The following is a 113103-nucleotide window of genomic DNA, read 5'->3' on the forward strand; positions in this document are numbered from 1 at the left end:
CCGCCCGAGCTGGCCTATCTCGTGATCGCCGCCGAGATCCTGGCCGGCATTGCCCTGATCCTCGGCATCGCCACCCGCTGGGTCGCGCTCGCCGCCGTGCCGATCCTGCTCGGCGCCATCTTCACCGTGCATGGCTCCGCCGGGTTCTTCTTCAACAATCCGAAGGGCGGCTGGGAGTATCCGGCGTTCTGGGCGGTGACCCTGGTGATCCAGGCCCTCCTCGGCGACGGCGCCTATGCGCTGGGGGGCCTGCGCAGCGGCCTTGCCGGCGGTCAGCTCCGCAGCGCACACTGATCGTCATGGTTGGTTGACTGCCGCGACAATCTCAGTGTCGTCCCCGCGAACGCGGGGACCCATAACCACAAGCGGACTTGGGTCGAGCACGCTGGTCGACGCGCAGCCTGCCTCAAACGTCGATCCCGCGGTATGGGTCCCTGCTTTCGCAGGGACGACGGCTGTGGGTTGGGTTGACAGGTGGACATCCCTATATCGCCCGAGGAGCCATGACATGACCCTGCCCAGCATCTTCCTGTCGCACGGCTCGCCGATGCTGCCGCTCACGGATTCGGCCGCCCGTGACTTCCTCGTCGGCCTCGGCGGCAGCCTGCCGCGGCCGAAGGCGATCCTGGTGATCTCGGCGCATTGGGAGACCGACATCCCCGCCGTCAATGCGGTGGCCACCAACGAGACCATCTACGACTTCTACGGCTTTCCCCGTGAGCTCTATCAGTTGCGCTATCCCGCGCCGGGGGCGCCCGATCTCGCGCAGGCCGTCGCGGCGCGGTTGCAGGCGGCCGGCCTGCCGGTCGGCATCGACCGCGAGCGCGGCCTCGATCACGGCGCCTGGGTGCCGCTGCTCCTGATGTACCCGCAGGCCGACATTCCGGTGCTGCAGCTCTCGATCCAGACCGAGCAGGGCCCTGCGCATCATCTCGCGCTCGGCCGTGCGCTGGCGCCGCTGCGCGAGGAGGGCGTGCTGATCATCGGCAGCGGCAGCTTCACCCACAATCTCGGCGAGTTCCGCAAGCGCCGGCTCGACATCGACGATCCCGCGCCGTCCTGGGTGGTCGACTTCGCCGACTGGGTGCACCAGGCCGCGATCGAGGGTCGCGTCGACGATCTCGTCGACTACCGCCGTCTCGCCCCGCACGCGCGCGACAACCATCCGACCGAAGAGCACTTCCTGCCGCTGTTCGCCGCGCTCGGCGCCGCTGGCGAGGGCGCCCGCGTGGAGCGCCTGCACAACAGCGCCAATTACGGCGTGCTGCGCATGGACGTGTATGCGTTCCACGGCGCAGACGAGGCGAAGGCTGCGGCGTGAGCCGCTGACTTGTTAGTTCGATCTGCATCTGCCCGTCGGGCCCATTTTGCCCGACGGGTTACTTTGTCGCAGTCATTTCGCTTGCGTCGTCGGGCAAATCACCGCGATCCTCTCGCGCATCCCGCCTCACTTGCGCAGGGGCGTTGCGCGCGATCGTCACGACACGCGAGGCGGGGAGCGGTGGCCGCGAGAACTCGCAGCATGTCCTTTCGATGTGCGGACGAACGAAGCTCTTGCGGACGTGAAGTTGCAGGGTTCTGATACCTCGACGCTGGTATCACCGCGCAACGCGTGAAACGCGTTGTCGCGCATGGCGGCCAACAAGCCGAGCGCCAGGAAGCCTGCATATAAGCGTGAAGCCCATCGCGCAGGGAGGGCCGGGCGATCTCGGCTGAACCTGTGGTACCTGCCGCCTGCATTTTTTTGAGCAGGCGGGCCACGGGCGCGGCCAGCGCCCGGCCTTCCCTGCGCCCTCCTGTTCGATGAGGGTGAACGGACGTTGCACAGCCCGGGCATGTCATGCCGCGGAATTGCAGACGCGCGTCGGTCTGTTCGATGAGCGCGAGATATCTCAGCGTCGTCATTGCGAGCACAGCGAAGCAATCGAGAGTCCCGTCCACAGCCCTGGATTGCTTCGCTGCGCTCGCCATGACGGAGGAGAGGCCAGTGTTCCCAAAGGTGCGCCGCACACATGACCTCGGAGGTAACTGACACGGGATGGCGCGGCGTAGAAAATCCTTGACCCCTCCGCATGCAGATGATGCGAAGGATGCACCAGGGAGTGAAACAACCATGCGCCTGCCGTTCTTTTATGGGTGGGTCATCGTCGCCGTGACCTTCGTGACGATGGCCGTCGGCGTCAATGCACGCACGGCGTTCTCGCTGTTCTATCCGCCTGTTCTCGCCGAATTCGGCTGGGACCGCGGCGTCACCGCCGGCGCGTTCTCGTTCGGCTTCGTCGCCTCCGGAATCGTCAGTCCGCTGATCGGACGGCTGATGGATCGCACCGGCCCGCGGGCCGTAATGGAGCTCGGCGTCGTGCTGATGGCCGGCGGTCTCCTGCTCGCGCCGCTGACCACGCAGCCCTGGCATCTGTACCTCACCATCGGCGTGATGGTCGGCGCCGGCAGCGTCTGCCTTGGCTATTCCGGCCAGTCCTTGTTCCTGCCGAACTGGTTCATTCGCCGCCGCGGGCTGGCGATCGGCATCGCCTTCGCCGGCGTCGGCGTCGGCTCGATGACGCTGTTGCCGTGGGTGCAGCACATGATCGCGCAGACCAACTGGCGCACGGCCTGCACCGCGATGGGCATCGTCGTGCTGGTCGTGCTGGCGCCGATCAATCTCTTGCTGCGCAAGAAGCCGGAGGAGATCGGCCTGCGCCCCGACGGCGACGCCGCGCCGCTCGCCCACGCGGCCAAGCCGGTCTCCAACGTCGTCGACGCCGCCTGGGCCGGCACCGACTGGACGTTGTCGCGCGCGCTGCGCACGGGCCGGTTCTGGTGGCTCGCGCTGGGCTATTTCTTCGGGCTCTATGTCTGGTACGCGGTGCAGGTGCACCAGACGAAATACCTGCTCGAGATCGGCTTCAGCTCGAGCGTCGCGGTGTGGGCGCTCGGGGCCGTCAGCCTGCTCGGGATACCCGGCCAGATCGCACTCGGCCATTTGTCGGATCGCCTGGGGCGCGAGGCGGTGTGGGGATTAGGCTGTCTCGGCTTCGCGATCTGCTTCGCCGCGCTGATCGCGCTCAAGGCCGCGCCGTCGCTGGTGCTGATCTACGTCATGGTGGCGACGCAGGGCGCGCTGGGCTACGGCCTGACCTCGGTGATGGGCGCGGTCGCGCTGGAAATATTCCAGGGGGCGCATTTCGGCAGCATCTTCGGAACGCTGATGTTGATCGGGCTGTGCGGCGGCGCAGCGGGGCCGTGGGTGACCGGCGTGCTGTATGACTACACCCTGAGCTACACGCCGGGCTTCGTGATCGCCTTCCTCGGCGCCTTCGTCTCGGCGGCGGCGATCTGGATCGCGGCCCCCCGCCGGGTCCGCCTCGTCGCCGGCCAGTTGCACAGGTTAAAGACGGCGGGGGCGGCGGCATGATGTGTGATCGGGGCCGACTTGCCATCGCGCCGCGGCCGTGAGCTAATCGGCCAATCCAGGGAGAGGAACCCCATGAACGAGCATGTCCAGGCCGCCAAGGCCGCGCCGCTGTTCAATCCGCTGTCGCCGGAGTTCATCCGCGATCCCTATCCCTTCTATGCGCAACTGCGCGACAACGATCCGATGCATGTGACGCCGTTCGGCGCGTTCCTCGCCAGCCGGCACGCGGAATCGAGCCTAGTGCTGCGCGATAAGCGCTTCGGCAAGGACTTCGTCGCGCGTTCGATTCGGCGCTACGGCCCCGACATCATGCAGGAGCCGGTGTTCCAAAGCATGCGGCATTGGATGCTGCAGCAGGACCCGCCGGACCACACCCGGCTGCGCGGCCTCGTCGTGAAGGCGTTCACGGCGCGGCGGGTCGAGGACATGCGGCCGCGCATCCAGGAGATCGTCGACCGCACGCTCGACGCGGTGATTCCGCAGGGCCGGATGGATCTGATCGAGGACTTCGCGTTCAAGCTGCCGGTCACCGTCATCTGCGACATGCTTGGGATTCCCGAGGAGCATCGCGAGGCGTTCTACAAGAGCTCGCGCGAGGGCGGCCGCCTGCTCGAGCCGGTGCCGCTGTCCAAGGCCGAGATTGCCGAGGGCAATGCCGGCAATGCCGTGTCCAAGGCGTATTTCCAGCACCTGTTCGAGCTGCGCCGGAAACATCCGGGCGACGACCTGACGACGCAGCTGCTGCAGGCCGAGGAGGACGGTGCCAAGCTCAGCCATGAGGAACTGACCGCCAACATCATCCTGCTGTTCGGCGCGGGACACGAGACCACGGTCAACCTGATCGGCAACGGCCTGCTGGCGCTGCACCGCAACCCGGAGCAGCTGGCGCTCTTGAAGGCGCGGCCGGAGCTGATCACGAACGCGATCGAGGAATTCCTGCGCTACGATTCCTCGGTGCAGCTCACCGGGCGGGTCGCGCTCGAGGATATCGAGGATCTCGGCGGCCGGCGGATTCCTGCGGGCGAGAGCGTGCTGTGTCTGCTCGGCTCGGCCAACCGCGATCCCGCGGTGTATCCGGACAATCCGGAGCAGCTCGATATCACCAGGCCAAACGTGAAGCCGCTGTCGTTCGGCGGCGGCATCCATCATTGCCTGGGCGCGCAGCTTGCCCGGATCGAGGCCGAGATCGCCATCGGAACCCTGCTGCGGCGGCTGCCGGAGCTGAAGCTGGACGATCCGGACAACCCGGACTGGCGGCCGACCTTCGTGCTGCGCGGCCTCAAACGGCTGCCGGCCCACTGGTAACCATCTTCGTCAACGGAGTTGTCCAACGCCCCGGAAAGACCGACAGCGCTGTGACTTCGCCATACTTAATCCTATATGATGCAGCGCTCCGGTATCGATGCCAGTGGGCCGCGGCCGCATTGGTTTTAAGGTTGGGACGCCGGAGCGTTGTCCTTTGAGGGAGACCCCGTGCAGACGACCCTGCTCGGCTTGGCGATTGCCTTCATCCTTGCGCTCCTTGCTGCGCTGATCGGCCCGTACTTCGTCGACTGGAACCAGTTCCGGCCGCAGTTCGAGGCCGAGGCGGGCAAGATCATTGGCGTGCCCGTGCGGGTCGCCGGTGCGCTGGACGCACGGCTTTTGCCGACGCCGACGCTGCGGCTGCGCCAGGTCACCTTCGGCGGCGCCAACCACCTCGGCAAGCTGCGCGCCGACAAGCTCGACGTCGAATTCAGCCTCGGCGACCTCATGCGGGGGCAGTGGCGGGCGAACGAGCTTACCATCGGCGGCATGGCGGCCGATCTCGGCATCGATGCCAAGGGTCAGGTCGACCTGCCGGCAGCCTCCGGCCGCTTCGATCTGGCCGCGCTCGCCATCGACCGGCTCAACCTCACCGGCCGTGTCGCGCTGCACGACGCGGCCAGCCGCTCGACGCTGGAACTGACCGACATCGTCTTCTCCGGCGACGTGCGTTCGCTGGCCGGTTCGCTGCGCGGCGATGGCGCGGTGTCGATCCGCGGCGGCCGCTACCCGTTCCGGGTGTCGTCGAGCCAGGACAAGGACTCCAACGGCCTGCGCGTCCACCTCAACATCGACCCGGGCGAGCGTCCCGTGATGGCCGACATCGAAGGCCTCATCAGCTTCCCCAACCGCTCGCCGAAGTTCGAGGGCGCGCTGACGCTGTCGTCGCCCCCGAAGGAGCAGGGCGCCGACAACGACAAGCCCGCCCAGCCTGTGAAGGAGCCATCCGCAAAGCAGGCTCAACAGGCCAAGGCGGGTCCGCTGAACCAGGCCGGCGCGACGCCTTGGCGCATCGCCACCAAGATCGTCGGCGACCAGGCGTCGGCCAAGCTCGACCAGATCGAGGTCAGCTTCGGCCAGGAGGATCGCTCGCTCAAATTCGCGGGCAGCGGCGACGTCCGTTTCGGCGCCGCCCCCGTGCTGAAAGCCTCACTGTCCGCACGCCAGCTCGATGCCGACAAGCTCCTGGCCGGCGGTGACGACATCAAGGATCGGCGGGCGATCGCGCCCGCGCTGGTGCTGCCGGCGCTGCGCAATTGGATCGCACAACTGCCGACCCTGCCGATGCCGGCCAACGTGCAGTTCGCGACCGAGCAGATCATGCTTTCCGGCCGCCCGGTGCAGAACTTTACTGCCGACCTCCACAACGAGCCTTCGGCATGGAGCCTCGAAAAGGTCGATCTGCGCGCGCCCGGCTCGACACGGCTGACCTTCCGGACCATCGGCATCTCGACCTCGGTCACATCGGGCTTCACCGGCGCGCTTGATCTCGAATCGTCGGAGCCCGACACGCTGGTGGCCTGGCTGCAGGGCCGCAGCGACAGCAGCTATCGCACGCAGCGTCCGCTGCGGCTGCGTGGCGACCTCAACGTGGCGCCGGAGCGGGTCGCGATCGACAGCCTCAAGGCCGACATCGACGGCGGCTCCGTTGATGGACGCGTCGCCCTCGTCAACCGGCCAGCGGGGCCGGGCTCGCGTTTCGAGGCGGTGCTGAAGGGCGATCGGCTCGATCTCGACGCGGCGATGGCCGTGACCCGTTCGCTGGTCGGCGTTACCGGCGAGTGGCCGGCGGAGGCCAGCGTGGCGCTGGACGTCGGCCGCGCCAAGCTCAGCGGCCAGGAGCTGCGTCCGCTCACCGCGCGCTTTTCCTACGATCCCAAGACCATCGCCATCGACCAGATCAAGTTCGGCCAAAGCAGCGGCGTGACGAGCGAGGGCTCCGGCCGGTTCGATCGCGCCGATGCAACCGGGCGGCTGGTGGTGACCTCGATGGCCGGCTCGCTCAAGGAGATCACTGCGCTGGTGCAGCCGCTCGCGCCGCAGATCGCCGCCCGCTTCGATGCGCTCGGCACGCCTGCCGGTGCCGCCCGGCTGAAGCTCACGCTCGATCTCGCCAAGGATCCGGCCAATGCCGATCGCAGCCAGGCCAAGGCGGTGCTCGATCTCGACGCGCCGCAACTCAAGGGCTCGGCGACGCTGACGGCAAAACCGTCGGCGGCGGCGCTGCGCAGCTTCGAGCTCGATGCGATCGATCGAACCGAGCTCGGAATCGAGAGCCGGGTGTCGTCGGAGCAGGGCAGTGCCGTGCTGGCGCTGCTCGGACTCGATCGCGTCGCGGCGGCGGGCAACGGTCCGGCCCAGTTCGACGCCAGCGTGACCGGCAGCTGGCGGACGCCGCTGCGGGTGAATGCGAAGCTGTCCGGCGCCGGTCTCGATGGCGATGCGCAAGGCTCCGTCGATCCCTGGGGCGACACCGCCAAGGCCAACGTCAATCTGCGCCTGCGCAGCGCCAACCTGTCGCCGTTGTTCGGATTGAAGCCGCAGGATCCGGCGGCGCAGAACATCCGGCTGTTCGGCCGTCTTGGTCTTTCCAACAATCGCGTGACGCTCGACGACATCGACAGCACGGTCGGCGGATCGCGGCTGCGTGGCCGGCTCGCGCTGGTGCTCGACGACGACAAGCAGATCGACGGCGAACTCGGGCTGGACGCGCTCGACGTGCCGCAAGTGTTCTCGGTGCTGATCGGCGGGGCCGGGCGTGAGTCGGCCGAGCCTTTGGGCGCCGGTCTCTTGAAGGGATGGCGCGGACGCGTCTCGTTTCAGGCCCTCAGCGGCGCCATTCTGAACGGCACGGATCTGCGTCCGCTGGGCGGCGCCATCAAGAGCGACGGCCAGTCGCTGACCATCGAGAATCTCAAGGGCAAGCTCGGCGGCGGCGACGTCAACGCGACCGTGGATGCGCGCTCCAACGCGAATGGTCTCGTCCTGAACGGCCGCGTCGAGCTGGCCGGTATTGACGGCAACGCGCTACGCTATCACAGCCTGAAGATGCCGGCCGGCAAGGTTTCGGCGCAGATGACGCTCGCCGCCGAAGGACGCAGCGTGCAGGCAATGATCAATGCGCTCTCGGGCAATGGCACGGTGACGCTTGACAATGCGGCGCTCCCCAATCTCGACCCGCGGGCGTTCGATGCGGCGTTGCGCGCGGCCGACGCAGGCCAGGTGAGCGACGACGGCAAGTTGCGGCAGGTGATCGAGCCGGTGCTGGCATCGGGGACGTTGCCGGTCACGGCTGCGCAGATCCCCTTCATCATCCGCGATGGCCGGCTGCGTGTCGGCGCCACCACGCTCGAAGCGCAGGGCGCCCGTGCCATCGTCTCCGGTGGCTTCGACATTCCGGCCGATCAGGCCGACATTCGCGTCAGCCTGAGCACGAGCACGGTCGGCAATGCCAATAGCCGTCCCGAGATCCAGCTGTTCGTGGTCGGGACGTCCGAGGCGCTGACGCGCGCGGTCGACGTCACCTCGCTGTCGTCGTGGCTGGCGGTGCGTGCCATCGATCGCGAGACGCGGCGGCTGGATGCGATCGCGCGCGGCGAGGTGCCGCCGGCCTATCCGTCGTCGACGGCGTCGCTGCCCGGTGCACCCGAGGCTGGCCCGGCGGCACCGAGCGCGGCCGACGTGCCGCTGCCCGGTCGTGATCCGCGGCGCGAGCCGCGCACCAAGCTCGGTGGTCCGCGCGCCGTCGTGCCGCCGCTGACCCCGCCGCTCTCGGCTCCCGCCCCTGCGCCTCAGCCGGCGGCACCGATGGCATCGAGCCAGCCGCAGGTCGCGCCCTTGCCGCCGCCGGTCGAGATCAAGCCCGCGCCGGGTGCGCTGCCGCCGCGCCCACGGCCGGTGCCGCGTCCGCCGGTCGTGCTGACGCCGCCGGGCAGTCCATGATGCCGGCTGACGGCGTGCGGAGACCGCGCCGATGATGACCTTGCGACAGGTCGAGGTCATTCGCGCGGTCATGGTGACGGGCACCATCAACGGCGCCGCGCGCCTGCTGAAGGTGTCGGCACCGGGCGTCAGCCGTCTGGTGAAATACACCGAGCGCTCGCTCGGCATCCGCTTTTTCCAGCGCCAGAACGGCCGCTACTTCCCGACGCCCGAGGCGCAGAACATCTTCGAGCAGATCAACAGCGTCTACGAGAAGGTCGACGATCTCAGCTACATCATCTCCAACATCGGCCGTGGCGCGCTGTCGGAACTGCGCGTCGGCTCGGTGCCCAGCATCTCCCAGGTGATGGTGCCGCGCGCGATCGAGCGCGTCCGCCGCCGCTATCCTGATTTGGGCATCGACATCAACATCCTCAAGATCGAGGAGGCGATCGACTATCTGATGCTGGGAAAGGGCGAGTGCGTGGCGATGAGCTACCGGCTCGATCATTCCGGGCTCGAATTCCTGCCGCTGGCCTCAGGCGAATTGTTCTGCATCGTGCCGCCGGGACACGAGCTCGCCGGCCGCAAACAGGTCTCGGCTGCCGAGATGACGCGCTATCCGCTGATCGGCATCGATCCCAACGACCCCTACGGCCGGATCATGGCCGAGATCTTCGCGCGCAACAAACTCAGCTACAATATCTCGATCAAGGCGCGCTTTGGCACCACAGTCTGCGCGCTGGTGAAGGCCGGGCTCGGCATCGCTGTGATCGACCAGTTCACGGTCGCGCATGGCGGCTATCCCGGCATTGAGTTGATCAAGATCGCCGAGCCGACGCGGTTCGACACCTACATCGCGGTCAAGCGCGGTACGCCGCTGTCGCTCTATGCCGAACACTTCATCGACTGCTTGCGCGCGGAGATGCGCGCGCTGGAGCCCGGCCGACGTCAGGTGGCCAAACCGGCGAAATCCGGTGGCGGCAAAAAATAACATGATGTTAGGTTCAGCCGATATTTGAGTAATTGTGTTAGCGAGCGGACGCGCTATCGTCTGCAACGAAATCCGCGCGTGCGGCGCTCGCACGTCACAGCAGCAAGAGACAAAGGCGAACGTGCCTGATCTTCCCGCGCTCAAAGCCCGAAAATTCCTGACCGGCTTGATCGGTGCCCCGATCGCGCATTCGGCCTCTCCCGCCATGCACGAGCACGCCGCGGCGGCGCTCGGCGTGCGCTGCCATTATCAGCTGATCGAGGTCGCCGGCGCGGATCGTGCCGGACTGGCGATGCTGCTGGAGGGCGTGCGCCGGCTCGGCTTTGCCGGCGTCAACGTGACCTATCCCTACAAGGAAGCCGTGGTCGAGCTGCTCGACGAACTCGCGCCGAAGGCGGCGGCGATGGGCGCCGTCAATACCGTCGTCGTGCGCGATGGCCGGCTGATCGGCCACAATACCGATACCACCGGCTTCGAGCGGGCGGTGGCGCCGCTGGTCAGCCAGAGCCATCGCGGCGTCGTGGCGCTGATCGGGGCCGGCGGAGTCGGCAAGGCGATTGCCTTCGCACTTGCGAACCTCAAAGTCGCTGGGCTGCGGATCTATGACACCGAGCGGGCGCGCGCCGCGAAGCTCGCGAGCCTGCTGCCTGCCGGCACCACGGTGACTGTCGTCGACAGCGTCGAAGACGCGCTTCAGGGAGCGGTGGCTGTCGTCAACGGTACGCCGATCGGCATGCTGCCGAACCGCGGCACACCGGTTCCGGATCATCTGCTGCGCGCCGATCTCTGGGTCGCGGATGCCGTCTACTCGCCGCTTTGGACGCCGCTGCTGAAGGCGGCGAAGGCCAAAGGCGCGCAGGTCCTGCTCGGGCGCGAGCTCGCGATCTACCAGGCGGCCGACGCGTTCGAGCTGTTCACGGGCCTCGCGCCGTCGACCGAGGCGATGGGGGCGGCCTTCGACAATCACATGGCGGAGAGATATCCGGCGGTTGACGCCGCCTGAGCCGACCGCCAATACGCGGCGGAACAAGTCGTTCAAGCAAGAAACGCAAACAAGCGTTTAGAGCAGAGGAGGAAACAACGTGAGATCGATCATCCTGGCCGGACTGTGCTCGGCCGTGCTGCTGTCCGGAGCCGCCTACGCGCAGTCCGGTGCCCCCATCAAGATCGCCAACGTCGCCGAGCTGTCCGGCGGTGGCGCGACCGTCGGCACCAACTGGAAGAACGGCATCGACCTCGCGGTCGAGGAGATCAACGCCAAGGGCGGCATTCTCGGCCGCAAGATCGAGGTGAGCCACGCCGACTCGCAGTCGAACCCCGGCGTCGCCCGTGCCCAGGTGCAGAAGGCGCTCGACGCCGAGCCCTATGTGCTGCTCGGGCCCGGCTATTCCGGATCGGTGAAGGTGACGGCGCCGCTGGCGGCCGAAGCCGGCATCACGCAGATCATGGGCGGCGAGGCGGCCGAGCTGACGCAGGCCGGCAACAAGTTCCTGTTCCGCACCTCGTTCGGCCAGCAATCGTCGATGCCGAAGGTCGCCAAGTACATCAACGACGAGATCAAGGCGAAGTCGGTGGCGGTGGTCTGGGTCAACAACGACTTCGGCCGCGGCGGACGCGACGTCATCACCAAGGAGTTCAACCGCCTTGGCATCAAGGTCGCGGCCGACCTGTCGACCGAAGCCGGCCAGGCCGACTTCGCCGCCGACGTCAGCAAGATCAAGGCGGCCGCGCCGGATGCCGTCTTCATCTATGTCAACGAGGAAGAGAGCGCGCGCATCCTCAAGGAGATCAAGCGCCAGGGCGTGACGGCGCCGCTGATCGGCGAGACCACGCTGGTCGGCCAGAAGGTCATCGAGCTCGCCGGTGATGCGGCCAACGGGGCTCGCGGCCATGTCGGCCTCACCACCGATGCGCCGGTCGAGGCCATCAAGGCGTTCCGCGACCGCTTCGTGAAGAAGTACAACTACGTGCCCGACCATAACGGCCTGAAGGGCTATCTCGCCATCTACATGGTCAAGGCCACGACCGAGAAGATGGGCAAGGTCGACTCCAAGGCGTTTGCCGATACGCTGCACGGCCTGACCATCAAGACATCGGCCGAGCCGAACATCCTGATGGACGTCACCTTCGACCAGAATGGCGACATCGATCGCCAGGGCTTCCTGGTCGAGGTGGTCGAAGGCAAGCAGGTCGTCAAGCAGGTGCTGCCGAAGCTCAACTGAGAACAACGGTCGACCGGCGGCGCCGGAGGGGATGCCAGTGCCGCCGTCACCCAAAGGCTTAGGGGGAAACGATGTCCAATCTGCTCGATCTGATCGTGGCGGGTCTCGCCACCGGCGCCATCTACGCGCTCGTTGCCGTCGGCTTCACCTTGCTGTGGCAGACCTCGCAGACCATCAACTTCGCCCAGGGCGAGTTCGTGATGCTGCCGGCCTTCCTGATGCTCGCGGTGATGCATCTCGGCGCGCCGTTCTGGCTCGCGGTTCTCGTCGGCATCCTGTTGTCGGCACTTCTGCTCGGTCTCGCCTTCAAGATGCTGCTGGTCGATCCGATGCTGCGGCATGGCGTGCTGCCGCTGGCGATCGCCACCATGGCGCTGGCGGTCGGGATCAAGGAGGCGGTGAAGCAGTTCTTCAGCGCCGAGGCCTCGCCTTTCCCTTCGATCGTGCCGGTAGGTGACGTCACCGTCCTGGGCCGGGCGATTTCGCTGCAGAGCCTCGGCGTGCTCGCCGTCGCGATCCTCGCGGTCGTCGGATTGACCACGCTGTTGAACCGCACCTCGCTCGGCCATCAGATGCAGGCGGCCGCGCAGAATCCCACGGTGGCGCGCATCATCGGCGTGCCCGTCGAGCGTATGATCCTCCTGACCTTCCTGATCAATGCCGTGCTGGTCGCGCTGGCCTCGCTGCTGATCACGCCGATCTATCTGGCGAAGTTTTCCAGCGGTGAGGTGCTCGGGCAGGCGGCGTTCATCGCCGCGATCGTTGGCGGCTTCAACCAGGTGCGCGGCGCCATTGCCGGCGGTCTCCTGATCGGCGTCGTCGACAACCTAGCTGCCGCCTACGTCTCCACTCAGTATCGCGCCGCCGTTCCGATGGTGCTGCTGATCCTTGTCATCCTGTTCCGGCCGCAGGGCCTGCTCGGACGCGCCGAGGAGCGTACGGTATGAGCAAGCACAGCAGACTGCTTCTCGTCGCGCTGGCCGTCGTGGTCATTGCGGGTCTGATCATCATCCCGATGAACTTCAACCGCTACGGCCTGTACATCCTGAGCCAGTGGGCCGTGATGACCATCGCCGCGATGGGATTGAACCTTACGCTTGGCTACGCCGGGCAGGTGTCGCTGGCGCAGGGCGCCTTCGTCGGCATTGGCGCCTATGGGGCGGCGATCCTGACCACGCATGGCTGGCCGCTGATTGCCGCGCTCGGCCTCGTCATCGTGATCTGCTTCATCGTCGGCTGGCTCCTCGGCTATCCGGCGCTGCGCGTTCAGCATCACTATCTCGCCTTCGTCACGCTCGCGTTTTCGACGCTGGCGTTCCTGGTGTTCCGCAACGAGAGCTGGCTCACCAACGGCATCTACGGCATCAGCAACATTCCACGTCCCGACATCTTCGGCTTCCCGACCCGCAAGCCGCTGCCGTTCTACTATCTCTGTCTCGGCTCCCTCGGCCTCGTGACGCTCGCGATGTGGTGGCTGATCCGCTCGCCCTGGGGCCGCGCCTTCATGGCGCTGCGCGAAAATCCGATCCGGGCGCAATCGCTCGGCATCGACACGCGCCGCTATACGCTGATGGCGTTCGCGATCGGCTCGGTGCTCGGCGGCATCTCCGGCGTGCTCTATGCGCCGCTGACGCAATATGTCGATCCCGTACCGTTTAACCTGCAGCTCTCGCTCGACCTCCTGATGATGGTCATCGTCGGCGGGGCCGGCTTCATGCTGGGACCGTTCCTCGGCGCCATGATCGCGGTGCTGCTGCCGGAGTGGCTGCGCTTCGCGGAAGGCTATTATCTGATGCTCTATGCGGCCGCCGTGATCGTGCTGCTGATCTATTCGCCGAGCGGCATTCTCGGCATCCTCGACCGCTATCTCAGCTCACGGCGAACCCAGGCGGCGTCCGCGTTGCGGGCCGCGGCTCAGTCCAAGCTGGAGGCCGTGCGATGACCGCAGTTCTCGACGTACGCGACGTCAAGAAGAGCTTCGGCGGAATCACCGCCGTCAACGGCGTCAGCTTCGACGTGCACGAGGGCGAAATCCTCGGTCTCATCGGCCCCAACGGCTGCGGCAAGTCGACCTTGTTCAACTGCATCCTCGGCCAGCTGGTGCCGAGCGCGGGCGAGGTCAGGGTCGACGGCAAGCTCGTCACCGGCCAGCGCCCGTCCGAGCTGAACCGCCTCGGCGTCAGCCGCACATTTCAGCTGCTGCAGGTGTTCCCGAAACTGTCGGTGCGCGACAATCTGATCCTCGCGGGCCAGGAGCATCGCGGCGGCATGCTGTCGCGCCTGTTCGGCCCGTCGGATGCGGGGCTCACGGAGGCGGCCGATCAGATGATCGGCTTCTTCAAGCTTGAGCATCTCGCCAACGAGCCGGCCGGTGGCTTGTCCTATGGTCAGCAGAAGCTGCTCGATGCCGCCATGGCCTTCATGGGCGGCCCGCGGCTGGTGCTGCTCGACGAGCCTGCAGGCGGCGTCAACCCGACCATGCTGGGCGACCTCAAGGAGCGGCTGATCGCGATCAACCGCGAACGCCGCGCCACCTTCGTGGTGATCGAGCACAACATGGAGTTCGTGATGTCGCTGTGCTCGCGCGTCATGGTGATGGCGGAGGGCAAGGTGCTGGCGATCGGCAAGCCCGACGAGATCAGGGCCAACCCGGCCGTGATCGAAGCCTATCTCGGACATTGAGGAGACGGCGATGAGCGATCCCATTCTCGACGTCCAGAACCTCGTCGGCGGCTACGGCAAGATGACGATCCTCAACGGCACGACCTTCTCGGTGCCGGCGGGCTCGATCACCACCGTCATCGGTCCGAACGGCGCCGGCAAGTCGACCGTGTTCAAGGCGATCTTCGGCCTGCTCAAGCTGCGCGAAGGCAAGGTGGTCTTCAAGGGCCGCGACGTCACCGGCTTGAGCCAGCGCGCGCTGCTCGGCGCCGGCATCTGCTACATCCCGCAGGGCCGCAACATTTTCGGCGAGCTGTCGGTCCGTCACAATATCGAGCTCGGCGGCGTGGCCGCACCGCGCGAGTTCGATCTGGCCGCCCGTGTCGAGGCGGCGCTCGACGTCTTTCCCGTGCTGCGCAGGAAGGCGGACCGGCAGGCCTCGACCCTGTCAGGCGGCGAGCAGAAGCAGCTCGAAATCGCGCGCGGGCTTCTGCTCGAGCCGCAGCTCGTGCTGATCGACGAGCCCTCCATCGGCCTGTCGCCCTTGATGGTGCAGCAGACCTTCGACATGCTAAAACAATTGCGCGACCGCGGCGTCTCGGTGCTCCTGATCGAGCAGAATGCGCGCTCGGCGCTGGAGATCTCCGACTACGGCATCGTGCTCGAGCTCGGCCGCACCCGCATCATCGACAAGGCCGACCGCGTGCTGGCCGATCCGCGCATCGGCCAGCTGTTCCTGGGCGGCGCGATGGAGGAGACGGCGGCATGAACCAGCGCTCGATCGCAACGGTCTCCATCTCAGGCGCGCTCGACGAGAAGCTCAAGGCGATCGCCGCCGCCGGCTTCGATACGGTCGAGATCTTCGAGAACGATCTCGTCGCGTTCGGGATGCGGCCGCGCGAGATCGGGCAGATGTGCCGCGACCTCGGACTTGCGATCTGCGCCTATCAGCCGTTCCGCGATTTCGAGGGCATGCCGGAGCCGCAGCGCGCGCGCAACTTCATCCGCGCCGAGCGCAAGTTCGACCTGATGCAGGAACTCGGCACCGATCTGCTACTGATCTGCAGCAGCGTGTCGCCGGCCTCGCTCGGCGGCATCGACCGGGCCGCCGCCGATTTCCACGAGCTCGGCGAGCGCGCCGCGAAGCGCGGCTTGCGCGTCGGCTACGAGGCGCTGGCCTGGGGCCGCCACGTCCATGACTATCGCGATGCCTGGGAAATCGTCCGCCGCGCCGATCACAAGGCGATCGGCGTCATCCTCGACAGCTTTCATGCGCTGGCGCCGGCGCTGCCGACCAACGCGATCCGCGCGATTCCGGCCGACAAGATTTTCCTGGTGCAGCTTGCCGATGCGCCGAAGCTCGAACTGGATGTGCTGTCCTGGAGCCGGCATTTTCGCAGTTTTCCGGGGCAGGGCGATCTGCCGGTAGGCGCGTTCATGGAGGCGGTCGCCGCGACCGGCTATTTCGGGCCGCTGTCGCTGGAGATCTTCAACGATCAGTTCCGCGCCGGCTCGGCGCCGCGCACCGCGCTCGATGGCATGCGCTCGCTGCTGCTGTTGCAGGACGACCTCGCTGGAAAGACGCCGGCGTCATCGGCCGCGCGCTTCGAGCCTCGGGTCAAGAGCCACGGCATCGGCTTCGTCGAATTCGCGGTCAGCGAGGACAAAGCGGAGTCTCTGGCGAGACTGTTCGGACAGCTTGGCTTCCGCAAGACGGGGCGTCATCGCAGCAAGGCGGTGCAGCGCTGGTCCCAGGGCGCAATCGAGTTGGTGATCAACTGCGAGCCGGCCAGTTTTGCGCATTCACACTACGTCACGCATGGGGCTGGTGTCTGCGCGTTGGCGCTGGACGTCGACAGTGCCGCTCGTGCCATGGCGCGGGCGCAGTCCTTGAAGACGCGCACCTTCACCCAGCCGGTCGGGCCGGGCGAGCTGGAGATCCCGGCGATCCATGGTGTCGGCGGCAGCCTGCTGTACTTCCTGGATACCCACGGGCGGCACTGGGACGTCGATTTCGAAGCCGTCGCCAGCGACAAGAGCACCGACCGTCTCGTCGCGGTCGATCACATCGCCCAGTCGATGCCGCATGAGGAGATGCTGTCCTGGCTGCTGTTCTATGCCGGGCTGATCGACTTCTCCCGCCTGCCGCAGATGGAGATCGCCGATCCCAGAGGCCTCGTGCAGAGCCAGGCGATCGTCAACGGCGATCGCAGCCTGCGCTTCATCCTCAACGGCTCCACGGCGACGCGCACCTTGTCGTCGCGCTTCATCTCCGAGTTCTTCGGCTCCGGCGTCCAGCACATCGCGTTCTCCTGCGACGACATCTTCGCGGCCGTGGCCGAGATGCGCGCCCGTGGTGCCGGCTTCCTCGACATTCCCGACAACTATTACGACGATCTCGAAGCCAAGTATGATCTTGCGCCCGAGACGATCGCAGCGCTCCGTGCCAACGAGATCCTGTACGACCGCGACGGCGACGCCGAGTTCTTCCAAGTCTACACCCATATCTTCGAGGAGCGCTTCTTCTTCGAGATCGTGCAGCGGCGCAACTATCAGGGCTTCGGTGCGGCCAATGCCGCGATCCGGCTGGCCGCGCAGGCCCGCGAGGTACGGCCGGACGCGATGCCGCGGCTTTAGCTCAGGGCTCGGGCCGGATGCCGGGCAGGCCGACGATCTCCTCGGCGAGATAGTCGATCAGCAGCCGCACGCGCGCGATGCCGGCGCGCTCCGGGACGATCAGCATGTTGAGGGGAGTCGATGGCAGACGGTGGTCGGGCAGGATGACCGTCAGCCTGCCAGCCGCGATGAGGTCGTCGACCAGCCACGCATGGCTCCCGCCGATTCCGCGCCCGGACAGCACGGCCTCTCGAACCGCGAGTCCGTGATTGGTGCGGAAGCAGCCTCTGAACGGCACCTCATGGCGTTCTCCGTCGGGTCCCATGACGACGAGCGACTCGCTGCCCGCGACGTTGGTCATGCGGATGCCGTCATGCCCGATCAGCTCCTGCGGCGTGCGCGGCGTGCCGCGTTTCGCCAGATAGTCCGGCGAGGCGACAAGAAGCCGGTGCGAGTAGCCGAGCGACCGCAGCTTCAGAGAACTGTCGGTGAGCGGAGCGAGACGCAGTGCGATGTCGACACCCTCCCGCACGAGGTCGATGCGCTCGTCGGTCAAATTGAGATCGATCGCGATGTCCGGGTAGCGATCCTGGAACGCGAAGACGAGCCGCGTGATGTGCAGGATCCCGAAGGCCGCCGTACAGGAGATCCGGATCGTGCCGGCGGCGGCGCCACGCGCACCGCGTGCCTCGTCGCCGGCCTGGTCGATCAGGCGGAGGATCTGGACGCAGTTCGCGTAATAGCGGCTGCCTTCGTCGGTCAAGGTGACGCGCCGGGTGGTGCGGCTGAGCAGCGGCACGCCGATCGCATCCTCCAATTCCTGAAGGTGACGCGAGATGGTGGATTGGCCCAGCCCGAGCTCGCGCGCCACGGCCGACAGGCTGCCGCGCTCGGCAACCCGGACGAAGCTGCGCATGTTGATGAGGCTGATGCCTGACTTATCCATAAATCAGCATAATGTTATCGATATATGCCATATAGTGGATAGGTGGGCGCGCGTCTATGTTCCGGCTGTTCCAGCAAAGGGATCAAGGCCATGAATGTGCTGCTCGTCTCCGCCCACCCCGAACCCCGCTCGCTCAACGGCGCCCTACGCGACGTCGCGGTCGCCGAGCTCGAATCTCAAGGCCATCAGGTCAGGGTCTCGGATCTCTATGCGATCGGCTGGAAGGCGGCTGCGGATCGCGCCGACTTTCCGCAACTGCCGCCGGATGCGCGCCTCAACGTTGCCACCGCGTCGGGCGAGGCCTTCAAGACGCACACGCTCACTGACGACGTCAGGGCCGAGCAAGAGAAGCTCTTGTGGGCCGACGCGGTCATCCTGCAGTTCCCGCTGTGGTGGTTCACGATGCCCGCGATTCTCAAGGGCTGGGTCGACCGGGTGTATTCCTACGGCTTCACCTATGGCGTCGGCGAGCACAGCGACAAGCGCTGGGGCAACCGCTACGGCGAGGGTGTGTTTGCCGGCAAGCGCGCGATGCTGGTCGTGACCACCGGCGGCTGGGAGGAGCACTATTCGGCGCGCGGCATCAACGGGCCGATCGACGATCTGCTGTTTCCGATCAACCATGGCATCCTGTTCTATCCCGGCTTCGACGTGCTGCCGGCCTTCGTGGCGCACAAGGCAAGCCGGATCGACGAGGCCGGATTTGTTGAGATCGCTGACCGACTGCGCGCGCGGATGCGGACGCTGTTCACGGATCAGCCGATTCCGTACCGGCGGCAGAACCACGGCGACTATCTGATCCCGTCGATGCAGCTTCGTCCTGAGCTCGGCGCGCCGGACGCGCGCGGCTTCGCGCTGCATGTCGACGCCGCGCGCTGACGCGAAGGGCGCGGGCTCAGCCCGCGCCCATCGCGACCGCGATGTGGTAGGTCGCGAACGCCGCCGCATAGGCCAGCGCGAACATGTAGAAGAAGGTGACAGCCATCCAGCGCCAGCTGCCGGTTTCTCGGCGGATGACGGCGAGCGTCGAGGCGCATTGCGGGGCGAAAATGTACCAGGCGAGCAGCGCCAGCGCCGTGGCGAGGCTCCATTTGCTGGCCAGCACCTGTCCGATCTGCTCGGCGGCCTCCTTGCCGCCTTCGATCGCATAGACGGTGCCGAGCGCGGCGACTGCGACTTCGCGGGCGGCCATGCCGGGCACCAGCGCCACCGCGATCTGCCAGTTGAAGCCGACCGGCGAGAGCAGGGGGGCGATCGCCTGGCCGATCATCGCCGCGAGGCTGTAATTGATCGCGGGCTCGGTCGCGCCCTCCGGCGGCTGCGGGAACGACGCCAGGAACCAGATCAGCACCATCATCGCGAAGATCGTGGTGCCGGCGCGCTGCAAGAACATCTTGGCGCGGGTGTAGACGCCGATCGCAATGCTGCGCAACCGCGGCATCTTGTAGTCCGGCAGCTCCAGCATGAACGGCGCCGGCTGGTAGTCGCGCATCAGGAAGAACTTCACCAAGAACGACACCAGCAGCGCGCTGATGATCCCGGCGGCGTAGAGCCCGAACATCACCAGGCCCTGCAGGTTGACCAGGCCCCAGATCTTGGTCGGCGGGATGAAGGCCGAAATGATCAGCGTATAGACCGGGATCCGCGCCGAGCAGGTCATCAGCGGCGCGATCAGGATCGTGGTGAGCCGGTCGCGCCGGTTGTCGATCACGCGCGTCGCCATGATGCCGGGAATGGCGCAGGCAAAGCTCGAGAGCAGCGGGATGAAGGCGCGGCCGTGCAGCCCGGCGCCGCCCATGATGCGGTCCATCAGGAACGCCGCGCGCGCCATATAGCCGAAATCTTCCAGGAGCAGGATGAACAGGAAGATGATGATGATCTGCGGCAGGAAGACGATGACGCTGCCGACGCCGGAGATCACCCCGTTCTGCAGGAAGCTCTGCAGCAGGCCTTCGGGAAGCTCGTCGTGAACGAGCTGGCCAAGCGCATCAAAAGCCGCCGATAGCACCTGCATCAGTGGCTGGGCCCAGGCGAACACCCCCTGAAACATCACGAACAGGATCGCCAGCAGGATCAGCAGGCCGCCGACCGGATGCAGCGCGATGGCATCGATCCGGGCGGTCCAGGTATCGGGCCGCTCGGGCAGGCTGACCGTCTCCGCGATGATACGGTCGGCCTCGCGCTGGGTGGCGCGCAGCTCCGGGACCGTGAGGGGACGCCAGGTGTTGGCGCGCTCTCCGGTGGCCGCGGCCGCCTGGGCCAGGAGCTCGTCGGTCAGCCGCAGCAGGTCGTCGGTGCCGCCCTTGCGCACGGCGATCGACGTCACGACCGGCACGCCCAGCGCCTGCGACAGCGCGGAGACGTCGACCGTTACGCCGCGCCGCTTGGCGATGTCGAACATGTTGAGCACGAGCGCCAGCGGCCGGCCGGTGCTCTTGAGCTCGAGCAGCAGCCGGATCGTCAACCTGAGGTTGGTGGAGTCGGCAACGCACAACACCAGGTCGGGCAGGACCTCGCCGGTGGCACGTCCCAGCACGAAATCCCTGGTGATTTCCTCGTCAGGGCTGCGACCGCGCAAGGAATAGGTGCCGGGCAGGTCGACCAGCGAGACCTGGCGGCCCTGCGGGGTGACGAAGGCGCCCTCTTTGCGCTCGACCGTGACCCCGGGATAGTTCGCGACCTTCTGGCGGCTTCCCGTCAGCGCGTTGAACAGCGAGGTCTTGCCGCTGTTGGGCGTACCCACCAGGGCCAGATGCAGCAGAGGGCTTTCCATGACGACGCTTTCCGCGCGGCCTATGCCACGATGACGGCCATGGCCTCGCGCCGGCGGACCGCGACGGTGATGTTGTCGACACGCACGGCGATCGGATCGCGCCCGACGATCCCCTCATGCAGGATTTCGACCCGGGCGCCCTCGACGAAGCCCAGTTCGATCAGCCGGCTCTCCAATTCGACGTCCGGCAGGGACGAGCTCGCGCCGCCCGCAGCCAGATGCTGGATTGTTCCGGTATAGCCTCGCCGGGCGAGACCGAGCGGCTGAGGCGGCCTTGTATCGCAAATTTCGCTCATAGCCTGTATTTTCAATCGCGTGCCAAGAGGTCAAGCGCGGCATGTTAAATGCCGCGGCATCTTAGAGCGATTTTAAACAGGCCGGGCGGATCGCCGTCTGATCTGCCTCAAGGAGCCGCGGCGGCTGCCGTGTGCCGGGTGTCCACCGCCGCCTTCGGCTCGAGGCCTGAAGACGCTGCGGCGCGGCTCTTGAAGTGGTCGAGCACGAACAGCCGGATCGCCGAGGACAGGTTGCCCTGCTGGCGATTGTTGTCGATCTCTCCGACCAGCTCGGACAGGGTCATGTTACGGAGACCCGAAATCTCCTTCATGCCGTTCCAGAAGGCCTCTTCGAGGCTGACGCTGGTCTTGTGGCCTGCGACCACGATTGAACGTTTTACGACGGGCGACTTCATCACGCGTCCTCGCCATTGATACGATGTTGATCGAGTAATTCGTTCGCGCGCTTGTCGCGTTGGGCGTCAGTTGCGCGTTCGGACTTCGTCCTGCCGAAGCGAGCGCGGTTGCTTTCGGCGACCTTCGCTTCCTGATCGCGCTCCACGCGCTTTCTGAAACGCTTCAAGTTGATGACATCACCCATGCTTGCTCCAATCATCTAAGCCATCGAACGTCGCGACGAGAGCATGCGCATTGCGCGGATGAGCCCAGGCGTTCTCCAGACAATCATGTCATCGCTCCCTGATAGTTCGATGGCCATTCGCGTCGTTGCGAGCGGGATTTGTTTACTCAACAAACGCAGCAGAACTTGTAGTCGAGAGTATCCTTTAGGGGTTAACAGCGAGAATTGCATCACCCCCCGTAGTACTACGGGGCTACCGCTACGCTCGCCCCGGCCTTGTCATCCTCTCGGGTTGAACGAGGCGGTCGAATTCGTCCTCGGAGACGAGACCGAGCCGCAAGGCCTCTTGTTTCAGCGTGGTGCCGCGCTGATGCGCTGATTTCGCGACCTTGGCAGCGTTGTCGTAGCCGATCTTCGGCGCAAGCGCTGTCACCAGCATCAGCGAGCGCTCCATCAGCTCGCGAATGCGAGCAGCGTCGGCCTGAATACCGGTTACGCAATGTTCGCTGAATGAACGTGCTGAATCACCTAGTAATTGTATGGACTGCATCATGCAATGTGAAAGCAATGGTTTGTAGACGTTCAGTTCGAAATGACCCTGACTGCCGCCCATGGTGATCGCCGTGTGATTGCCGAACACCTGGCAACACACCATCGTGAGCGCTTCGCACTGCGTCGGGTTCACCTTGCCCGGCATGATCGAGGAGCCCGGCTCGTTCTCCGGCAGGATCAATTCTCCCAATCCGGAGCGCGGGCCTGAGCCGAGGAAGCGGATGTCGTTAGCGATCTTGAACAGGCCGGCGGCCGCCGCATTCAGCGCACCATGGGTGTACACATAGGCGTCGTTGGACGCGAGCGCCTCGAATTTGTTGGCCGCGCTGGTGAAGGGCAGGCCGGTGATGTCGGCAACATGCTTGGCGAACAGCTTTGCGAACTTCGGATCCGCGTTCAGGCCGGTGCCCACGGCGGTGCCGCCCTGCGCCAGCGGCAGGAGATCCCGCGCCGCAATCTCGATTCTTGCGATCGCGCTCTCGACCTGCGCGGCGTAGCCGGAGAACTCCTGCCCCAGCGTGAGCGGCGTGGCGTCCTGGGTGTGGGTGCGGCCGATCTTGACGATGTCCGCGAACGCCTCCTGCTTGGCGCGCAATGCCGCCAGCAGCTCCGACAGCGCCGGCACCAGATGGCCCGAGATCGCGCGCGCTGCGGCGATGTGCATCGCGGTCGGGAACGAGTCGTTGGACGACTGGCTCATGTTGACGTGGTCGTTCGGATGAACGGGCTTCTTGGTGCCGCGCTCGCCCCCCAGCAGCTCGCTGGCGCGATTGGCGATCACCTCGTTGAGGTTCATGTTGCTCTGGGTGCCCGAGCCGGTCTGCCAGACGACCAGCGGAAAGTGGTCGTCGAGCTTGCCGTCGATGACCTCCTGCGCCGCTTGGACGATGGCGTCCGCCATGCGCGGCTCGAGCAGGCCGAGCTCGCGGTTGGTCTGGGCCGCGGCCATCTTCACCAGCGCAAGCGCGTGCACGATGCCGATCGGCATGCGGTCGTGGCCGATGCGGAAATTCTGACGGCTGCGCTCGGTCTGCGCGCCCCAATAGCGATCGGCGGCGACCTCGATCGGGCCGAAGCTGTCGGTCTCCGTGCGCGTCGCTCCGTGCGATGATGGATTTGCTGAATGTGCCATGAAGCATGCCCATGATTGGTGGTGAACCGGCGTCGACCGGTTCAAGCATGCTTCAATCTAGTGGTCCAACCGGCGTTCCGCGCGCGGCGAATGCGCCTACTTCTTGCGGAAACGGTCCAGGCGCACGACCTCGGCGCCTTCTCCCGGCGAGGCCGGCGGGAGCGGCTTGTCGTCGCTGGTCTCGGCCGGTGTCGCAGGCAGCGGACCGGCGATGGCCGATGGCGCCGGTGCGGCCGGCAGCTTCGGAGCTGGCGGCGTCTCGGCAATCGCCTCCGACGGCTCGAACTGCAGTCCGAATTGCACGGACGGATCGAAGAAGCTCTTGATCGCGTGGAACGGCACCACGAGGCGCTCAGGGATGCCGCCGAACGACAGGCCGACCTCGAACCGATCCTCCGAAACCACCAGATCCCAGAACTGGTGTTGCAGGATGATCGTCATCTCCTCCGGATATTGCGCGAGCAGCCGCGGCGACAGCTTCACGCCCTCGGCCTTGGACACGAAGGTGATGAAGAAATGATGCTCGCCCGGGAGACCATGGGCAGCAGCGTCGGTCAGCACCCGGCGCAGCACCCCGCGCAACGCGTCGCGCGCCAGCACATCGTATCGAATATGATCCGTCGCCATGATCGGTCCTGTATCGTGAGGGCTGCGCCCGACGTGTCGAGCGGCCGCGCCCGGCAGGCAGCAGCATTCCCGACTCGCGTCAGTCACATCGTACCCGGCATCGGTGCCGAGGTCAGCAGCCATGCCGGTCGATCGCCAGATATGGGAACGGGTAGAAGCTGGCGGAAGTCCGGTCAACGGAGGAATGAACGGATGACGCGCCAAAAAAACTGGGGACAGCACGGCCCGCGACGGGGAGACCGGCCAAAGCGGGGCAAGTGAAAGTGGAGGCTTCTGTTGCCAGGTGCCTCCGAACCCCGCCTAACGGAGCTTAACCCGTTAGGACTTTAAGGTGGTCTTTCAAACTGCGTTACGCAGCCTGAGCAACCGGAGCAAAGTTGTCGTTGGCAACTATTGCAGTAGCCCGATAACGGCGGAACAATACCGGGAAAAAGCTCGCCCTTTACGCCCTCGTCGATCCTATTTCGCCCCCGCCAAAACCCATCTGTCGGTGGGCTTTGGTGGAGGCGCCGGGTACCGCCCCCGGGTCCGAATGGTTTATTTCGACGGCGATTTATTTCCATAGCCGGCAAGCCGGCACCCCCTATATAGGCCGCCGGCCGGCGGATGCACAGGGCCGAAACGCCGCGGCGCGCGACAAAAATGTGGGCGGCTGCTGGGAACCTCTGGTTCGACCTTGGCAGCCTGGTTTTCGTCCTCCTACAGTGCGGCATGCCTCCCGAAGCTGCGCAGGTTGCCTCTCCCGCTGCCGACATCGCCAGACACCCGCCCAGCCTCCGCACGCTCTTCTTCGCATTCGCGAAAATGTCGCTGTCGGGCTTCGGCGGCGTGCTGGTGTTCGCGCGGCGTGCGATCGTCGATGAGCATCACTGGATGACGGCGGAGGAGTTCAACGCGACCTTCGCGCTCTGTCATTTCCTGCCCGGACCGAACATCGTGAATTTCTCCGTGGTGTTCGGCGCGCGATTGCGCGGTGTCGCGGGTGGAATCGCTGCCTTTGCAGGCCTGCTCGGACCACCGATGCTGCTGATCACCTCTCTCGGTGCCATCTACGGTCATTTTGGACAAGCCGACACGTGGCGACGGGCGCTTGCAGGCGTGTCCTGCGTGGCCGTGGGTCTGCTGGCGTCGGTGGTGTTTCGCATGATCTCGCCGCTCCTGAAGAAGAGCGACGTGGCGGGCGTTGCCGTCGTGGCTGGCGTGTTCGTGGCGATCGGGCTGGCGCGCCTGCCGCTTCAGGAGGTTCTGCTGGTGGCCGTGCCGCTCAGCCTAGCCGTCACCTATGCCAAGACGCGGTCGGCACGATGAGCGGGGACGACAATCCGTTGTTCCAGCTGTTCTGGACCTTTGCGTTGATCTCGCTGTTTGCGGTTGGCGGCGCAGTGGCGGCGATTCCCGAACTGCAACGTGTTGCAGTCGAGGCCCGGCACTGGATGACGGACAAACAGTTCGCCGATCTGTTCGCACTCTCGCAATTGTCGCCCGGGCCCAACGTTCTGATCGTCACCCTGATCGGCTATTCGGTCGCAGGCGTGGCAGGTGCGGCGGTCGCGACGATCGCGATGTGCGGTCCCACCGCCGTGCTCTCCTATTTTGTCAGCCGCTGGCTCTCGAATGCGCGGGATGCGCGCTGGCCCGCCATGCTGCAGGCGACGCTGGTGCCGTTGTCGATCGGCTTGATGGCGGCGAGCGCATGGATTCTCGGTCAGGCTTCCGACCAGACGTGGCGGGCGTTCGCGCTGACGGTCCTTGCCGCAGTCGTTGCATCTATGACGCGACTCAATCCGCTCTGGCTGCTCGCCGCGGGCGGCTGTCTTGGTTTTGCTGGCCTTCTCTAGGGAAAGTCGCTAGGCAAAATAGAAGCGCGACCGGTTTGCTCCGGGCCGCCGAACGAAAACAGTGCCGGCCATCAAGGCCGATCGGGGAGGGCGAGGCATGGCCGAGACCACGGGCCAATTGTCGGGCGAAACGGCGGGCATGTCGGCCGCCCGCAGCGTGACCGGCGCATCGATCATTCTGGTCCTTGCCTTCGCGCCACAGATCATCGAACTGCTGATCGCCTTGGCCGGTCTTGTAGGTCCACTCTCCGGACGCGGTCCGCTGCAGGTCATTGGAGCCCATGCGTCGGCCTTGTCAATGGCGATCCCGAGCCTGGCGCAGCAATATGCCGCAAGCGGCAAGACCTCGCTGTCTTCCGATGTTCTGCTGGCGCTCATCTACACCTATCCGCTGATCGCGGTCGCGGTGTTCACATTCATGGTACGTCCACGCGCGCCGCAGGACTATTTCGGCGGCGTCGTGCTGATGGCGATCGCGCTGTTCGCGTTGTGGGCCTCCAGCGACCTGCAGGGCATGCGCGGCTTCTCGTTCGGTGCCGGAACTGCGCCGCGGATGTTCGGTCTGCTGCTGCTAGGGCTCGGAGCTGCCGTGGCCGTGATCGGCGTCGTGAGTGAAGGCGCGCAGCTTGCGACCTATCACTGGCGCGGACCGCTGTTCGTCTCGCTCGCGATCCTGACCTTCGCCGTCTCCATTCGCCCGCTCGGACTATTGGTCACGGGGCTTGCAAGCTTCCTGATCGCGGCGATCGGCAGCCCCGAGACGCGCTGGCGCGAGGCCCTGATCGTCGGCATCTGCCTGACCGGCGGCTGCGCGCTGCTGTTCCCCTACGTGCTGGGGTTGCCGATGCCGCTGTTGCCGCGTTTCCTTTTGCAGTGAGGGCGTGATGGATCTGTTTGCAAATCTCGCCCACGGTTTCGCCGTCGCGTTGTCGCCAATCAATCTGCTGATGTGCCTGATCGGCGCGCTGGTCGGCACGCTGGTCGGCGTTCTCCCGGGCATCGGGACCATCGCCACCGTCGCGATGTTGCTGCCGATCACCTTCGGCCTGCCGCCGGTCGGCGCGCTGATCATGCTGGCCGGCATCTACTACGGCGCCCAGTATGGCGGCTCGACGACGTCCATCCTGGTCAACATTCCCGGCGAGGCGACGTCGGTGGTGACCGCGCTCGACGGCTTCCAGATGGCGAAGCAGGGCCGTGCCGGTCCGGCGCTGGCGATTGCCGCGATCGGCTCATTCTTCGCCGGCTGCGTTGCCACCGTGCTGATTGCGATCCTCGGCGCGCCGTTGACCAAGCTCGCGCTGGCGTTCGGCCCGGCCGAGTATTTCTCGCTGATGGTGCTGGGCCTGATCTTCGCAGTCGTGCTGGCGAAGGGCTCGGTGCTGAAGGCGATCGCAATGATCGTGCTCGGCCTGCTGCTGTCGATGGTCGGCTCGGACATCGAGACCGGCGTCTCGCGCATGGCCTTCAATATTCCCGAGCTCGCCGACGGCCTGGGCTTTGCCACCGTCGCGATGGGCGTGTTCGGCTTTGCCGAGATCATTCGCAATCTCGATGCCGGCGCGGAGATGGACCGCGACCTCGTGCAGAAGAAGATCACCGGCCTGATGCCAACCAGGAAGGATCTGAAGGACTCCGCGCCGGCGATCCTGCGCGGCACGGTGCTCGGTTCGATCCTGGGCATCCTGCCGGGCGGAGGTGCGGTGATCGCCTCGTTCGCGGCCTATACGCTGGAGAAGAAGATCGCGCGAGATCCGTCGCGGTTCGGTCGCGGTGCGATCGAGGGCGTCGCGGCGCCGGAGAGCGCCAATAATGCGGCGGCGCAGACCTCCTTCATTCCGCTGCTGACGCTCGGCATTCCGCCGAATGCGGTCATGGCGCTGATGGTCGGCGCGATGACCATCCACGGCATCGTGCCGGGCCCGCAGGTGATGCAGAAGCAGCCCGATCTGGTCTGGGGCATGATCGCCTCGATGTGGATCGGTAATCTCATGCTGATCATCATCAACCTGCCGCTGGTCGGCATCTGGGTGCGGCTCTTGCGCGTGCCATACCGGCTGATGTTCCCGTCGATCGTGATCTTCTGCGCGATCGGCATCTATTCGGTCAACAACGCGCCGGTCGACGTCGTCCTGGCGGGCGCGTTCGGCCTCGTCGGCTACTGGCTGATCAAGCATGATTTCGAGCCGGCGCCGCTGTTGCTCGGCATGGTGCTGGGCCCGTTGATGGAGGAGAACCTGCGCCGGGCGCTGCTGATCTCGCGCGGCGACTGGTCGGTGTTCCTGACGCGGCCGCTGTCGGCCGTGCTGCTCGCGATCGCGGCGGGGCTGTTGGTGCTGGCGGTGCTGCCGACGTTGCGCCGCAAGCGCGACGAGGTCTTCGTGGAGAGCGAAGGCTGACCCGCGTCGGCAGACCGGACGCCGGAGGCGCTCGGGACGCTGGTGAAGGGCGAGATCGTCAAATGGTCCGCGGTCCTCAAGCCGGCGAGCAGGGTACGGAACGGCCATGGATCGGGAGGGGGGCGGAACGTGCGGTTCCGCCCTTGTCGTTTGCAGCGGTGGCCGACATTTTTCGGGGTATAATTGGCGTCCGGGCCGAGTCGAGGCTAGGGCCGGGCGATCCCTGTCGTTAAATTCGCCGCCTTCTGCGAAAGGCCGCCAGCGCGCACCATGCACCAGTATCACGACCTGCTCGAACGCATCCTGTCCGACGGCGCCGAGAAGCACGACCGCACCGGCACCGGCACGCTGTCGGTGTTCGGCCACCAGATGCGCTTCAACCTTGCGGCCGGCTTTCCGCTGGTGACCACCAAGCGGCTGCCGCTCAAGGCGATCGTGCACGAGCTGCTGTGGTTCCTGAAGGGCGACACCAACATCAAATATCTGCACGACAACGGCGTCACCATCTGGGACGAGTGGGCCGACGCCAATGGCGATCTCGGCCCCGTCTACGGCTATCAGTGGCGCTCGTGGCCGACGCCGGACGGCGGTCATATCGACCAGATCACGAACGTGATCGACATGATCAGGCGCAATCCGGATTCGCGCCGGCTGATCGTGACAGCCTGGAACCCGGCCGACGTCGAGAAGATGGCGCTGCCGCCGTGCCACTGCCTGTTCCAGTTTTATGTCGTGAACGGCAGATTGTCGTGCCAGCTCTACCAGCGCTCGGCCGACGTCTTCCTCGGCGTGCCCTTCAACATCGCATCCTATGCGCTGCTGACGATGATGGCGGCGCAGGTGACGGGATTGAAGCCCGGCGAATTCGTGCACTCCTTCGGCGACGTGCATCTCTATTCCAACCATATCGAGCAGGCGCGGCTGCAGCTCACGCGCGCTCCCCGTCCGCTGCCGACCATGACGCTCAATCCGGACGTCAAGGACATCTTCGGCTTCCGCTACGAGGACTTCGCGCTCGCCGGCTACGATCCGCATCCGCATATCAAGGCCGAGGTCGCGGTCTGACGCATGCCGGTTTCGATCCGTAGCGCCCGGCCTGACGACATCGGAAGCGTATTCGCGCTGATCCGGGACCTCGCCGACTACGAGAAGCTATCGCACGAGGTCGACGCGAGCGAGGCCGACATCGCCGGCGCGCTGTTCTGTGAGCACCCGACGCTGTTCTGCGATCTCGCCGAATGGAACGGCGCGGTGGCGGGCTTCGCGGTCTGGTTCGTCAACTTCTCCACGTTTGCCGGCAAGCCAGGGATCTATATCGAAGACCTGTTCGTGCGGCCGGCGTTTCGCCGCAATGGCATCGGCCAGGCCTTGCTCGGTCACCTCGCGCGGACCTGCGTCGAAAAGGGCTGGGCGCGGCTGCAATGGTCGGTGCTCGACTGGAATGCTCCTTCCATCACTTTCTACAAATCGCTCGGCGCCGAGCTCATGGACGAGTGGACGCTATGCAAGGTGACCGGCGAAGCTCTGGCTCAACTGGCGGAGAGGGCGCCGTGATCGAGATCGTGCTGATCGTCGCGGTCGCCGACAACGGCATCATCGGCGCCGCCGGTGCGATCCCGTGGCGGCAGAAGAGCGACATGCAGCGCTTCAAGGCGATGACCATGGGCCGCCCGATCGTGATGGGCCGCAAGACCTTCGTCTCGTTTCCGCGCCGGCCGCTGCCGGGCCGCACCAACATCGTCGTCACCCGCGATGCCGAGTTTCGCGCGCCGGGCGCGATCGTGACCCATACCGTCGATGAAGCGCTCGGCATCGCGCGTGGTGATGCGCTGCGGCGTTCAGCCGCGGAGATCGCGGTCATCGGAGGCACAGAGCTCTTTGCTGCGACGATGCCGGTCGCCGACCGGCTGGAGATCACCGAGGTGCATGCGAGCCCGCCTGGCGATACCGTGTTTCCGGCGATCGACCCGGCCCAATGGGAAGAGGTGGCGCGGGAGCGCCATGCCTCGGGGCCCGACGATCAGGCCGAATTCTCCTACGTCACCTATCGCCGGCGGCGGTGAGCGTTTCGCCGGTCGGATCGACGCGACGGCCCCCTCAAGACCATCCGTTAATGATGAAGTCGCGCAGTTTGGCCGCGTGGCGGAGCTGAGGCCGCGGCAAACCGGCGCTTCCAGCCCTGTTTACATTGACAAAACCCGGTTCGGGCTTAGCTGGAGCGCTACGTTGTAAGGGGCGGGGCCGTCCCTTATAACCCGGCGACCGTCGGGGCCGGCGTTGGTGTACACTCAGCCTCTCGGAGGAGATCGATCGATGGCGTGGAAGAATCAGGGCGGAGGCCCGTGGGGTCAGGGTCCGAAGGGGCCCTGGGGCTCGGGACCGCAACCGGTCGGTCCAAGGCCGCCCGACCTGGAAGATCTTCTGCGGCGCGGCCAGGACCGGCTGCAGCAGTTCGTGCCGGGCGGCGGTTTCGGCACCGCGGGCGTGCTCCTGATCGTGCTCGGCGCCATCATCATCTGGCTCGCCTCCGGCATCTACCGCGTGCAGTCCGAGGAGCTCGGCGTCGTGCTGCGCTTCGGCAAATATGTCCGTGATGAGCAGCCGGGCCTGCGCTATCACCTGCCTTACCCGATCGAGACCGTGCTGCTGCCCAAGGCGCTGCGCGTCAACTCGATCTCGATCGGCATCACCGCCAATGACGATCCCGGCCGGCGCGGCCGCGGCGGTCGCGATGTCCCCGAGGAAAGCCTGATGCTGACCGGCGACGAGAACATCGTCGACGTCGACGTCACCGTGCTCTGGCGCATCAAGCCGAAGGGCGCGGCCGACTTCCTGTTCAACATCCAGAACCCCGAGGGCACCGTGAAGGCGGTGGCCGAGAGCGCGATGCGCGAGGTGATCGGCCGCTCCAACATCCAGCCGATCCTCACCGGTGCCCGCACCGTGATCGAGCAGAACGTGCAGGAACTGATGCAGAAGACGCTCGACAATTACGGCTCCGGAATCCAGATCACCCAGGTGCAGATGCAGAAGGTCGATCCGCCGGCCCAGGTGATCGAGGCATTCCGCGACGTCCAGGCGGCGCGTGCCGACCTCGAGCGTCTCCAGAACGAAGCCCAGACCTACGCCAACAAGGTGGTGCCGGATGCGCGCGGTCGTGCCGCGCAGATCCTGCAGGTCGCCGAGGGCTACAAGGAGCAGGCGATCGCCGAGGCCAAGGGCCAGAGCGCGCGCTTCCTCAAGGTCTATGACGAGTACAAGAAGGCGCCCGACGTGACCCGCGAACGGATCTATCTCGAGACCATGGAGCGCGTGCTCGGTGGCTCGGAGAAGCTCGTGCTCGACAGCGGCGCCACCGGCGGACCCGTGCCGCTGCTGCCGCTCGGCGATCTCTTGCCGCGCCGTCCGGCGCCGGCCGCTCAGCAGGGAGGCGTCCGATGAGGTCCCCCGTTGCAGGCATCGTCGCGCTCGTCGCCGTGCTCGTGCTCGTCGTCATCGGCTACAGCTCGCTGTTCACCGTGAACCAGACCGAGCAGGCGCTGGTGGTGCGGTTCGGCAAGCCGGTCGACGTCGTCACGGAGCCCGGTCTGAACTTCAAGGCACCGTTCATCGACAACGTGATCTCGATCGACAAGCGCATCCTCGACCTCGAGAACCCCTCGCAGGAGGTGATCGCGTTCGACCAGAAGCGACTCGTGGTCGACGCCTTCGCGCGCTACAAGATCAAGAACGCGCTGCAGTTCTACCAGAGCGTCGGTTCGATCCAGACCGCCAACGTCCAGCTCGGCACGCTGCTGAACGCCGCGCTGCGCCGCGTGCTCGGCGAGGTCACCTTCACGCAAGTCGTGCGCGACGAGCGCGAGGCGCTGATGCGCAAGATCCGCGATCAGCTCGACAAGGAGGCCGACGCCTATGGCATCCAGGTGGTGGACGTCCGAATCCGTCGCGCCGACCTGCCGGAGGCCAACAGCCAGGCGGTTTACAACCGGATGAAGACCGAGCGGCAGCGCGAGGCCGAGGAGTTCCGGGCGCTCGGCGGCCAGAAGGCCCAGGAGATCAGGTCCAAGGCCGATCGCGAGGCCACCGTGATCGTCGCCGAGGCCAACTCGCAGGCGGAGCAGACCCGCGGCGCCGGCGATGCCGAACGCAACCGGCTGTTCGCCGAGGCCTACAGCAAGGACCGCGACTTCTTCGCCTTCTACCGCTCGATGGCGGCGTATGAGAACGGCCTGAAATCCGGCGACACTCGCTTCCTGCTGCGGCCCGATTCGGAGTTCTTCCGCTACTTCGCCAACCCCTCGGGGAAGCCGGCGGGGGAGACGCCTTCCACCGCCAACTCGACGGCGGCCGTCGCGGTGCCGGCGCCCAAGCCCTGATGGCGCCTGCCTCGATGCCGGAGCCGTTGATCGGGGCGAATAAGAGTTGACATGGAGGGGGCGAAGCCGTTGCTTCGCCCCGTTACATATCAAGAAGATCGAACGGGAGGTCCGGGTCCGATGAGGTCCATTGCGTTTTCCGATTTCCTCATCGGATTAGGTATCCTGTTCGTGCTCGAAGGCCTGTTGTTCGCGGCCAGTCCGGAGTGGATGCGGCGGGCCATGAAGACCGCGATGACCACGCCCGACAACGTGCTGCGCGCAGTCGGCATCGGCTCGGCGGTGGCCGGCCTGGTCCTGATCTGGGTGATCCGGCGGCCGATCTGAGCGGTGGATTGTCGTGCGTTTGCGTGCCCCGTCGCACAGGAACGAGGCGCGACCGCTGCAATGACGGTCTGCTGCCCGGCCAACGCCATTGTGAGGCGATGGCTGCGCCATTTTGCCGTATTAGGTCGCCCTCAATGATGAATCTGCGGTCCGATCCGGCGTGCTTGCGTCCCCCGCCGGTTCCGGCGCACTGTAACAGTTGAATTTGCCGACTTTTCTGGAGATCCGCCCGATGACCGCAACCCTTGCTTTCAGCCGTCGACTGCGCCCGATCCTGACCGCGGCGGTCCTTGCCGCGGGCTGGGCGCTCGCGCCGGCCCCGGCCTCGGCGCGGGGGCCGGAGGGGATCGCCGATGTCGCCGAAAAGGTGATCGACGCCGTCGTCAACATCTCGACCTCGCAAACTGTCGAGCCCAAGGGCGGCTCGTCCGAGGGGCGGAACGCCAATCCGCAGGTGCCGCCCGGCTCGCCGTTCGAGGAGTTCTTCGACGATTTCTTCAAGAACCGCCGCGGCGGTCCGGGCGGCCGGGGCGGTGCCGACAACTCGCCGCGCCGCACCAACTCGCTGGGCTCGGGCTTCATCGTCGACGACTCGGGCGTTGTCGTCACCAACAACCACGTCATTGCCGATGCCGATGAGATCAACGTGATCCTCAACGACGGCACCAAGATCAAGGCCGAGCTGGTCGGCGTCGACAAGAAGACCGACCTTGCGGTGCTCAAGTTCAAGCCGCCGCGGCCGCTGACGGTGGTCAAGTTCGGCGACTCCGACAAGCTGCGGCTGGGCGACTGGGTGGTCGCGATCGGCAACCCGTTCAGTCTCGGCGGCACCGTCACCGCCGGCATCGTCTCGGCCAAGAACCGCGACATCTCGTCGGGGCCCTATGACAGCTACATCCAGACCGACGCCGCCATCAACCGCGGTAATTCCGGCGGCCCGCTGTTCAACCTCGAGGGCGAGGTCATCGGCGTCAACACGCTGATCATCTCGCCGTCGGGCGGCTCGATCGGCATCGGCTTCGCGGTGCCCTCGAAGACCGTGGCCGGCGTCGTCGACCAGTTGCGCCAGTTCGGCGAGCTGCGCCGCGGCTGGCTCGGCGTGCGCATCCAGGGCGTCACCGACGAGATCGCGGAGAGCCTCAACATCAAGCCGGCGCGCGGCGCGCTGGTCGCCGGCGTCGACGACAAGGGACCGGCCAAGCCGGCCGGCATCGAGCCGGGCGACGTCGTCGTCAAGTTCGACGGCCATGACATCAAGGAGCCGAAGGACCTGTCGCGCATCGTCGCCGACACCGCTGTCGGCAAGGAGGTCGACGTCATCGTCATCCGCAAGGGCCAGGAGCAGACGCTCAAGGTCAAGCTCGGCCGGCTCGAGGACACCGAGAAGGTGCAGCAGGCGGCGATCAAGAAGGACGAGCCGGCCGAGAAGCCGGTGACCCAGAAGGCGCTCGGGCTCGATCTCGCCGCGTTGTCGAAGGACCTGCGCGCCCGCTACAAGATCAAGGACAGCGTCAAGGGCGTCGTCGTCACCGGTGTTGACCAGGCCTCCGACGCCGCCGAGAAGCGGCTGTCGGCCGGCGACGTCATCGTCGAGGTCGCCCAGGAGGCGGTGACCTCGGGCGCCGATATCAAGAAGCGCGTCGACCAGCTCAAGAAGGACGGCAAGAAGTCGGTGCTGCTGCTCGTCTCCAACGCCGACGGCGAGCTGCGCTTCGTGGCGTTGAGCCTGCAGTAGGGCACGATGCAGTAGGGTGGGCAAAGGCGCGCCGCGATGTGCGCCTGCTAAGGCGCTCTGTCCCGCGCCGTGCCCACCATCCGGCTCCGAGCTCGCGGCACGGCGGTGGGCACGCTGCGCCTGCGGGCGCTGCTTTGCCCACCCTGCGGCAGCTCCACACTCCGCTGTCGTCCCGGCCTCGAGCCGGGACCATAGCCCCCAGGAAGCAGTTTGGGGCGGGCTAATCATTGGCTGTTTGCTCATCACGACGGCCGCGGCGTACGGATCCCGGATCGGCGCCCCGACGCGCTGGCGCGCGCCGTGGCTTGTCCGGGACGACGACGGTTCGCAAGGCGAATTCACGGCTCAAACAGCGATCGACAGAGCTTTGCAGTCTCGCGGCGCATCGCGCCCGAGGCCTGCGATCAGTTCGTCCCTCTCGAAATGCAGAGGGCGCAGGGAATGCCGGGTGAAGGCCCCACCCATGGCCCGCCTGCGAAAAAAATGCAGGCGGCAGGTACCACAGGCAAAGCCGATTCAACCGGCGGATTCAATTGGTCGTCGCAACACTCGATGAGGAGGTTGCGATGGGCATTCGAAAGAAACGGTCAACGCGGAGCAAGCTGGGATCATTGGGGCGCCCACCAGTTGCGGGGCGTGCGGAACAGCAGAAATTTTGGCGTGGGATTGCCGCTGGGTTGAACAGCGAGAATGCTGCGCTGGCTGCTGGATTATCGGATGCTGTCGGCCCCCGATTATTTCGAAAAGCGGGCGGCGTGGCACCGGCAATGTTCCGACCTTCAGCGAAGCCGCTCTCCGGACGGCACCTCTCTTTTTCTGAGCGCGAAGAGATTGCGCTGCTGAATGCGCAGCGCCATTCTGTACGAGAGATAGCGCGGCGTCTCAATCGATCTCCCTCGACCATCTCCCGTGAACTCGATCGCAATGCGGCCACGCACGGCGGCAAGATGGCCTATCGGGCGACGGCCGCCCAGTGGCATGCAGATCGATCGGCCCGGCGTCCTAAGCCGAGCAAGCTTGCAAGCAACGCCGCCTTGCGCGCTTATGTTGAAGAGCGGCTTGCAGGGTTTGTCGCACCTCCAGGCGGCGTTCGGCGGAAGGCCGGTCGTGCGGGCTCTAGCCAGAATCAGGGGTGGACGAAAGCGTGGAGTCCCGAGCAGATTGCCCGGCGCTTACCGATCGACTTCCCGGATGACGAGGCGATGCGCATCAGCCACGAAGCCATTTACCAGGCGCTTTTTGTTCAGGGCCGAGGAGCGCTGAAACGCGAGTTGTCGTCCTGTTTGCGAACGGGACGTGCGCTGCGCGTGCCCCGAGCGCGTACGCGGAAGCGCAGCAAAGGCTTCATATCGCCAGAGATCATGATCAGTGAGCGTCCGGCCGAAGTCGCGGATCGAGCTGTGCCGGGACATTGGGAAGGAGATCTGATCGTCGGCTCCGCCAGCTCGGCAATCGGCACGCTGGTCGAACGCAGCACGCGGTTTACAATGCTCCTGCACCTTCCACGGCTGCCGGGGTTTGACGATGGCCCACGTACGAAGGATGGGCCTGCGCTCTCCGGACACGGAGCTGAAGCGGTACGCGATGCGATCACGCGCACCATCGTCACCTTGCCCAAAGAACTCCGCCGCTCGCTAACCTGGGATCAGGGGACCGAAATGGCTCAACACAGTGACCTCAAGATCGATACAGACCTTCAGATCTACTTCTGCGATCCAAGAAGCCCCTGGCAACGTGGCACGAACGAGAACACGAATGGCCTGCTGCGGCAGTACTTCCCGAAAGGTACCGATCTGAGCGTCTACGATGCTGACGAGATCGCCGCCGTGGCCGCAGCGCTCAATTCCCGACCGAGAAAGACGCTAGGATGGAAAACTCCAGCAGAAGCGCTTGACGAGCTGCTGTCACGAATGAAAACACTTGGTGTTGCGACCACCGCTTGAGCCCGCCACCGGCATTCCCTGCGCGACGGTCTTCACGCTTATACGCAGTCTCCCTGGTGCGCCGGGCTTGTTGGCCACCATTGTCCGCGCGGCGCTTCAGCGCCGTCGCGAACGTGACACCAGCATCGGGGTGTCAGGACGCTGCGACTTCACGTCCGCAAGCGATCGTTCGTCCGCGCCCTCGTGAGAAGACGCTGCGATCTCTCGCGGCCATCGCTCCCCGCCTCGCGTGTCGTGACGATCGCGCGCAACGCCCCTCCGCAGTGAGGCGGGATGCGCGGATACAATCATGAATTCCGGAAATACGCAAGGTAATTATTTTTATCAGAAGTTAGTGGCCCATCCCGAACTCCCGGGAGCGCCGGCTCAGAGCGACCGCTGATTGACCCGCTGCGACAGCGCCTCGGCGCTTTCCTTGCGCTCGGAGTAGCGGTCGACCAGATAGTCGGCGCGGTCGCGCGTCAGCAGTGTGAACTTGACCAGCTCTTCCATCACGTCGACGAGGCGATCGTAATAGGGGGACGGCTTCATGCGGTCCGCGTCGTCGAACTCCGCGAAGGCCTTGGGCACCGAGGACTGGTTCGGAATGGTGATCAGGCGCATCCAGCGGCCGAGCACCCGAAGCTGATTGACCGCGTTGAACGACTGCGAGCCGCCAGAAACCTGCATCACCGCCAGCGTCTTGCCCTGCGTCGGCCGGACGGCGCCGAGCGACAGCGGGATCCAGTCGATCTGGGTCTTCATCACACCGGTCATCGCGCCGTGCCGCTCCGGCGAGCACCACACCATGCCTTCGCACCATGTCACGAGATCGCGCAGCTCGCGGACCTTCGGATGGTCCGGCTCGGCGTCGTCGACCAGCGGCAAGCCGCGCGGATCGAAAGTCCGTGTCTCCGCGCCGAAGCGCACGAGAATGCGCGCCGCTTCCTCGGTCAGCAGCCGGCTGAACGAGCGTTGCCGGAGCGATCCGTAGAGCAGCAGGATTCGCGGAGGGTGGGAGGAGAGCGCAGGCTCCAGCAGCTTCGCGCGGTCGATGGCACGGAATGAGGTTTCGTCCAATTGAGGCATCGTGTCAGACAACGCGGTATCCTCCGGCAAAATGATCGGCGTTGGCCGTCCTCGTTCGCGATACGCCGGTACAAGCGCTCAGAACGCGATGTCCGCAGCGACGGCTTCGATGCCGGCCTTCGCGCAGATGTCGTCGTTGTCGCCTCCGGGCGCGCCGGATACGCCGATCGCTCCGACCTGCTGGCCAGCGGCCTCTATTGGCATGCCGCCGCCGACCATGACAACGCCGGGAACGTTGACGATGGCCCGCTCCGCGGCGTCCGGTCGTGCCAGCCGGGCTGCGAGCGTGCTCGTCGCCTCGCGCCAGCTCGCGGCCGTCCTCGCCTTGCCCGTCGCGGCCTCAAGGGTATGCCAGCCGGCGAAACGGTCGCGCAGGGTGACCAGCGCGAGCCCCGACGGATCGCTCACGGTCACGGCAGCCTGCCAGCCGCGTTTGCGGCACTCCGCGAGCGCCGCCTGTGCCGCTTTGAGCGCCGTGTCCGGCGCGATGATGCGCCGCGTCCACGTCGGTTCGTCGGCGCGCGCAACGACAGCCGGGCCGAGCAGGAGGACCGCTGCGAGCAGCGGACGCAACGCCATCACGCCGACAGCCATTTCGCCATGTCCTCGGCCTTCGGCAGCCCGCCCGCATGGACGACCTTGCCGTCGATCACCACGCCCGGCGTCGAGGCGACGCCGAACCGGGCGATGTCGGCGAAGTCCGTGATCTTTTCCAGCTCGATCTCGATGCCGAGCTTGCTTGCCTCAGAGGAGGCCATTGCTGCGGTCTGAACACAGCGCTTGCAGCCGGAGCCGAGAATCTTGACGTTCTTCATGGGGCTTGTCCTTTCATCAGAACAGGGCGTTGAAGAGATAGCCGACGGCGACGATGCCGGCGGCGACGACGCCCGCGAAGACAGCGATCAGCCGGAGCGTCAGCACCTTGCGCAGAATGAGCATCTCGGGAAACGAAAGCGCGATGACGCTCATCATGAAGGCGAGCACCGTTCCCAGCGCCGCACCCTTGCCGAGCAGCGCCTCGACGACCGGAATGATGCCCGCAGCGTTGGCGTACATCGGCACGCCGATCAGCACCACGGCCGGCACGGACCACCATTGGTCCTTGCCCATGATCGAGGCGAGCAGGTCGTTCGGGACATAGCCGTGAATGAATGCGCCCGCCGCGATGCCAATGATGATCCATGCCCAGACGCGGCCGACGATGTCGCGTACCGCGTCGATCCCGGCCCGGATCCGATCGGCGACGGTCTGTGAATTGGGCTGCAACTCCGCCTGTCCTGCGCGCACGTTGCGAACCCATGCCTCGAGCCAGCCTTCGAGATGCAGGCGTCCGATGATCCATCCCGCCACGATCGCGACCGCCAGGCCGAAGGCCAGATAGATTGCGGCGATCCTCCAGCCGACCAGCGCGAACAGCAGGCCGAGCGCGACCTCGTTCACCATTGGCGCCGCGATCAGGAACGAGAAGGTCACGCCGAGTGGGACGCCAGCCGAGACGAAGCCGACGAAGAGCGGCACTGCCGAGCACGAGCAGAAGGGAGTGAATACGCCGAGGATCGCAGCCGCGACATTGCCGAGGCCCTCGCGCTTGCCGGCGAGCAATGCGCGAGTTCGCTCGGCTGAAAAAAAGCTGCGCACGACGCCCATGCCGAACACGACCAGCGTCATCAGCATCAGGACCTTGGGCGCGTCGAACACGAAGAACCGCGCGGCTTCTTCCAGATGGCTGTCGCGGGACACCGGCAGCGACGATACCAGCCATGCCGAGAACGCTTCCAGCTGCCAGTAGACCGCGAACCACAATGCGATCGCAGCTGCCGTCGCGATGATCCAGATCACAGCCGATGCCGACCCGTCAGGATAGGTCGAAGCTTCGGTTTTCATGCTGCACTCCTGTTCGGCTCAGGCATGGCCGCCATGACGGCGTCGAGGATGGCGCGGCGATCGGGCGTCAGGTCAGGGCTCAGCCGATACCGGACCCACTGGGCGTCACGCCGGTCGATGACGAGACCGGCGGCCTTGAGGGCGGACATGTGCCGGCTCATGCGCGATGCGCTGGCTCGGAGCTGCCGCATGAGCTCGCAGACGCAGTGCTCGCCGCCGTCCCAAAGGATGCGCAGGGCGGCGAGACGAGTCGGCTCGGCCAGAGCGGCGAGCAGCGGGACGGGATCGGACATGGCGGCAACATATTCGTATTTTCGTATTTGCGCAATAGCGCATATAATGATTGCGGATGTGCGATTTGACCGGCAATCGGCGCGGCGCGTGGCGTCAGGCTGATAATGGCTGGTGATGCGTGGCCCGCGCGGCGACGCCCTGCGAGATCCCGGTTGGGAAATCGGGCGAGCCGGCTGGCGTCGGGTCAATTCACGCGCGGATGGTCTTGCCGCCGGCGGCCGGAATGTGACTGTGCGGCTGGTCCCGACGACGCGGCTGCCGCGCCGGGTACGGAGGCGGAGAGCGTTGGCGTCGAAGACCCAATAGGTGCAGCGGGCCGGGCGTCTGGGCTGCCCGGCGTGGATGTCCGGGATCTTTACCACGCGCGACGCCACGCGTTATCTCGAACAGGGAGCACGGCCTCGCTCGGCGAGACGCGCGCTACCTATCCGACGATGGGTTGCCCGCGTTGCCTAGTTGCGGACGCTGCCCACGGTGATCGGAGCGACGAGCGCAGCGCTGCGGTGGTGCTGGGTGAGCACGGCGAGCTGGTGCGGCGAGGCGGCGCTGTCGGCATTCACCGCAATGGTCTGCTGCGCGGCGGATGCACCGACGACGGAGAGCTGGTGCGGGGTGGCCGGCAGCGCACCGACTTCGTAGCTCGGCAGCTCGCCGGCAACGGCGGCGCCGCTCAGCAGCGCGAGGGCAAGAAGAGAGCCGGGAATGATGTGCTTGATGGTCATCGGGAGGTCCTTCTGTGACGATGATCGATTGCATCACCTGCAATCGCTTTCGCTTCCTTGGACACTCCCTAGCGTTGTCAGCTTTATATGCGCTGCAGCATGATTTGACAATTCATGGATTGGTGATGCGGTTAAAATGGCAGTTCGCGTCCCGCCTTGATACGTAAGGCGAATGATCTGATTTGCGATCTGAAATGAGATTGGAATGGAGTTGCGTGCGAGAGCGCTGGATTGAAACAAAATCCTGATGATGCGCCGATCGAGAGCCGATGAAGGCAGGGATTTGGTAACGGCTTTGCTTGCGGCGGCGATTCGCACACGGCAATGCGATTGCGATCGTCGAGCGTTCGCAAAACCGCTGCCCTCGCAATGACGGCATGGCGGCTGCCCATCAACGCGTCCTCTCTCACAGCCAGGAGAGGGCGCTGTATTGCGCAAAGGCTCGCGCGGCTACTTGGCCTGCCGCGCGGCCGCAGTCTCGTCAGTCGACGAACTGATCGCGCGTGTAGCCCTGGGCATAGAGCAGGGCGGTGAGGTCGCCGTGGTCGATGCGGGCCGAGGCTGCGGCCGAGACCGCAGGCTTGGCGTGATAGGCGACGCCGAGACCGGCCGCCTCGATCATGCCGAGGTCGTTGGCGCCGTCGCCGACCGCCAGGGTGTCGATCTCGTCGAGATCGAACGCCTCGCGCAGCTCGATCAGGGTAGCGAGCTTGGCGTCGCGGCCGATGATCGGCTCGCGCACCTCGCCCGTGAGCTTGCCGCCATCGATGATGAGCTCGTTGGCGCGGTTCTCCTGGAAGCCGATCTTGGCCGCGATGGCGCTGGTGAACAGCGTGAAGCCGCCGGAGATCAGGCAGGTATAGGCGCCGTTGGCGCGCATGGTCATCACCAGATGACGGCCGCCCGGCGTCAGCTTGATGCGCTTGGTCAGGACTTCGTCGACGACGCTCACCGGCAGGTCCTTCAGCAATGCGACGCGTTCACGCAACGCCGGCTCGAACGCGATCTCGCCGCGCATGGCGCGCTCGGTGATGGCGGCGACGCGCGGCTTCAGCCCGGCGAAATCGGCGAGTTCGTCGATGCATTCCTGCCCGATCATGGTGCTGTCCATGTCGGCGAGGAAAAGCTTCTTGCGCCTGACGGCTTCCGCCTGCACGACGATGTCGATCGGCATGTCGCCGCGCAGGTCGCGCAGGCGCGCCTCGAGCTTGTGGACCTCGCCGTCGTGGGCGAAGGGGATGTCGATCGCGACCTCGTCGAACAGCCAGCGCGGCGTGCCCGGCGAGGGCAGAACGGCCAGGAAGGCCTCCACGATCGTGGTATCAAGCGCGGGATCGGCGGGATTGCAGATGAAGGTGGCGACGAGAGACATCAGGTGACTTTGCCAGGGATCAACAAAGCGCTGCTTATCGCAGGGCCGACCGCCAGCGGCAAGTCGGCGCTGGCGATGGAACTTGCGCAAAAAGCGGGCGGGGTCGTCATCAACACCGATTCCATGCAGGTCTACCGCGATCTGAGGGTGCTGACGGCAAGGCCGACCTGCGACGAAGAGGCCACCGTGCCGCACCGGCTCTACGGCCATGTCGATGCCAGCGTGAACTACTCGGCCGGCCATTATGTCCGGGATGCCGCGGAGATCCTGGGCGAGGTGCAACGGGCCGGGCGGCTGCCGATCTTCATCGGCGGCACTGGCCTGTATTTCAAGGCGCTGACATCAGGGCTGTCCGCGGTGCCGCCCGTGCCGGATGAGGTGCGCGACGCGGTGCGTCTCAGGCTCGATCGCGACGGCGTCGAGGCCTTGCATGCCGAGCTGGCGCGACGCGATCCGGCGGCGGCCGCGCGGCTGAACGTCCGCGACCGCGCCCGCGTGGCCCGCGCGCTGGAGGTGATCGAGGCCACCGGTCGGCCATTGGCCGACTGGCATGCCGAGGCCACTCCGCCGCTGCTGCCGGAGGGCAGCTATCGGGCGCTGTTCATCGCTCCGGAGCGCGAGGCGCTGTATGCGCGGATCGATGCACGGTTCGATCTGATGCTGGAGCGCGGCGCGGTGCAGGAGGTCGAGCGGCTGGCCGCGCGCGGCCTCGATCCGCTGCTGCCGGCGATGAAGGCCCACGGCGTGCCGGCGCTGATCCGCTATATCAGAGGGGAGATCACGCGGGAGGAGGCGGCCGCCATCGGCAAGGCCGACACCCGCCATTATGCCAAGCGGCAGTTCACCTGGTTTCGGCACCAACTGCCGGAGTTCGAGTGGATGAGCCCGGAGGCGGCGCGGGAGGGGATGGCAGCATTGAAAGATTTTTGATATCGTGATATCAATTAGATGGAGGCTCTTCTGATGGCTGACATCCTGATCCGCAAAGTGGACGACGCGACCAAGGAGCTGTTGCGACTTCGCGCCGAACGCCGTGGCAAGAGCTTGGAGGCTGACCTGAGGGAGACGTTGGAAAAGCTTGCTCGTGAGGAAGCGGAGTCGCCCGACGATATAGCGCCGTTTGGCAGCTGGCTCTTTGCCATCACGAGGCCGGGCGTCGACCTTGATGAGGAGCTCAAACTGCTCCGCGCCGCTCCGATCCGGTCGGTCGATTTCGAATGATCCTGCTCGATACCAACGTCATCTCAGAGGTGTTGAAGCTGGCGCCAGCGATGCAAGTGATCCGCTGGCTCGACGTCAACTTTGCGAATGCCGCGATATCGAGCATCACCATTCTCGAACTCGGCGCGGGTGTTGCGATGCTCGACGACGGACGGCGGAAAGACAGCCTCCAGAACGCGATCAGCCGGACGATCCGTCGCTTCGGAAGCCGGGTTTATGCATTCGACGCTGCCGCCGCCCAGGCCGCTGTTCAGCTGGTTGCAATAGCGCGAGCGCGCGGGTTGCCGCTGCAACAGATCCCGACGAAGCTCGCTGATCTGCAGATCGCCGGTATCGCGTCCGCCTATGGTCTTGACCTCGCAACGCGAAATGCTGGCGATTTCGCTGGGCTCGGGCTCTCGCTGATCAACCCTTGGAACCCCTAAGTCCGCGCGAGCGGTAGGCCCTTTGCGGCAGCGCTGGCCAAATTACCGCTCGCCGAACGGAAAATTCCGCGTTAACATCGCAAAATCGCGCTGACGAGCCGGCTTTGCCTTGACATTGGGGCATCGCCGGCTATGTTTCGCGCAACCTTTGGGAAGCTCGCTCGGCATCATGCGCAACTTTATTTCCATCCTCCTTATCGCCGTCGTACCCAGGCGCACCGCCGGGGATGGCTAGCGGCCATCCAAATTCCGAGCGGTGCGCAGGGCCTTCCAGGGCCCTTTTTTATTGCCTGGAAGCCAGCGATCCGACCGAAACGACCCTGACCCAAGTGACCAAAACCGACTGACCAAGACCGACTGACCAAGACCGACCAGCCGCTGACAGAAGCGATCCGGAGCCCACCATGACCGACAAGAGCCACGATCCGAACCAGATGACCGGCGCCGCGATGATCGTGCGCGCGCTCATCGACCACGGCGTGCAGCACCTCTTCGGCTATCCTGGCGGCGCGGTGCTTCCGATCTATGACGAGATCTTCCAGCAGAGCGAGGTCGAGCACATCCTGGTCCGCCACGAGCAGGGCGCTGGCCACGCCGCCGAAGGCTATGCGCGCTCGACCGGCAGGCCGGGCGTCGTGCTGGTGACCTCGGGCCCCGGCGCCACCAACATGGTGACGCCGCTGGCGGACGCGCTGATGGATTCGATCCCGCTGGTCTGCATCACCGGCCAGGTGCCGACGCATCTGATCGGCAACGACGCGTTCCAGGAATGCGACACGGTCGGCATCACCCGGCCCTGCACCAAGCACAACTGGCTGGTCCGCAACGTCAACGATCTCGCCAAGGTGCTGCACGAGGCGTTCTATGTCGCGACCACGGGCCGTCCGGGGCCGGTCGTCGTCGACGTGCCGAAGGACGTGCAGTTCGCGACCGGCACCTATCATCCGCCACGCAAGTCCGACGTCCACATCTCCTATTCGCCGCGCGTGAAGGGCGACGCGATGCAGATCCGCAAAGCCGTGGCGCTGCTGGCGGGCGCCAAGCGGCCGGTGATCTATTCCGGCGGCGGCGTCATCAATTCGGGGCCGGAGGCCTCGCGGCTGCTGCGCGAGCTGGTCGAGGTCACGGGCTTCCCGATCACCTCGACGCTGATGGGATTGGGCGCCTATCCGGCGTCGGGCACCAATTGGCTCGGCATGCTCGGCATGCACGGCACCTACGAGGCCAACATGGCGATGCATGATTGCGACGTCATGCTGTGCGTCGGCGCGCGCTTCGACGACCGCATCACCGGGCGCACCGATGCGTTCTCGCCCGGCTCGAAGAAGATCCACATCGACATCGATCCGTCCTCGATCAACAAGAACATCCGCGTCGACGTGCCGATCATCGGCGATTGCGGCGACGTGCTCGCCGACATCCTGCAGGTGTTCAGGGCCGAGGCGAAGAAGCCCGACATCAAGTCGTGGTGGCAGGAGATCGCCGTCTGGCGCGCGCGCAACTCGCTGGCCTACCGGCCGAACCGCGACGTCATCATGCCGCAATATGCGATCCAGCGGCTGTTCGAGCTGACGCGCGGCCGCGACACCTACATCACGACCGAGGTCGGCCAGCACCAGATGTGGGCGGCGCAGTTCTACGGCTTCGAGGAACCGCACCGCTGGATGACCTCGGGCGGTCTCGGCACCATGGGCTACGGCCTGCCGGCCGCGATCGGCGTCCAGGTCGCCCATCCCGACAGCCTCGTCATCGACATCGGCGGCGACGCCTCGGTGCAGATGACGATGCAGGAGATGTCGACGGCCGTGCAGTACGAGCTGCCGGTCAAGATCTTCATCCTCAACAACCAGTACATGGGCATGGTGCGGCAGTGGCAGCAGCTGCTGCACGGCAACCGCCTGTCGCACTCCTACTCGGAGGCGCTGCCGGACTTCGTCAAACTGGCCGAGGCCTATGGCGGCGTCGGATTGCAGGTGAGCAAGCCCGGCGACCTCGACGGCGCGATCAAGGAGATGATCTCGGTCAAGAAGCCGGTGCTGTTCGACTGCCGCGTCGCGGCGCTCGAAAACTGCTTCCCGATGATCCCGTCGGGCAAGGCGCATAACGAGATGATCCTGCCGGCGGAAGCGAGCGATCCGGCCGCGGCGTTCGCGGGCGGCAAGGCGCTGGTGTGAGTCTGATAGGTTTGATGGTGCGGTGATGGCACGCGCGTCCGGCAGTCTCTCTCTTAACCTCTCCCCGCTTGCGGGGAGAGGTCGACGCGCAGCGTCGGGTGAGGGGGACTCCCCACGCAGTCGGACTCGCGGAGAATCCCCCTCTCCCCGCAAGCGGGGCGAGGGAGCTCATCTGCTTGCGCGGCCGCATTGTGCCCATGCGTCAGGGAGTTCTCATGTTCACCCTCGCTGAGCTCGAAGCCGCCCACGCCATCGTCGGCGCCGCGGTGCCGGCGACGCCGGCGCATGCGTGGCCGTTGCTGGCGCAGCGGCTGGGGACCGGGGTCGTCGTGAAGCACGAGAACCACACGCCGGCCGGCGCCTTCAAGGTGCGCGGCGGGCTGGTCTATGTCGACAACCTCAAGCGTACGCGGCCGGACGTCCGCGGCCTGATCACCGCGACGCGCGGCAATCATGGCCAGAGCGTCGCGTTTGCCGGCCGTCGCAACGGCCTGCCGGTGACGATCTACGTGCCGCGTGGCAACTCGGTCGAGAAGAACCGCGCGATGGCGGCGTTCGGCGCCGAGCTGATCGAGCACGGCAGCGACTTCCAGGAGGCGCGCGAGGAGGCCGGCCGCCATGCGGCGCGCGACGGCCTGCACATGGTGCCGTCGTTCCATCGCGATCTCGTGCGCGGCGTCGCGACCTACGCGCTGGAGCTGTTCCGCACGGCGCCCGACCTCGATGTGCTCTACGTCTCGATCGGGCAGGGCTCCGGCATCTGCGGCTGCATCCTGGCGCGCGATCTCTTGGGCTTGAAGACCGAGATCGTCGGCGTGCAGTCGACCGAGGCGCCGTCCTACGCGCTGTCGTTCGCTGCGCGGACGGTGGTGACGACCAACAGCGCCGACACCCACGCCGATGGTCTCGCGACGCGCAGCCCGGATGCGGATGCGCTCGCCATCATCCTGAAAGGCGCCTCGCGCATCGTGCAGGTCGGCGACGCCGAGATCGCCGAGGCCGTGCGCATTCTCTGGACCGACACCCACAATCTCGCCGAAGGTGCCGGCGCGGCACCGCTTGCGGCGGCCTTGCAGGAAAAGGGCAGGCTCGCCGGCAAGCGCGTCGGCCTAGTGTTGACCGGCGGCAACATCGATCTCGACCTGTTCAGGCGCTGGGTGCTGCCGGCGGCCACGCATGCCGAAGCGGGGGCCGCATGAGGAGCTCGCAACTCGCCACAAACACCGCTGTCATGCCCGGGCTTGACCCGCCTGCGCGGCCGAAGCCGCTTCGGCGCGGCGAAGGCCCAGGCATCCACGAACCGCGCGCTCGACGCTCGACGTGGAGGGCCGGGAGCGCAGACAAGTTTACGCAGTCTGCGCAAGGCAGACTGCTATGCCCGGCCATGACGGTTGAACTATCACGGGGACACCAATGAACCAGCCAGCGTCAGCCTATTTCCTCGAAGACCGTCACGATCCGAACGAGACGCACACGCTGGCGGTGCTGGTGCAGAACGAGCCGGGCGTGCTCGCGCGCGTCATCGGCCTGTTCTCGGGCCGCGGCTACAACATCGAGAGCCTCACCGTCTCCGAGACCGAGAGCCAGAAGCACCTCTCGCGCATCACCATCGTCACCACCGGCACGCCGATGGTGATCCAGCAGATCAAGCACCAGCTCGACCGCATGATCCCGGTCTACCGCGTCGTCGACATGACGCTGACCAAGCGCGCGATCGAGCGCGAACTCGCGATGGTCAAGGTGCGCGGCACCGGCGAGCCGCGGGTCGAGGCGCTGCGGCTGGCGGATGCGTTCCGCGCCCGGGTGATCGACGCCACGACGGAAAGCTTCGTGTTCGAGATCACAGGCAATACCGACAAGATCACGCAATTCATCGATCTGATGCGTCCGCTCGGCCTGGTGGAAGTCGCCAGGACCGGCATTGCGGCGATCGGGCGGGGATCGGAAGGGATGTGAGCCATGCTGGCGCGCGACTGGTACTACAACGAACGCAACCGGATCGGGCTCGATCATGCCGTCGCCTCGATCTACGGCTCGGGCGATGATGCCGACGAGCGCGCGCGCGCTGCTCTGAAGATGCTCGGCGTCAAGCCGGGCTGGCGGGTGGCGGACATCGGCTGCGGCAACGGCGTGCTGGCGACCGAGGCGGCGCTGATGGGCGCCGTCGTCGACGCCATCGACATCTCGCCGGCGATGCTGGCGCTGACCCGGATCTACACCCGCGACCGCCGTACCGCGGTGCGGATGCATTCGGCGGGGCTGCTGTCGTTCGCCTATGAGCCGAACTCGTATGACCTGATCGCCAGCGAGTTCACGCTGCATCATCTGCCGGACTTCTGGAAGGCGGTGGCGCTGGCGCGCATCTTCGCGGCGCTGAAGCCGGGCGCGCAGTTCTTCCTGCGCGACATCGTCTATGTCAGCATGCCCGACGGTGTCGAGCGCTCGGTCGAGCAGTGGGCGGATTTCAACATCAAGAACCACGACCTCGCCCGCGACAGCGTCATCACCCACATGCGCGACGAGAACTCGACCTTCGCCTGGGTGATGGAGCGCATGCTGGCCGAGGTTGGCTTCGTCACGGTCTCCGCCGACTACCATGCGCCGATGCACGCGACGTATGTGCTGCAGAAGCCGGCGGGGCAGGGCTAGGCGCTGATGTTCTTGTACGACGGTGAGGTGGCCACGCTGCCACCCTCCCCTGGAGGGGGAGGGTCGATCGCGCATGCAATGCGCGATCGGGGTGGGGTGGGCCGCCGCAAAAGCTCGCGCGTGGAGAGATCACCCCACCCCGCCTCACATCGTTGCTTCGCACGATGTGGGGCGACCCTCCCCCTCCAGGGGAGGTTGAAAAGTCGTCGTGTGGCAGGAGCTCATTAGATGTCCCAGCAGCTCCTCATCGCCTTTGTCACCTTCGCCTTCGTGATGGCGTTCACGCCCGGGCCGAACAACATCATGCTGCTGTCGTCGGGCGTGACCCATGGCTTCCGCCGCACGGTGCCGCACATGATGGGCGTCAGCTTCGGCTTCGCCTTCATGGTCGGCGCGGTCGGCTTCGGCCTCGCGACGGTGTTCATCCGCTATCCCCTGCTGCAGGACGTGCTGAAATACCTCGGCGCGGCCTATCTGATCTACCTCGCGGTCGCCATCGCCTTGTCAGGATCGGCCGAGCCTGACGACGCCAAGCCGCGCGGCCCGATGTCGTTCTGGGGCGCGGCGCTGTTCCAATGGGTCAACGCCAAGGGCTGGGTGATGGTGATCAGCACCATCACCGCCTATGCCGCGATCGCCAGCTTTCCGGCCAACGTGGCGCTGCAGGTCGCGATCAGCTTCGTGATGGCGGTCGCCTCGACCATCACCTGGACGCTGTTCGGCACGGCCTTGCGGCCGCTGCTCAGCTCCGAGCGTGCGGTCCGCGCCTTCAACATCCTGATGGCGATGCTGCTCCTGGCCTCGCTCTATCCCGTGTTCATGGACGCATGAGGGAGACTGCCGCCATGCGAGATCGGGGTTTCCAAGCAGGGCCAAAATGCTCTAGACACGGGCCGGATTTCGTCCGGGCGCAGCCGCCCGTGCCTCACCCAAGCGTCTGACTTTCCAGCCAATTCCGGCCATCTCAAAGAGGAAACGACAATGCGTGTCTACTACGATCGCGACGCCGATCTGAACCTGATCAAGGGCAAGAAGGTCGTCATCGTCGGCTATGGCAGCCAGGGCCACGCCCACGCGCTCAACCTGAAGGATTCCGGCGTCAAGGACGTCGCGATCGCGCTGCGCAAGGGCTCGGCCTCCGCCAAGAAGGCCGAAGGCGCCGGCTTCAAGGTGATGGAAGTCGCCGAGGCCGCCAAGTGGGCCGACCTCGTGATGATGCTGACCCCGGACGAGCTGCAGGGCGACATCTACCGCGAGCACCTGCACGACAACATGAAGCAGGGCGCCGCGCTGGTGTTCGCGCACGGCCTCAACGTCCACTTCAACCTGCTCGATCCGCGCGCCGATCTCGACGTGCTGATGATCGCGCCGAAGGGCCCCGGCCACACCGTCCGCTCGGAGTACCAGCGCGGCGGCGGCGTGCCCTGCCTGATCGCGATCGCCAAGGATTCCTCGGGCAATGCCCATGACCTCGGCCTGTCCTACGCCTCGGCGATCGGCGGCGGCCGCGCCGGCATCATCGAGACCACGTTCAAGGAAGAGTGCGAGACCGACCTGTTCGGCGAACAGGCGGTGCTGTGCGGCGGCCTGGTCGAGCTGATCAAGGCCGGCTACGAGACGCTGACCGAGGCCGGCTACGCGCCGGAGATGGCCTATTTCGAGTGCCTCCACGAGGTGAAGCTGATCGTCGACCTGATCTATGAAGGCGGCATCGCCAACATGAACTACTCGATCTCCAACACCGCCGAATACGGCGAGTACGTCACCGGCCCGCGCATCATCGCGCCGGAAACCAAGGCCGAGATGAAGCGCGTGCTCGACGACATCCAGTCAGGCCGCTTCGCGCGCGACTGGATGCTGGAGAACAAGGTCAACCAGACCTCGTTCAAGGCGACCCGCGCCAAGCTTGCCCAGCACCCGATCGAGGAAGTCGGCGCCCGCCTGCGCGACATGATGCCCTGGATCAAGAAGGGCGCGCTGGTCGACAAGAGCAAGAACTGAGGTCTTGCGGCGAAACCGAGAAATGAAAACGGCGGGCAGAGGCCCGCCGTTTCTGTTTGGGGTCGTTGAAGGCCCGCCGGCGCGTTCAGGACGCCGCGCGGCGCGACGCCACCGGCGTCAGTAGGCGGACGATCTCGCTGACGGCGACGAGGCCGACGAGCCAGGCGGCGCTGGTCAGGCCGAGGCGGGCGACGATCGGGAGCGCGAAGCTCGCGGCGCCGCCGAGTGCCGGCGTGGCGGCCAGCAGCACCAGCTCATAGGCGGCGTAGGCACTGAGGAGCGCGACGGCAAGCGCAACCGTCGCTGGTGCTGTGCGCAAGGTCGCCAGGGCCATGCGGGCCACAACGGTGGCACTGAGCGCCGCGACGCCGATCATGGCGCCCCAGGCCAGGGTGTTGGCATCGACCGGATAGTGCAGGGCGCCGAAGCCGATGCCCTGGTTGACCAGCCAGGCGCCGAGCATCACCGGCAGCGCCGCGCGCAGCGGCAGCATGGCGGCGGCGATCACGGCGAAGGCCGCAAACGGCGTCGCGCAGGCGAACACGAAGCTCGCCAGCGCGCAGGCCCCTGTCAGCAGCGCGAAGCAGAACGCAGCGGCATGCCGTTGCGGAACGGGCGCGAGGCGAGCCTCGGTACCAGACCGGGCGAGGACGTCGAGAGTCATGGAACATCTCCTTCTGTTGCGATTGTAGTCCATTTCGGCAGCTTCTGTCAGCCGCCGGGAGGTTGGTCGGCGGCGTCACTGCACGCCGAAGCTCGCCACCCGGATGCCGCCGAACACGCCGAAGCCCGGCGCGAGGAATCCGGTCGGGTTCTGGTAGTGATGGTTGAAGAGGTTGTCGATCCGGCCGAACAGCTTGACCTGATCGGACAGCGCGTAGTCGCTGCGCAGGTTGACGACCGTATAGCCGGGCGCGACGAGGCCGGTGGTCATGCCGTCGCGGCTGACGTCGAGCCAGTCGCCGATGTGCAGCAGCGTCGCTGACAGCGTCAGCGCATCGATCGGCCCCCATGTCGCGGTTGCGCTCCATTTCTCCTTCGGCCGCCGCAACAGCTGCAGGCCGGTGGCCGCATCGACCGCGCGGGTGAACGTGTAGTCCGCACGCAGCGAGATCCGGTCGGTGAGATCAGCGGTCACGAAGCTCTCGGTGCCTTCGGTGGTCGCGAGGCCGACATTGGCGTAGGAGGTGAAGGTCGCGTTGAAATTGATCAAGTCGGTGATGCTGTTGTGGAAGTAGGTCGCGCCGAAGCGGAGACGATCGTCGAACAGCGGCTGCTCGAAGCCGGCGTCGTAGCCGGTGCTCTGCTCCGGCCGGAGGTTGGGATTGGCGAAGAAGTTGAACGCCGGAAAATCCTGGTGCAACTGGCTCAGGGTCGGTGCCTTGAAGCCGGTGCCGTAGCTCGCCTTCAGCTTGGTCTCGGTCACCGGCAGGATCACCGCCGGCGCGATCCGGTAGGTGCCATGGCCGCCGAACTGGTCGTTGACGTCGTTGCGCAGGCTCGCCACCACGAACCAGCGCTTCACGAACTCGGTCTGCAGCTCGACGAAGCCGGCCTTGTTGCCATTCTCGGCCGAGAGGTCGGCGGTCTTCAGCCGCTCGGTCTGCTGCTCCAGGCCGACGACGAGATTGTTATGCGGCGCCAGCTCGGTCACCGCGTGCCAGTCATACTTGATGCGCTCGCCGGTCGCGACCGCCGCCACCGGATTGCCAGCCGTCAGGTCGGACGACCGGTCGTTCACATAGTTGACGCCGAAGTAGTTCCGGATGCGGCCGCCGAGCAGCGACCACACGGCTTCCTGGCGTGTTGCAAGCTGGTGGACGGTGTGGTTGCTCTGGGCCGCGTCGGGAAAGCTCGGAAAGCCGCTGTCGCCGGTGAACAGCAGCGTCGCGTCGGTGTATCGAATCACCGAGTTCAGCGTCCAGGCCTCGTTGAGGTCGACGCCCAGCTTGGCCGAGGCGGTGACGTTGTCGTAGGCATTGCCGATGGCCTTCTGCCCCGCAGGCAGCAGCTGCCACGGGGTCACCGGAACGTCGCCGGCGTGCAGATGCGCGACATTGATCGCGTAGTTGATATTGTTTTGTGAGCCGCTGACGCCGGCTGACTGGTTGAAGGTCTTGAACGAGCCGCTCTCGACCGAGGCGGTCGCGCGCGCCGGGCCCTCGCCCTTGCGCGTGATCACCGAGATCACCCCGCCGATCGCATCCGAGCCGTAGAGCCCGCTCTGCGGCCCGCGCAGCACCTCGAACTGCTGGATGTCGGCGGCGAGCAGATGCGCGAAATCGAACGCGCCATTGCCGTTGGTGACATCGCCGACGTCGATGCCGTCGATGAAGAGCTTGGTGTGATTGGCGTTGGTGCCGCGCATGAAGACGTTGGTCTGGCCGCCCGGGCCGCCGGCCTGCACCACGTTCAATCCGGGGATCGTGCTCAGGATGTCCGGCACCGTGCGGGCCTGCTGCCCGGCGATGTCCTTGTCGGTCATCACGGTGATCGCATTCGCGACGTGGGCCACTGGCGTGACGACGCCGGTCGGGCTGACGGCGACAGGGGTTCCGGCTGGCGCGGCCGGCTTTGCCGCCGGCACCTGCTGATGCGCGGCGTCGCCGGTTCTGCGGGGGATGGCTGGTTTCTGAGCGATCGGCTCGCGCGGCGGGTCGACCTCAACCGGGGGCAGAAGGTCGGGGGAGGCGGATTGCTGCGCTGCTGTGGGCGAGGGGCCGAGCAGGGCGAATGACGAGAGGACGCAGAACGACGACAGAAGGGCGCGACTGCGCCTGGCATGGGGAACGGGAGACACGAGGGACCTCGGCATGACGTCAGTGGCACGTCACCGCGAACGAGGTCTCATGCAGCCCTTTGCAGGCCTGCCTGAAAACGATGCCAATAACGCCCCGACCGGCATCCTCGCGTGTGACCACGGCTGACGGCAGGTCTCCTGGCTCGCGGGTCGTCACCTCCACGTCGCCTTCCCGGGACCGAGATTTCCCAGTGGCCTTTGACGTGAGATTCGCCGCTTACAGTTGCGGGGGCAGCTGCGGCCTTCGGTCACGTCCCTTGCGAGACGCATCCGGCACCGCATTCCCTTTTGAGCCCCGGTCGAGGGGCACCGTCGCGATCACCGTAGGAGTGCGGGCGCACCAAAGTCAATCCGGCGCCCGGCGATCTCCTGGCGATAACGCTGGCCGGTCGGCTTGGTGATGCCCGGCCGCCTGCGACAGCCATAGCCGTCGTCCCTGCGTTCGCAGTGACCCATAGCCACCGGCGGTCGTGTGGCGAAGGACGACGATCAAGACATTTTCCGCCAATTCACATCACGCGGTATGGGTCCCTGCGTTCGCAGGGACGACAGCGGAGTGCGAGTCGTTGCTGATGAGGATTGCGCCTTGTGAGCACCCGCTCACTTCTCGACCTTGTTGTGCACCATCCAGAATCGCAGCGTGCGCTGGGCGGTGTCGAGCGACAGGCGGCCGTAGTCGCGTTCCGCGAGCTTGAGCGTGTCGCTGTCGATGGCGTGCTTGATCGGCCGGTGGGTCAGGATTTTCGCCACCACCGACCAGGCCAGCCCGGCGGCACGGCAAGGGATCAGCACGATATCGGTGCGCGGGCCTTCGAGCACCTTGGCCATCATCTCGGTCGGGACGTTGTTGAGCAGGCCGAGTGCGGCGGAAACCTCGCCGAAGCGGCGGGTTTCGGCGAAGAAGGCGATGGCGGCATCGTTGAGCTCGTTCAGCCCCTTCATGCGCTTGACGGCCTCTTCGGCCAGCGTGAAGTCGCGCCCGACCAGGCCGCCGTCGCTGCGCGCAACGTCGGCGATCGCCTTGAGGATCTTCTTGATCTCCTGTTGCAACGCCGGCGGCGCCGAGGCCATCAGCCTGGCGCGCACGGCTTCGGTCGCGCGGCGCAGGAGGTCGCGCAGGTGCTTGGTGGGCAGGTCGACGCGCAGCCCGATGATCTCGGACAATTCGTCGTCGTCCTCGGCATGCGCCATCATCCCGGAATAGCCGGACTCGGAGAAGCGCGCGGTCTGGTTGTTGGCGAGCTTGCGGATCACCCGGCGCTCGCCGCGGTCGACGATGATGTCGGTCACCGCCTCGGTCAGATGCGGACGGCTGGAGATCGCCATCAGGTGATCCTGGCCCTTGGTCGCCGCGACCTCCACCAGCGTATGCTCGGTGAGCCGGCTCGAGTGCATCAGCACGTTCTCGGCCACCGAGATCTCGTCGTCGCGGGCGAGCTGCTGGATCAATTCGACGGGCGCGTAGTCGACCGGCGCGAGATGCTTGCTGAGCTCGGCTCGCGCGCGGGTCTCGACCCGCGAGACCAGCATGCACAGCACGTTGTCGAATACCTTGATCTGGTCCTCGCTGAGGCGTTCGCCGTCATGCAGGAACAGGTTGGTGACCTGGCGCAGCGTGTTGACGCGCTTCGCCGAGGTGCCGCTGCGGACGGCCTCTTCGAGTTCGGTGATGATGGAGTCTTCTGAAGGCGGAAGCTGTTCTGGCTGTGACACGATCGCGCTCGTTTGTCCGGATTGCCGGAGCGACAGCAACGCGATTGTGATCCGCTGCAAGGCTTTCGGCCGGAGCAGTTTTCGGCACGGGCGATAACAATGCGTTAGGGGCCGAAGGCGTAGTACTCCGGAGAAACACGGATACGGAAAATTAAGACGATACATATAGGGGGGATGACGGGCTGGAGCCCGGTCTTCCGGAGATTCGCCGGACAGGCGATGGAATGAGGTGCGAACACCTCCCCGCAGACGCGGCGACGACAGGCCAGCGAAGCGGAAAGGTTAATGATCTCATAAGGTCACAAACCTTCCTTCATCCAACTTGCTCGCTGCCCTCGATCTCACGTCAGCTGTCATCCTCCCAAGCCTTGAAACTTAAATCCCATTCTTGCCGCGGCCATTTTGCCGACGCGCCGTGCGATGCGTGGCGTCACCCGATGTTCCGGGGCAGGCTCGGCGGGCGATGACCTCGCGCGAAAAATCAGCGCCAGCATCCTGCCGCATCTCGTGCGATAATCGCCGCGCAAATCGTTGAGGTCACCATGAAATCCGTCGTCGTCACCGGCGCATCCACCGGCATCGGGTTCGCCTGTTCGAAGCTCCTGCTCGCGCGCGGCTTTCGCGTGTTCGGCAGCGTTCGCAAGCAGGCCGACGCAGACCGTCTGCGCGGCGAGCTCGGCGCCAACTTCATGCCGCTGCTGTTCGACGTGACCGACGAGGCGGCGGTGAAGGCTGCCGCCGGCGAGGTGCGAGCGGCGCTCAAGGGCGAGACGCTCGCCGGTCTCGTCAACAATGCCGGCATCGCCGTCGCCGGTCCCGTGACGGAGCTGCCGATCGCGCAGTTCCGCCATCAGATGGAGGTCAACGTCATCGGCCCGGTCATCGCGACCCAGGCGTTCGCGCCGCTGCTCGGGGCCGATCCAGCCATGACGGGAGAGCGCGGCCGGATCGTGATGATCAGCTCAGTCGCGGGCCGCAACGGCAACCCGCTGATGGCGCCCTATTCGACCTCCAAGCATGCGGTCGAAGGGCTGTCCGAGAGCCTGCGCCGTGAGCTGATGCTGTTCGGGATCGACGTCATCGTCATCGCGCCGGGCGCGGTGAAGACGCCGATCTGGGCCAAGGCCGACGAAGTCGACCTGTCGCCGTATCAGGCCTCGCCGTTCTTCCCGGCGCTGCAGAAGATCCGCGCCTTCATGCTGCATCTCGGCCAGTCCGGGCTGCCGGCCGAGACCATCGCCGCGCGGGTGGCCGACGCCTTGACCTTGCCGGCGCCCAAGGTGCGCTACGAGATCGCGCCCGATGCCATGAGGCAATGGATCGTGCGGGTGCTTCCGAAACGGACCGTCGATCGCATCATCGCCAAGCGGCTCGGCCTGATGCCCGCGATCAGGCCCTGATGCCGGCGATGACGACCATCGGCAAGACCCAGGCGGAGCTGACCCGCCTGGTCGAGGAGGAACTTCGCGCGCAGCCGGGCTGCGAGACGGCACGTGTGCCGGCCGTTCATGCGCTCGACGTGCGCAGCGGCCGCAACTGGGAGATCCCGCACGTCGTTCTCGGCGACAGCCTGATCAGCGACGTCGACCGCGCCGTGATGAGCGTGCAGCGCCGGCTTGGGCGTGCATTTCACCTGATCGACGATCCGGTCACGGCGCCGGAAGCGGCAGCGACGCCGCAGGGCGACCCTGAAAATCCTTGCTGAGATGTGAGCCTGCGGGCTCAGGTCAGCAGGCCCTGCCGCAGCGCCAGCCGCACCAGCTCGATGTCGCTGGCCACGCCGAGCTTGTCCTTGATCAGCGAGTGCAGGTTGGCAACCGTCTTCGGGCTGAGATGCAACGCTGACGCGATCTCGTCGGTGGTGCGTTCGGCGAGCAGCATCTGCATCACCTCGAACTCGCGCGCGGACAGGACGTCGGCGGCCGCGCGCTCGCCGGCGAGGCGGCTGAGCGCGAGCTCGTGATCGATGTCGGGGCTGATCGCGATGCGGCCTGCGAGCACGTCCATGACGGCGCGCACGAGCGTCTCCGGCGGGCTGCTCTTGGTGGCATAGCCGCGGGCGCCGGCGCGGATCGCCTGCACCGCGAAGCCGGCATTCTCATGCATCGTGAAGACGAGGATGCGCGCGCCGCGATCCCATTGCCGGATGCGGCGGATGCCCTCGATGCCGCCGACGCCCGGCATGGTCAGGTCCATGATGACGAGATCGGGCCTGACCTCCTTGAACAGCCGGTAGGCTTCGGCGCCATCGGCGGCTTCGGCGACCACGCGCAGCCCCGGCTGCTTCTGCAGCATCGACCTGTAGCCCTCGCGGACCACGGCATGGTCGTCGACCAGCAGGATGGTGCCGGCGGGGGTCGTCATGCCGCACATGCCGTTTCCGGCTGGGTCGGCGCAGGCGAGAGGGCCGGGACCGGAATCTCGGCGTGGAGGCGCGCGCCGCCGGAGGTGGCGGCGAAGCTCATCTGGCCTCCCATGGAGGCGACGCGCTCGCCCATGCCGAGCAGGCCCATGCCCGGCTTGTCGGGAGCTTCGCCGAGAAGACCGTCGTCTTCGACGGTGAGCAGGGTCGCGCTGACCGGCCCCTCCTGAAGCGTCAACTGCAACCGCACCCGCGTCGCGTCGGCGTGTTTGACGGCATTGGTGAGCGCCTCCTGCGCGATGCGGTAGATATTGGTGGCGATGATGCCCGGCAGTCGGTCGACGTCGCCCGACAGGCTGATCTCGAAAACGGTGCGGCCGTGCTGGCGCCTGTTCCAGCCGGCGACGAGGCCCTCCAGGCTGCCGGCGAGGCCGAGCTCGTCGACATCAGGCGGGCGCAGCCGCATCAGCGCGCCGCGCAATTGCTCCATCATGTCGCTCGCGGTGCGCGCGATGCCGTCGCATTCGCCGACCAGAGCGGGGCAATCCTGCGCCGCGCTGTGACGGATCGATGCCGCGAGCGCCCGGATCGCCGCCAGCGACTGGCCGAATTCGTCATGCAGCTCGCGCGCCAGGTGGCGGCGCTCGTCGTCCTCCAAGGCGATCAGGCGCCGGGTCAATTCGCCGCGCTGGGCCAGCGCCGTCTCCAGCCCCTCGGCGAGCTGGTTGAAGGCAGCGCGGATCGCCGAGAGCTCGGCGAGGTCGAACGGCGGCAGCCGCGCCGACAGATCGTTGGCGGCGATCCGCTCCAGCCCGGCGCGGATCAGCCGGGTGGGGCGCAGCGCGCGGGCCAGCGCGGCGTAGGCCAGCGCGCACAGCAGCACCAGCGCCGTCCCGAGCACCGGCAGCAGCCGGCTGAGCTCGCGCCAGGCGTCCGCGGTCATGACGCCGGCGTCGATCCAGACGACGGCATCGCCCGTCGTTTCGTCGCGAAACCTGACCGGCCGTGCCGCTTCGCGGCCCGGATCGAACAGCCGCCGATACAGCATCGCGAAGGCGCGGGGCGGATCGTCCGTCTGCGCCTCGGCGCCGCCGCAGATGCGCTGCACGATCACGCCGTCGACGCCGCGATAGGCGATGCACAGGCCCGGTCGCATCGCCGCCGCCGCGACCGCATCGAGGTCGGGAAAGCCGGCCGGCGGACTGGCGACCCAATGCATCTTGCTTTGCTGCAATTGCAGCGTCCGGGCCGTGATCTCGGCGATCCGCTCATTGCGTACATGCACCGAGCGGTCGATGTCGAACAGCACATAGGCGCAGATCGCCGCGAAGCACAGCGCCGAGACCACCGAGATGCGCAGGGTCAGGCGGTATTTGAGGTCGTAGCGGGTCCACATCTTCGGTGTGTCCATGACAGCCCAGCCGGCCGGCATTTAACGGCAGAACCGTCCGGGCCAAAAGCGCCGCGGCCCGGTGGACGGTGCGGTCGTGAATTTTTCCCGTGCCTCGCCGGGACCGTGGCCGCTGCGGCGATGGCACGGCGGCGTCTAGCTTCCGACCGCCAGACATCGTTGCAGGGGGATCCCATGTCGAACCGTCGCGTCGTCCGTTGTCTCGTTCTCGCGCTTGCCTTCGCGGCCGGCCCGGTCCGCGCCGCCTCCGCCGATGTCCCGGCCGTGCTGGTCGACGATTTCAGCTATCTCGACACGTCTGGCGAGCCGGTCGATCAGACCGCAGCGCATCAGCGGCGGCTGGATGCGTTCATCGCCGCGCTCCGCCGCGACGTCGCCGCCGACGCGCGGCTGCGGCCGGTCAGCCCGTCCTGCGCACCGTCCTGTCCGACCGATGCGTCCCCGGAGGCCCGGCTGCAGATGGCGGCCGCGGCCGGCGCCACCGTCGTGATCACCGGTGGAGTCCAGAAGCTCTCCACCCTGGTGCAGTGGGCGCGCGCATCGGCCATCGACGTCGCCTCCCATCGGGTCCTGTTCGACAAGATCTTCACCTTCCGCGGCGACAGTGACGAGGCTTGGCAGCGCGCCGAGATGTTCGTCTCGCGCCAGGTCCGTGACGCACTGGCGCCGCCGGAGCCGATCCGGCTGGCGCTGCTGCCGTTCGAGCTCGACGACACCAGCGCGGGCGCCGCGCTCGGCGAGACCGAATCCGACCAGAAGGGGCTGCGGGAGGCGACCGACGCGGTGCGGCAGTTGCTGGCGCAGTCCGGGCGCTATCGCCTGGTGGACGCGGCCGGCGAGATCAAGCTGGGGCAGCCGGTGCGTGAGTGCGACGATTGCGAAGCGAGGGCGGCCCGCGCCGTCGGCGCCCAGCAATCGCTGCTCGGCATCGTCCGGCGGATCGGCCGCACCGAATACATCATCGGCTTTCGTGTCCGCCAGGCCGACAGTGGCGCGCTCGTCGCCGCCGGTGACAGCGGATTGCGCCTCGGCGCCAATTATTCCTGGAGCCGCGGCGCGGTGCGTCTGGTGCGCGAGCGGCTGCTCGAGACCGTTACCCAGAATTGAAAAAGGGCGAGGATCGGTACGCGAGGACGGCAGTGATGCCACCTCTCGTCGCGGCGCGAGACGACACGTCGCCCTCCGTGCAAATCCGGGCTGTTGTGATTTGTGACGATTTCATTACGGTCGGATGACAGGATAGCCTTCCTTGATCTGTCGGCATGCGCCGACGAAGGGCGCCTGCTTTCGATCGCCTGATGTCACTGACCCCGAACGACCAACCGATCACCACGCTCGCCGCGGCGAGCGCAACGCGCTCCGCGGCGGTCCGGCTGTCCGCCGTCGCCGCGCCGCATGTCGCGGCGCTGGCCCTGATGCTGCACACCGAGACCGATTTCGGCTCGCGGCTCGGCTTCGTGCTGGCCTGGGGCATCCTGAACTGCTTCTGGCTGGTGCTGCTGCGGCGGCCCGCGGTGTCCGGCGCGTTGGCGCTGACCATGGTCGTGGTGCTGGTGCTGCTGTCGCAGCTCAAGCACGCCGTGGTCCAGATGACGGCGAACTTCGTCGACGTGATGCTGATCGACCACGACAGCGCGGCGTTCCTGTTCACGATCTTCCCGAACCTGAAGCTGTCGGTGCTGGTGGCGGCCGCCGTCGTGCTGCCGCTGATGGGGCTGCTGTGGTGGGCGGATCCGTTCCGGATCGCGCGGCTGCCGGCGCTCGCCGGCAAGCTCGCCTGCCTCGCGGCGCTCACGCTGTATTCGCTCAACTGGCGCGACGAGGCCTGGCGCGGCTATTATGACGACGGCTATCTGTCGAAATTCGCCCGCTCCGGCGTCACGGCGGTGTCGGACTTCCTCGCCAACGGCTTCATGGAATCCGACGGCACGGCTGATCGAAGTCTGGCTGCCTTCGTCCCGGATTCCTGTCATCCGGCCGCGCGCCGGCCGAACATCGTGCTGATCCACGACGAATCCAGCTTCGACATCCGCTCGGCGCCAGGCATCAAGGTACCAGCGGGCTATGGCAGCCATTTCAAGTCGTTCGACGGCAAGGCGCGGCAGTTCATGGCCGAGAGCAATGGCGGACCGAGCTGGTTCACCGAGTACAACGTGCTCGCCGGCCTGTCGTCGCGCTCGTTCGGCCGCTTCGCCTATTTCGTGACCCGGATCGCGTCCGGCCGGGTCGAGCGCGGCCTGCCGCTGGCGCTGCGCAATTGCGGCTACGACACGGTGTCGCTCTATCCCGCGCAGGGCGCCTTCATGAGCGCGCGCAGCTTCCAGACCACGGTCGGCGTCGACCGCTTCCTCGACGCGCGCGATCTCGGCGCCAAGGGCGTCGAGCCCGACGGCTTCTTCTACGATGCCGCGCTCGATCTGATGCAGCACCGGCCGCGCGGAAAGCCGCTGTTCATGTTCGTCTATCTCGCCGCCAACCATTTCCCGTGGGAGACGACGTTCCGGCCCGACCTGACGCCGTCCTGGCGAGCGCCGGGCAATCTGCCTTCGATCGATGAGTATCTGCGGCGGCAGGCGATGAGCGCGACGGACTATCAGCGTTTCCTCGCCAGCCTGAAGAAGCGCTTCGGCGACCAGCCGTTCCTGATCGTGCGCTACGGCGATCACCAGCCGGAGTTCTCGCCGCACATTCTCGATCCCAAGCTCGACGAGGCCGGCATCGGCGAGAAGCTCGAAAGCTACGATCCACGCTATTATCAGACCTATTACGCCGTCGATGCCGTCAATTTCGAGCCGCGCCAGAGCGCGGTCGTGATGGACCGGATCGACGCCGCCTATCTGCCGCTGGTCACCTTGGAGGCGGCCGGCATTCCGCTCGATCCGTCCTTCGCCGAGCAGAAGGACATCATGCTCCGCTGCAAGGGCGTGTTCTACGCCTGCGGCGACGGCGCCGAGGCGCGCCGGTTCAACCGCATGCTGATCGACGCCGAGCTGATCCGGGGGCTCTAGACTCTCACCGCCCGCGACGGGTCGGTGGCTTCACGGGATTGCGATCGATCCGTCATTCCATGGGAGGATTGTCGGGACGGCCGCGTTGGGCTACCCCGTGCTATCCGTGTAAGCGAGAGGTTCGACATGTCCACATCCGTCAAGGAACTGATGGCCGCCGCCAACGCGGTGGTCCCCAAGATCGCGCCGGCTGAGGCGCAGGCGATGATCGCCAAGGGCAACACGCTCGTCCTCGACGTGCGCGATGCGCCGGAGATCGAGAAGAGCGGCAAGATCGAAGGCGCCCACCACGTCTCGCGCGGCATGCTCGAATTCCGCGCTGATCCGGACTCGCCCTATCACGACAAGATTTTCAGCAAGGACAAGACCGTGATCCTGTATTGCGCCTCCGGCGGCCGTGCCGCGCTGGCGGGCAAGGCGCTGAAAGACCTCGGCTACGACAAGGTGTTCAACGTGGGCGGCTTCAAGGACTGGGCCGACAATGGCGGCGCGGTGGAGAAGCCGATCGAGCCGGGGATGTAAGCGTGCCCAGCTGATTGGTGCGGCGGTCGTTGCGCCAACCACCGCCGCCATTGCGAGCGAAGCGAAGCAATCCGAGGCTCCGCAGGGACTCTGGATTGCTTCGGCGCTACGCGCCTCGCAATGACGTACCGCAAAGGCAGGGCTTACTTCGACGTCTTGCTCCACAGCCAGCGCGCCACCGCCTGCGGCGAGGACTCCGCGTCACTGCCGGAGGCGCGCAGATTGGCCTGCTGCATGGTCGCGATGTCGATGCGGCCGAGCAGCGGTCGTAACGCATCCTGCAACGCGTTGTCCTCGGCACGCTTCGGCGACAGCAGCAGGATTGCGTCGTAAGGCGGGATCGCCTGCTTGGGATCGTCGAGCACGACGAGATCATATTTCGCGATCAGGCCGTCGCTGGTGTAGCCGGCGATGACGTCGACCTCGCCGGAGGCGGCCGCGGCATACATGAAGTCGGGCTGCATCTGGCGCTGGGCGCGGAAGGCGAGGCCATAGGCGTCGCGCAAGGCCGCCCATTCCGGGCGCGAGAAGAACTCGTAGTCGCCGGCGATCGACATGTCGCTGGCGTGGCGTGCGAGGTCGGCGATCGAGCGGATGCCGAGCGCCTCGGCCGTCTTGCGCGGCATCACCAGCGCGTAGGCATTCTCGAAGCCGAGCTCGCCGAGCAGGGTGACCTTGTCCTTGGCGAGATCCTGCTTCAGTGCATCGAGCAGCGCGGCGCGCGGCAACTGCTCCTTGTGGTGGAACTGGTTGGTCCACAGCGTGCCGGAGTAATCGACATAGGCGTCGATGTCGCCGTTCTTCAGTGCCTCATAGATCACGCTGGAGCCAAGCCCGGCACGTGTCGTCGCCGAGAGACCGGCTGCCTGCAGCCGCTCGCTGATCAAGGCCGACAGCACATATTGCTCGGTAAAGGTCTTGGCGCCGATCACGTAGCGTGCCGAGCCGCCGGCCAGCGAGGGCAGGAGACTCGCGCCGACCATGAGCGCGATGGTTGCGGTGCCAAGCCCGACACGGGCACGGCTGCGCCTGCGCAGGCCATCCTCGATCAGCGCCAGCAACTGATCGATGGCAAGCGCCAGCACGGCGGCGGCAATGCAGCCGAACACGACCAGCACCCAGTTCTGGGTCTGCAAACCTGCAAAGATGTAGTTGCCGAGCGAGGTCTGGCCGATCGGCGTCGACAAGGTCGCGGTGCCGATCACCCACACCGCAGCGGTGCGGATGCCGGCCATGATCACCGGCAGCGCCAGCGGCAGCTCCACCATCGTCAGCGCCTGGCGCTCGGTCATCCCGACGCCTTTGGCGGCCTCGATCAGGCTTGCGTCGACGCCGTTCAGCCCGGTGATGGTGTTGCGCAGCACCGGCAGCATCGAATACAGCGCCAGCGCCAGCATGGCCGGCAGGAAGCCGAAGGCCGAGAACGAGAGCCCGAACCAGCGCAAGGTGAGTGCCGTCAGCGCCAGGAGCAGCGGATAGAACAGCGCCAGCAGCGCCAGTCCCGGCACCGTCTGCACCACGCTGGCGACGCCGAGCAGCAGATTGCGCAGGGCAGGGCGATTGCGTGCGAGCAGCGCCAGCGGAAAGCTCACGGCAAGGCCGAGCGCCAGCGCGGCGAGGCTCACGCGCAGATGGCTGCCGAGATAATCCGTGAGATGCGACAGCGCCTCGGTGAAGCGTGGATCGGACAGTGCGCTCATGCTGTGCCGCTTTCGGGCAGCAGCGCGGCCAGCCGCGCCGCCTGCCGGCGCGGCGTCGTCATCAGCTCCGTCACGTAGGGTTCACGGCTGGCCGCGAGCTCGGCCGGCGTGCCGATCTCGATCAGGCGTCCGCCGCGCATCACCGCGATGCGGTCGGCGAGCAGCAGCGCCTCGGTGATGTCGTGCGTGATCATGATCGTGGTCAGCGCGAACTGCTCATGCAGGGCGCGGTAGTCGCTGCCGAGCGCATCACGCGTCAGCGGATCGAGCGCGCCGAACGGCTCGTCCATCAGCACGATCTTCGGCCGCGCCGCGAGCGCGCGGGCGACGCCGACGCGCTGGCGCTGGCCGCCCGAGAGCTCGTGCGGCAGCCGGTCGCGATGCGCCCTGCGGTCGAGCCGCACGAGGTCGAGCAGCTCGTCGACACGGGCGGCGATCTCGTTCGCGGGCGTACCCAGCAGCCTGGGGGTGATGCCGATATTGGCGGCAACCGTCATGTGCGGAAACAGCGCCCCGTTCTGGAACACGGTGCCAACCCGGCGACGCAGGCTGACAGGATCGAGGCCGGCGATATCGTCGCCAGCAATCCGGATCGCGCCGCCGTCCAGCTCGATCAGGCGGTTGGTGAGCCGCAGCAATGTGGTCTTGCCCGAGCCGGAGCCGCCCACGATCGCCAGGAACTCACCCTCGGCGATCTCCAGCGAGACGCCGTCGACCGCGGTCACGGCGCCTGCCGGGCCGGGGAAACTCTTGCGGACGTTGGTGTAGACGATGAACGGCGTGCGCGGCATGCGGCCTTGCGGAATGTTGGCCTTAAGGTTGGCCTTAAGGTTGGCCTTGGGCTCAGTCAGACGACCTAGCACGTCCGGCCGCCGCGTTGAACTTCGCCGCGCAAGCGGCTAAGCCGTCCCGGCCATTCTCGGGGGAGGAACTTGGACGTGACGATGCCCACCGCCGCCGCGGTCGCGCTGGAGCGAACGACGGTGGCATTCCGTCTCGCCGGCGGACGCACCTACACCGCCGTCGAGACGGCGGATCTCAGCGTCGCCGATGGCGAGTTCGTCGCCATCGTCGGGCCGACCGGCTGCGGCAAATCCACCCTTCTCAACGTGGCGGCTGGGCTGCTGAAGCCGGCCGCCGGCCATGTGCGCATCTTCGGCCAGCCTCTGGCCGGCCTCAATCGCGACGCCGGCTACCTGTTTCAGGCCGACGCGCTGTTCCCATGGAAGACCGCGCTGGAGAACGTCGCGATCGGGCTCGAGGTCGCGGGCACGCCGTCGAAGGACGCGGCCGCCAAGGCGCAGCAATGGCTGACCTCGGTCGGCCTCGGCGCATTCGGCAACCGCTATCCGCACATGCTGTCGGGCGGCCAGCGCAAGCGCGTGGGGCTTGCCCAGGTGCTGATCCGCAATCCGCGCATCATCCTGATGGACGAGCCGTTCGGGCCACTGGACGCGCAGACGCGGCAGATCATGGGCAATCTGCTGCTCGATCTCTGGAATGCCGACCGCAAGGCGGTGCTGTTCGTGACCCACGATCTCGAGGAGGCGATCGCGCTCGCCGACCGCGTCGTCATCATGTCGGCCGGCCCGGCCTCGCGCATCATCGGCGACTGGCGCGTGACCCTGCCGCGTCCGCGCGACATCTTCGAGGTGCGCATGAAGCACGAGTTCCACGAGCTGCATCGCGAGATCTGGCAGACGCTGAAGGCGGAGGTCGAGAAGACCTACAAGCAGGCGGAGGCGGTGTGATGGGAGCAGTGACTCGTTCGATCATGAAAGCCTCGCTGTTTCCACTTGGACAGTGCACTCCCTTCCCCCTTGTGGGTCGGGGAGGGGGGTACCCCGGAAAGACTGTTGGTTGGAGTACCCCCTTCCCCAGCCCTCCCCTACAAGGGGAGAGGGAGCGGAGCGGCGTGCGCGGCTCGCGCTTTGTCTCTGTCACCACGGGCGCGGAGTAGCGTAATGTCGCGTCTCGGTCTGCTCGCGCTGCAATTGCTGGTCGCGGTCGTCGCGATTGCGCTGTGGCAACTGCTCGCCAGCGTGCCCGTGTTCGGGCGCATCTGGCTTCCGCCGTTCTTCTTCTCCAATCCGGTCGACGTGTTCGCGCAGGTGATCAAATGGTTCGCCACCGGGGCCATCTGGAAGCACCTCGCGATCACCTTGTGGGAGTCGATCCTGGCGTTCGCGATCGGCTCGCTCGGCGGCGTGCTGGTCGGCTTCTGGTTCGCGCGCAAGCCGCTGGTTGCCGCCGTGTTCGATCCCTACGTCAAGATGGCCAATGCGCTGCCGCGCGTGGTGCTTGCGCCGATCTTCACGCTGTGGCTGGGGCTCGGCATCTGGTCCAAGGTCGCGCTTGGCGTGACCTTGGTGTTCTTCATCGTGTTCTTCAACGTCTATCAGGGCGTGAAGGAGGTCTCGACCGTGGTGCGCGACAACGCCCGCATGCTCGGCATGAGCGAGCGGCAACTGATGCGCCACGTCTATTGGCCGTCGGCGCTGTCGTGGATGTTCTCGTCGCTGCACACGTCGGTCGGCTTCGCCGTCGTCGGCGCTGTCGTCGGCGAATATCTCGGCTCCGCGGCCGGCCTTGGCTATCTGATCCAGCAGGCCGAAGGCATCTTCGACGTCGCCGGCGTCTTCGCCGGCATGTTCGTGCTGTCGGCATTCGTCATCCTGATCGACATCTGCGTCACGCTTGTGGAGCGGCGGCTGCTGGTGTGGCGCCCGGATGCGGCGGATGGACGGTGAGTGCCGCGGTGCTTCCACGCCCACCGCTGTCGTCCCCGCGAATGCGGGGACCCATAACCACAGGACGTCGTTTGTGGCACGCGGGACGACCGGTCTTTCTTGACCGAGACATCACGCTTGACCGAGACATCACTCGGTATGGGTTCCTGCGCCGCGTGCGCAATTGCGCACGAGGCAGGAACGACAGCGAGGGCGTGGCGGCCTTTCTCTTCGCACCGCGCCGTCCTAATCTGATCGACAACATGAACGGAGGAAACACATGAACAAGATCATCGGCCGGGTCACCGGCGCGCTGCTGGCGCTGACGTTGAGCACTGGTCTCGCCAGCGCGGCCACCAAGGTCACGATCGCAATCGGGGGCGGCGCCTGCCTGTGCTATCTGCCGACCGTGCTGGCCAAGCAGCTCGGCGAATACGAGAAGGCCGGGCTCGAGGTCGAGCTGGTCGACCTCAAGGGCGGCTCGGATGCGCTGAAGGCCGTGCTGGGCGGCAGCGCCGACGTCGTCTCCGGCTATTTCGATCACTGCGTCAATCTCGCGGCCAAGAAGCAGGAGATGCAGTCCTTCGTCGTCTACGACCGCTATCCCGGTCTCGTGCTGGTGGTGGCGCCGTCGCACAACAAGGAGATCAGCTCGGTCAAGGATCTCGCCGGCAAGAAGGTCGGCGTCAGCGCGCCGGGCTCCTCGACCGACTTCTTCCTGAAGTACATGCTGAAGAAGAACGGTCTCGATCCGTCGGGCACCGCGGTGATCGGCGTCGGTCTCGGCGCCACCGCGGTGGCCGCGATGGAGCAGGGCCAGATCGATGCGGCCGTCATGCTCGATCCCTCGGTCACCGTGCTGCAGGGCAAGCATCCGGACCTCAAGATCCTCAGCGATACCCGCACCCAGCACGACACGCTGGAGGTGTTCGGCGGCGAGTATCCCGGCGGCGCGCTGTATTCGACCGCGGCCTGGATCGCCGGCCATGACAAGGAGACGCAGGCGCTGACCAACGCCATCGTGGCGACGCTGGGCTGGATCCATTCGCACACTCCGGAGGAAATCATGGCGAAGATGCCGGAGGAACTCGTCGGCAAGGACAAGGCGCTGTATCTCGCGGCGCTCAAGAACACCATCCCGATGTACTCGCAGACCGGCAAGATGGATCCGAAGGGCGCCGACGCCGTGCTCGCCGTGTTCAGCACCGGCTCGCCCGATGTCGCCAAGGCCAATGTCGACGTCAGCAAGACCTTCACCAACAAGTTCGTTGAGCAGGCGAAGGGGGCGAAATAGCGGATGACGGACGTCGTCATCCACCGCGTCACCACGCTCGACCTCAAGGTCGAGCCGTGGGACTGGCCGTTCGCGAAACAGCGCCGCGACGACATCGCGGCGCATTTCGCCGAATGCCAGCGCGCCAGGCCGGGGCTGTGGAACGGCCGCGTGCTGCTCGGGCGCAACCCGCGCTTCGCGGATAGCCGGTTCACCGCGAGCTATTTCGAGACCGATTTCGCCAGCCTGCTGGCGTGGCGCGACTGGGGCTTTCCGGATCGCACCGCCTTCAACGGCTTCGGCATGGGCGCGCTGCGTGCCGCCGACGGCGCCTTCGTGCTCGGCGAGATGGGCGCGCATACCGCCAATGCCGGCCGGCTGTATTTTCCCGCCGGCACGCCGGATCTCGCCGACGTCAGCGACGGCGTGCTCGATCTCGCCGCCAACGTCGCGCGCGAGGTCGAGGAGGAGACGGGACTCGCGCCATCGGACTATCAGGCCGCGGCGCATTGGGACTGTGTCGTGACCGGCGCGTCGATCGCGCTGATGCGCGTGCTCGACGCCTCTGACATGGGCGAGGCTCTGCAGCGCCGCATCGAGGCCAATCTCGCGGCTCAGGACGAGCCGGAACTCTGCTCGATACGGCTGGTTCGAAGCCGGAATGATCTGACTGCGGCGATGCCGCGCTTCGTGACCGCCTTCCTCGAAACGCAATTCAGCCCCGGAGAGCCGTCCTCATGAGCAGGAAACCGCGCACGCTGGCCGATGAGCTCGATGGTTTCATCTCGCCGTTCCGGATCGATGGCGGGCACAAGTTTCATCTCAAATCGCACAAGACCAAGGTCAAGGGCGGCCTCGCCAAGGAGGAGGGCGAGGCGATCATCGAGCAGAATCGGACGCGGCTCGCCGATTTTCAGGAAAGGCTTTATGCACAGGACCGCTGGTCGGTGCTGGTGCTGCTGCAGGGCATGGACGCCTCCGGCAAGGACAGCGCGATCAAGAGCATCTTCGAGGGCGTCAATCCGCAGGGCTGCGAGGTCACCTCGTTCAAGCAGCCGACCTCCAAGGAGCTGGACCACGACTTCATGTGGCGCAGCGCCATCGCGCTCCCCGAGCGCGGCCGCATCGGCATCTTCAACCGTTCCTACTACGAGGAATGCCTGGTCACGCGGGTGCATCCGGAGATCCTCAAGGCCGAGAAGCTGCCGCCGAGGCTGGTCACCAAGAACATCTGGCGCGAGCGCTTCGAGGACATCTGCGCCTTCGAGCGTTACTTGTCGCGCAACGGCACCGTGATCCTGAAGTTCTTCCTCAACATCTCCAAGGAGGAGCAGCGCGCGCGCTTCCTCGACCGGCTGGAGGAGCCGGCGAAGAACTGGAAGTTCTCGATGGGCGACATCACCGAGCGCGCGAAGTGGCATCGCTACCAGGCGGTCTATCAGGACATCGTGCGCCACACCTCGACGCCCTACGCGCCCTGGCACGTCGTTCCGGCCGACCACAAATGGTTCGCCCGTGTCGTCATCGGCTCGACCATCGTCGCAGCGCTGGAAAGCCTGGATCTGCACTTCCCGCGCGTCGATGCCGGCTCGCGCGAGGAGTTCAAGGCGGTGCGCAAGGCGCTCGAGAGCGAGGCCAAGGGCGGCAAGAAAGGGTGAGGGCGTAAGGCGCGGGCTGAGGCGAGAAGCCGAGGCGCACCTGCACTCTCTCGTCATTCCGGGGCGCGCGCGGCGCGAGCCCGGAATCCATAACCCCGATCGCCTGCGATGGAGCAAGGTCCGTGCAACAGCGCGCCGTTGTCACCAACGACCGCTTGTGGCTATGGATTCCGGGCTCGCGCTACGCGCGTCCCGGAATGACGGCGGAGAGAGCGGTTGACCTGCGTTAGCTTCGAGCGTGAAACCTGAGCCTCACGCCGCGCCGGCTTGGCGCATCTCGTCGTCCACCTGCAGGAACCGCTGCGTGAAATCCGCCGCCGGCATCGGCTTGCCGAAGTGATAGCCTTGGCCCTGCTCGCAGCCGAGCCGGAGCAGGAACTCGGCCGTCGCCGCGTTCTCGATGCCCTCGGCGATCACGGACAGCCCGAGCTGCTTGCTCAGGCTGACCGTCGAGCCGACGATGGCCGCGTCGTCGGCCTGGGTCAGCACGTCGCGCACGAAGGAGCGGTCGATCTTCAGGCCGTCGAGCGGGAATTTCTTCAGGTAGCTCAGGCTCGCATAGCCGGTGCCGAAATCGTCGAACACCAGGCTGACGCCGAGCGCCTGCAGCCGGTTGAACGTCTGCAGCACGCCGGGTTCGTCGTGCAGCAGGATGTCCTCGGTGACTTCGAGCTCGAGCAGGCGCGGCGACAGGCCGGTCGACGTGAGCAGCTTGCTGACGAAGGCCGCGAGGTCGCCGGACTGGAACTGGGACGGCGAGAGGTTGACGCCGACGCGGATGTCGTGGCCGGCGAGCTGCCACTCCCGCGCCTGCCGGCAGGCGGTCGCCATGACCCAGGTCGCGACCGCCTCGGACAGATGCGAGGTGTTGACGACCGGAATGAAATCACCGGGAGGCACGAGGCCGCGCGTCGGGTGGCGCCAGCGGATCAGCGCCTCGGCGCCGATCACGCGGCCGCTCAACAGCTCCACTTGCGGCTGGTAGAACAGCTCGAATTCGTTCCGCTCGACGGCGAGCGCAAGCTCGGCCTCCAGCGTCAATCTCTGCTCGAGCTCGTGGCGGATGGCGCTCTCGAACAGCACGTGGCTGCCCCGCCGGTCCATCTTGGCGCGACAGAGGGCAAGGTGGGCATTGCTGAGCAGCTCGTCTGCCGAGTGCCCGCCCTCGGGATGCACCGCGATGCCGAGGGTGACCTTGACGCGCTGCTGGCGCGTGCCCGCGTCCAGCGGCGCCTCGAACAGATGCGACAGATGATCGGCGAGCTCGGCCACGGTGCCGCCGACGGCCGAGCAGGGAATGGCGACGGCGAACTCGTCGCCGCTGAGCCGGGCGACGCGGCCCATGCCGCCGATCTCGGTGCGGAGCCGGTCGGCCGCCGCGCGCAAGACACTGTCGCCGTAGGCATGGCCAAGCGTGTCGTTGATGCGCTGGAAGGCATCGAGCCCGATCACCAGCAGCGCGACCTGGTCGGCCGCGGCATCCGCGGTCTCGATCATGGCGGCGAGCTCGCTCTGCAGCGTGTTGCGGTTGACCAGGCCGGTCAGCGTGTCGTGCTCGGCGAGGTAACGAATGCGCTCCGCCTTGCGCTTGCGCACCGAGACGTCGCGCAGGATCACGCCATATTGCAGGCCGTCGGCGCCCTGCCAGGCGGAGAAGCTCGCCTCGACCGGAAACACCTCGCCGTCCTTGCGGCGGCCGTCGAACTCGATCGTGGCTCCGCCGGGCAGCAACGTCGCCGGCAGCGCCGCCTCCTGCTGCGGAAACAGGTCATGCGTATCGCTGCCGTCGGCGCGCAGGCGCGCGAAGGGCTGGCCGATGATCTCGTCGGCACCGTAGCCGAAGATCGCGACAGCTCCCGGATTCCACACCGTGATGCGCCGGTCGCGGTCGGTACAGACCAGCCCGTCGCCGATCGACATCGCGATTCGCTCGAAACGGCTCTCGGCGACGTGCCGCAGCAGGCCGCGGAAGTCGATCTCGTCGAGGGCCGTGGCAGCGAGATAGGCGACCAGCGCGATCTGCAGCAGCGAGGTGTCGAGCACCAGGGCGTAGCGGTCGTGCAGCAGCAGCGCCACGGCCTCGATCAGGACGCTGATCATGGCGATCAGCAGTGCGCGCCGCGCCGCCGAGAGGTGCCGCCAGCTCGCCAGCATGATGATGACGATCAGCAGCAGGCCGCCTACGGCGGCCGTCGTCGACGTCGACAGCAGGGTGCGGTGCTGAATGATGGACTCGGCCGCCAGCGCCTGCAGCATGACGCCGGGCAGAACGCGGCCGTTCGGCACGCTGTAGTAGTCACCGAGCTCGATGGCGGTCGCGCCGACGATCACCCGCTTGTCCTTGAGCCTGGACAGCGCCGCCGCGTCGCCGCGGACGACATCGACATACGACACCCGCGGCAGCGACGACAGATCGATGCCGTAGTCGACCAGGAAAGAGCTGTCCTTGACAGCATCGCTGCCGGCGAGGAACGCACCCATGGATTGCAGGAAGGTTTTCGCGCCGGCGGTCTCGCTATATTCGCCGAAAGCGTAGCTTCTGACGCGGCCATCGCGCGCCACTTCGATGTTCACGAAGGCCGACCATGCGAGCTGCTCGAACTGCGGCAGCGGCCGGTTGAGGTGAATGGCGGTGTCCTTCCCCGCCGCATCGAGCTGCCTGAAGGTCGGCAGCACGACCGAGCTCTTGGCATTCTGGAGCGCGGTCAGGAAGGCCTGATCGCCGGCCGCGTCGGACGGCGTGCTGAAATCCACGTCGAAGGCGACGTCGCGGACGCCGGCCCGCTGCAACTGCTCCAGCAGGCGCGCATGCTGGGTCCGCGGCCACGGCCAGACGCCGATGGCTTCGATCGAGCGCGGGTCGATCGCGACCACCGCGATCTCGCCGCTGGCGGGGCGATTGTCGAGGCGTAAGCGCAGGTCGACGAGGGCGTTGCTCAACAACTCGTGGCCGCCCGACAGGCCGACCGTCAGCAGCGCAACGACCACCAGAATATGCGGCATGAACCGCCTGAGCATGCCCTCTCCCGAATGTCTGCGTGCCACGTCGACGCCCGCGTTCGTGATCCCAACTTCATCCCGCTCCGACCGCAGAGCCATGGAACCCTGCAAGCCCGCGCTCCCCCATGACGACGCATGACGCAGGCGTTACGCTCGATCGGGACTCCCTAATTCTTGCTGTGGCCGTAAGCGTGGGCGTTGCCGTTGCCATGATTGCCATTGTCATGGTCGCCGCTGTTGCCGTTACCGTTGCCGCTATTTCCGTTACCGCGGTTACCGTTACCGCTGTTACCGTTGCCGCTGTTGCCCTGGCCGTTGTTGCCGTTGCCATTGCCGCCATTGTTGCCGCCGCGGCTGCCACCGTTGGCGTTGCCGTTGCCGGCGTCGCCATTTCCGGCGGCATTGGCGCTGGCGGATCCGCTTGGCGAACCGACCGCCGCGGTGACGGCGGCTGCGATCGAGGAATCTCCCGACGTGCCGCTTGCGGTGGCCGAGTTGCCAGTCGCATTGCCGCTGTTGCCGCGCGCTTCATTCCAGGCGGTGCTTCGCCCTCCACCGGCGGCCGGCGTGTGGGCGCCGTGGGCGAGGCCGCGTGTCGCCTTCTGGATGTTCAGGTTGACCTCGCCGATCGATGACGAGATCCGCACCACGCCGGGCTTTGCGCTGCCGAAGGCGGCCGCAGAATGCTGCTGAGCGGCGACCGTTGTACCGGGGCGCGCGGCCGGGCCGTCGGCGTTCAGCGCGTGGATCACGCTGCCCTTGGCCTCGCGCGGCGCCTGCAGGCCGTCGCGCGGCACCGGAACACGATCGATCGTGGAGGCGCGCGGGCGGCCCTGCTCGATCGGGCTGAAGGTGCCGGCGCCGGACAGGCTCAGGCCGGCGCGGCCGGTCGCAAAGGCGGTGGCGGCCTGACCGGGCATCACCTGGGCGATCTGGCCGGTCTTGAAATCCGACACCTGCACCTGGCCGCGGCTGACCTCGACCTTGGTGCTGCGGCCTGAGATCGTGACGCTGAACTGCGTGCCCTTGACCACGGCGGCGAGATAGGGCGTCTCGACCTCGAAATGCTGGACGTTGCGTTTCTCGACGTCGAGCAGGATCGAGCCGGCGCGCTGCAGGATGGTCGTCGCCATGCCGTCCTTGGGCGCGGCGGGCAGGCCGACCTCGGAGTTCGGCGCGATCACGATCGTCTCGGCGCCGCGGGTCAGGCGGACGCGGCCGGTCGGCCCGGTGCGGATCGTATCGCCTGGCTTCAGCGGGTCCTCGCGACCGAGCGAGACCTGCGCTGCGCCCTGGGTGGTGACCCAGACCTCACCGGACGATTTGCTCACCAGCCACGGCTCACCGTCGGCCGCGAATGCGGCCGGCATCGCACCGAAAAGGCACGCGGCGATCAGTCCCGGTATCAGGAAGCGCTTGGATGACATGGCACGAACTCGCATCGTTGGCGGCTTTTGAAACTAATCGAAATGTTTCAAGAGACCCTTAGGAGTTGCAGCCGTGTTTTCCTCACGCATTTACGCTTCGTTGACCTTAACAAACTAAAAACGAGGCATGCGCGCTGGTTGTGTCGACGGAACTGGGAGGACTGCGGGTTGGCGCGACTTCGCGGCCGTACCGCACGGCTCGCGACGGCTGCACGGAACCGCGATCGCCGCCGGCATTTCCCTGTCGGCGTTGCTGTTTGCAGCAACGGCCCATGCGCAGCAGGTCGGCCAGCCGGGCTTCGATCCGCGGCAGACCGAGCGATATTTCGACGAGCAGCAGTCGCGGTCGACGCAGCCGCCGCCGCGGCCGCGTGCGCCGCAATTCGCGCCCCAGGGCGGCGGCGATCGCAAGCCCTTGTTCACCATGCGCGGCGTCACGCTGACGGGGGCGTCCGCGCTGCCCGCCGAGCAGCTCGCCGCGAGCTATCAGCCCTATCTCGGCAAGCCGGTGTCGCAGGCCGACCTCGCGGCGATCACGACCGCGATCAGCGATCAGTACCGCGCCGCCGGCTACCATCTCAGCCGTGCGATCATACCGCCGCAGGACATCCATGATGGCCGGGTGCGCATCCAGATCATCGAAGGCAGCATCACCGAGGTGACCTTGAAGGGCGCCGGCGCGGAAGAGTTCGGCATCAGGCCGATGCTCGGCCCCGTGCTGGCCGAGCAGCCGTCCCGGCTCGCGACACTGGAGCGGCAGTTGCTGCTGATCAACGGCCGCGGCGGCGTCCGTCTGGTCGATTCCGCGCTGGAGGAGATCGGCGGCACCACCGGCCGGTTCCGCCTGGTGATCGAGCTGCAGACCTGGCACGTCTACGGCTTCGCTGGCGTCGACAATCTCGGCTCGTCGACCGTCGGTCCCTGGCAGAACTACGCCACGGCCGCCTTCAACTCCTATCTGCTGCCGGGCGACACGCTCACCGCCAACCTGTCGACGACGCCGGGAGATCCGCGCCAGCTCGCGTTCGGCCGGCTGTCCTATGAGGTGCCGGTCGGCACCGACGGCGCCTATGTCGGCGCCTCCGCGCTTTACAGCGAGGTCCGGCCGGGCGACCGGAGACGGCTGTTCAACGACAACACGGTGACCGAGACGCTCGAGCTGCGCGGCGGTATCGCGCCGATCCAGTCGCAGCGCGCCTCGCTGAAACTGAATCTCGCGGCCGCCTTCAGCGACGTGACCGAGCGCGACCTGTTCGGCATCTGGTATCGCGATCGCATCCGGACGCTGACCTTCACCGCCGACTACCGCTGGAAGGATGATGTCGGCGGCGACAGCTACCTGACGCTGGCCTACCGGCAGGGCCTGAACGCGTTCGGGGCGACGCCGCTCGACGATCCCCTCGCCTCGCGCGCCGGCGCCTCGCCGAGCTTCTCGGTCTTCAACGGCTGGTTCGCGCGCTATCAGACCTTGTCCGAGGCGTGGTCGCTGAAGCTCGCCGCCGCCGGCCAGCTCGCCTCGGGTCCGCTGTACAATTCGCAGCAGTTCTATCTCGGCGGCCTCGCCTATGGCCGCGGCTATGGCAGCGCCGAGATCAGCGGCGACAATGGCGTCGCCGGCACGTTCGAGGTCCGCTTCGAGCAGAAACCGAACTGGCAGTATCTCACGAGCTATCAGCTCTACAGCTTCTTCGATGCCGGGCTCGCCTGGAACGACGGCTTCCGGCCGTCCGACGGAGTGGCGCTGACCTCGGCGGGTGCCGGGGTGCGCTTTACCTTCCCGAACGACTGGCGCGCCGATCTCGGCGTCGCCGCGCCGCTCAGCTATCGCGCGCCGGGCAACACGACGCGCAGCGCGCGTCTGCTGTTGACGCTGTCGAGCGTGCTGAAGCTGTGCCCGCAGCGCGGGCAGGGGCCGTGCATTTGAGGACCTCGGCGGCGGTCAGACCGGCTTGCCGGAGCCGTGGAACAGCCGGCCCTTCTCGGTGATCAGCACGATGACGAGCGCGCTCGACGTGCAGACCAGGAAGCCCGCGGCGAAGGGCAGCGCGGTGCCGTCGAAGGCCTGGCCGACGATGGCGCCGGCGGCCATGCCGAGCAGGGTCGTGATCGAGCCGTAGAGCGAGGACGCGGTGCCGGCATTCGCCCGCTGCGGCTCCATCGCCAGCGCGGTGAAGTTCGCGAACATCAGGCCGAACGAGAACATCATGCCGGCCGACAGCAGCATGAACAGCCACAGCGGCAGCGTGCCGAGGATCGCCGCGCTGAAGCAGGCCAGCGCGATGACGACGCTGCCGACCAGCGCGCCGTGCGAGATCATGCGCATGCCGAGCCGCCCGACGAGGCGGGCGTTGAGGAAGCCGGCCACCGCGATGGTCACCGCGATCGCCGCGAAGGCGAGCGGGAAGTAGTGGCCGAGATGATAGACGCCGGTGAACAGTTGCTGCGAGGACAGGACATAGCCGAGCACGGCGCCGAAGATGCCGCTCGCCGCGAGCGCATAGCCCAGCGTCTGGCGATTGGTGAGGGTGTTGCGGAAGGCCCCGACGATCTCTTTGACCGAGAACGGCTTGCGCTCGCTCTCCGGCAGCGTCTCGGGCAGCCGTGCGGCGGTCCACAGCAGCGTGACGATGCCGTACAAGGTCAGCACGACGAAGATGCCGCGCCACTGCGTCAGCAGCATCACCGCCTGGCCGAACGACGGCGCGATCACGGGAATGGCGATGAACACCATCATCGCCAGCGAGACGACGCTCGCCATGCGGCGGCCGGCATAGCAGTCGCGCACGATCGAGGTCGCGATCACCCGCGTCGCCGCGGTGCCGAGACCTTCCAGCGCGCGCGCCAGCAGCAGCATCTCGAAGGACGGCGCGGCGATCGCGAACAGGCTGGCGACCGCATACAGCACCATGCCGCCGATCAGCACCGGGCGCCGGCCGAAGCTGTCGGACAGCGGGCCGATCACGAACTGGCCGAGACCGAAGCCGATGACGAACGCCGTCAGCACCGTCTGTAGCCGGTTGGCGACGTCGATATGGAACGAGGCGCCGATGTTCGGCAGCGCCGGCAGCATCATGTCCATCGCCAGCGGATTGAGCGCCATGATCGCCGCGACCACGATGACGAATTCGGTGAAGCCCATCGGCCGGTGTCGGACGATCTCGATGGTGTCGGCACTGGTATCAGCCAAGGCGCGGGCCTTCCATGGTGTTGGGAATGCGGGAGAGATCACCGATAAGTATCGGGTTTGCTGCGTCGCACAAGGCGTGTTTCGGAATGGCTGGTCACCGGCGCCGGCGCTTTCGCGATTGTGACCGGTTGTGACCCGCTGAAAATTGCGCCAGCGGCGACGCGATGGTAACGGCCGTGTGATCGACGTCCGGATCCAGGCCAGCATGAAGACCTACAAGATCGTCGTCTATGTCCCTGAAGCGGCGGGCGACGCCGTGCGCCGCGCGATGGGCGAGGCCGGCGCCGGCCGCATCGGCAATTACGACCACTGTTCGTTTACCGCGAAGGGCGTGGGCCGGTTTCGTCCGCTGGCAGGCGCCAACCCGGCCGTCGGCGCGGTCGGCCAGCTCGAGACGGTCGAGGAGGAGCGCATCGAGACCGTCTGCGCCGAGGACCGGCTGAAGGCCGTGCTACAGGCGATCCGCGCTGCGCATCCCTATGAGGAGCCGGCGATCGATGTCTACCCGATCGAGGTGGTTGCGTTGCGATCCGCCGACAGCGCTTGATCGCATTGAGGAGCCGTTCGACTTTGCGTCCCTGGTCATTTCAGCGTCGATTTCGCGCTCGCTCCATTCGAGGTTCTCGGGCGCCCTTTGTGAGCTCAAGCAGGAGAGCCAGCTATCTTAGTTTGGCTTGTCAATCTGCCGCCTGATCTCGCCGATGAACGCCGCCAGATTCCGGTCCTCCGGCGTCATGATTGCGAGCCTTTCGGCGTAGCCCAGCGCCGCCCTTGCATCGCCTGTCGCGCGGCTGAGCGAAACCAGAGCGGACAGCACGTCCCTATCGCTGGGATGGCTTTCCAGAGCCTCCTTTAGGACCGTCATTGCCTCGTCGGCTCGCCCGCCGGAATGCAGCGCCACCGCGTAGACATAGATATAGCGTGCGCGACCCGGTTCGAGTTCGGTTGCTCTGCGCAACTCGGCGAGCGCCTCGTCGTGCCGCTTCAGCCGGGTCAAGGTCAGGCCGAGTGCGTGATGCGCGGCCGCGTCGGTAGGTGATGCCGCAATTGCTCCGCGCAGAACGGTTTCTCCGTCGCCGTCGCGGCCAATTTGGCGATAGAGGTCGGCCAGATTGATGGCGGCCGCCGCATAGTGCGGGCTGAGCCTGAGGGCTGCCTTGTACTCGGTCTCTGCGTCCCCGGTCTGTCCGCGCAAGGCCAGGAAGTTTGCCAGTGCGGTGCGGGCCTCGGGCCGTTCGGCATTGGCGCGCTGCGCCGTGATGAATTCGTGTGCCGCCTGATCGAAGCGTGCGCGATCGGGCAGCGGCTGGCTTGCGGTCGGAACGGAAGCGAGCAGGGAGGCGACCCTGATCCGCACGCCACGCACCGGATCGGTGAGCAGCGGCGAAACCAGCGGCCAGATCTGGCCGGCGGGCACGTTTTCCAGCATGTCCAGCGCGCCGATCCGCACCATGGGATCGGGATCGGCCAGGCCTGCCCGTGCGGTCGCAATGTTCGCCGGAGCGATGCGCGAGGCGAGTTCGCCGAGCGCGCTCGCACGCGCCACGGCCGGCGCGTTCCTGTCCGCGGCCAGAAGGCCAAGCAGCGCGGCGGCGTCGGCCTGGTCGCTGCGTGCTGCGCGGAATGCGGGCCCATAGGTCTGGAAGCCCTTTCGGTCGGACCCGAACCATTGCTCGATCGCGGCGGCGGCCCATTGCGCCGGCTTGTCGCTGTGGCAGTCGTTGCAGGCGTTCGGGGTTCCCAACGTGACCGAAAGATCGGGTCGCGGAACGCGGAAGGCGTGATCGTGACGCGGGTCGATCTGCATATAGGTGCGCGCCGGCATGTGGCACGACATGCAGGTCGGCGCCGGATCGGCGTCCGCGTGATGGCGATGCTTCGCATCGGCGTATTTTTCGGACGCATGGCATTGCAGGCAAACGCCTTCGCCGGAGACTCGGAGCTTTGCGCCGTGCGGCTCGTGACAATCGCTGCAGGTCACGCCGGCGGCAAACATCTTGCTCTGCTTGAACGGCGCATAGTTATAGGGCTCCTCCACATCGCGGATCTGGCCATCGGCATGATAGGTGGTCCGCGCCAGCGCCTCGACAATATGGGTCTGGGACAGCGATTGACCGGGTGTCCAGTCCTCGCTGAAGCCGGCACGGCGCGCGTGGCATAGCCCGCAGGTCTCGATCTCCTTTCGCAACGCGGCCGGCGCGGCTGAACGCGTCGCATTTCCGCTCCGCGGATCGATCGGCCAGGTGACGCCGCGCCGTTCGTCGAAACGGACAAGCAATCCCCTGCTCGGATCCTCGTGCTTGCCGAATGGCCACCAGCGTTGCTTGTCACGCGCCCAGGCGGCGTGGGCGGAGCCCTGACCGTGACAGGTCTCGCAACCGACGCTGATTTCCGCCCATGTCGTCGCGAAGCGATCCGTCGCGGCGTCGTAATGCTTGCGCACGCCGGTCGAGTGGCATTCCGCGCACATGAAGTTCCAGTTCTGGTTCAGCTTGGTCCAGTGCAGGACGTCGTCATGCTTGATCTCTTCTTCGGGATGGAGATGGAACCAGCGCTGGCCGCCTTTGTCCTTGGGCCGGCCGTCCCATGCGATCGGCAGCGCCTGGATGCGCCCATCTGGAAACTCGACGAGATATTGTTGCAGCGGATCGACACCGAACGTGTACTTCACCTCAAACACGGCAAGCTTGCCGTCGGGCCCGTCGGTTTCGATCATGAATTTTCCGCCATCGCGGAAGAGGCGGGAATGCACACCGAAGTAGTCGAAGCTCTTGTTGAAATCGCCGAGCACCGTCTTGTCGGTCGCGTGCGCCATCGCGGCCTTGTGCTGCGAAATATCCCATAATTTGGCTTCCGCCTGATGGCAGCCGGCGCAGCTTTCGCTGCCCACATAGGTGGCGACGAATGAGGCCTGCGCCGTGGAGGCCGGTCCGTCGGCCTTGAGGAGATGAAAAACCATGCCGACCACCAGCACGAGCGCGATCGTGACCGCTACTGCTATCCAGATCGCGCGCCTGGAGAAGGCCGTTTCGCCGGACGCAAGCCGATCCGCCGGCGCAGCCGGTGATGGGGCCGCGGCGGATCCCTTCCGCGGTCCCTTCGTGCCGGCTTTTGGCGGCCTGCGTGTCAACGCTTGTACCTCACGCCCCAAATTGGTGAGCTTGCGATCAAGCTGCTCCGTCGGTCATCTCCGCACATGCAGGAATGTCTGCCAAGGTTGCTTGACCTGCATCAAGGTGTGCCTCCCGGAGGGGCCGATAATGAGCTTTCCGATGGGAGGATGCCAAGATGAAATTATCAGTTGCCCTGACAGGGCTGTTGCTGGTGACGGGGTTCGTAGCCGCGAGCACCGAAAGGGCAAGTGCCGTGGTGTATTGTCAGTATGTCGAGTATCCCGTCGGCTGCGTCGTCAGGCCCGGCGTCGTGCTGCGGCCCCGCCCGGTGGCGCGCGCCGTGGTGGCCCCAGGCGTGCGCGTGCGGGGAACGCCGATGAATCGAGGCGGGCCGGTCAATCGCGTCGGCAGACGCTAGAATTATAGAATTATCGCTCTCCGCGAGCCGGTTGGGCCGGCCGAACGTCATTGCCCGCGCCGATGATCGCGGTTTGCGGGCAGGATCGTTCCGGCAGCGAGAAGCCGTGTCAATTGTGTCATTTGTCAATTGTCTCATCCAAAGGCAGTGATCATGAAGCGAATGAAGTTGGCTGCGTCGGTCCTGTCGTTGACGACGCTACTCATGCTTCCAGCATTGGCCCAACAGTCGGCGCCGCCGAGTGCTGTGTTGCCGACCGAGCGATCGGTTCTGCCGATTCCTGAGCCGAACCCTCCACACAGCACCGTATTCGATGCGCGCGATGCGCCGCCGCCGCCGCGGTTTGAAGTCAAGGCGCCGGCCGGTGCACCCAATGTACTGATCGTGCTCATCGACGACATGGGCTTCGGCCAGTCGAGCGCATTTGGCGGCCCGATCAGGATGCCGACGGTCGACCGCCTCGCCAACGAGGGCCTCCGCTACAACGAGTTTCACACCACGGCGCTTTGTTCGCCGACCCGCGCGGCGCTGCTCAGCGGCCGCAACCATCACATGAACAATTTTGGTTCGATCGCGGAAACCGCGACGTCCTTCCCGGGACAGACCGGTCAGCGTCCCAACAATGTCGCGTCCGTCGCGGAGATGCTGCGGTTGAACGGCTACAGCACGGCGCATTTCGGCAAAAATCACGAGACCGCGGCATGGGAGGTCAGTCCCTCCGGCCCGACCGACCGCTGGCCGACGCGCCAGGGCTTCGACAAGTTCTATGGCTTCATGGGCGGCGAAACCAATCAATGGGCGCCGCTGATCTACGATGGCATGACCCAGGTCGAGCCGTCGACGGACCCGAACTATCATTTCATGACCGACATGACCGACAAGGCGATCGACTGGATGCGGTCGGAGAAATCGCTGACGCCGGACAAGCCGTTCTTCATGTATTTTGCACCCGGCGCCACCCATGCCCCGCATCAGGTGCCCAAAGAATGGATCGCCAAGTACAAGGGCAAGTTCGATCAGGGCTGGGACAAGCTGCGCGAGGAGACGTTGGCGCGGCAGATCAAGCTCGGCGTGGTGCCACCCGATACCAAGCTCGCCCCGAAGCCGGACGCCATCCAGGACTGGGACAAGCTGAGCGCTGACGAGAAGAAGCTGTTCGTGCGCCAGATGGAAGTATTCGCCGGATTTGGCGAATACACCGACACCGAGATCGGCCGCCTGATCGACGCCATCAAGGCAACGGGCCAACTCGACAATACGTTGATCTTCTACATCGTCGGCGACAACGGCGCGAGTGCCGAAGGCGGCGCGAACGGCCTGTACAACGAGATGACCTATTTCAATGGAGTGCAGGAAACCGTCCAGGACGTCTTGAAGCACTATGACGAACTCGGCGGTCCCAGCACCTACGGCCATTACGCGGCCGGCTGGGCGGTCGCTGGCGACACTCCGTTTACCTGGACCAAGCAAGTGGCCTCGAGCTATGGCGGCACCCGCAACGGCATGGTCGTCCATTGGCCGAAGGGGATCGCGGCGAAAGGTGAGCTTCGTCCGCAGTGGCATCACGTCATCGACATCGTGCCGACCATTCTCGAGGCAGCGAAACTGCCTGAGCCCAAGAGCGTAAATGGAACGGTCCAGACTCCCATTGAAGGCGTAAGCATGGCCTACAGCTTTGCCGACGCCAAGGCGCCGAGCAGGCATGTGACGCAGTATTTCGAAATCTTCGGCAACCGCGCGATCTACAGCGACGGCTGGCTTGCCGGCACGGTGCACCGGGCGGCCTGGGAAACCAAGCCGCGGCGGCCGCTCCAGCAGGATATCTGGGAGCTTTACGATGCGCGATCGGACTTCAGCCTGAGCAACGATCTGGCTGCCAAAAATCCGGACAAGCTGAAGGAGATGCAGGAGCTGTTCCTGAAGGAAGCAGTGAAATACAACGTGCTGCCGCTCGACGACCGCACCCTGGAGCGCACCAACGCGGCGCTGGTCGGACGTCCCGACCTGATGGCGGGCCGCACCAGCCTGACGGTCTACGAAGGCATGATCGGGATGACGGAGAATGTCTTCATCAACCTGAAGAACCAATCGCACGCCATTACTGCCGATCTGGACATCCCGAAGGGCGGAGCCAATGGCGTCATCATCGCTCAGGCCGGACGGTTCGGTGGCTGGACCTTCTACCTGAAGGACGGCAAGCCGACCTACACGTATAATTTTCTCGGTCTGCAGCGATACACCGTAACCGCCAAGCAGGCTCTTCCGGCAGGCAAAGCCGCACTGCGCTTTGAGTTCGCTTATGACGGTGGCGGCCTGGGCAAGGGTGGCGTGGGTACGATCCTCGTGAACGGAAAGACCGTCGCGACCGGCCGGATCGAACGAACCCAATGCTGCTTCTACTCCGCGGACGAAGGCGCAGACGTCGGTGCCGACGAAGGCACACCTGTTACCGAGGCCTACAAGGTGCCGTTCAAGTTCACAGGGAAGATCGGCAAGGTGACGATCGATCTAGTGGGTATGAAGAAGGCCGACAATGAAGAAGCCGTCCAGGCCCGCAAGGCAGCGGCTTTGAAGAAAGGACTGTCCGATTGATGCGCTCTTCGTGCTCGCCAGGTCAGTGGTCGGTCCTTTGAGAAGGAGCGTGCAATGCAAATAGCCAATCTGGCGACGATCCTTCTGGCTTCAAGCTGAGGGGGGCGTCGGGCAAAATGCAAGCACCGTGGAGCCGAGGTTCTCGGGTGGAAGTGCCGGATCAAGACGCTTGAGAAAGGTCTGACCGAGTTACCCAAAAGTGGTATCGCTACGATCATGTCGGACGAGTTTTTCAATGTCTACGACAAGACCGGACGGGGGATGAGCGACTACAAGCCGTAGTCGTCGACGACAACTCAGGCATGCCGCCTGAAATGGGAGCGTGGGGGGATTACGATTGCAGCGCGATAGATCGGGACGCAGGTCCGGCTTCCTGCGATTGTGGCTGAGCGGCGTTTTCGCGTCCGCCGCGGTGGCTTCTTTTTCGCCTCTGGTCGCCCATGCCGATGAGAGCGGCATCTCGTTCTGGCTGCCGGGATTGTACGGCAGCCTCGCCGCAACGCCTGCCACGCCGGGCTGGTCGGTGGCTGCCATCTACTACCATACGAGCGTGGGTGCCTCAGGCGCGGCCGCGGCGTCGCGCGAGTTCCAGGTCGGACGATTTTCTCCAACCGTCAACATCGATCTCAATCTGGCTTTGCGCGGCCAGGCCGATCTGATGTTCATCGCGCCGACCTACACGTTTGCGACGCCCGTACTCGGCGGCCAGTTGTCGGCGACGCTGGCCAGCGTCTACGGCAGAAATTCCGCGAGCATCGCTGGTACGTTGACGACGGTTGCCGGTCCGATCGTCAGCACGCGCACCGGATTCCTCGAAGACGCACTCGTCTCTTACGGAGATCTCTATCCGACCGTGAAGCTGAAGTGGAATAACGGCGTCCACAACACCATGGTCTACGGCGCCGGCGATATTCCCGTCGGCGACTACAGTCGGAACCGGCTGGCCAACATCGGCATCGGTCACGGCGCCATCGACTTTGGCGGCGGCTACACTTATTTGAACCCGGTGACCGGCACGGAATTTTCGGCCGTCGGGGGCTTGACCTACAATTTCAAGAATCCCGATACCCGGTACCAGAGCGGCATCGATTTCCATCTCGACTGGGGCGTGTCGCAGTTCCTGTCGAAGCAGGTCTTCGTCGGTTTCGTTGGCTACGCCTATCAGCAGATTACCGACGACGTCGGTCAGCCCGCCGCTCTCGGCGGCTTCCGCTCGCGCGTCCTCGGCGTTGGCCCGCAGATCGGATATATTTTCCAGATCGGCAGCAATCAGGCGTTCCTGGGGCTGAAGGGATATGGCGAGTTCGACGCCGCCAACCGGCCGTCGGGCTGGAACACGTGGCTGACGTTCTCGATCTCGGAGGCCGCGCCCGCCAGCACGATTGCGCCGACTTGGCACAAAGTGTCGAAATAGAATAGAGAAGTATCGACCGCCCGCATTGGACTGAATTCCGGCATTGTCATATCGGGTGGTTCCGCGGCGGTCCAGCACGTCCGTCGCTTCGGATCAAAGCGGGATCGAGCGACCGTTACCTACTCCGGATTGATGAGCACGTGTCCTAGCATGCGGGAGCTTCGTTTCGCGTTGCGCGGCTTTCGCGCGGTTTTGGTTGCAGCGCTGCTGGCGCTGTCGGCCCATGCGGCATTTGCCGGCGACTCCGCGCCGGCCGATCAGATCTCGGCGTTTCGGCTCGCGCATGGCGAAGGCCGCGTGACGCGCGACGCGACGCTCGATCGCATCGCGATGGAGCAAGCGCGCGCGATGGCCGACAAGGACGATCTCAGCCACGAGGTGCTCGGTTCCTTCACCCGCCGTGTGGCTCCGTCGAAGGCCGGCCGTGCGGCCGAGAACATCGCCTATGGCTACGACAATTTCGACAAGACGCTGGGGCAGTGGATCAACTCGGCGGGGCACCGCAAGAACCTGCTGCTTCCCAAGGCGACCAAGGTCGGCATCGCCAGCGCAAAGAACGCCAACGGCAAGCGGACCTATTGGGCGATGGTGATCGCGGGCGACTACGAGACCGACAGGCCGAAGAGCAAGGCCAAGGCCGTCGTCGCGCAGGCCGCGACCCGATCCGCGAAAGGCGACGCCAAGCCGGCGACGCGCTGGGGCGCCAAGCCGCCGGCGTCCGCCTCCAAGGACTGCCACCTCAGCATCAAGGTGATCGGTCTCTGCATCTGAGTGCGGGGATCCGTGGGCCTCGGCTGGACGCCACGCCTGCCGCGCGATCACGGCGTTGTGCGAACAGCGCACGTTGTCGGGGTGAGCTTTATCAGATATACAATCAATGGTTGTCTTTTGGGCAGCCACTATTGTGAAGATTTTTCATCTCATTTTGTAAGGAGACAATCATGGCAGTCATTGAGCAGACCTCGGCCACCAGCACCAATCCGCAGACCGTCTCGGCGTCCTACCAATGGTCGCTCACGTCCTACGAGGAGCAGGGCAATCTGTGGCTCAAGTGGAGCACGAACTCGCCGTTCCGCGCGCAGCAGGGGCAGATCTCCGTCTACAGCGGCAGCAGCTTCCCCTCCGATCCTCAGAAGGACCGCAAGGCCTGGTCGTGGGACAACGAGCACGGCGGCGGCTCGGGATGGGACACGGGCTTGCGCTACGGCTCCGACTGGCACTGCGCCTGGATCGCCGAGAAGAGCCCGAACGGGCCCTACGCCTACGTGGTCAAGCTCATCACCAAGGTCGCCTGAGCTGACGCGCGCAACCGTTAAAGGTGGGAGTCGCGAGCCCACGTGAGTGGCCGCGCTGAGACCTGTGCCTCAGCGCGGCTGCTTCTTCAGGTGCAGATAGCTGGGATCGAACTCGCCGATCGCGCATAGCCGCGTCCAGTCGTGCACCGTCAGCAGCCCGCTGCGGAAATCGACAGCGCGGCTGGCGCGCAGCTCGACCAGCGTGCGGTTGACCGTCGCGATCGCGATGCCCAGTGCCTCGCCGAGCTGCACCAGGCTGACCGGCAACTGCAACTGATCGTGCCGGACGTGGCCGAGCGCGCGGGCGCGATAGAACAGCTCGCAGAACATGTGCGCCATGCGCGCCGGCTTGCTCCGCGCGCTGTTGTTGGTGATGGCCTCGCGGAAGATCGACGCATCGATCAGCGTCTCGCGCCAGATCGCAAAGCCGAGCGTCGGCCGCCGGCTGATCGCGCGGGTCAGCTCCTTGTGCGCAACGCTCGCCACCACCGCCGGCCCGATCGCGCAGACGGCGTGATCCATGCAGTCGAGGAAGATCGACTGGGCGTCGGGCCAGTCACCGGGCATGTGAAAGGAGAGATACTGCCGCTGCCCGCCGGACAGCAGGTGATAGCGCGCCACCCATCCGGAGATCACGACGACGGAACGGTCCGGCTCGTCGCCCTGGCGGATGAGGTCCTCCTGATCGGCGAGCTCGCGCAAAGCGGAGCTGAAATTCCGGATCTCGGCGATGTCCTCGCCGGACAGTTTCGAATGCTCCCTGAGCTTGTTGGTGACGATCCGGTCCGCATCCATGAAAATCCTACCGTCCGGCCGGGGGTTGCGTATCAAATGAGACGACGGAGCAGGCGTTACCGACTAAGGTCGCCGTCAGCAGATGCGGTCGAAGGTTGCCGGTCGCCGCATCGGGAGAACATCTGTGCCCCACATCGCGTTCCTCAACCGGCTCCGCCGATTGTTCGGTGGCACGGGGCCGCATATCGAGACCATCGCAGCCGCCCTTGCCGACGGCCGCATCAAGCAGCCGGCTCATCCGATGTCGGATCAGGAGCTGTCGCGCGCCATCCGCGAGTTCCAGAGCCGGCCGGCGTCGGAGGAGGCCTTGAAGAAGCTCGCTGAGCGGCTGGAGGCCGCCAAGCCCGACGGCCCCCCGTGACGGCCCTCATGACGATTTGGCGGGATCCGGCTCCAGCAGGAACAGCATCAGCCGCACCAGTTCGTCCTCGAGCTCGCGTGTGCCGACGAGGCGATGTTCGCGCATGACGGCAGCCCGGATCGGGCCCAGCGCAGCGCGGACCAGGATGAAGCGGCGCGCGGCCGGCATCGCCTCGATCCGCAATCCCACCGTCGCGATCAGCCGTTCGGTCATGCGGTCCACCATCTCGTGCAGCGCCTTCTGCAGCTCCGCATCGTTGCCCAACAGACCGATAAGATAGCGCCGCACACGGTGACGGCCGGCGAACGGGGCGAAGCCCTGGCGCACCGCCGCGCGCACGATCGCCTCGCGTCCGAGCCCGCGATGCGCCTCCAGCGCCTCCCCGAACTCAGCCTCCTGTCGAGCGAACTCGCGCAGCACCAGCGCACGCAACAGTGAGGTCTTGTCCCTGAAATAGCTATAGAGCGTGCCGATCGAGAAGCCCGCGCGCTCGGCGATGGCGTTCGTGCTCAGCCCCTTGCCGCCGCCGCTCTGCAGAAGTTGAGCGGTTGCCTCGAAGATCACGTCGAGGGTCTGCCGCGTGCGCTTCTGCACCGGGGTTTTTCGAAGCATTTCAGGAGCTTGCTGCACGGTCTGGACCTCGGCTGGCGGACGGGCGAAATCGAGTAGGCGTTGCTGCCGGCTCGGGTTAGATCAGAGCCCGCATGCGGGCGGCCGGACACTGAGTGGATGTGCTCCGGACCGAGCCTGCTTGCGCCGGGCTGAACCTCATTTGAACGAAGGACTGATTGCCATGCTGCGCGTCGCATTCCCGTTTGTCACATTCATCGCCGTCTCCCAATGTCTTCTGTCGCAGGCCGCGCTGGCCGGCAACCGCGCCGCCGCCGACAGCTGTGCCGCCAAGCTGTCGCCCGTGGCGAAGCAGATCTACGACGTCGCAGCTCCTGCCATCGGCCCGGACAGCGTCGTCAAGGATGTGATCGTGGAGCGTGTCAGGCCGCTGGTGATGGCCGGCAAGTTCGATCGCGACACCGCCCGCGCCAACGCCACGCCGGCCGGCGAATGCCTGGTGCTGCTCAAGTAGGTCGCGCCGCGCCCCGAAAGGTTTGGAGGCTGCGACAGGACATCACGCCGCAGCCTCCCGGCGCGGCGGTGTCCGGAGCAACCCGGCTTGGCAAGTTCAGCCGACTCGCGCATCACTCGCTGATGCTGGACCTTCTCTCCCGTCACTGGGTGGCCGGTGCCGTGTTCATGGCCGCAGCGCTGCTGGCGCTGGTACCGCTGCTGGCGGCCGACTGGCCGCTCGCGCTGCTGCTGATCTTCCTGCATTCGCCGGGCTACATGATCCACCAGGTCGAGGAGCACACCGGCGACCGCTTCCGCAGCTTCGTCAACAACGTGATGTTCGGCGGCCGCGAGGCGCTGACCACGATCGACGTGCTCTGGGTCAATTGCGGCGCGGTCTGGGGCATCGACCTGATTGCGCTCTACGCCGCCTGGATCGCCGGCCCGGCCTGGGCGCTGGTCGCGCCCTATCTGATGCTCGTCAACTCGCTCGGCCATATCGGTCCGGCGCTGCGCTTCCGTGGCTACAATCCCGGCCTCGTCACCGGCATCGTCCTGTTCATCCCGCTCGGTCTCGTGACGGTCCTCACCATCCCGGCGACGGCTGCCCAGCATGCCCTCGGCTTCGGCCTGTCGCTGCTGCTGCACGTCATCATCGCGGCCAACGCCATCCGGCGCGCGTCGCATGCCCGCGCCGCAGCCTGAGCGCGCGGCCTCATTCGCCGGGAACGAGCTGGACAGCGCGTGCCGGCTGCGTCGGCCGCCGCAAGCGCCGCCGCGACAGATAGAGCAGCGTGCCCGTGACGGCGAACAGCGGCATCAGCGCGGCGGCGAGCATGAAGGCGAGCTGGCCGGGCCAGCCGAGAATGCTGCCGCGGTGGATATCCAGGATGCGGGCGAGCACGCGCTCGCCGGCGGTCTTGTCGGCGTAGCGCTCGGCCGCGAGCAGCCGGCCCGTCGCGCCGTCGATACGGAATTCGTCGCGCCGGCCGTCATGCGCCTCGCTCGGCCAGGCGCGCACGCGCACCGCCGCGCCCGCGCCCGCCGGCAAGGTGAGCTGCATCACCGCGAAGCGATCCCCGATCTGCTCACGCAAGGTGGCCCAGACCAGATCGAGCGCGACAGGCTTTGCGTCCGCAGACCCGGAGCGACCCTCGCGCGGAGCCTTGCCCGGCATCGGCGCTCCTGATGTCGCCGGCGCGAGCAGCCAGGTCAGGCCGTCCTTGTACCAGGCGTAGGAATAGGACAGCCCGGTCAGCGCGATCACCAGATAGACCGGCAGCACCCATGTGCCGATCACGCTGTGCAGCGAGCGATGCAGGCCGCGGCCGCGCAGCGCGAGTTGCGGCTTGAGCCACAGCGTCGCACTGCCGGCGCGTCTCGGCCAGCGCAGCACGAGGCCCGTGATCAGCAGCACGACGAGTCCGAGCACCGCGGCGCCGGTGATCTGGCGGCCGGCGCCATTGCCGTCGCCGGGCAGCAGCAGCCAGCGATGCAGGTGGCGCACGGTCGTGAAGAACGCCTCGCCGCGGGGCTCACCGAGCACGCGGCCGTCATAGGGATCGACCAGCAGCGAGGAGGGCCGGCCGCCATCCTCATTGCGCGCGAAGCGGACGCGCACGGCCGCCAGGGGATCGTGCGACAGCGTGATCGCCGAGACCTTGCCGAGTGCCGGATCAGCCTGCAGCCGCGCCACCAGCTCGGCGGGCGAAAGCGGCGCTTCCGTACGCGGCGCGACGTGGGACATTTTGGCGTTGAGACCGGCCTGGATCTCGTCCTCGAAACCCATGATCGCGCCGGTGATGCCCAAGAGGGAGAGGATCAGCGCGGCCGCAAGACCCAGGACAGAGTGGATCTGCAGCAGCGCCGGTTTGATGCGGAAGGACGTCACGCACGCTTCTCCTTCTCAGAACTTCACCGTCGCTGACAGCGACACCCGCCTCGCATCGCCGACCGCGACGGTCAGCGCGCTGTTGGCCGAGGGGTAGTACACGTTGTCGAACAGGTTCTTGACGTTGAGCTGGTAGATCACCGGCAGGTTATGGTGCCTGGTCTCGTAGCTCGCGAACACGTCGGCGACGACGTAGGACGGCAGCACGAAGCTGTTGGCGGCATCGCCGGCCCGGTCGCCGACATAGCGCGCGCCGCCGCCGAGCCTGAGCTGGCCGGGCAGCGCCGTGCCGAAATCGTAGACGAGGTAGAGCGAGGCGGTGTTGAGCGCGACGTTCTGCAGGCGGTTGCCGCGATAGACCGGGTCGTCCGTGACCCTGGCATCGGTGTAGCCGTAGCTTCCGATCATGGTCCAGTGCTCGGCGATCTTGCCGGTGACGTCGACCTCGGCGCCGCGCGAGCGCACCTTGCCGGCGGTGGTGTATTCGACGACGTTGCTGGCATTGGTCTGCGACACCAGCACGTTCTGCTTGTCGATGTCGTAGACCGCGACGGTGCCGGACAGCCTCTTGTCGAGATCGAACTTGAAACCGGTCTCCCACGCCGTGCCTTGCTCGGGCGCGATGTTGGAGCCGAGCACCACGCCGCCGGTGAGCGGGGCGATGGTCGAGTTCGGCTTCAGGCTCTTGGTGTAGCTGGCGTAGAGCGAGACCTGCTCGTTGAGCTTGAGGATGGCGCCGCCGAGCGGCAGCACGGTGTCGGCGGCGACGTCGGTATTGGCCTTGAACGGCCGGCCGCGGCCGGCGATCTGCTCGTAGTCCATGTAGCGCACGCCGCCGACGAAGGAGAGCTTTTCGGTGACATGCAGCGTGTCCTGCACGAACAGCGAATACTGGCCGAGCTTGTCGGTTTGGTCGCTGTCGCTGGCCGAGACCAGCGTGCCGGGTTGGATCAGCCCGTAGACCGGGTTGTAGACATTGAACACGCTCGTGACCTTGTCGCGGATCAGGTCCTGGCGATAGATCGTGCGGTATTGCGCGTCGCCGCCGAACAGCACCTCGTTGCGCAGGCCGCCGAGCCAGAAGGCGCCTTGAATATAGGACGTGCCGTAGCTGACCCGGCTGAGCGAGCCCCAGGTGCCATCATTGCTGCGGGTCTCCTTGCCCTTCGCATCGATCGTGGTGATGCGCAGCTGGTTGGCGCTGGAGCTCTCGGTGTTGTAGCTGTAGGCCGCGGTGAGCTTCCAATCGTCGTTGAGCTTCTGCTCGACCGAGGCCTGGACCAGGTCGGACTGCCCCCATGTGTTGTTGAAGGGCTCGTCGAGCCGCCGCGTCGCGGGGATCGCGAGCGGCGCGCCATTTATGAAGGCGGTGCCGCGATCGAACGGGGTGATGAACTCGCGATGCTCGTAGTTGAGCTGGACCGTGGTCGTGTCGCCGTACCAGGCGAGCGACGGCGCCACCAGCATCTCGCGATGGCGGCCGAAATTGCGCCAGTAATCCTCGCTGACGCCGTAGCCGATGAAGCGATAGGCGAGGCCGCCGTCGCCGATCGGGCCGGTGACGTCGATCGTGCCGTCGGCGCCGGTCCGGTTGTTAGCATAGGCCGAGCCGAGCAGCGTCACCGAGCCGTGCTGATAAAGCTCGGGGCGCTTGCTGATGGTGTTGACGATGCCGCCGGGATCCATGATGCCGTAGAGCAGCGAGGCCGGGCCCTTCAGCACCTCGACGCTCTCCACGGCCGCATTGAGGCTGCGGCTCTGCACCAGCGGCAGGCCGTTGCGCATGATCGAGCCGTCGCGGTTGTCGCCGAAGCCCCGACGCATCACCGCGTCCTGCGTGCCGGCGAGCGTGTTGGCCTGGGTGACGCCGCTGATATTGGCGAGCGCGTCGTCGATGTTGCGCGGCAACTGGTCCCTGATCACCTGTTCGGGCACGACGTTGACGGATTGCGCGGTGTCGAGCGGCGAGGCGCCGCTGCGCAGCGTGGTCGCGCTCGGCATGGCGCGGTAGTTGAGCTTGGCGGCGTCGAGGACTACGGCCTCGGCCGCGGCGCGTTCCGCGCGTGTCGGCATCGGCGGCGGCGGCATCGCGCGTCGTGACGGCAGCGCACGCGCCTGGCGCTGCGGCGCGCTGGCGGCGCTCGCAGGCTTGCGCTTCGGCGCCGGCACGTCGACCGTCACCGGCGGCAGCGTCGCCTGCGCAAACACGGGAGAGGGGGACCAGAGGAGGTCTGCGGTCAGAGCACTCACGAGCGCAATCGCGCCACGCATGCCGGTACGAGCGCGCGCATCGCGCCGGCCTTCACACTTCGTCATCGTCTATTGCACTTCCACGTCGCACCGTTCGAGGGAACGGTCAGCTCGATGCGACGTCTAGCAACGCAGTGCAGCGAAAGACACAACGCGCCGGATTGAATTGCTCTAAGCCATGCGGTGTTGAATTGTTCTAATTGGTTCGGAGATGCGCAGGTCGCGGCGTCTCTGCGGCATTGCGCATTTGATGATCACGATCGACGCGGAGTGATTCATGATCGTGCACGATGATGCGCGATAAGCGCCCCACCCAAGCTGCGGACGGAGCGCTGGTGGTCTCGTTTTCCGGGACTGCGTGCCGAGGACGCTCAACGCTTGGGACCGGTCGTTGATGCGGGCGCACCCCCGAGCCTATTGTGCGGCGGTGAGTTCCAGCTCGGCCGGCTTGCCTGGTCCGATCAGCGGAATGTCCAGCGTGATGCGCGTGCCCTGCTGCGGCTGGCTGTCGAGCTCGATGCGGCCGCCGAGTGTGGATGCCACGAGGTTGAAGGCGATGTGCAGGCCGAGGCCTGCATTGCCCTTCTCGCGGCGCGTGGTGAAGAACGGGTCGAACACCCGCCCGCGAACCTGGTCGCGCATGCCGACGCCCTGATCGGCGCAGACGATGCGCACCGAATCATCGCCGGGCTGTGCGACCTCCACGGTGAAGACGCCGCTGATGTCGCCGGGATAGGCATGCGTCGCCGCATTGAAGGCGAGGATGCTGATGACCTGTCCGAGTGCGCCGGGATAGCTGGTGAGCACGATGCCCTCCGGGCAGGAGAGCACGACCGTCAGGCCCTGGCGCACCAGCAGCGGGCGGAGCTTGGCGACGTGATCGGTCATCCAGCTCTGCAGCTCGAAGGTCTGCAGCGCCTCGTTGGCCTGGTCGACGGCGACCTGCTTGAAGCTGTGTACCATCTCGGAGGCGCGGTGCAGGCTCTGCGTCGTCAAGTGCAGGCCCTGCTGCAGCCGAGCGACGCCCCTCGCCAGATCCGAGCGCCGCACCGGGCCGCCGCCTAGCATGCGCGCGATCGCCTCGACGTCGTCTTCCATCGCCGTCGACGTGGTCAGCGCCAGCCCGAGCGGCGTGCTGACCTCGTGGCCGACGCCGGCGACGAGCTGGCCGAGCGAGGCCAGCTTCTCCGCCTGCACCAGATGGGCCTGCGTGGCATGCAGATCGCGCAGCGAGGCCTCGGAGCGCTCCTTCTCCCGCTGCAGCGCCTCCGCGGTGCGGAACTGCTTGCGCGCCTGGTACTCGCGCGCGCCGACGGCATAGAGCGAGAGCAGGCAGGCATTGCCGACCAGCGAATGATCGATGAAGCGCAGGCCGGGCGGCAGCGGCTCGGTCGCGAGACTCTCGGCCACCGCCAGCGCGCTCCAGCTCGTCGCGCAGAAGATCGCGTAGGAGCCGGTGCGCAGCGGCAGCATGGTGGAGACGAACAGGATGACGATGATCATGCCGGCTGCAGAATAGGTGAAGCCCGACGGCAGCACCCAGTAGATCGTCGGCAGCACGCAACCGGGGATCACGCAATAGACCAGGTGAATCGGCTCGGCCCATCGGCGCGCCGGCGTCGACAGCAAAGCCGTCAGCGGCAGCAGCACCAGCGCGGCGGTGCCGCCGCGGATCGCGAGCGTCGTCGGCACGATCTCGGGATAGAGCACCCAGTCCCACAGCGTGTAGCCGGCAAAGGTGAGGGCGCCGAGCAGCATCGCGATCTGCGTCCAGGCGGTGCTGCCGCGGACGTAATGGTCCACGAAACGCCGCTCCTCGACGGCATCCTCGAAACGGAGACCCAGACGCTCCAGCAATCTCAACATTATGCCACCGCAATCGAAAAACGATCCCCCGCCGCGGAGTGAGAGCCTCGGCGGGAGGGCAGACATACACGAGATGATCTGTTTGAGAAAACGACGGGAGATCGCATCCGCCGCCCGCGGCACGCAGAACGCTATGAGAACTGTTCCAATTCTCGCCGTGCGGTATGTCTCCGCCCAGCCGAACGGAGCCGATCAGTGCTGCAGCATTTGCGCTCGACTTTCGTCAGGCCGCGCAGAGCCGCCGAGGACTCATGGCGCCGCATGACCCTCGACCACTACGTCCTTGCCGTAGCGGCCCTTCGTTCGGAACGTCACCTTGTCGCCGTCGAAGCTGAGCCGCCAATTGCGCTCCTCGCCCTGGCCAATGAACTGGGCGTCGATCACGAAGGTCGTGGCGTCGATCCAGCTGCCCTTCATGGCCCGGTAGGTGAAGGGCTGCCAGGGATGGGGCGGCGCGGTCTTGCGATAGAGGCCATCGAGGCCGATCGGGCTCTGCAGATGCACCGTGCCTCCGGCGCGGTCCCGCGAGGGGATGTCCCAGGTGACCTGCGGTTCCGGTCCCGTGAGGTCCAGCTTGATCGTGTTGATGCCGAGCGGGCCGGGCGGGAAGCTGTAGGTCTTGCCCGAGATGGAAGCCGCCATCTCCGGCACGGCTCCGACCGGGCCTCGGGTTTCCGTCGCGACCTCGCGGACATCAGCGGCGAGCGCGGCTGCCGCTTCCGGCGCCGCAGGCAGGGCGCTGTCAGATGTCACAGTCGCCGAAATGGTGTTGGCGAGCTTGCGGAATGGACAGAACTCGCGCGCGGTCATCACCGCCACGATGTCGCGGTCGGGCAGTACCATGATGACCTGGCAGTGGTAGCCGACCGCCATGAACACGTGTTTGTCCGGCAGGGCCCAGAACTGATCGGCGTAGGAGAGCCCCGGATCGAACTTCGCATTCATGCTGACGGTGGCGTGGTTGACGGCTTCGATCCAGTCCGGCGGCAGCAATTGCTGCTCGCCCCAGCGGCCGCGCCGCAGATAGAGGTAGCCGATCTTCGCCATGTCGCGCGGCTTCAGCGCCAGCCCGAAACCGCCGGCGGAAATTCCCTGGGCATCCTTGAACCAGGCGTGCTCGGTGATCCCGAGCGGCCCAAACAGCCTCTCCTTGGCGAAGTCCTCCGCGCTCTTGCCGGTGAGCTTCGTGACGATCGCGGAGAGCAGATGCGAGTTGCCGCTGTTGTAGTAGAACGTCTCGCCGGGCGCTTGCGCCATCGGCCTGTCGAGGATGTACTGCACCCAATCCGGACTCCGGCCCATCTCGTAGAGGGATGTCTCGGCGCCGCCGCTATAACCCTCGTCCCAGTCGAACCCGGAGGTCATGTTGAGCAGGTGCTGCACCGTGAGCGCCTGCTTGCGCGCGTCGACATTGTCGATCTTGCGATCCTTGAAGAAGTCGAGCACCGGATGATCGAGACTGTCGAGCACGCCGTCCTTGAGCAGCATCGCAATCAGCGTCGAGACCACGGCTTTGGTCGCGGAATTGATGATGTGCGGCTCGTCGGCGTTGTACGGTGCATAGGACGCATCGAGCACGACCCGGCCGTGGCGCGCGATCAGCAGGCTGTCGAACCTCATCGCCTTACCGGAAGCGACGAGTTTTGCGAGGGCCGCCGAATCCATCCCTTCGTCCTCAGGCGTGGCGGTCGCCCAGTCGGATTGAGGAAAGCGGGCGAGGCTCAAGTCCTCGGCGAAGGCTGCGCTGGAGAAGAGCCGGGCCACCAGCAGCGCCGAGAACAACCAAAGTCCGGTCTTGAGACGCGCCATGTCGAATGTCTCCGATGAGCGACTTTCAGGTTATGGTATCAGAGGACTGCAATCCATCAAAGATTGTGTGATAGCCGGCGCGCACGTCGAAGAGCCGGCCCATTGCTCGGGCGTAGATTGAGATGAGGATTGAAGTGACCATGCAGGCCGGCATACTTCGACGTTTTCATGACGTTTTTCTTGGTGTTGCATTTGCCGTCGCGGCTCTGCTCACGGTCCTGGCGCGACCTGCTTCGGCCGAAGGCGAACGCGTGATCGCGGTGCCCGAGCTGCATGCGATGACGCCCGAGGCGGGAGATGATGCCGCCCTTCTGACGAGCGCGCTACGCGCGCGATTCCACGCAATGCCGTCGCTCCGGGTCGTCGAAGAGCCTGTCCCGATGGCAAGCCCAGGTCATCCGGATATTCTGCTGCCGCAATTCGAGAAATCGCGAGATCTGCACTTTGATCTCGTGCTGGTCGGCAATGCCGCGCTCCTCAGCGATGGCCGTCACAAAGTTTCGCTTCGGATTTGGAACGTCGAGAAGCAAACTCAACTCCTCGGGCAACAATACGTGTTTCGCGCATACCCCGGCCACGAGCAGGAGATTGCCAATGTAATCGGCGATGCGCTGGTCTCAGCCCTGTCGCAATAGGACTGGTGCTCATTCCGCCCAATACGCCCGCAGCACGGCCGCGATGCTCTGCGGCCGCTCGACGATGCTCCAGTGGCCGGCGTCCGGCTCGACATGAAGCCGCGCGCCGTGCGCTTGCGCGAACCGGCTGAGCGTGTCGAGCGGCACGAACGGATCCTGTGTGCCCGAGATCACCAGTCCACGCCGCGGCAGCTGTTCGAGCCGCGCGATCCAGTCGCCCTTGAAGCACAGACCGTCGGCGGAGCGATACAGCGCGAGGATCGCCCGGCGCATCGGAGCCTGCCATGCCGTGGCTTCGCGCGCCGCCAGCTCCGATGGCAATCCGCTCTGCCGGAACATCCGTGCCATGGCAGCTTGCGACGACACCGCCATGAATATCTCGCCGAGCACGGGCGTATTCCAGATCCGCGCGATGCGATGTCCCCGATAGTCCGGATCGAGTGCGCCGCCAGCGACCGCCCAGGAGCGCACCAGCCCCGGCCGCAGCGATGCCGCGCGCAGCACCAGCAGCGCGCCCCAATCATGCCCGACCAGGTCGAGCGGCCCGACCGCCGCATGCTGCGCTTCCAGCAGCGCGACCAGCCAGTCGGCGTAGGCGTCCTTGGTGCAGGCGAAGCCCGGAGGTGCATCGCCGTCGAAGCCGGGCAGGGCAGGCACTGCCACGGTCTCGCCGAGCGCCGCGATCAGCGGGCCCCAGATTGCGGGCGTGTCCGGCACGCCGTGGACGAAGATGCGGTTTGTCATGAGGTCATGGTACCACACGCTCGATCTTCGTATTCGACGAAATTTCCTCTTTCCTTTTTTCAGAAAACGTGCTTCTCTACGTCATCCCGCCTCATCGAAGAGGGGCGTACGCGTCGTCACGATACGTGGAGTGCGGGGAGCGATGGCCGTGAGGCGCCGGTGGACGACCGGCGTTTTGCGGACGGCGAAGTCGTGTGGTCCTGGCCTCCCGATGCTGAGGTCAAGTTCGTGCCGTTGCGCGAAGCAGCGGTGCGGATGATGGGGGCAAGAAAGCCCGGTCCCCAGGGAGAGCGCGAAGTAAGCCGTAAAGCCGTTGCGCAGGGAAGGCCGGGATGTCCTGGCCGATCCTGTGGTTCCTGCCCCGTGCATTTTCTATCGCACGGGGGCCGCGGGTGTCGGCAGACGCCCGGTCTTCCCTGCACCCTCTGATGGAAGAGGGTACGATGCGGGTGAACAACTCGGGCACGGATGTGTCGCGGGAGCGTGAAATGCGTGCTGGTGCAGATGCCGACAACCACACCCTCACCGTCATCCCGGACAAGCGCGCGGTCACGCGTGCGCCGATCCGGGATCCATAACCCCAGGGAGATCTGCGAGGCAGGATGGCCGCTCCAACTCGCCCAGCCAAATCCGCCGCGGCGTACGGATCCCGGGTCGGCGTTCACCAACGCTGGCGCGTTGGCGGCCTTGCCCGGGATGACACTGTTCATAGGGAGAGATTTATAGGGAGAGCGGCGCGGGACTGCCCGAATACGTCACCTCTCCTGACCATTATTCGGCGTTGCGAGACCCTCCCATTCCCAGTAAAAGCGCTGTCGAGGGCACCTCGGCAACAAACCGTCAACGGTTTTGCCGCACAGTTTTCGTGTTCTCGCAAAGGGTTTGGCAATGCTGATTCGCAGCGCAGAGATCGAGGCCATCGCCGGGGCAGACGCCCGGACGATCGCGCTCGCCGCGCTGCAGCCCGCCGACCTGATCGGCGCGATCGAGCTTCTGCTTCTTAGCTGCCCCTGAGGGCCGGCTGGGCGGGATGCGCCTGGGCACTCAGGGGGCTGCTTCGACACCGAAACACCCTTCAGCGCCTCTGGAAGCCACGCGCACCACCCGAAAAGTTCGAGGAAAGCAGATGTCCAATCCCGTTCAGTCCGACAAGGACCGCGTCGTCATTTTCGACACCACTTTGCGCGATGGCGAGCAGTGCCCCGGCGCCACCATGACGTTCGAGGAGAAGCTCAACATCGCCGCCATGCTGGACGGCATGGGCGTCGACATCATCGAGGCCGGCTTCCCGATCGCCTCCGACGGTGACTTCGAGGCCGTCAACGAGATCGCCAAGCGCACCCAGAACGCCGTGGTCTGCGGCCTGTCGCGCGCCGGCGCCAAGGACATCGACCGTTGCGCCGAGGCGATCCGCCCGGCCAGGCGCGGCCGCATCCACACCTTCCTGTCCACCTCGCCGGTGCACATGAAGTACAAGCTGCAGATGGACCCGCAGCAGGTCTACGAACTGGTGATCTCCTCGGTGACCCGCGCGCGCAACCACACCGACGACGTCGAATGGTCGTCCGAGGACGGCACCCGTACCGAGTTCGACTTCCTGTGCCGCTGCGTCGAGGCCGCGATCAGGGCCGGCGCGACCACCATCAACATTCCGGATACCGTCGGCTATGCCGTGCCGGAGGAGTATTACGACCTGTTCAAGCGCGTGCGCGAGAGCGTGCCGAACTCCGACAAGGCAGTATTCTCGGTCCATTGCCACAACGACCTGGGCATGGCGGTCGCCAACTCGATGGCCGGCGTGCGCGCCGGCGCCCGCCAGATCGAATGCACCATCAACGGCATCGGCGAGCGCGCCGGCAATGCGGCCCTGGAAGAGGTCGTGATGGCGATGCGCGTGCGCAACGACAAGCTGCCGTACTGGAACAAGATCGACACCACGCAGCTCACCCACGCCTCCAAGGTGGTCTCGGCCGCGACCTCGTTCCCGGTGCAGTACAACAAGGCCATCGTCGGCCGCAATGCGTTCGCGCATGAGAGCGGCATCCATCAGGACGGCATGCTGAAGAACGCGCAGACCTACGAGATCATGCTGCCGGAGACGGTCGGCGTGAAGCAGACCTCGCTGGTGATGGGCAAGCATTCCGGCCGCCATGCCTTCATCCACAAGCTGGAGGAGATGGGCCACAAGCTGGCGGGCAACCAGGTCGAGGACGCCTTCGTCCGCTTCAAGGCTTTGGCCGACCGCAAGAAGCACATCTATGACGAGGACATCGAGGCGCTGATCGACGAGGGCATGGTGAGCGCCCATGACCGCATCAAGCTGCTGTCGCTGTCGGTGATTGCCGGCACCCGCGGCCCGCAGCGCGCCACCATGAAGCTCGACGTCGACGGCGTGACCAAGATCGAGGAGAGCGAGGGCAACGGGCCGGTCGATGCCGTCTTCAATTGCATCAAGTCGCTGGTGCCGCACGAGGCCAAGCTGGAATTGTACCAGGTCCATGCCGTGACCGAGGGCACCGATGCGCAGGCCGAGGTCTCGGTGCGGCTGTCGCAGGACGGCCGCTCGATGACCGCGCGCGCGGCGGATCCGGATACGCTGGTGGCCTCGGCCAAGGCCTATCTGGGGGCGCTCAACAAGCTGGTCATGAAGCGCCAGCGCGACGTGGCGCAGGGTGCGGGCGCCTCGGCCGCGGCAGCGAGCTGAGTTCACGATCGTCGGTTGGGCCCGAACCTTGCTTCGTCATTCCGGGGCGACGCGCAGCGTCGAACCCGGAATCCCGAGCTTGGCTTGCGCCCGCGCCAATAACCTTCGGATTTCGGGCTCAGCCGCTTGCGCGGCTGCCCCGGAATGACAGTCATCACCATTTTTGCGCTGCGGCATGGGAATCCCCGCCTCTGCGGCTAACGGTCAATGGCATTCCGGCCGTCGACCCGCTAACAATGTCCTTGGCATACAAAGCGGGGGCGTCATTGCAATGTCCCCCGAAACGTCGGGAGGACACCTTGCACTTCAAGTTTCGCCACGTGATCGCCACCGCCGCCTCGCTCGCGGTGCTCGCTCTGGCCGGTCCGGCCCTCGCCGCCGACAATCCGATCGTGATCAAGTTCAGCCACGTGGTGGCCTCGAACACCCCGAAGGGCCTCGCCGCCGACAAGTTCAAGGAGCTGGCCGAGAAATATACCGACGGCAAGGTCAAGGTCGAAGTCTATCCGAACTCGCAGCTCTACAAGGACAAGGAAGAGCTCGAGGCGCTGCAGCTCGGCGCGGTGCAGATGCTGGCGCCTTCGAACTCCAAGTTCGGCCCGATCGGCATCAAGGAATTCGAGGTGTTCGATCTGCCCTACATCCTGCCCGACCTCGCCACCCTGCGGAAGGTGACCGACGGCCCGCTCGGCACCAGGCTGCTGAAGCTGCTCGAGCCCAAGGGAATGATCGGACTCGCCTACTGGGACAACGGCTTCAAGCAGATGAGCGCCAACAAGAAGCTCGTCGATCCCGCCGACTACAAGGGTCTGAAGTTCCGCATCCAGTCCTCGAAGGTGCTGGACGCGCAATTCCGCACCCTCGGCGCCATCCCGCAGGTGATGGCCTTCTCCGAAGTCTACCAGGCGCTGCAGACCGGCGTCGTCGACGGCCAGGAGAACACGCCCTCGAACATCTATACCCAGAAGATGCACGAGGTGCAGAAGTACATCACGCTGACCAATCACGGCTACATCGGCTACGTCGTGGTCGTGAACAAGAAGTTCTGGGACGGCCTGCCGCCGGATATCCGCGCCGCCTGCGAGAAGGCGATGAAGGAAGCGACCGCCTACGGCAACAACCAGTCGGCAAAGGAGAACGACGACGCGCTCGAGGAGATCCGCAAGTCCGGCAAGACCGAGCTGGTCAAGCTGACGCCGGCCCAGGACGAGGCGATGCGCAAGGCGATGATGCCGGTGTACAAGGACGTCGCGGGGCGCGTCGGCCAGCCGCTGATCGACGAGTTCCTGAAGGAGACGCGCGGCTCGACCAACTGATGGCGTGAGACGAGCGGTGCGCGGACAATGGCCCGCGCACCGAGGGGGCGAAGCACTCGGCGCGCAAGAAGGCAGACGGCGCAGCCAAGCGCCGCGGACGTTTTGATTGTGGGGGAGGGGACTTGGGCTTTCTGTTGCGCATCCTCGATCGGCTCGAGGAGATCCTGATCGCATTCCTGATCGCGGCGGCGACCTCGATCATCTTCGTGGCCGTGCTGCACCGCTATCTGGTCGGCGTGCCCTTCCTCTATCCCATCCTGTTTCCGATCGACCTGTCCTGGGCGCAGGAGCTCTGCATCTACATGTTCGTGTGGATGGCCAAGTTCGGCGCCGCCTACGGCGTGCGCACGGGCATCCATGTCGGCGTCGACGTCGTCGTCAACATGATGCGGCCATCGCTGCGCAAGATGACCATCCTGTTCGGCCTGCTGTGCGGAGCGCTGTTCACCTCCATCATCGGCACGATGGGCGCCAAGTTCGTCTACGGCCTGTCGCAGACCGACCAGGTGACGCCCGACATGGAGCTGCCGAGCTGGCTGGTCTATCTCTGCATCCCGCTCGGCTCCTATCTGATGTGCTTCCGCTTCCTGCAGGTCGCCTGGCACTATCTGCGCCACGACGAGCTGCCGCATCACGACCACGCCTATGTCGAAGGCGTCGACCCGACGGCGACGGAGGCGCTGCGATGAGCAGCCTCCTCATCTTCAGCCTGCTCATCTTCCTGATGCTGACGGGCATGCCGATCTCGATCGCGCTCGGCCTCACCGTGCTGTCGTTCGTGTTCTTCATGACGAACGTGCCGACCGAATCGGTCGCGCTGAAGCTGTTCACGGGCATCGACAATTTCGAGATCATGGCGATCCCGTTCTTCATCCTCGCCGGCAATTTCCTGACCCATGGCGGCGTCGCCCGAAGGATGATCAACTTCGCGACCTCGATGGTCGGGCACTGGTATGGCGGCCTCGGCCTTGCCGGCGTCGTGGCCTGTGCGCTGTTCGCCGCCGTCTCCGGCTCCTCGCCGGCGACCGTGATCGCGATCGGCTCGATCATGCTGCCGGCGATGGTCAAGCAGGGCTTTCCCAAGCGCTTTGGCGCCGGCGTCATCACGACGTCAGGCGCGCTCGGCATCCTGATCCCGCCCTCGATCGTGATGGTGGTCTATGCGGTCGCGACCGGCGGCAGCATCGCGCTCGATCCGGCCGGTCATCGCGTCTCCTCGGCCTCTGTCGGTCAGCTGTTCATCGCCGGGGTTATCCCCGGGCTGATGCTGGCGAGCCTGCTCGGCCTCACGACCTTCTACCGGGCCTGGAAGAACGACTATCCACGGATGCCGCGGGCGAGCTGGGCCGAGCGCTTCACGGCCTTCCGCAAATGCGTCTGGGGCCTGCTGCTGATCGTGATCGTGCTCGGCGGCATCTACACCGGCAAGTTCACGCCGACCGAGGCCGCGGCCGTCAGCGCCGTCTATGCCTTCGTCATCGCGGTGTTCGTCTATCGCGACATGTCGCTGAAGGACGTGCCGAAGGTGCTGCTCGGCTCGGCCAACATGAGCGCGATGATCCTCTACATCATCACCAACGCGGTGCTGTTCTCGTTCCTGATGGCAAACGAGAACATCCCGCAGCAGATCGCCAACTGGATGGCGTCGGCCGGCGTCAACTGGGCGGTGTTCCTCTTGGTCGTCAACATCCTGCTGCTGCTCGCCGGCAACGTGATGGAGGCGACCTCGATCGTCTTGATCATGGCGCCGATCCTGTTCCCGGTGGCGGTCAAGCTCGGCATCCACCCGGTGCATCTGGGCATCCTGATGGTGGTCAACATGGAGGTCGGCATGTGCCACCCGCCTGTCGGCCTCAACCTCTACGTGGCGTCCGGCATCGCCAAGATGGGCATCACCGAACTGACCATCGCCGTCATGCCCTGGCTGCTGACGATGCTCGGCTTCCTCGCGCTCGTCACCTACGTGCCGGAAATCTCGCTGTGGTTGCCGCGCATGCTGGGGATGCTTTGAGGCGCGGCAACAAACTGAAACTGATTTGCAAAAACAGAAAGGTATTTGAAGCAATTACATCTTCGTAAGGTCGTACACTCTGTCCAAACTGTAAGTTGAAGGCGCGGAACGGCAGGCTCATGCTGATCCGAGTTTCCAAGGAGGTTGGCATGAGAAGGTTCACCATCGCCGCAGTCGCCGTGCTCGCCATCGCCGGCTCGACCGCGGTCTACGCCCAGCGCGGCTGGTTTCATGATCACATGCACCATGCGCGCATGAATCCGGAAGATCGCGCCGCCATGCTCGATGCGCGCATTGCTTCCGTCCATGCTGGCCTGAAGCTGACGGCGGAGCAGGAGAAATTGTGGCCGCCGGTCGAGAGCGCGGTGCGCGATCTCGTCAAACTGCGGTTCGATCGTGCCAACGCGCGGATGAAGGCAGCCGACGAGGCGCAGGACAAGGATGTCGATCCGGTGGCGCGGCTGCGTGAGCGTGCCGACACCATGGCGGTCACGGCGGATGCGATGAAGAAGGTCGCCGACGCCGCCGACCCGCTCTACAAGACGCTCGACGACGGCCAGAAGCGCCGGCTGTCGATGCTGACCCGGCCGATGGGGCGCATGATGGGACCGGACGGTCCGCGCCATCACCGCTGGATGGAGCGCGGCGAGGGCGGCATGGAGGATGGTCCGCGCTTCGGCGAGCATCGCTTCGGCCCGGGGCCGATGGGCCACATGGGCTGGTCCGAGGAGGAACGCGAGTCCGGGCGGCTTTGACAGCCGTTTGACGATCCTTCTGATTTCATTTGGGGAAAACCGCCGCCCGCCGGCGGTTTTTCTGCATCGAAAGTGCCGAAAAATGCTCAGGGATCGCTGGACATCCTGGAATCGCTTTGCTAAACGACCGGCTCTCGCGGAAGGCTTTCTCCGGATGCAAGATCCGGGCGCATAGCTCAGTTGGTAGAGCAGCTGACTCTTAATCAGCGGGTCCTAGGTTCGAGCCCTAGTGCGCCCACCAAGCCTTTCAAAGACTTATGCCGGAACACCGTCTGAGGTTGTGAAAAACTAACGGTTTTTCAGTCGGTGTTTTTCGACAGTCTGCTCTCAATAGTTTGACAGGCGAACCAGGGGACGCACGGCTAGCCAGCCGCGATCTTCGGTGGCGTCCAGCCCCAATGTCTTTGAACGTTGATTAGTGCTGTCGGGGTGCACCTCCGGCACCACGGCCGCGAGCGTTCGCTCCGGCGTCCCAACTCTTGTCCTCTGGATCGGCGCCGACCGGCGGTATGGGCGACACGGATCAGACGCCTGGGTGTCGGCACCTCGCGTCGTTTTTCCGCAACGACGCAAGCGACCCTTCGCCATGACCTGCGGACCGTTGTGGAGCCAGGATGGGCCACTCGCGCGCGCGAGGTGGCCAATCAGATGACGCCGCCGAGCCGAAGCCCGACAGCTACCGTAGCGGTTCTCGAAGAGCTGGCCGCCACGCGCGCGTGATTCGCCGCCGGCCTGCTAGTTGGCCCCAGTTGCCACATCCCAATCTGCTCCCAATTCCTCGAAAAACCATAGACGAGCCGCCCATGAACTCACTGCGCGGAAAACCTCGCTTGGAAGCCGCCCTCCGCTCCAGGCAAAGGGGATGTCAGGACAAGCTCGGCCCCAACTCCGGAGGCGATGGCTTTTGCAATGGCGAGGCCCAACCCCGAGCCGTCAGCATCGGTGCTGCCACGCTCGAACGGGCGAGACAAGCGTTCCAGCAACTCCGGCGGAACGGCTGTTCCCTCATTTGTAACGGTCAGCACGCCAGTGTTGGAAAGAGCTACAACGACTGGCGCGTGGGGCGCTCCGTGCTTGAGGCCGTTCTCAATGAGATTGCGCGCTAGAATGGCAAAGGCATCTGTATCGATATCGAAAAGGACCGGCGTAGCAGGAATGTTGACGGCGAGCCGACTGGCCGCAGCCGGATCGCGCATCATCTCCCCGACGACCAGTTTCAGAACCGATGCGATGTCGGTCGTCTCCTTGCCCTGAAGCCGTCCACCCTCCGCCTTCGCGAGTTGCATCAACTTTTCAGATAATTGCGAAAGCCGCCGCAGCGCCACCTCGATCTGCTGGGCCCGGGTTCGGGCCGCGGTGTCCCTGGTCTCGGCGATGAGCCGTTGCGTCTGCGCGAGCGCGGCAGCCACCGGTGTACGGAGTTCGTGCGCGGAATTGGCCGTGAAACTTCGCTCAGCTTCCAGGGCGCGTCGAAGCTTCTCCAGGAGGCCGTTCACGGCGTCGGCGATCGGTCCGATCTCGGAGGGCAGTCCCGCGGCTGGAACCGAGGACAGATCGCCGGTGCCGCGCGCTTCAATGTCGCTTCGTAGGCGCCTGACCGGGGTCATCGAAACGCGCACGACGCCCCATGCGGCGAGAAGACTGAGGGGAATGAGCAATCCCAACGGCCAGGCAAGCCCGAGGAGCGCCTGGTTCGCGACCTCGCGGCGATGTGTCAGCAGCTCCGCCACCGCGATCGTCATCGTGCCTCGCACTGCAGTGTCGAAGTAGATTCGATGGGTTGGGGTGTCGACAAACCCCATTCTGGAGAAAGGAGGAAAGATCGCGTCGTCGGCGCCGTGCGAGCGCAGCAGGACGGTGCCGCGCTCGTCACGGACCACATAAGTGAAGTACTCGTCGTGCTGCCTCAGCGTAGCGATACGCTGAGACGTGCCGTCTGCCTCACGGCCAAGGATCTCGAGCACCGCAAGTGGAAGAATCCGCTGAGCCGTTTCCTCGAGCGCGCTATCGAATACTTCGTTCATTTCGTGACGCAGCCTTTGGCCGGTCACGACGGCTGCAACAATCCAGAGGAGTGCGACGCCGAGCCCGAGCCACAGCGAGATCTGCCACTGCAGACTACGCGGGCCTCTCATGAGGCAGTTCCCAGCCGATAGCCGAGACCTCGCACGGTCTCAATGACGGCGTGTCCGAGCTTCTTGCGAAGCCGGCTGACATGGACCTCGATGGTGTTGCTCTCGATCTCCTCGCCGAAGGAATAGAGCCGTTCCTCGAGCAGCGATTTGGACAAGACCTGCCGTGGACGCTGCAAGAAAGCCTCGAGCAGCACCCATTCCCGCGCTGTCAGGGCGATGCTCTTTCCTGCACGCGTCATCGACCGAGCGGCCAGGTCGATCTGAAGATCGCCAATTCGGATGAGCGGGTTCGGATTGCCGGCATAACGGCGAGCGACGGCATTCAGCCGCGCCGTAAGCTCCGAGAGATCGAAGGGCTTGATCATGTAATCGTCTGCGCCGGCGTTGAGCCCTTCGATCCGGTCGGACAATTGATCAAGCGCCGTTAGGATGATGACCGGCGTCACGTCTCCCTTGGCGCGTCGATCGCGCAGCAGTCCGATACCGCGGCCGTCCGGCAGCATGAGATCCAGGAGCAAGAGGTCATAGGCCGCGGTGCCAAGATATTCCCGTGCCGCATCCAAGCGGGTCACCCAGTCCACGGAATGGCCATCCGACACAATCTGGTCGCGTACTGCCGCCCCCAGAATCGTGTCGTCTTCGATCAGCAATATCCGCATCGGGTCATTCCGCGCACCCCGTCGACCTGTGAGGTTAGAGATAATCATAGAGGAGATTCTGACGTTGACCTGAAGCAAAAGTCGCGGCGTCTTCAGGTCAACGTCAGGAAACCGGCTCAAGAAGAAGGCAGGCAGGAGCCTTGAAGCGGGAGCAAGAGAACGTGAAGAGGACAGTGTTGATTGCCGCCATTCTGCTGGGGGCGCTGACCCCCGGCATGGCGCTGGCCGATGATGACGATTGCAGCGCGCCCATGGCGCAATGGCAGCCGCGCGAAGCGGTCGAACAAATGGCGAAAGCGCGCGGCTGGACCGTGCGCAGAATCAAGATCGACGATGGATGCTATGAGATCAGGGGACAGGACGAAGGCGGTCGCGCCATCGAGGCAAAGGTTGATCCTGCATCTCTGGCTGTGATCCGCGTGAAGCAAAAACGCGGAGAGCACGACAAGGATCATGATGAAGGTGACCGAGACCGGCGAGGCGATCAGTCGGGACCAGGACGAGCAGCCGCGCCCACGGCGCCGCCCCCCAACGGACTTATTCAGGGCGGCACGGCCCCCAAGGTCCAAGTTCAATAGCGGTCCGGAAGCGACGAGCATCGTGGGACGCAAAAGGCTGGCCCGACCGACGGACATCGCCTGAATCGAGCGAACGCGACATCGCGTTCTAGCGCGCCCCGCGTCGTGCGGGGCGTTTGCTTTTGCAGATAGCGCCAACCTGACGGTGACCTGAAGCAGAATCGGATCGGCCTTCAGGAGCACGTCAGCCGCGCCATTCAGTTATGGCGCGATAGAAACGCCACTGTCGGAGACAGAAATGAGATCGATGATTGCCGCCCTTGCCCTGACCACCGCGCTGACCGCCCCCGGGCTGGCCATGGCGCGACCTGTCACGTTGACCACGACGCTCAACAACTACGGCGGGAACGGCGCGTATTTGGCGCTTTACGTGACCGACGCGACCGGAGCTTACAAAGGCACGCTGTGGATGGCGGGCTCCAAGTCCAAATATTACAGCCATCTCAGCGGCTGGGAGCGCAGTTCTCGTGGAAACCTTGCCGATATCAACGGCATCACCGGCGCAAGCGTCGGAGCCGGCCGTACGCTGAAAATCACGCTCGATCTTGCGGATGCGCTCTTCGATGCGGGCTACAAGCTGCATATCGACGCCGCCGCCGAGGACATGCGCGACAGCCCGTCCGAGGTGGTCGTTCCGCTGACATCCGCGGGCGCGGGCCGGCCGCTGGCAGGGCGCACCTACATCCGCTCGTTCGCTTACGACATGTAGCCTTAGGATGGGTGTGATGCTGCGCTGGATTCATAGGGGCCTGGCCTTTGCCGTCATCCTGCCGCTGATGGTGCTTGTCCTGAGCGGAGCGGTGCTGTCGGTGATCCCGGCTTGGGAAAGAGTTGGTGCGATATCGCCAGACAGCATTAGCGTCGCCGACCTCGCCGGCCGGATCGCCCACAGATATCCTGGCGTCGAGCAGATCAAGCGACTGACCTCCGGCAAGGTCGTCGCCTTCTACTCCGGACCAGCGGGCCCGGCCGCGAGCGTGGTGGACCCTTCCAGCGGCAAGCCGGTTTCGGACTACGTGCGCTCCCCGTTCGAGAGCTGGATGACAAACCTGCACCGCTCGTTCTTTCTGAGCGATGGCGGACGCATGGCCGCAGGCGCGAGCGCATTCGCGATGCTTGTCCTGACGCTGTCAGGTCTGCAGATGACGGCCCGGCGCATGGGAGGGTGGCGGCACATTCTCGGCTGCTCCTGCGGCGGCGGCATGCAACGCCTGCATACCGATCTCGGTCGGCTGGTGGCCTTCGGGCTCGTGCTGTCGGCGATGACGGCGCTGTATCTGTCGCTCACGACGTTCGGGCTGATCCCGGACGGCACGGCACAGGTGTCCGCATTTCCGAGCGTGACAAGCCGCGGCCAAGCTCTTCCGGTCGAGCAAATTCAGGCTTTGCGCGGCATCGATCTTTCCCAACTGCGTGAATTGACGTTTCCCAACCCCGCGAATCCGAACGATCTCTTCCAGCTGGCCACGGCTGCAGGCGAGGGCTACGTCGACCCGGTCAGTGGAGAGCTGCTGGGTTGGCAGGACAATTCGGTCGCCCGGCAGATCTACGAATTCATCTACATGCTGCACACCGGGCAAGGGCTCTGGTGGCTTGGATTGCTGCTCGGCGTCAGCGCCCTCGGCGTGCCGGTGCTCGGGTTAAGCGGAGCCGTGGTGTGGTCGAGCAGGAAGCACGCTCACGCTCCCATCACCGACAACGTTCCCGCCCAAGATGCCGACACCGTGATCCTGGTCGGCAGCGAGGGCGGCAGCACATGGGGCTTCGCCCGCACGCTGCATGCCGCGCTGACGGCCAACGGGCACAGGGTTCACGTCGCTCCGATGGACAGCTTGTTACGATCCTATCCGTCGACGCAGCGCATGTTCGTGCTGACGGCAACCTATGGCGACGGCGCAGCACCGGCGACAGCCGGCGCGTTCCTCAAACGCCTCGACGCGATCTCCGCGCCACTGCCTTTTCCGGTCGCAGTTCTCGGCTTCGGTGATCGGCAATTCCCGCAATTCTGTCAATTCGCCCGCGACGTCGAAGCGGCCCTGGCTCGTAAAGGCTCGAGATCGCTGATGCCGCTCGACACGATCGACCGCCAGTCCGGGCAAGAGTTTGCGCGGTGGGGCGAGGCCCTGTCGGAAGTCATGGGTGAAGACCTTGTGCTGATACATGTGCCGGACCGGCCGCGTACTCACACGCTGACGCTCATCGAACGCGTCGATTACGGCGCGGAGGTGCAGGCGCCAACCTGCGTGCTGCGCTTCGCGCTGCCAAGAAGCGGCATGTTCGCGCGCCTCACAGGGCATGCCTGGCCGCGCTTCGCCGCAGGCGACTTGATCGCGGTTCTGCCGCCGGACTGCAGCTTGCCGCGCTACTATTCCTTGGCAAGTTCGACCCGTGATGGCTTCGTCGAAATCTGCGTCCGCAAGCGTCCGGGTGGACTTTGCTCTGGTCTGCTTCACGGCGTTCAGCCGGGCGACAAGGTCGAGGCCTTCGTGAAGGCAAACCCCGCTTTCCGTCCTTCGCATGGACGAAAACCGGTGATCCTGATCGGCGCTGGCACCGGCATAGGTCCGCTGGCAGGATTTGTTCGTGCCAACGGCGGGCGCCGGCCGATGCATCTCTATTTCGGCGGGCGCGATCCCTCCTCGGACTTTCTTTATGAGCACGAAATCGATGGCTGGCTGAGTGAGAAACGACTGACGAGCCTCACCACTGCCTTCTCGCGCGTGAAAGGCGGCGGCTATGTGCAGGATCGCCTGCGCGATGACGCCGATCGCCTGCGCGCACTCGTCGCCAACGGAGCGCAGGTCATGGTCTGTGGCGGGCGCGACATGGCAGCGGACGTCATGCAGGCGGTGGCGGACGTATTGGCGCCCCTCGGTCTGGATCCTGTCGCACTCAAAGCCCAAGGGAGGTATGTTGAAGATGTCTACTGACCTGCTCCGTCATGTATTGAGCGGCGCCACCATGGGAACGCGCTGGTCGGCGCTGCTCTATGCACCGCCGTCGACCGATCTCGCCGCGCTGGAAGCCGCATTGGCTCACGCCGTCGATTGCGTCGACCATCAGATGTCCACATGGAAGCCGGACAGCGACCTGATGCGTCTCAATGCAGCGTCGCCGGGCACCTGGGAATCCTTGCCGATTGAACTCATGCGGGTTTTGGAGCGGGGAGTTGCAATCGGACGCGCCTCGGATGGAGCCTTTGACGTCGGGCTCGGAAGGCTCGTCAATGCCTGGGGTTTCGGACCTCCCTGTTCGGCGCCGGACGCGCAAGCGCTTCGCGCGGCTCTTCGCGAGCGGTTGCCACCAACCCACACTGTTCTTGAACTGGATGTGCCGGGACGAAGGGCGCGCAAACACAGCCACTTCGCCCTCGATCTTTCGGGCATCGCCAAGGGTTTTGCCGTGGACGAGATGATGCGCGTGGTTGAGATCTTCGGCGTCTCCAATGCGCTGGTCGGGCTTGATGGAGAGTTGAAAGCGCGGGGCGCCAAGGCAGACGGAGCCCCGTGGCGCGTAGCGGTGGAAGCGCCTGACTATGAACGGCGCGGGCCGCTCGGCGTGATCGAATTGCGTGATGCGGCGGTCGCGACGTCGGGCGACTATCGGCGCTGGGTCGATATCGGGCGAAAGCGCCTCTCTCACACGATGGATCGATCGCGCGGCGGTCCGGTAGAAAATGGAATTGCGTCAGTTTCAGTCGTTGCCGCTAGCTGCATGGATGCCGATGCCTGGGCCACTGCGCTCATGGTTCTCGGTCCGGAGCAAGGCAAGGCGCTGGCGCAGAAGCAAGGACTGGATGCACTGCTCATCCAGCGGCAAAACGAGACGTTCTTGGAGATTCGTGTCGGTCCCTTGTTCTATGAGCCTCGGGGCGCGCGGCAGGAAATGAGCCCGTAAACCGGCAGCCTCTCAATCACAAGCATTCCCGCGTTCTGGTCTGTGGCGATGGCGTCGGCCTTGGTGGCTCTCAGCAAGGACCGGATCACACGCCGCTCAATCAGCGGGTTCTAGGTTCGCCCAGCTAACCTTCATCGGTTTCTCCAGGGATCGATGCTCGGCCGAGCTCTTCCAGGGCCTGTCGCACCGACTCGACGAGGTCCAGCGCCACCGGCGAGGGGCTGCGCTGCGGCGGGAACACCGCGGCGAATTCGAAATCGATGCGCGGCGTGAATGGCCGCATCACCACGCCCCGGCCGTCGAATTCGCGCGCGGTGAACGGATCGCAAATCGAGACGCCCAATCCCGACGACACCATCCCGCACATGATTTCCGACAGCGTCGTCTCGACCCGCAGCACGCGCCTGACATCCTCGCGATGGAAGATCTGATCGATCAGATGCCGGCTGGTGGAGCCTGACGAGAGCGAGATGAAGGTCTCCCCCTCGAAGTCGCGCGGCACCAAGATCGTCTTCGCGCAATGCCGATGGCCCGCCGGGAGAACGGCGACGCGCGGCAGCGCCGGCAGCTTGATGCTCGGCAGCCCGGCATGGGCGATCGGCACCTCGGCAAAGCCGACGTCGCATTGCGCGTTCAGCACCCAGTCGATCACGATCGGCGAGATCACGCCGAAGAAGGCGAGGTTGAGGTTCGGCCGTTCCTGCAGGAAGTGGCCTGCGAGCCGCGGCAGATAGCCATTGGCGAGCGCGGGGAGCGCGGCAATGCGCAGCGTCCCGGTGCGCCGGCCACGGATCTCCTCGGCGGCCGCGGTGATGCGATCGAGCCCGACGAAGGAGCGCTCGACCTCCATGTAGAGCGCCGTCGCTGCCGCGGTCGGTACCAGGCCGGTGCCGCGGCGCTCGAACAGCTCCATCTTGAGCAGCGCCTGCAGGTCGCGCAGCAGCCGGCTGACCGCCGGCTGGGTCACCGCCATCAGCTTGGCGGCTTCCGTCACACTGCCGCTCAGCATCATCGCCCGGAAGGCTTCGACCTGCCGCGAGTTGATCCGCGCCATACGTCCTTACATCCATAACATTTTCGTATGAATAGGGTGCCATTATTCATTGGACGATCAAAGTCTCTGCTGCGATCTTTTTTGGCAGGGTGAGGGAAGGCTCGTTTTTTAGGCTCTTCAGCTCCGGGTTTCTGGGGTGCGGATGCCATCGGGCAAGCCGATCTCCCTGGGGCGGTTTTTTAATACCATTTCGTATCCAAGATGATGGAGATCGGTCCGATGAAGCACCCTAAACTCCTGATGGCGGTCGGCGTCGCCGTCCTGGCCTCTGCCTCGCAGGTCTGGGCTCAGCAGAAGGCGCTCTATGTCGCCGGCTATGGCGGCTCGTTCGAGAAGACGATCCGCGAGGAGGTGATCCCGCCGTTCGAGCAGGCCAACGGCGTCAAGGTCGAATACGTCGCCGGCAACTCCACCGACACCCTCGCCAAGCTGCAGGCGCAGAAGGGCAACCAGCAGATCGACGTCGCGATCGTCGATGACGGCCCGATGTACCAGGCGATCCAGCTCGG

General features: G+C 65.8%; 104 protein-coding genes, 1 tRNA gene, 1 other RNA gene and 1 riboswitch (2 of these 107 cut by a window edge). Of the genes, 69 read left to right on the top strand and 37 right to left on the bottom strand.

What is annotated here, in order from left to right; translation table 11 throughout:
- From ACQR1E_RS17575 to ACQR1E_RS17635, 13 genes are all read left to right on the top strand, one after another.
- Positions 1-294 carry the 3' portion of a DoxX family protein gene (locus ACQR1E_RS17575; RefSeq protein WP_316174241.1) on the top strand. It extends 141 nt beyond the left edge of the window, so the window shows 294 of its 435 coding nt (coding positions 142-435); its start codon lies beyond the left edge, outside the window; the stop codon is at positions 292-294.
- A gap of 214 nt (positions 295-508) precedes the next feature.
- Entirely contained in the window at positions 509-1321 is an 813-nt protein-coding gene (locus ACQR1E_RS17580; protein WP_434897348.1) for a DODA-type extradiol aromatic ring-opening family dioxygenase, read from the top strand.
- A 792-nt stretch (positions 1322-2113) separates the two neighbouring features.
- Complete coding sequence (locus tag ACQR1E_RS17585) at positions 2114-3415, top strand: MFS transporter (protein WP_315752462.1); 1302 nt, start codon at positions 2114-2116, stop codon at positions 3413-3415.
- Positions 3416-3487: 72 nt separating this feature from the next.
- Positions 3488-4720 (top strand): cytochrome P450, encoded by a 1233-nt coding sequence (locus ACQR1E_RS17590; RefSeq protein ID WP_315713385.1) that lies wholly within the window; start codon positions 3488-3490, stop codon positions 4718-4720.
- A 168-nt stretch (positions 4721-4888) separates the two neighbouring features.
- Complete coding sequence (locus ACQR1E_RS17595) at positions 4889-8662, top strand: AsmA family protein (RefSeq protein WP_434897349.1); 3774 nt, start codon at positions 4889-4891, stop codon at positions 8660-8662.
- Positions 8663-8693: 31 nt separating this feature from the next.
- On the top strand, positions 8694-9635 hold the full coding sequence (locus ACQR1E_RS17600) for a LysR family transcriptional regulator (protein ID WP_315713383.1): 942 nt from the start codon (positions 8694-8696) through the stop codon (positions 9633-9635).
- A gap of 121 nt (positions 9636-9756) precedes the next feature.
- Positions 9757-10638 (top strand): shikimate dehydrogenase, encoded by an 882-nt coding sequence (locus ACQR1E_RS17605; RefSeq protein ID WP_434897350.1) that lies wholly within the window; start codon positions 9757-9759, stop codon positions 10636-10638.
- 79 nt (positions 10639-10717) lie between these two features.
- On the top strand, positions 10718-11857 hold the full coding sequence (locus tag ACQR1E_RS17610; protein ID WP_315713381.1) for an ABC transporter substrate-binding protein: 1140 nt from the start codon (positions 10718-10720) through the stop codon (positions 11855-11857).
- 71 nt (positions 11858-11928) lie between these two features.
- Positions 11929-12804 carry a branched-chain amino acid ABC transporter permease gene (locus ACQR1E_RS17615; RefSeq protein WP_315755128.1) on the top strand — a complete coding sequence of 292 codons (876 nt, stop codon included), beginning with the start codon at positions 11929-11931 and terminating at the stop codon, positions 12802-12804.
- Positions 12801-13799: a branched-chain amino acid ABC transporter permease gene (locus ACQR1E_RS17620; protein ID WP_316169794.1), complete on the top strand. Its 999-nt coding sequence runs from the start codon at positions 12801-12803 to the stop codon at positions 13797-13799. The genes ACQR1E_RS17615 and ACQR1E_RS17620 overlap by 4 nt, the downstream gene beginning before the upstream one ends.
- Complete coding sequence (locus tag ACQR1E_RS17625; protein ID WP_316169793.1) at positions 13796-14539, top strand: ABC transporter ATP-binding protein; 744 nt, start codon at positions 13796-13798, stop codon at positions 14537-14539. Before ACQR1E_RS17620 ends, ACQR1E_RS17625 begins: the two co-directional genes overlap by 4 nt.
- A gap of 10 nt (positions 14540-14549) precedes the next feature.
- Positions 14550-15287: an ABC transporter ATP-binding protein gene (locus ACQR1E_RS17630; RefSeq protein WP_315713377.1), complete on the top strand. Its 738-nt coding sequence runs from the start codon at positions 14550-14552 to the stop codon at positions 15285-15287.
- Positions 15284-17155, top strand: a complete 1872-nt coding sequence (locus tag ACQR1E_RS17635) for a bifunctional sugar phosphate isomerase/epimerase/4-hydroxyphenylpyruvate dioxygenase family protein (RefSeq protein WP_315713376.1) — start codon at positions 15284-15286, stop codon at positions 17153-17155. The genes ACQR1E_RS17630 and ACQR1E_RS17635 overlap by 4 nt, the downstream gene beginning before the upstream one ends.
- A 1-nt stretch (position 17156) precedes the next feature.
- Here the strand turns inward: ACQR1E_RS17635 and ACQR1E_RS17640 are convergent, their stop codons facing one another.
- Entirely contained in the window at positions 17157-18080 is a 924-nt protein-coding gene (locus ACQR1E_RS17640) for a LysR family transcriptional regulator (RefSeq protein ID WP_316169792.1), read from the bottom strand.
- Between the two features lie 90 nt (positions 18081-18170).
- On the opposite strand from ACQR1E_RS17640, the gene ACQR1E_RS17645 reads away from it, so the two are divergent.
- Positions 18171-18959, top strand: coding sequence for an NAD(P)H-dependent oxidoreductase (locus ACQR1E_RS17645; protein ID WP_316187339.1), 789 nt, complete (start codon positions 18171-18173; stop codon positions 18957-18959).
- A 16-nt stretch (positions 18960-18975) separates the two neighbouring features.
- Here ACQR1E_RS17645 and feoB read toward each other — a convergent pair whose 3' ends face one another.
- The 7 genes from feoB to ssrA all read right to left on the bottom strand — a co-directional run bounded on the left by feoB (position 18976) and on the right by ssrA (position 24636).
- Positions 18976-20853: a ferrous iron transporter B gene (gene feoB, locus ACQR1E_RS17650; protein WP_315713373.1), complete on the bottom strand. Its 1878-nt coding sequence runs from the start codon at positions 20851-20853 to the stop codon at positions 18976-18978.
- A 20-nt stretch (positions 20854-20873) separates the two neighbouring features.
- A complete protein-coding gene (locus ACQR1E_RS17655; RefSeq protein WP_315713372.1) occupies positions 20874-21149 on the bottom strand; it encodes a FeoA family protein in 276 nt (91 codons plus the stop codon).
- A 107-nt stretch (positions 21150-21256) separates the two neighbouring features.
- Positions 21257-21544 carry a ribbon-helix-helix domain-containing protein gene (locus ACQR1E_RS17660; RefSeq protein ID WP_315713371.1) on the bottom strand — a complete coding sequence of 96 codons (288 nt, stop codon included), beginning with the start codon at positions 21542-21544 and terminating at the stop codon, positions 21257-21259.
- Complete coding sequence (locus ACQR1E_RS17665; RefSeq protein ID WP_315713370.1) at positions 21544-21729, bottom strand: DUF4169 family protein; 186 nt, start codon at positions 21727-21729, stop codon at positions 21544-21546. Before ACQR1E_RS17665 ends, ACQR1E_RS17660 begins: the two co-directional genes overlap by 1 nt.
- A gap of 238 nt (positions 21730-21967) precedes the next feature.
- Positions 21968-23392, bottom strand: coding sequence for a class II fumarate hydratase (fumC, locus tag ACQR1E_RS17670; RefSeq protein ID WP_315769111.1), 1425 nt, complete (start codon positions 23390-23392; stop codon positions 21968-21970).
- Between the two features lie 96 nt (positions 23393-23488).
- Positions 23489-24019, bottom strand: coding sequence for an SspB family protein (locus ACQR1E_RS17675; RefSeq protein WP_316183973.1), 531 nt, complete (start codon positions 24017-24019; stop codon positions 23489-23491).
- A 262-nt stretch (positions 24020-24281) separates the two neighbouring features.
- Positions 24282-24636, bottom strand: a transfer-messenger RNA (tmRNA) gene (gene ssrA / locus ACQR1E_RS17680).
- Between the two features lie 94 nt (positions 24637-24730).
- On the opposite strand from ssrA, the gene ACQR1E_RS17685 reads away from it, so the two are divergent.
- The 12 genes from ACQR1E_RS17685 to ACQR1E_RS17740 all read left to right on the top strand — a co-directional run bounded on the left by ACQR1E_RS17685 (position 24731) and on the right by ACQR1E_RS17740 (position 36637).
- Positions 24731-25327: a chromate transporter gene (locus ACQR1E_RS17685; RefSeq protein WP_315713652.1), complete on the top strand. Its 597-nt coding sequence runs from the start codon at positions 24731-24733 to the stop codon at positions 25325-25327.
- Entirely contained in the window at positions 25324-25857 is a 534-nt protein-coding gene (locus ACQR1E_RS17690) for a chromate transporter (RefSeq protein WP_315713367.1), read from the top strand. The genes ACQR1E_RS17685 and ACQR1E_RS17690 overlap by 4 nt, the downstream gene beginning before the upstream one ends.
- Before the next feature lie 97 nt (positions 25858-25954).
- Positions 25955-26734, top strand: coding sequence for a tripartite tricarboxylate transporter TctB family protein (locus ACQR1E_RS17695; protein ID WP_315713366.1), 780 nt, complete (start codon positions 25955-25957; stop codon positions 26732-26734).
- A 7-nt stretch (positions 26735-26741) separates the two neighbouring features.
- Complete coding sequence (locus ACQR1E_RS17700; protein WP_315752476.1) at positions 26742-28256, top strand: tripartite tricarboxylate transporter permease; 1515 nt, start codon at positions 26742-26744, stop codon at positions 28254-28256.
- Positions 28257-28526: 270 nt separating this feature from the next.
- Positions 28527-29321 carry a thymidylate synthase gene (locus ACQR1E_RS17705; protein ID WP_315713364.1) on the top strand — a complete coding sequence of 265 codons (795 nt, stop codon included), beginning with the start codon at positions 28527-28529 and terminating at the stop codon, positions 29319-29321.
- Positions 29322-29324: 3 nt separating this feature from the next.
- Positions 29325-29810 carry a GNAT family N-acetyltransferase gene (locus ACQR1E_RS17710; RefSeq protein WP_315752477.1) on the top strand — a complete coding sequence of 162 codons (486 nt, stop codon included), beginning with the start codon at positions 29325-29327 and terminating at the stop codon, positions 29808-29810.
- Positions 29807-30319: a dihydrofolate reductase gene (locus ACQR1E_RS17715; protein ID WP_315752478.1), complete on the top strand. Its 513-nt coding sequence runs from the start codon at positions 29807-29809 to the stop codon at positions 30317-30319. The genes ACQR1E_RS17710 and ACQR1E_RS17715 overlap by 4 nt, the downstream gene beginning before the upstream one ends.
- A 250-nt stretch (positions 30320-30569) precedes the next feature.
- Positions 30570-31697 carry an FtsH protease activity modulator HflK gene (hflK, locus tag ACQR1E_RS17720; protein WP_315713361.1) on the top strand — a complete coding sequence of 376 codons (1128 nt, stop codon included), beginning with the start codon at positions 30570-30572 and terminating at the stop codon, positions 31695-31697.
- Entirely contained in the window at positions 31694-32632 is a 939-nt protein-coding gene (gene hflC, locus ACQR1E_RS17725; protein ID WP_315713360.1) for a protease modulator HflC, read from the top strand. Before hflK ends, hflC begins: the two co-directional genes overlap by 4 nt.
- Positions 32633-32752: 120 nt before the next feature.
- Positions 32753-32959, top strand: a complete 207-nt coding sequence (locus tag ACQR1E_RS17730; protein ID WP_315713359.1) for a DUF2065 domain-containing protein — start codon at positions 32753-32755, stop codon at positions 32957-32959.
- A 232-nt stretch (positions 32960-33191) separates the two neighbouring features.
- Complete coding sequence (locus ACQR1E_RS17735) at positions 33192-34694, top strand: Do family serine endopeptidase (RefSeq protein ID WP_315752480.1); 1503 nt, start codon at positions 33192-33194, stop codon at positions 34692-34694.
- A 566-nt stretch (positions 34695-35260) separates the two neighbouring features.
- Positions 35261-36637, top strand: a complete 1377-nt coding sequence (locus tag ACQR1E_RS17740; protein ID WP_434897351.1) for an IS30 family transposase — start codon at positions 35261-35263, stop codon at positions 36635-36637.
- Positions 36638-37003: 366 nt separating this feature from the next.
- On the opposite strand, the gene arsH is transcribed toward ACQR1E_RS17740, so the two are convergent.
- The 7 genes from arsH to serB form a co-directional block, all read right to left on the bottom strand.
- Positions 37004-37705, bottom strand: a complete 702-nt coding sequence (gene arsH / locus ACQR1E_RS17745; protein WP_315752894.1) for an arsenical resistance protein ArsH — start codon at positions 37703-37705, stop codon at positions 37004-37006.
- A 78-nt stretch (positions 37706-37783) separates the two neighbouring features.
- Entirely contained in the window at positions 37784-38299 is a 516-nt protein-coding gene (locus tag ACQR1E_RS17750) for a GlcG/HbpS family heme-binding protein (protein ID WP_315752734.1), read from the bottom strand.
- Positions 38284-38520 (bottom strand): thioredoxin family protein, encoded by a 237-nt coding sequence (locus tag ACQR1E_RS17755; protein ID WP_434863302.1) that lies wholly within the window; start codon positions 38518-38520, stop codon positions 38284-38286. The genes ACQR1E_RS17750 and ACQR1E_RS17755 overlap by 16 nt, the downstream gene beginning before the upstream one ends.
- Before the next feature lie 16 nt (positions 38521-38536).
- Positions 38537-39589 (bottom strand): permease, encoded by a 1053-nt coding sequence (locus tag ACQR1E_RS17760; protein WP_434863301.1) that lies wholly within the window; start codon positions 39587-39589, stop codon positions 38537-38539.
- Positions 39586-39882: an ArsR/SmtB family transcription factor gene (locus ACQR1E_RS17765; protein WP_315713353.1), complete on the bottom strand. Its 297-nt coding sequence runs from the start codon at positions 39880-39882 to the stop codon at positions 39586-39588. Before ACQR1E_RS17765 ends, ACQR1E_RS17760 begins: the two co-directional genes overlap by 4 nt.
- Positions 39883-40335: 453 nt before the next feature.
- Positions 40336-40605 carry a hypothetical protein gene (locus ACQR1E_RS17770; protein ID WP_315769108.1) on the bottom strand — a complete coding sequence of 90 codons (270 nt, stop codon included), beginning with the start codon at positions 40603-40605 and terminating at the stop codon, positions 40336-40338.
- Between the two features lie 481 nt (positions 40606-41086).
- Positions 41087-41977 (bottom strand): phosphoserine phosphatase SerB, encoded by an 891-nt coding sequence (serB, locus tag ACQR1E_RS17775; protein ID WP_315752739.1) that lies wholly within the window; start codon positions 41975-41977, stop codon positions 41087-41089.
- Positions 41978-41980: 3 nt separating this feature from the next.
- Between serB and miaA the strand changes: the two genes are divergently transcribed.
- From miaA to ilvC, 9 genes are all read left to right on the top strand, one after another.
- Positions 41981-42907, top strand: coding sequence for a tRNA (adenosine(37)-N6)-dimethylallyltransferase MiaA (gene miaA, locus ACQR1E_RS17780; protein WP_434897352.1), 927 nt, complete (start codon positions 41981-41983; stop codon positions 42905-42907).
- Between the two features lie 33 nt (positions 42908-42940).
- Positions 42941-43198, top strand: coding sequence for a FitA-like ribbon-helix-helix domain-containing protein (locus tag ACQR1E_RS17785; RefSeq protein ID WP_315713349.1), 258 nt, complete (start codon positions 42941-42943; stop codon positions 43196-43198).
- A complete protein-coding gene (locus ACQR1E_RS17790; RefSeq protein WP_315713348.1) occupies positions 43195-43623 on the top strand; it encodes a PIN domain-containing protein in 429 nt (142 codons plus the stop codon). The genes ACQR1E_RS17785 and ACQR1E_RS17790 overlap by 4 nt, the downstream gene beginning before the upstream one ends.
- A 404-nt stretch (positions 43624-44027) precedes the next feature.
- Complete coding sequence (locus ACQR1E_RS17795) at positions 44028-45797, top strand: acetolactate synthase 3 large subunit (protein ID WP_315713347.1); 1770 nt, start codon at positions 44028-44030, stop codon at positions 45795-45797.
- 215 nt (positions 45798-46012) lie between these two features.
- Complete coding sequence (locus tag ACQR1E_RS17800) at positions 46013-46996, top strand: threonine dehydratase (protein ID WP_316201757.1); 984 nt, start codon at positions 46013-46015, stop codon at positions 46994-46996.
- A 214-nt stretch (positions 46997-47210) separates the two neighbouring features.
- Positions 47211-47753, top strand: coding sequence for an acetolactate synthase small subunit (gene ilvN, locus ACQR1E_RS17805; protein ID WP_315713345.1), 543 nt, complete (start codon positions 47211-47213; stop codon positions 47751-47753).
- 3 nt (positions 47754-47756) lie between these two features.
- Complete coding sequence (locus ACQR1E_RS17810) at positions 47757-48446, top strand: class I SAM-dependent methyltransferase (protein WP_315825240.1); 690 nt, start codon at positions 47757-47759, stop codon at positions 48444-48446.
- Positions 48447-48674: 228 nt separating this feature from the next.
- Positions 48675-49277: a LysE family translocator gene (locus tag ACQR1E_RS17815; RefSeq protein ID WP_434844873.1), complete on the top strand. Its 603-nt coding sequence runs from the start codon at positions 48675-48677 to the stop codon at positions 49275-49277.
- Positions 49278-49427: 150 nt separating this feature from the next.
- Positions 49428-50447 carry a ketol-acid reductoisomerase gene (gene ilvC / locus ACQR1E_RS17820; protein WP_434897353.1) on the top strand — a complete coding sequence of 340 codons (1020 nt, stop codon included), beginning with the start codon at positions 49428-49430 and terminating at the stop codon, positions 50445-50447.
- An 85-nt stretch (positions 50448-50532) separates the two neighbouring features.
- Here ilvC and ACQR1E_RS17825 read toward each other — a convergent pair whose 3' ends face one another.
- The 3 genes from ACQR1E_RS17825 to ACQR1E_RS17835 all read right to left on the bottom strand — a co-directional run bounded on the left by ACQR1E_RS17825 (position 50533) and on the right by ACQR1E_RS17835 (position 54960).
- Positions 50533-51111 (bottom strand): hypothetical protein, encoded by a 579-nt coding sequence (locus ACQR1E_RS17825; protein ID WP_434843122.1) that lies wholly within the window; start codon positions 51109-51111, stop codon positions 50533-50535.
- A 75-nt stretch (positions 51112-51186) separates the two neighbouring features.
- Positions 51187-53247 carry a TonB-dependent receptor plug domain-containing protein gene (locus ACQR1E_RS17830; protein ID WP_434897354.1) on the bottom strand — a complete coding sequence of 687 codons (2061 nt, stop codon included), beginning with the start codon at positions 53245-53247 and terminating at the stop codon, positions 51187-51189.
- Between the two features lie 111 nt (positions 53248-53358).
- A riboswitch (cobalamin riboswitch) is annotated at positions 53359-53576 on the bottom strand.
- Positions 53577-53847: 271 nt separating this feature from the next.
- On the bottom strand, positions 53848-54960 hold the full coding sequence (locus ACQR1E_RS17835; RefSeq protein WP_315752746.1) for a DUF2336 domain-containing protein: 1113 nt from the start codon (positions 54958-54960) through the stop codon (positions 53848-53850).
- Between the two features lie 542 nt (positions 54961-55502).
- Here ACQR1E_RS17835 and ACQR1E_RS17840 point away from each other — a divergent pair.
- Together ACQR1E_RS17840 and ACQR1E_RS17845 are read left to right on the top strand one after the other, a co-directional pair.
- A complete protein-coding gene (locus ACQR1E_RS17840) occupies positions 55503-56360 on the top strand; it encodes an SDR family oxidoreductase (protein ID WP_315752747.1) in 858 nt (285 codons plus the stop codon).
- Positions 56360-56665, top strand: coding sequence for a hypothetical protein (locus tag ACQR1E_RS17845; protein ID WP_315769089.1), 306 nt, complete (start codon positions 56360-56362; stop codon positions 56663-56665). The genes ACQR1E_RS17840 and ACQR1E_RS17845 overlap by 1 nt, the downstream gene beginning before the upstream one ends.
- A 17-nt stretch (positions 56666-56682) precedes the next feature.
- On the opposite strand, the gene ACQR1E_RS17850 is transcribed toward ACQR1E_RS17845, so the two are convergent.
- Together ACQR1E_RS17850 and ACQR1E_RS17855 are read right to left on the bottom strand one after the other, a co-directional pair.
- Positions 56683-57324, bottom strand: coding sequence for a response regulator (locus ACQR1E_RS17850; RefSeq protein ID WP_434897355.1), 642 nt, complete (start codon positions 57322-57324; stop codon positions 56683-56685).
- Positions 57321-58718, bottom strand: a complete 1398-nt coding sequence (locus tag ACQR1E_RS17855) for a HAMP domain-containing sensor histidine kinase (protein ID WP_434897396.1) — start codon at positions 58716-58718, stop codon at positions 57321-57323. The genes ACQR1E_RS17850 and ACQR1E_RS17855 overlap by 4 nt, the downstream gene beginning before the upstream one ends.
- A 189-nt stretch (positions 58719-58907) precedes the next feature.
- Between ACQR1E_RS17855 and ACQR1E_RS17860 the strand changes: the two genes are divergently transcribed.
- The 3 genes from ACQR1E_RS17860 to ACQR1E_RS17870 all read left to right on the top strand — a co-directional run bounded on the left by ACQR1E_RS17860 (position 58908) and on the right by ACQR1E_RS17870 (position 62263).
- Positions 58908-59840: a DUF2380 domain-containing protein gene (locus ACQR1E_RS17860; RefSeq protein WP_315825235.1), complete on the top strand. Its 933-nt coding sequence runs from the start codon at positions 58908-58910 to the stop codon at positions 59838-59840.
- A 191-nt stretch (positions 59841-60031) separates the two neighbouring features.
- On the top strand, positions 60032-61741 hold the full coding sequence (locus tag ACQR1E_RS17865; RefSeq protein ID WP_315713333.1) for a sulfatase-like hydrolase/transferase: 1710 nt from the start codon (positions 60032-60034) through the stop codon (positions 61739-61741).
- Between the two features lie 126 nt (positions 61742-61867).
- A complete protein-coding gene (locus ACQR1E_RS17870; RefSeq protein ID WP_316235324.1) occupies positions 61868-62263 on the top strand; it encodes a rhodanese-like domain-containing protein in 396 nt (131 codons plus the stop codon).
- Positions 62264-62406: 143 nt separating this feature from the next.
- Here ACQR1E_RS17870 and ACQR1E_RS17875 read toward each other — a convergent pair whose 3' ends face one another.
- Both ACQR1E_RS17875 and ACQR1E_RS17880 read right to left on the bottom strand, forming a co-directional pair.
- Positions 62407-63963 (bottom strand): glycine betaine ABC transporter substrate-binding protein, encoded by a 1557-nt coding sequence (locus ACQR1E_RS17875; RefSeq protein ID WP_434897356.1) that lies wholly within the window; start codon positions 63961-63963, stop codon positions 62407-62409.
- Entirely contained in the window at positions 63960-64754 is a 795-nt protein-coding gene (locus tag ACQR1E_RS17880) for an ATP-binding cassette domain-containing protein (protein WP_434897397.1), read from the bottom strand. The genes ACQR1E_RS17875 and ACQR1E_RS17880 overlap by 4 nt, the downstream gene beginning before the upstream one ends.
- Positions 64755-64907: 153 nt before the next feature.
- On the opposite strand from ACQR1E_RS17880, the gene ACQR1E_RS17885 reads away from it, so the two are divergent.
- The 5 genes from ACQR1E_RS17885 to ACQR1E_RS17905 all read left to right on the top strand — a co-directional run bounded on the left by ACQR1E_RS17885 (position 64908) and on the right by ACQR1E_RS17905 (position 69623).
- On the top strand, positions 64908-65714 hold the full coding sequence (locus ACQR1E_RS17885; RefSeq protein WP_409997663.1) for an ABC transporter ATP-binding protein: 807 nt from the start codon (positions 64908-64910) through the stop codon (positions 65712-65714).
- A 213-nt stretch (positions 65715-65927) separates the two neighbouring features.
- Positions 65928-66713: an ABC transporter permease gene (locus ACQR1E_RS17890; RefSeq protein WP_434843118.1), complete on the top strand. Its 786-nt coding sequence runs from the start codon at positions 65928-65930 to the stop codon at positions 66711-66713.
- A 259-nt stretch (positions 66714-66972) separates the two neighbouring features.
- Positions 66973-67986 (top strand): ABC transporter substrate-binding protein, encoded by a 1014-nt coding sequence (locus tag ACQR1E_RS17895; RefSeq protein ID WP_315769076.1) that lies wholly within the window; start codon positions 66973-66975, stop codon positions 67984-67986.
- A gap of 3 nt (positions 67987-67989) precedes the next feature.
- Positions 67990-68706 carry an NUDIX hydrolase gene (locus ACQR1E_RS17900; protein ID WP_315713325.1) on the top strand — a complete coding sequence of 239 codons (717 nt, stop codon included), beginning with the start codon at positions 67990-67992 and terminating at the stop codon, positions 68704-68706.
- On the top strand, positions 68703-69623 hold the full coding sequence (locus ACQR1E_RS17905) for a polyphosphate kinase 2 family protein (protein WP_434897357.1): 921 nt from the start codon (positions 68703-68705) through the stop codon (positions 69621-69623). The genes ACQR1E_RS17900 and ACQR1E_RS17905 overlap by 4 nt, the downstream gene beginning before the upstream one ends.
- 252 nt (positions 69624-69875) lie before the next feature.
- Here ACQR1E_RS17905 and ACQR1E_RS17910 read toward each other — a convergent pair whose 3' ends face one another.
- On the bottom strand, positions 69876-72641 hold the full coding sequence (locus tag ACQR1E_RS17910) for an EAL domain-containing protein (protein ID WP_316165998.1): 2766 nt from the start codon (positions 72639-72641) through the stop codon (positions 69876-69878).
- A gap of 149 nt (positions 72642-72790) precedes the next feature.
- A complete protein-coding gene (locus ACQR1E_RS17915; protein WP_316169782.1) occupies positions 72791-74050 on the bottom strand; it encodes a FecR family protein in 1260 nt (419 codons plus the stop codon).
- 127 nt (positions 74051-74177) lie between these two features.
- On the opposite strand from ACQR1E_RS17915, the gene ACQR1E_RS17920 reads away from it, so the two are divergent.
- Entirely contained in the window at positions 74178-75974 is a 1797-nt protein-coding gene (locus tag ACQR1E_RS17920) for a ShlB/FhaC/HecB family hemolysin secretion/activation protein (RefSeq protein WP_316169781.1), read from the top strand.
- A gap of 15 nt (positions 75975-75989) precedes the next feature.
- Here ACQR1E_RS17920 and ACQR1E_RS17925 read toward each other — a convergent pair whose 3' ends face one another.
- Entirely contained in the window at positions 75990-77237 is a 1248-nt protein-coding gene (locus ACQR1E_RS17925; protein ID WP_434897358.1) for a multidrug effflux MFS transporter, read from the bottom strand.
- Positions 77238-77442: 205 nt separating this feature from the next.
- Here ACQR1E_RS17925 and ACQR1E_RS17930 point away from each other — a divergent pair, with 205 nt between their 5' ends.
- Positions 77443-77784, top strand: a complete 342-nt coding sequence (locus tag ACQR1E_RS17930; RefSeq protein ID WP_315713316.1) for a YqfO family protein — start codon at positions 77443-77445, stop codon at positions 77782-77784.
- 117 nt (positions 77785-77901) lie between these two features.
- Here the strand turns inward: ACQR1E_RS17930 and ACQR1E_RS17935 are convergent, their stop codons facing one another.
- Positions 77902-80196, bottom strand: a complete 2295-nt coding sequence (locus tag ACQR1E_RS17935) for a tetratricopeptide repeat protein (protein ID WP_434897359.1) — start codon at positions 80194-80196, stop codon at positions 77902-77904.
- 329 nt (positions 80197-80525) lie between these two features.
- On the opposite strand from ACQR1E_RS17935, the gene ACQR1E_RS17940 reads away from it, so the two are divergent.
- Entirely contained in the window at positions 80526-80768 is a 243-nt protein-coding gene (locus ACQR1E_RS17940) for a hypothetical protein (RefSeq protein ID WP_315713314.1), read from the top strand.
- Between the two features lie 134 nt (positions 80769-80902).
- Here the strand turns inward: ACQR1E_RS17940 and ACQR1E_RS17945 are convergent, their stop codons facing one another.
- The gene (locus ACQR1E_RS17945) at positions 80903-81160 is read right to left on the bottom strand and encodes a hypothetical protein (RefSeq protein WP_434897360.1); all 258 of its coding nucleotides are present in this window, start codon (positions 81158-81160) and stop codon (positions 80903-80905) included.
- Between ACQR1E_RS17945 and ACQR1E_RS17950 the strand changes: the two genes are divergently transcribed.
- The 4 genes from ACQR1E_RS17950 (at position 81153) to ACQR1E_RS17965 (ending at position 86069) form a co-directional block, all read left to right on the top strand.
- Positions 81153-83360, top strand: coding sequence for an arylsulfatase (locus ACQR1E_RS17950; RefSeq protein WP_434897361.1), 2208 nt, complete (start codon positions 81153-81155; stop codon positions 83358-83360). The two genes, ACQR1E_RS17945 and ACQR1E_RS17950, sit on opposite strands and share 8 nt — an antisense overlap.
- A 412-nt stretch (positions 83361-83772) precedes the next feature.
- Positions 83773-84774, top strand: a complete 1002-nt coding sequence (locus ACQR1E_RS17955) for a SphA family protein (protein ID WP_316187641.1) — start codon at positions 83773-83775, stop codon at positions 84772-84774.
- A gap of 150 nt (positions 84775-84924) precedes the next feature.
- Positions 84925-85545: a CAP domain-containing protein gene (locus tag ACQR1E_RS17960; RefSeq protein ID WP_434897362.1), complete on the top strand. Its 621-nt coding sequence runs from the start codon at positions 84925-84927 to the stop codon at positions 85543-85545.
- A gap of 170 nt (positions 85546-85715) precedes the next feature.
- Complete coding sequence (locus ACQR1E_RS17965; RefSeq protein ID WP_315713304.1) at positions 85716-86069, top strand: hypothetical protein; 354 nt, start codon at positions 85716-85718, stop codon at positions 86067-86069.
- 69 nt (positions 86070-86138) lie between these two features.
- Here ACQR1E_RS17965 and ACQR1E_RS17970 read toward each other — a convergent pair whose 3' ends face one another.
- Entirely contained in the window at positions 86139-86864 is a 726-nt protein-coding gene (locus ACQR1E_RS17970; protein WP_316201765.1) for a Crp/Fnr family transcriptional regulator, read from the bottom strand.
- Positions 86865-86988: 124 nt separating this feature from the next.
- Here ACQR1E_RS17970 and ACQR1E_RS17975 point away from each other — a divergent pair, with 124 nt between their 5' ends.
- Complete coding sequence (locus ACQR1E_RS17975) at positions 86989-87225, top strand: hypothetical protein (RefSeq protein WP_316174215.1); 237 nt, start codon at positions 86989-86991, stop codon at positions 87223-87225.
- 6 nt (positions 87226-87231) lie between these two features.
- Here ACQR1E_RS17975 and ACQR1E_RS17980 read toward each other — a convergent pair whose 3' ends face one another.
- A complete protein-coding gene (locus ACQR1E_RS17980; RefSeq protein WP_434897363.1) occupies positions 87232-87837 on the bottom strand; it encodes a TetR/AcrR family transcriptional regulator in 606 nt (201 codons plus the stop codon).
- A gap of 181 nt (positions 87838-88018) precedes the next feature.
- Here ACQR1E_RS17980 and ACQR1E_RS17985 point away from each other — a divergent pair, with 181 nt between their 5' ends.
- Positions 88019-88309 (top strand): hypothetical protein, encoded by a 291-nt coding sequence (locus ACQR1E_RS17985; RefSeq protein ID WP_316169776.1) that lies wholly within the window; start codon positions 88019-88021, stop codon positions 88307-88309.
- Positions 88310-88431: 122 nt separating this feature from the next.
- Positions 88432-88995, top strand: coding sequence for an HXXEE domain-containing protein (locus ACQR1E_RS17990; RefSeq protein WP_434897398.1), 564 nt, complete (start codon positions 88432-88434; stop codon positions 88993-88995).
- A 10-nt stretch (positions 88996-89005) separates the two neighbouring features.
- Here the strand turns inward: ACQR1E_RS17990 and ACQR1E_RS17995 are convergent, their stop codons facing one another.
- The 4 genes from ACQR1E_RS17995 to ACQR1E_RS18010 all read right to left on the bottom strand — a co-directional run bounded on the left by ACQR1E_RS17995 (position 89006) and on the right by ACQR1E_RS18010 (position 96106).
- A complete protein-coding gene (locus tag ACQR1E_RS17995) occupies positions 89006-90181 on the bottom strand; it encodes a PepSY-associated TM helix domain-containing protein (RefSeq protein ID WP_434897364.1) in 1176 nt (391 codons plus the stop codon).
- Between the two features lie 15 nt (positions 90182-90196).
- Entirely contained in the window at positions 90197-92497 is a 2301-nt protein-coding gene (locus tag ACQR1E_RS18000) for a TonB-dependent siderophore receptor (protein ID WP_434897365.1), read from the bottom strand.
- A gap of 348 nt (positions 92498-92845) precedes the next feature.
- Positions 92846-94297 carry a sensor histidine kinase gene (locus ACQR1E_RS18005; protein WP_434897366.1) on the bottom strand — a complete coding sequence of 484 codons (1452 nt, stop codon included), beginning with the start codon at positions 94295-94297 and terminating at the stop codon, positions 92846-92848.
- A gap of 249 nt (positions 94298-94546) precedes the next feature.
- Positions 94547-96106, bottom strand: coding sequence for a serine hydrolase domain-containing protein (locus tag ACQR1E_RS18010; RefSeq protein WP_434897367.1), 1560 nt, complete (start codon positions 96104-96106; stop codon positions 94547-94549).
- Positions 96107-96240: 134 nt separating this feature from the next.
- Here ACQR1E_RS18010 and ACQR1E_RS18015 point away from each other — a divergent pair, with 134 nt between their 5' ends.
- Complete coding sequence (locus ACQR1E_RS18015) at positions 96241-96741, top strand: hypothetical protein (RefSeq protein ID WP_409998671.1); 501 nt, start codon at positions 96241-96243, stop codon at positions 96739-96741.
- A 9-nt stretch (positions 96742-96750) separates the two neighbouring features.
- Here the strand turns inward: ACQR1E_RS18015 and ACQR1E_RS18020 are convergent, their stop codons facing one another.
- On the bottom strand, positions 96751-97485 hold the full coding sequence (locus tag ACQR1E_RS18020; RefSeq protein WP_315752769.1) for an alpha/beta fold hydrolase: 735 nt from the start codon (positions 97483-97485) through the stop codon (positions 96751-96753).
- A gap of 332 nt (positions 97486-97817) precedes the next feature.
- Between ACQR1E_RS18020 and ACQR1E_RS18025 the strand changes: the two genes are divergently transcribed.
- The 8 genes from ACQR1E_RS18025 (at position 97818) to ACQR1E_RS18060 (ending at position 104512) form a co-directional block, all read left to right on the top strand.
- Positions 97818-98063 (top strand): hypothetical protein, encoded by a 246-nt coding sequence (locus tag ACQR1E_RS18025; RefSeq protein WP_315752770.1) that lies wholly within the window; start codon positions 97818-97820, stop codon positions 98061-98063.
- 310 nt (positions 98064-98373) lie between these two features.
- Positions 98374-98499, top strand: a complete 126-nt coding sequence (locus ACQR1E_RS18030; protein ID WP_284423887.1) for a hypothetical protein — start codon at positions 98374-98376, stop codon at positions 98497-98499.
- Positions 98500-98611: 112 nt separating this feature from the next.
- On the top strand, positions 98612-100189 hold the full coding sequence (locus ACQR1E_RS18035; RefSeq protein WP_315769043.1) for a 2-isopropylmalate synthase: 1578 nt from the start codon (positions 98612-98614) through the stop codon (positions 100187-100189).
- A 299-nt stretch (positions 100190-100488) separates the two neighbouring features.
- A complete protein-coding gene (locus tag ACQR1E_RS18040; RefSeq protein WP_315713282.1) occupies positions 100489-101505 on the top strand; it encodes a TRAP transporter substrate-binding protein in 1017 nt (338 codons plus the stop codon).
- 122 nt (positions 101506-101627) lie between these two features.
- Positions 101628-102194 (top strand): TRAP transporter small permease, encoded by a 567-nt coding sequence (locus ACQR1E_RS18045; RefSeq protein ID WP_434897368.1) that lies wholly within the window; start codon positions 101628-101630, stop codon positions 102192-102194.
- The gene (locus tag ACQR1E_RS18050) at positions 102191-103516 is read left to right on the top strand and encodes a TRAP transporter large permease (RefSeq protein ID WP_434897369.1); all 1326 of its coding nucleotides are present in this window, start codon (positions 102191-102193) and stop codon (positions 103514-103516) included. The genes ACQR1E_RS18045 and ACQR1E_RS18050 overlap by 4 nt, the downstream gene beginning before the upstream one ends.
- A 149-nt stretch (positions 103517-103665) precedes the next feature.
- On the top strand, positions 103666-104271 hold the full coding sequence (locus ACQR1E_RS18055; protein WP_316166014.1) for a Spy/CpxP family protein refolding chaperone: 606 nt from the start codon (positions 103666-103668) through the stop codon (positions 104269-104271).
- Between the two features lie 165 nt (positions 104272-104436).
- Positions 104437-104512 (top strand) — tRNA-Lys (locus ACQR1E_RS18060).
- A 568-nt stretch (positions 104513-105080) separates the two neighbouring features.
- On the opposite strand, the gene ACQR1E_RS18065 is transcribed toward ACQR1E_RS18060, so the two are convergent.
- A complete protein-coding gene (locus ACQR1E_RS18065) occupies positions 105081-106406 on the bottom strand; it encodes an ATP-binding protein (protein WP_434897370.1) in 1326 nt (441 codons plus the stop codon).
- Positions 106403-107065 carry a response regulator transcription factor gene (locus tag ACQR1E_RS18070; RefSeq protein WP_315713274.1) on the bottom strand — a complete coding sequence of 221 codons (663 nt, stop codon included), beginning with the start codon at positions 107063-107065 and terminating at the stop codon, positions 106403-106405. The genes ACQR1E_RS18065 and ACQR1E_RS18070 overlap by 4 nt, the downstream gene beginning before the upstream one ends.
- 140 nt (positions 107066-107205) lie before the next feature.
- Here ACQR1E_RS18070 and ACQR1E_RS18075 point away from each other — a divergent pair, with 140 nt between their 5' ends.
- The 4 genes from ACQR1E_RS18075 (at position 107206) to ACQR1E_RS18090 (ending at position 111540) form a co-directional block, all read left to right on the top strand.
- Positions 107206-107643 carry a PepSY domain-containing protein gene (locus ACQR1E_RS18075; RefSeq protein ID WP_316174202.1) on the top strand — a complete coding sequence of 146 codons (438 nt, stop codon included), beginning with the start codon at positions 107206-107208 and terminating at the stop codon, positions 107641-107643.
- Positions 107644-107881: 238 nt separating this feature from the next.
- The gene (locus tag ACQR1E_RS18080; protein ID WP_315752777.1) at positions 107882-108352 is read left to right on the top strand and encodes a DUF2271 domain-containing protein; all 471 of its coding nucleotides are present in this window, start codon (positions 107882-107884) and stop codon (positions 108350-108352) included.
- Between the two features lie 16 nt (positions 108353-108368).
- Positions 108369-110573, top strand: coding sequence for a PepSY domain-containing protein (locus tag ACQR1E_RS18085; RefSeq protein ID WP_434897371.1), 2205 nt, complete (start codon positions 108369-108371; stop codon positions 110571-110573).
- Positions 110554-111540 (top strand): FAD:protein FMN transferase, encoded by a 987-nt coding sequence (locus ACQR1E_RS18090; RefSeq protein WP_434897372.1) that lies wholly within the window; start codon positions 110554-110556, stop codon positions 111538-111540. Before ACQR1E_RS18085 ends, ACQR1E_RS18090 begins: the two co-directional genes overlap by 20 nt.
- A gap of 124 nt (positions 111541-111664) precedes the next feature.
- Here ACQR1E_RS18090 and ACQR1E_RS18095 read toward each other — a convergent pair whose 3' ends face one another.
- Positions 111665-112594, bottom strand: a complete 930-nt coding sequence (locus ACQR1E_RS18095) for a LysR substrate-binding domain-containing protein (protein ID WP_316183922.1) — start codon at positions 112592-112594, stop codon at positions 111665-111667.
- 219 nt (positions 112595-112813) lie between these two features.
- Here ACQR1E_RS18095 and ACQR1E_RS18100 point away from each other — a divergent pair, with 219 nt between their 5' ends.
- Positions 112814-113103, top strand: partial view of an ABC transporter substrate-binding protein gene (locus ACQR1E_RS18100; RefSeq protein WP_434897373.1) — the 5' end (the start) only. 742 nt of this gene lie beyond the right edge of the window; 290 of the gene's 1032 nt are visible here — the first part of the coding sequence; it begins with the start codon at positions 112814-112816; the stop codon falls past the right edge of the window.

Source organism: Bradyrhizobium sp. HKCCYLRH1030, assembly GCF_051168395.1.
In the GTDB taxonomy this organism is placed as follows: Bacteria; Pseudomonadota; Alphaproteobacteria; order Rhizobiales; family Xanthobacteraceae; genus Bradyrhizobium.

Excerpts from the sequence above, each read along its gene's own strand:
- ACQR1E_RS17580 (WP_434897348.1), top strand. The coding sequence starts at position 509 with ATGACCCTGCCCAGCATCTTCCTGTCGCACGGCTCGCCGATGCTGCCG.
- ACQR1E_RS17585 (WP_315752462.1), top strand. The coding sequence starts at position 2,114 with ATGCGCCTGCCGTTCTTTTATGGGTGGGTCATCGTCGCCGTGACCTTC.
- ACQR1E_RS17590 (WP_315713385.1), top strand. The coding sequence starts at position 3,488 with ATGAACGAGCATGTCCAGGCCGCCAAGGCCGCGCCGCTGTTCAATCCG.
- ACQR1E_RS17600 (WP_315713383.1), top strand. The coding sequence starts at position 8,694 with ATGATGACCTTGCGACAGGTCGAGGTCATTCGCGCGGTCATGGTGACG.
- ACQR1E_RS17615 (WP_315755128.1), top strand. The coding sequence starts at position 11,929 with ATGTCCAATCTGCTCGATCTGATCGTGGCGGGTCTCGCCACCGGCGCC.
- ACQR1E_RS17620 (WP_316169794.1), top strand. The coding sequence starts at position 12,801 with ATGAGCAAGCACAGCAGACTGCTTCTCGTCGCGCTGGCCGTCGTGGTC.
- ACQR1E_RS17625 (WP_316169793.1), top strand. The coding sequence starts at position 13,796 with ATGACCGCAGTTCTCGACGTACGCGACGTCAAGAAGAGCTTCGGCGGA.
- ACQR1E_RS17630 (WP_315713377.1), top strand. The coding sequence starts at position 14,550 with ATGAGCGATCCCATTCTCGACGTCCAGAACCTCGTCGGCGGCTACGGC.
- ACQR1E_RS17635 (WP_315713376.1), top strand. The coding sequence starts at position 15,284 with ATGAACCAGCGCTCGATCGCAACGGTCTCCATCTCAGGCGCGCTCGAC.
- ACQR1E_RS17640 (WP_316169792.1), bottom strand. The coding sequence starts at position 18,080 with ATGGATAAGTCAGGCATCAGCCTCATCAACATGCGCAGCTTCGTCCGG.
- ACQR1E_RS17645 (WP_316187339.1), top strand. The coding sequence starts at position 18,171 with ATGAATGTGCTGCTCGTCTCCGCCCACCCCGAACCCCGCTCGCTCAAC.
- feoB (WP_315713373.1), bottom strand. The coding sequence starts at position 20,853 with ATGGAAAGCCCTCTGCTGCATCTGGCCCTGGTGGGTACGCCCAACAGC.
- ACQR1E_RS17655 (WP_315713372.1), bottom strand. The coding sequence starts at position 21,149 with ATGAGCGAAATTTGCGATACAAGGCCGCCTCAGCCGCTCGGTCTCGCC.
- ACQR1E_RS17660 (WP_315713371.1), bottom strand. The coding sequence starts at position 21,544 with ATGAAGTCGCCCGTCGTAAAACGTTCAATCGTGGTCGCAGGCCACAAG.
- ACQR1E_RS17665 (WP_315713370.1), bottom strand. The coding sequence starts at position 21,729 with ATGGGTGATGTCATCAACTTGAAGCGTTTCAGAAAGCGCGTGGAGCGC.
- fumC (WP_315769111.1), bottom strand. The coding sequence starts at position 23,392 with ATGGCACATTCAGCAAATCCATCATCGCACGGAGCGACGCGCACGGAG.
- ACQR1E_RS17675 (WP_316183973.1), bottom strand. The coding sequence starts at position 24,019 with ATGGCGACGGATCATATTCGATACGATGTGCTGGCGCGCGACGCGTTG.
- ACQR1E_RS17685 (WP_315713652.1), top strand. The coding sequence starts at position 24,731 with ATGCCTCCCGAAGCTGCGCAGGTTGCCTCTCCCGCTGCCGACATCGCC.
- ACQR1E_RS17690 (WP_315713367.1), top strand. The coding sequence starts at position 25,324 with ATGAGCGGGGACGACAATCCGTTGTTCCAGCTGTTCTGGACCTTTGCG.
- ACQR1E_RS17695 (WP_315713366.1), top strand. The coding sequence starts at position 25,955 with ATGGCCGAGACCACGGGCCAATTGTCGGGCGAAACGGCGGGCATGTCG.
- ACQR1E_RS17700 (WP_315752476.1), top strand. The coding sequence starts at position 26,742 with ATGGATCTGTTTGCAAATCTCGCCCACGGTTTCGCCGTCGCGTTGTCG.
- ACQR1E_RS17705 (WP_315713364.1), top strand. The coding sequence starts at position 28,527 with ATGCACCAGTATCACGACCTGCTCGAACGCATCCTGTCCGACGGCGCC.
- ACQR1E_RS17710 (WP_315752477.1), top strand. The coding sequence starts at position 29,325 with ATGCCGGTTTCGATCCGTAGCGCCCGGCCTGACGACATCGGAAGCGTA.
- hflK (WP_315713361.1), top strand. The coding sequence starts at position 30,570 with ATGGCGTGGAAGAATCAGGGCGGAGGCCCGTGGGGTCAGGGTCCGAAG.
- hflC (WP_315713360.1), top strand. The coding sequence starts at position 31,694 with ATGAGGTCCCCCGTTGCAGGCATCGTCGCGCTCGTCGCCGTGCTCGTG.
- ACQR1E_RS17730 (WP_315713359.1), top strand. The coding sequence starts at position 32,753 with ATGAGGTCCATTGCGTTTTCCGATTTCCTCATCGGATTAGGTATCCTG.
- ACQR1E_RS17735 (WP_315752480.1), top strand. The coding sequence starts at position 33,192 with ATGACCGCAACCCTTGCTTTCAGCCGTCGACTGCGCCCGATCCTGACC.
- ACQR1E_RS17740 (WP_434897351.1), top strand. The coding sequence starts at position 35,261 with ATGGGCATTCGAAAGAAACGGTCAACGCGGAGCAAGCTGGGATCATTG.
- arsH (WP_315752894.1), bottom strand. The coding sequence starts at position 37,705 with ATGCCTCAATTGGACGAAACCTCATTCCGTGCCATCGACCGCGCGAAG.
- ACQR1E_RS17750 (WP_315752734.1), bottom strand. The coding sequence starts at position 38,299 with ATGGCTGTCGGCGTGATGGCGTTGCGTCCGCTGCTCGCAGCGGTCCTC.
- ACQR1E_RS17755 (WP_434863302.1), bottom strand. The coding sequence starts at position 38,520 with ATGAAGAACGTCAAGATTCTCGGCTCCGGCTGCAAGCGCTGTGTTCAG.
- ACQR1E_RS17760 (WP_434863301.1), bottom strand. The coding sequence starts at position 39,589 with ATGAAAACCGAAGCTTCGACCTATCCTGACGGGTCGGCATCGGCTGTG.
- ACQR1E_RS17765 (WP_315713353.1), bottom strand. The coding sequence starts at position 39,882 with ATGTCCGATCCCGTCCCGCTGCTCGCCGCTCTGGCCGAGCCGACTCGT.
- ACQR1E_RS17770 (WP_315769108.1), bottom strand. The coding sequence starts at position 40,605 with ATGACCATCAAGCACATCATTCCCGGCTCTCTTCTTGCCCTCGCGCTG.
- serB (WP_315752739.1), bottom strand. The coding sequence starts at position 41,977 with ATGTCTCTCGTCGCCACCTTCATCTGCAATCCCGCCGATCCCGCGCTT.
- ACQR1E_RS17785 (WP_315713349.1), top strand. The coding sequence starts at position 42,941 with ATGGCTGACATCCTGATCCGCAAAGTGGACGACGCGACCAAGGAGCTG.
- ACQR1E_RS17790 (WP_315713348.1), top strand. The coding sequence starts at position 43,195 with ATGATCCTGCTCGATACCAACGTCATCTCAGAGGTGTTGAAGCTGGCG.
- ACQR1E_RS17795 (WP_315713347.1), top strand. The coding sequence starts at position 44,028 with ATGACCGACAAGAGCCACGATCCGAACCAGATGACCGGCGCCGCGATG.
- ACQR1E_RS17800 (WP_316201757.1), top strand. The coding sequence starts at position 46,013 with ATGTTCACCCTCGCTGAGCTCGAAGCCGCCCACGCCATCGTCGGCGCC.
- ilvN (WP_315713345.1), top strand. The coding sequence starts at position 47,211 with ATGAACCAGCCAGCGTCAGCCTATTTCCTCGAAGACCGTCACGATCCG.
- ACQR1E_RS17810 (WP_315825240.1), top strand. The coding sequence starts at position 47,757 with ATGCTGGCGCGCGACTGGTACTACAACGAACGCAACCGGATCGGGCTC.
- ACQR1E_RS17815 (WP_434844873.1), top strand. The coding sequence starts at position 48,675 with ATGTCCCAGCAGCTCCTCATCGCCTTTGTCACCTTCGCCTTCGTGATG.
- ilvC (WP_434897353.1), top strand. The coding sequence starts at position 49,428 with ATGCGTGTCTACTACGATCGCGACGCCGATCTGAACCTGATCAAGGGC.
- ACQR1E_RS17825 (WP_434843122.1), bottom strand. The coding sequence starts at position 51,111 with ATGACTCTCGACGTCCTCGCCCGGTCTGGTACCGAGGCTCGCCTCGCG.
- ACQR1E_RS17840 (WP_315752747.1), top strand. The coding sequence starts at position 55,503 with ATGAAATCCGTCGTCGTCACCGGCGCATCCACCGGCATCGGGTTCGCC.
- ACQR1E_RS17845 (WP_315769089.1), top strand. The coding sequence starts at position 56,360 with ATGCCGGCGATGACGACCATCGGCAAGACCCAGGCGGAGCTGACCCGC.
- ACQR1E_RS17850 (WP_434897355.1), bottom strand. The coding sequence starts at position 57,324 with ATGACGACCCCCGCCGGCACCATCCTGCTGGTCGACGACCATGCCGTG.
- ACQR1E_RS17855 (WP_434897396.1), bottom strand. The coding sequence starts at position 58,718 with ATGTGGACCCGCTACGACCTCAAATACCGCCTGACCCTGCGCATCTCG.
- ACQR1E_RS17860 (WP_315825235.1), top strand. The coding sequence starts at position 58,908 with ATGTCGAACCGTCGCGTCGTCCGTTGTCTCGTTCTCGCGCTTGCCTTC.
- ACQR1E_RS17865 (WP_315713333.1), top strand. The coding sequence starts at position 60,032 with ATGTCACTGACCCCGAACGACCAACCGATCACCACGCTCGCCGCGGCG.
- ACQR1E_RS17870 (WP_316235324.1), top strand. The coding sequence starts at position 61,868 with ATGTCCACATCCGTCAAGGAACTGATGGCCGCCGCCAACGCGGTGGTC.
- ACQR1E_RS17875 (WP_434897356.1), bottom strand. The coding sequence starts at position 63,963 with ATGAGCGCACTGTCCGATCCACGCTTCACCGAGGCGCTGTCGCATCTC.
- ACQR1E_RS17880 (WP_434897397.1), bottom strand. The coding sequence starts at position 64,754 with ATGCCGCGCACGCCGTTCATCGTCTACACCAACGTCCGCAAGAGTTTC.
- ACQR1E_RS17885 (WP_409997663.1), top strand. The coding sequence starts at position 64,908 with ATGCCCACCGCCGCCGCGGTCGCGCTGGAGCGAACGACGGTGGCATTC.
- ACQR1E_RS17890 (WP_434843118.1), top strand. The coding sequence starts at position 65,928 with ATGTCGCGTCTCGGTCTGCTCGCGCTGCAATTGCTGGTCGCGGTCGTC.
- ACQR1E_RS17895 (WP_315769076.1), top strand. The coding sequence starts at position 66,973 with ATGAACAAGATCATCGGCCGGGTCACCGGCGCGCTGCTGGCGCTGACG.
- ACQR1E_RS17900 (WP_315713325.1), top strand. The coding sequence starts at position 67,990 with ATGACGGACGTCGTCATCCACCGCGTCACCACGCTCGACCTCAAGGTC.
- ACQR1E_RS17905 (WP_434897357.1), top strand. The coding sequence starts at position 68,703 with ATGAGCAGGAAACCGCGCACGCTGGCCGATGAGCTCGATGGTTTCATC.
- ACQR1E_RS17910 (WP_316165998.1), bottom strand. The coding sequence starts at position 72,641 with ATGCTCAGGCGGTTCATGCCGCATATTCTGGTGGTCGTTGCGCTGCTG.
- ACQR1E_RS17915 (WP_316169782.1), bottom strand. The coding sequence starts at position 74,050 with ATGTCATCCAAGCGCTTCCTGATACCGGGACTGATCGCCGCGTGCCTT.
- ACQR1E_RS17920 (WP_316169781.1), top strand. The coding sequence starts at position 74,178 with ATGCGCGCTGGTTGTGTCGACGGAACTGGGAGGACTGCGGGTTGGCGC.
- ACQR1E_RS17930 (WP_315713316.1), top strand. The coding sequence starts at position 77,443 with ATGAAGACCTACAAGATCGTCGTCTATGTCCCTGAAGCGGCGGGCGAC.
- ACQR1E_RS17935 (WP_434897359.1), bottom strand. The coding sequence starts at position 80,196 with ATGGTTTTTCATCTCCTCAAGGCCGACGGACCGGCCTCCACGGCGCAG.
- ACQR1E_RS17940 (WP_315713314.1), top strand. The coding sequence starts at position 80,526 with ATGAAATTATCAGTTGCCCTGACAGGGCTGTTGCTGGTGACGGGGTTC.
- ACQR1E_RS17945 (WP_434897360.1), bottom strand. The coding sequence starts at position 81,160 with ATGAGCACGATCAGTACATTGGGTGCACCGGCCGGCGCCTTGACTTCA.
- ACQR1E_RS17960 (WP_434897362.1), top strand. The coding sequence starts at position 84,925 with ATGCGGGAGCTTCGTTTCGCGTTGCGCGGCTTTCGCGCGGTTTTGGTT.
- ACQR1E_RS17965 (WP_315713304.1), top strand. The coding sequence starts at position 85,716 with ATGGCAGTCATTGAGCAGACCTCGGCCACCAGCACCAATCCGCAGACC.
- ACQR1E_RS17970 (WP_316201765.1), bottom strand. The coding sequence starts at position 86,864 with ATGGATGCGGACCGGATCGTCACCAACAAGCTCAGGGAGCATTCGAAA.
- ACQR1E_RS17980 (WP_434897363.1), bottom strand. The coding sequence starts at position 87,837 with ATGCTTCGAAAAACCCCGGTGCAGAAGCGCACGCGGCAGACCCTCGAC.
- ACQR1E_RS17985 (WP_316169776.1), top strand. The coding sequence starts at position 88,019 with ATGCTGCGCGTCGCATTCCCGTTTGTCACATTCATCGCCGTCTCCCAA.
- ACQR1E_RS17990 (WP_434897398.1), top strand. The coding sequence starts at position 88,432 with ATGCTGGACCTTCTCTCCCGTCACTGGGTGGCCGGTGCCGTGTTCATG.
- ACQR1E_RS18000 (WP_434897365.1), bottom strand. The coding sequence starts at position 92,497 with ATGACGAAGTGTGAAGGCCGGCGCGATGCGCGCGCTCGTACCGGCATG.
- ACQR1E_RS18005 (WP_434897366.1), bottom strand. The coding sequence starts at position 94,297 with ATGTTGAGATTGCTGGAGCGTCTGGGTCTCCGTTTCGAGGATGCCGTC.
- ACQR1E_RS18010 (WP_434897367.1), bottom strand. The coding sequence starts at position 96,106 with ATGGCGCGTCTCAAGACCGGACTTTGGTTGTTCTCGGCGCTGCTGGTG.
- ACQR1E_RS18020 (WP_315752769.1), bottom strand. The coding sequence starts at position 97,485 with ATGACAAACCGCATCTTCGTCCACGGCGTGCCGGACACGCCCGCAATC.
- ACQR1E_RS18025 (WP_315752770.1), top strand. The coding sequence starts at position 97,818 with ATGTCCTGGCCGATCCTGTGGTTCCTGCCCCGTGCATTTTCTATCGCA.
- ACQR1E_RS18030 (WP_284423887.1), top strand. The coding sequence starts at position 98,374 with ATGCTGATTCGCAGCGCAGAGATCGAGGCCATCGCCGGGGCAGACGCC.
- ACQR1E_RS18035 (WP_315769043.1), top strand. The coding sequence starts at position 98,612 with ATGTCCAATCCCGTTCAGTCCGACAAGGACCGCGTCGTCATTTTCGAC.
- ACQR1E_RS18050 (WP_434897369.1), top strand. The coding sequence starts at position 102,191 with ATGAGCAGCCTCCTCATCTTCAGCCTGCTCATCTTCCTGATGCTGACG.
- ACQR1E_RS18055 (WP_316166014.1), top strand. The coding sequence starts at position 103,666 with ATGAGAAGGTTCACCATCGCCGCAGTCGCCGTGCTCGCCATCGCCGGC.
- ACQR1E_RS18065 (WP_434897370.1), bottom strand. The coding sequence starts at position 106,406 with ATGAGAGGCCCGCGTAGTCTGCAGTGGCAGATCTCGCTGTGGCTCGGG.
- ACQR1E_RS18070 (WP_315713274.1), bottom strand. The coding sequence starts at position 107,065 with ATGCGGATATTGCTGATCGAAGACGACACGATTCTGGGGGCGGCAGTA.
- ACQR1E_RS18080 (WP_315752777.1), top strand. The coding sequence starts at position 107,882 with ATGAGATCGATGATTGCCGCCCTTGCCCTGACCACCGCGCTGACCGCC.
- ACQR1E_RS18085 (WP_434897371.1), top strand. The coding sequence starts at position 108,369 with ATGCTGCGCTGGATTCATAGGGGCCTGGCCTTTGCCGTCATCCTGCCG.
- ACQR1E_RS18090 (WP_434897372.1), top strand. The coding sequence starts at position 110,554 with ATGTTGAAGATGTCTACTGACCTGCTCCGTCATGTATTGAGCGGCGCC.
- ACQR1E_RS18095 (WP_316183922.1), bottom strand. The coding sequence starts at position 112,594 with ATGGCGCGGATCAACTCGCGGCAGGTCGAAGCCTTCCGGGCGATGATG.